Source organism: Mycobacterium sp. SMC-21 (assembly GCF_045310825.1).
Classification (GTDB): Bacteria; Actinomycetota; Actinomycetes; order Mycobacteriales; family Mycobacteriaceae; genus Mycobacterium.
Genome location: NZ_JBJIAO010000015.1, coordinates 1 through 115343 on the forward strand (window position 1 = coordinate 1; position 115343 = coordinate 115343).

Consider the following 115343-nt stretch of genomic DNA (forward strand, 5'->3'; position numbering starts at 1 on the left):
TCCTCGTCGTACTTCTTCGGCATGATGCGAACAACCTTCCCTCGAAAGAAGGTGTGCATCAAACTCGGGGCGATTCATAGGTGTACTTTGAAGCGGCGAGCTTACGTGCGAATTGCAGCGCATCCTGGCTCAGCGGCATCTCCATCGACGGTGCGTGTTCCCACATCAACGTGTGCCACTTGCGGGTCTCCGGATCGCGGAAGTAGGCGCGGGTGACGTCGTCGGGGTCGTAGTGAATAGGCCAGCCCCCCTTGGCTTTTCCCTTATACGGGCTGGCCACATTGCGGTAAGGGCTCAATGACATGCCGTTGTACCGGCGACCACCCAAATCCACCCCGTAGTGCTGCACCTTGCGGAACTCGGCTTTCAGGAACTCGTACGCCAAATCGGGATCACGTGGCGCCTCGATGTAGCCGGCGCGAGCAATGCCGTGTTCAAACATCTGTGCCGGGGACATACGTAGCCCTGGCACATGCGGATCGACGAGACTGTCATGCGGTCGGCGGTGATACTCCACTGCCACCCACTCACGGATGATCGCTTCCAACTCGTCAAGATAGAAGAACGCCTCCGACTCCGGGTCGAGCCCTCGCGAGTGAATATCTGGACCCTTGTATCCGGGGAGGATTTGGAGCAGGTCTTCGCGAATCGTGCGAAAGAATCTCTCCACTGGCCCTTTGTCTCGGCCTGTCCGTAGTCGGGCCGGCTGGATCGAAATCCCGAGCCGCTGACAGACACTCGTCATATGCTCAGACACGTAAATCTTGCCGTGATCGATCACCACGGTCTCGGGCACGATCGCCGGGCCCGCTGCGCCGACGAACGCGCCGTCAACCGCCTGCACGTCAACCAGAACGGACCTCGGCACACCATGTTCGGGCCACACCGCATGCGTCGGCCAGTTCTTGCCGGCTGGCCGTGGCCGATAAGACTGATACAGGACTGCAGCCGCATCCACTGACTTCGTCGACACCGGTGTCAACCGAATCCCGGTGACGCAGCGGGTATACCAGTCCATACCGATCGTCAACTCCGCCTGCACCCACCGCAACGTAATCGGATCCATCGCAAAGACGTCCAGGCGCGTGGTGTCCATCAGCATGTACTCGCCGGGCCTGGTCGGGCGGAGCTTTCCGTACAACCCGTCTGGACGGTCCGCGATGTCGCGGTTGCGTTTCGTACTCAACCGGAAGGTCGGGTACCGCCTTTCTAGCTCGGCAAGAACACGAAATGCTGTTGCACGCGAAGGGACTTCAACGACCCCTTCGCCAAAACGAGCGACAATCCGCGCGTTGGTTCGCTTGATGACCATCGTTTGCGACGGCCGGGATTGGTCTGCGTGCTCGACCATCACCTCAACTGCCGTCTCAGTCCACCGAGAGTCGACGTTCGCACCCGGGCCAGCACCCGCGCGATCGTGCGTCGGCGCAAGTCCCGCCTCACCGCTCTTCTGGAATTGCTGCACCCAACGCTCGATCGAGCGCACCCCAGCACCAAGCTCACGCGCTTTGCTCGCGTAACGTCTCGACAGCGGGACATCGCCTCGGTACTCCGACCGCGGCTCCCCGGGGAGCGCCAATTCCTTACTACCCGAACGGAACCCAGTCAGCACCTCACGGACGTGCGCCGCTCGGTCGATCACCTCGTTACGCTCAGCGCCGCTCAGCTGAGCAAGAACAACCCCGGCCGGCTCGAAGTCGTCATCACCTGACGGCCCGTCCCGTTCGGGGATAACTCGCGTGGCCCCAGACGTGAGGAGTTCGTTGAAGCTCGCACGGATGAGGGCTTGCTTCGACGTACATTTCAACACGACGTCCATGCCCGTCCGGCCAGCGTGGATCTCAACGATCTCCACCAGCTCCCCGTCGTGCACAAGTCGCGTGCCCACACCGATCCGAACCGCAGCTGAACTCATGCCCGTCTCCTCAGTTCCGTTCGTCCGCTAAGCGGCGCGCTCAGATCTATCAGCAGCTCTTGGCGCCAAATGAGGTGCAGCAGGCTCGATTTGACGTATTGGATCGGTTCATCCGGCAGACACTTGAGCGCGTCTGCGAGTGCCAGGCCGTCCAGATCCTTCCCCCGCACTCGTGTCAGGAGCTCCGACCGGAATAGCCAATCGCGCCGGTATCCCGATAGGAAGCGGACATTCTGCAGTTCCGCAGCGATGGGCTCGGTCGCCACCTCGTAACGCCAGCCTTTCGCCTCAACCAGCTCGCGGGTCCACTCGAACGTGAAGGCCACCTCGGGATCGGCCAGACGACGGGCTGGCTTCACGTCCACGACAACAGGGCCGGTATTCGTGACCAATAGAAAGTCTGGGACGTGCTTGCGTAGCTTGCGGTCGACCGACGCTCGTAGCAGAAATGGTTGGGCGACGATGTTCTGCACACTCGTATCAAAGTCGGCAAATAGCAAGCGCGCCAACTCAAGTCGCGATTCGTAGATGACGTGGTTACCGATGGTGCTCGACCAGTAGGTACCCGAGTAGTGCTTCTGTCCGCGGTGCCACCGAAAGGTCCGCCACGGCGCCGCATTGGCAAGTTCGTCGATCCCTGCCGCAGTCCACTCTCGTGCCACTTCACTCAGGTCGTCTGCACGTCGGTATGAGACAGAGACACTCGACGCCTTGTCTCCACTGCGGCCCATGGCGATCACCTCGGCCCTGCAATCGGATCAGACTGCTTTGGTGACCTGATCGTGACATGGCTGTCGGCGCAGACATCGGATTGAACAACCCGCGTGTCTCACCAATTTGGCGGATCCGCCATCACTCCGCCATCATCCGTGAGATCCCGCCACGTTCCGTGAGAACCTACAGCGCGCATCGGGAGCGCGACTGGTCGAATGAAGTCGGTAGTTATCACACGGCGAAAGCACCTGCAGGGCACACGGTTACACCGCAACCTGACATAATTAGATATTATCGGTAGTTGCATATTGCCTGGATAACGGTGTGTCCCACCAGAATTCGCAAAATGCGAGCAAACTGAGTGTTGCTCCTGTGAATTGCGCAGAGAGCTCTTCGCTCTACGCGCTCTTGATGCGCAGATCATGTGGGCGATGAATCCACTCCCGTCCGGGACTGGTTCCGTAAGCCTGGAGCGTGACGAGGAGAGATGTTCAGTCCAGACTCTAAGGGCGCCAGCGCATTTCATTACGCGGGCGAGAGGCGAGCGGCCACACACCCCCTAAATCGTCACAGTACGAAACGTAGCTGGTTTCTTAGATCGCGTGAATTCCGGGCATCCGGCAACCAACCCGGGTACGCGGCGTGTCTGTTCGATCATGCCTATGCCTCGACCGCCATGGGAGGAAGTCAACAGTCCAGCAGTTCTGCTCGATCGTCAGGCCTGAACGGCAGATAGTGGTGCTTGTTGCTGTTGTCGACCAGGTGTAATTCTCGCTCGCCAGCAGTGGTGGTCGTGCCGTCCACGCGAAGCTTGAGCACCGCCGCGACGGCGATACCTTGCACTTTGCCCTCGACCGACTTGCCGTGCCCGTCCCGGAACCGAACGCGGCGGCCCTTGTAGGCAGCGTCCTTGAGGCTGCTCACGAGGACCGTTGCCTGGCCGGACAGGGGCGCCGGTCCCACTAGGTGGCCGCCGCCGGCGGGCGCAACTGGCGACCTCGTTGTCACGGGCGGAGTGCGGAGCGGCGGGTGAATGCCCTTGAAGGGAACGGGGGCCCCGCCGACGTGCTGCGGTGGCTCAGCGTAAGTGTCGTAACCGCTCATATCTTGGCTCCTTCGACGAATCTGCGTCTTGGGCGGGTCACCTCTTGGCCCGCACGTTTCCAAGCGTCCCGCGCCGGTCGGACTGGAAGACCGCGTGACACGTTTACTCGGCGAGAAGTAGGGCCTTCTCTTCGCTGCTGAACGGGAGGTGGTGCTTAGTCCCGGCGCTATCGGCCAGCACCAGCATCCTCGCCCCGGCCGCTGAATATGATCGGCCGTCTGTCCCGAGCCCTAGGGCCGAGGTATGGGCGATACCCACCACTGTGCCGACGACGTCGTGGAAACGTACGCGTCGATTGAGATAGCTCAGGTCGGCTAGCTCGCGGACGAAAACCCAACGGTGCCTATTCAATTGGGCTGGCACCCACTGTTTGTTCGCGCCGGTCAAGCCTTTGGTGGCAGCCACGTCTGTGAGCGAGCCGTAGCTACCGTACTCAGCACTACCTGACTGCCACGGTCCGCTGGCGATACTGCCGAACTCGGAATCGCTTGCCCGGTTCTGCATCGTTATCCCCCTGTGTTTTGGCGTCCTTGGCGCCTGGTAACCGAGCTTGTCTCGGATACTCCCCCACGGTGCCCCACCAGAGCGATCCGCGCCACTCACCTTCGCGCCCAACACGGTGAGTGGCGCGGTGTGCGGTTCATGCTCAAACACGCAGAGCCGGCACCGGTCATTGACCGCGGCAACCGCATTTGCCGTCGGTACGGGTGCAACAGCGGCGATACGATCGTGGAAACCAAGGGGGCAACATGAATGTTCGCGTCGACACGGCCGCGCTCGCTGCGGCCGCCAAGCAGCTGTCAGCGAGCGGCCAGTCGCATGCGCCTGTAGTCGCTCAACCGCCTGGCGTTGATGCGACGTCGGTCGCAGCCGTCGGGCAACTGAATACCGGGTCTGCGGCGATGGCGGCGCTGCTGGATCACGGCAGTGCGTTGCGCACCGTCGGTGGCCTGGCTGTGGCCAATACCGCAGCGTTTCTGGAGGGCCAGGACGACGCCAACGCCACCGCGATCAGTAGCGGACACTCCCCCGACTCCGTTACCGGGCTTGCCTCATTGCCGGCGGTCCCGCAACCGCAGGTGCCCGCCATCCCTGCCCTTCCACCGACGGCGCCAGCAATGCCCGGTGAAGCCCACGCCCGGGCGCTGTACGGCGGACCCGGTACGCAGTCGTTGTATGCGTTCGCCGATCACTGGTCGAGCATGAGTGGGCAGCTACGCGAGCTGTCGGCAACGGTTTCAAGCACAGCGCATGCGATCGACGACAGTTGGGAGGACGGCACGCAGCAGGCCGGCGCTAACACACGCAACCATGCTCAATGGGTGTCAGATATGGCCGACCACGCCAACGCCATGGCGCGCCATGCCCGCGACGTGGCGGCCGAGTTCGAGGCCGCCAAGGCGAACACACCTAGCCCCGAGGAGTTTGCGCGGAGCCGCGAGAATCTGTCAGCTGCGATGCGGCGTTTCGCGGCCAGCCGTGGGGCTAACGCGGTAGAGGTTCAGCAGTGGACGCAAGACCTGGCGACCAAACAAGCACAAGCCACATCGTCAGCAATGGACTATCACGCCGGCGTGACAGCAGCGACCTGGCAGTCAACGAACTCGACGTTCAAAACTGCCCCCGCGATCGCCACCGGCGGCGGCCCAGACGACACGATCGTCGGCCCACACCAGGGTCCGCACGCGCAGCTGGTGGACAACAACAACGGTGTGAAGTTCTCCGACGACCCTGGTAAGGCCCCCCAGATCGGGCCATTTCCCGTCCCGCCGGAGATCGCCAAGGCGGCCGAGAATATGCCCTTGGTGCCGCCGGACAATCCGCTCAACAGGACGCTGCTGCCGACCATGCCGGCGCCCTTCACCATCCCCGACGGCGCTCAAAAGTTCTACGACGAGCTCACCGCGATCATCAATCAACACGGCCCGGCTGACGCGGCGCTCGAGGAGGCACGCCAGGCGCGCCAGATCGCCGAACAGGCGCTGCACCAAGGCTGTAGCACGCTGACCTGGACGGGAAACTCGTTGGCATTTGTCGGAGCCTCCGGGGCGTTTCTGCTGACGCTCCCTGTCGACTGGACCCCGCCGGGTATCGCCGCTGCGCTGGCCACGGGGACCGCCGCGCTCGGCTCTGGTGCGGTCCTAGCCGATTGCTTCGCAAAATGACCGCCCCGAGGTGGAGGGTCGCCGCGGCGGTGAGCGGCTTCACCCTGCTAGCTGCTGTACTCGTCGGGCTCGTTGCCGAATCACCGTCCCTGGCGGCGCTCGCGGCACTGGGTCTGGCCGGCTTGGGGCTCGCGGCTTACCGGCGCAGTTGCCACCGACTGCCGGAGCAATAACCAGTGGGTAAGAACAGGATTCAGTGGCTGGGCTTTCTAGCGCTAGGTTTCGCCGCCGGAGTCGGATTCTGGTTTCTTGTGACCTTTGTCCTCGCTGCCGTGGGATTCTCCTTTTATGCCCTGCATATCGGCTCTTACGTCGCAGCAGTGTTGTGGCTGATTACGGGTCCGTTGATCTACTTCCGCATCAACAAGGCTCACCCGCACACCGCCACCTACCGGGTCGCGCCCCTGCTCATGGGGATGGGTCTGGTGGTCACCTACTTCGCCGTGGCCTGGACAATCTCTCACGGCTAAACGCCACCGGATGAGCTCGCGTGCACGCGCGAGTGCCCGGGGTGGTCGTCCATCGTGCCGACCGTTCACGACGGCTCTCGTTCGATGACGTTACGGCGCAACCAATCTCAACGAGACAGGGCAACTAGGCTGTACTGCCGTACATCTGGTTGACGTCGATAGCTTGTTGAACGACGCACCACATGCCCCACATGTGGGGTTGTATGTAGACGTTTGTCGCGTGAACCAAATTCATGAAACGCACTGGTACACAGACGAATTCACCGGGTTGTGCAGCTTTTAGCGCCGCTTCAACCGCCTTGGCGGATTCGTCGTTATCTTCAGCGAGTGCGTAGATAAGAAAGTCGTTGCCCCTGGATGTCGGGTGCTGCAGCGCCACCGACCAGCACAGCACTGTTCCGCCGGCCACGGCACCGTCCAGTATCCCCATCTGCGGTTTCTCCTTAGCGTGGTTATGGACGGCTTAACGTGCGCGTTTCGGTGCGCAGTGCGTCTGTGACACCGGGCCACGTAGTCGAGTCAAGGTCGGCGATCATTGTTCTGACCGCGTCCGCCCATTGCGTTCCGTGAATGCCTTCTCCTGCGGTGATGGCTGCGGTGAGTGCATCAACGTCGATGTCCTCGTCAATTTCCGATTCAGGGAACACTGTGGCGGGGTCGGCATTCTCCGAACCCGAATGTGTCTCAATGATCCACGTGGGCGAACCCTGGCACAGGTTGCGGCCGAGCAGCTCACGCCTGAGTGCCGCAGCGAGTTTCGCTTTGGCCTCGTCGGACAGTGGTGTGACCGCTGCGATCGTCTGATTGACCCAGTGGGAGCCAACGAATCCGGACGCCCCCCTGTGCGGCGCGCAGTCGGCCCAGATGGTCTCGCCTTCGGCGTCGCGGCCGACCGGGATGCGCAGGTACTCGGGTTGCGCCGTGGGTGTCAGGCTCGCAATGACTTCGTGCAGCAGTGGCGTTGTGCCGCATGCGCGCAGGCCGATCCACCAGTTGGGGTGTTCGAGCCGTAGCCGCCACGTCTGGTAGCGATTGTCGTCGCTCACCAGCGGGATGAGGTCGGCGCGACTGTTAGGACTTTCAACCAGCGCGGAGGCCACGGGGTCGGACATGTCCATGTGCAGGTGATAATGGAACCCGGGGTTGCCGTCGGTGAGTCTGGCGTAGCGGGAGGTGAGCAGATCGGCTCTGCGTTCTGCTTCCGACGGCACGGGTGAGTTGGAAGCAGGTTCCCGCTCACCGCCGTCAGATCGATTGTGCGACATGCGCATTGTCCCCTCTCTGTTGATGTCGCGGGTTACGCCACGATCCCTAGGATGGTGCCGAGCACCAGTGATCCGGGGATCACCCAGGCCAGTGGGCGCGAGATGCCCAAGAGCGCAAGACATATCACCACTAGGACACCGATGACTCCGGCCCCGATAGATTTCGCCAATACCTGGCCCATTGCGGTTTCTCCTTACGAGTCTCGGCTTACGTGGTGATGGCCCGCGCCGGCGTAGTGGGTCCGGCCGTCAGGAGTGGCCGCAGGCGAACGTCGTTAACCCATGCCGGGCCGTAGATCGCGTGGGCGCACCAGAGGGCGATGGCCGGCGCTGTGGGACCGTCCAGGCGCAGCGGGGAGCAGCGATCCCCGAAGGCGAATGTGACGGATCGGGCCATCGGGTCGGGGTAGAACTCGGTGACGTACTGAAACCAGAAGTCGACTAGGGTGCCGTCGGACCCGCTGCACATGATGCGCTCGTCGGTGACGACAACGGTTGCCTGACGCGGGTCGCGCCATTGTGCGACGAGGTCGCGCTCGGCCTGCTTGCGGCGTCGGCGGTTCATAACGCCCTGGGCGGCAAGCATTCCGAACATGAGTCCGGGGCTGCCCATGAGGAAGCTGGAGGTTCGGCGGTAGCTGCCGTCGCCGGCGATGAGTCGGCTGGCCACTGCGGATGTGCACAGTCGAGCGACCTCGCCGTCTTCGAGCACGGGGCCGTACACCTGCGCGGCTGGAGCCGGCTCCCCGCGGTACAGGGCAACGGCGCACGTACGTGCGTAATCCCACCAGGGATCGCCGCCGGGAAAAACCTCGATGCTCATCGTGTCCACCCCCGTGGATGTAGCTGATGTGCTGACCGTACCGCCACGGTATGACAAGCGGGGAAATTGGCGTCACGGGCGGAATCCGCGAAGCGGGGAGAGTGCCCAGCGGCGTAAGGGTCAGGGGGTGAGACCCGTCCGCCCGTGACGGCCACCCCGACGATAACACCGTCGGCGCACAGTTTCGGCGAATTTGGATCGCGACCCCATGAAGCTATAGGTGAACAGCAGACAGTCGCGCCACACTGTTCCAGTCGCAGCAGTCTATCCACGCATGTTCTCGTGATGCGCTGCGTAAAACTGGCGGATATGGTCATCATCCGACAGTGTAACAGGGCTGTTCACGTATTGCATGATTGATGTATTATCGCGCTCAGAAAAATTGGTGCCACCACAACCAGCAAACCGGTTGAAGGGCACTGGACACTCGGGGGCTCTATGGGCGGCGGTGCACGGCACGCGACGGCGCGCCCCTCTTTGGTCGCCTTTCCCTACCCATGGCGCGGCATTGCGCCTCCCAGACCGACGCATCACGACCGCTGTCCGGGTTGCGTCACGCCGTAAACGCTCCAAATCCCCACTACCCCACTGCTATTCGGAAGGCCATCATGGAAATCACCACACGCCCGTATCTGAATGCCGGGCTGGCTATGTCGTCAGCTGTGCTGATCGCGGTCACCCCGCTCACCGCCGCAAACGGCGTCACTCCCCTGATCCACACCCCGCACGTCGCCGCCACGAACGTGCACTTGTCCGCACTCGTCACACAGGCCGACGTCGACGCGCTGGTGGCGAACCTGGACACTGTGCTGCACTCTGTCGACTCGACGCTGGCCTCGGTAGCGTCGGTACCTGGTACTACCGTGCAGGATGCGCTCAATACGGCTGCGGCGCTGAACAATTCGTTCTGGACGGGTTTGATCGGTGCCACAAACAACTCCGCACTGTCGGCTCTGCTGGCGGGGCTGCGCGCATCGTCGAACGGCGGCCTCACCAGCCTCGCGGCCACGGCGGGGTCACTGTCGGGGACGCTGACGTTGACCACCGGGCAAGTGGCAACGCTGCTGACCTCGGTGCTGACCGGTTCGGCCGGGACAGCCGCCCAGGCGGTCGCCGCCGTCGTCAACAACCCGCTGGCACTCTCGAGCTACACGAACCTGGTGAACGTGCCGCTCAACCTTGTGGGCGTGGCGGCGAACGCCGCAATCACGGCGGCCGATCAGCTCGGTGACAACGCACTATCGGCGGCCAACACCCTGGTCCACGGCGTGACCGCGCAGATCAGCAATCTGCTGTCGGTGGTCAACGGGGTGGTGAACTCTGCCCAGGCCATCGCGGACAACAACATCATCGACGGCTTTCTCACTGCCGCTCAAGGCATCGTGATCGCACCCACCTCGGCGGTTGTCGAACTCGTCAACGGGGTGTCCTCGGTGCTCACCACGTTCGGCACCACGGTGCTGGACAAGGTCGCTGCCGGGGCATCGGCCATTGCGACCGATTGGGTGGGCAACGGAACGGTGCCGGGTGCCTTGCAGAACGTCGTCAACGCCATCGGCACCAATCCCCTATCCCCCGTCAGCTACACGGCCGCCGTCGGAGCCCTTGTCAGTGCGGCTGTGGACACCGGCTACCGGGTGATCACCACCGCAGGCTCCCTGGTCGCCGCGCCGGTTTACGCGACCGCCACGGCGACGATCGCGGCCGCCAAGGTCGCGGGGGCGTTCGTCAACGGCGCGGCGTACGTTGCGTCCGGCCTGTTGACGATGCTCGGCACGCCGCGTTTCATCTCCAACCTCCCCCATGACCTTGCCGGCACGGTCATCACGGCCATGAACCTCACCGCGCACGCTGTCGCGGCGGCCATCAACGGTGTGGGCAACCTGGTGAGCGCTGGGGCTTCGGCCGCCAACGCACTGGCCGCCACGACAATCCCCGCGACAACGAAGATAGCCGGCACGGCGGCCACGCCGGTAGCCGCATTGGCCGCAACGTCGGCGGCGAAGGCGAAGGGGATCACGGCGACCGAGAGCCCGTCGAAGACCGCCGCGGCGGCTCCCGGCGCGGCGGGAGAGCCCGGTCACAGCGCGGTGGTGTCCTCGACGAAAACGCAGGAACCGGCGGTCAAGGTGAAGGCTGCCGCACCGGCCTCGCCCACAGGAACAGACGCCACAGCAGCAACGAGCAAGTCCACGGGGCCGTCCGGGGACACAGCATCAGCCGGCGGTAAGTCGGCACCCGGCAGCGACGTCGGTGCTAACCAGACCACGCGGCACGATGCCGACGGCAAGGCGTCGACCGTGGGCCGCGCCCCCGCCGACAGCGGCACAGGCAAGCATCGGGCGCCGGCGAGCGCATCCGCCAGCAGCTCCGCAGCGGCCGTATCGTCGGAGTCGGGTGGGCGGCACCGTCGCAGCGAAAGTCCCTCCCGGTCGACGTCCGGAGGGGGCGTCAACGCGGCGCACGGACATACCTCGGCAGGTGGTACCCGGTGAGCGGCTGCTGGTAGGGCCGGGCCAGGCCCTGGGTGTGGCCGCGCCGCCAGTTGGACGGCGGCTGCCACACCCAGGGACGTTGGCTTAAACGGGGACAGGATTGTCTGGCCGGCAACGCTTTTGGCGACCGGAGAAGAGTTCAAGGGGATGGGACGTGATGGATCAGTGGACGCGGTACTCGCGGTGGGCTTACCGGGGCATGTACCCGCAGCTGGTCGCTGACCTGTTCGACATCAGCGTCGAGAGTCTGTTGCGGGACGTCGCGGCGGGCTCACCGGTCTATCCACGTCCGCGGGAGGTCGGGGTGGGTAATCCGACATGGTCTGAGCTGGCGGTGTTCAGCGCGATCTGGCATCGCTTCCCCTTGCTGGGCGCGCGAATTCCCCGGCTGTTCCCTGATCCTGAGTCAAGCAGTGCCGCAGAATTCATCGGCACACAGGTTCTCGCCCTGGGCGGCAGGCGCAACGTGCACCGCTACGGCGTCCACCTGTGGTTGCCAGGGGACGGCCGGGGCACGGTGGCCGTTGCATATCGGGCCGGCATCGACGACGTCCCCGTCCCCGCTGGCCGGCTATTGCGCCAGCTGCCGGCCGTCAGTGCGGTCATCATCCCCGAAGTGCGGGCGATGACCATTCCCGGAGGTCAATTCGGGGACCACCAGCCGTCGGTTGAGGTCGCCGAGCGCGGGACCTCACCGCTGAGTGGATGGGCATGGTTCGACGTGGTCGCCCTGCTGCGCACGGACATTCCCTGGTTCGCTGATGCAGCTGAACTCGATACCATCGTGTCCTGGCGTCCTGGCGGACCGACGAGGCCTTCCCCAGTTCACCGCGCCGGGTGCTCGACCCTGATCACGACGGTCAGCCACCGACGAAAAGGGGCATGATGAGCAAGAGCCCGCGCCGCCGCGGCATCCCACCGTTCGACGAGCCGGACACCGTGTTCGTGCTGCCGGGCCATCTACCGATCGGGGTCGGTCGCTGTCTGCTTCTGGCTGCGCTGTTCGCTGGTGGGATGTGGAATCTTGCCACCGGTGCCGGCGGCTGGGACACGGTTCCGGCCATCGTCCGCATCCTTGGGACGATCGTGTGTGCTGCGCTGGCGCAAAGCTGCGTGCGCGGTGCGTTCGGCCTTTGGCAGACCCACGGGCGAGATGACCTGGGCCCGGCTGCCGAACGTATCGACTCCCACGACACTTTGTACTGACCGGCGCGATGTGCGCGAAATCTAGGGTGCATCGTGATCGTGGCGCGGTTGCGCTGTGCGGCAGGCGAGTTCGCGAACGCGCCACGCGGATCATCAACCAGTCCGGAGCCCTGATCCGTGTTGTACGCTGGGAGATGGCATTCGCGGGTGCCACGAATCTCGACATCCGGCTGCACCGCCCACATCGGTCAGTCACCTGCACGATCGAGACAAGACCTCTGGTTTCCGCACCACCCAACGAAGATCGTTCTGCGCAGATGTGGGCTGGCAGAACACTCTCTTTGAAGGGATCGCCCTGTAATGCGTAATGACGAATCGTCCTATCAGGCCGCCCGGCAGTATCAGGCCGACCATCCAGGGGTCTCGTACACCCGGGCCAAGCGGATCGTCACGGCCGCCACGCCCTCTACTCGCGCGCCTTTGGCCACCTCTTTCCCCGGCGATGACGGTCAGCCCGTCGCGGTGAACTTGGAGTGGGCGTCCGGTCCGCACGCCCTGCTGATCGGCGCCGACGCGCCGGCGTTATTGCCAGCGCTTGCGGACAAGTTGTCGGCTGAGCAAGACGAGCGTGACCTCGAAATCATCTACAGCACAGCACAATTGCCGACCTACCGCATACGTGCTGAGCACACGCATATCCCCCATCTGCAGCTCGTCGAGCATGTGGACAGCCTGGCGTGCACGCGCCAGAGCATGCTGAGGGAATTCGATGTCCCTGACATCGAAAAGGCCCGCGCCCACGGGCACCGCATCCCGACCGTGGTCGTTTTCATCGACCGGCCCGACCTGGAGTTGACAGAAGCCATCCTCGGCTGGTCTCGGATAGGGCGATCGCTGGGCATCGACTTCGTGGTGGCCGGCGAGTCGGCGCCGGCCCCAGAGGGTTCCGGAGCCGAGGCTGACGGCGATCGGTACTGCGGCAATCTCGATCGGGCGGTACCGGAGATGGACTATCTGCGCAAGAGCGGCATGTTTCGGGTGATCGTGTCCGTCGTCAGCGCCGGCCGCGCCGCACTGGTGATCGATGACACCCGTCCCAGGGCCGACACAGTCAAGCGGATCGCGGAGTTCCGGTACGGATCGGCGGCCGGACCGCGGCCCGTTGCACGCCCATGAGCACCGGAGAGCGCACCGTCACCGGGGCAAAAGTGGGTGCCGAGCCCTCCTACGCCGACATCATCGTCGCGGAAAGGACTGGGCACGAACGCGATTGCACTCTGATCGCCCGGTCGGGCGGCGTCGCGATCTGGCACACCGACAACTCAGCGGCCCGCGACGTGCCGCTGTGGTTGCCGCCCTTTGGGTGGGAGGCGCCGCTCGGGCTGTATCGCGGCTTCGGTGCCGACGCGTTGGGTGACGTCCTCGAACATGGCCTCGACGTTCCTGCAGGGTCCGCGTTCTTCGCGACTGGGCATGCCGACAAAGCTTGGGAGTACCCGCCCGCGAGGAGCATCGCTGCGATGCTCGTGCTCGACAGCACCCAGGCCAAACCCAGTTACGTGTGCAAGCCTTCCGGCAGTGACGACGCGTGGCGACCAGATAAATCGTTATATCCCAACGAATACGTCGATGGCGGACGGCGAGTCCACACGCGATTCGACGCTGACCGCGGTACCCGGTGCTTCCAGGATGAGCAGATGTACGGCCACTGGATTCCCGGCGACGCCCGCGACGCGCTGATCGCCATCGTGCTCGGGGGTCCTCGGGCGGCCATCCACGCACGGCTGCGGGGGCTGCAAGGTCGCAGCAAGTACCGCGTGGAGGTGCTGCCCGAGTAGCGGCGGCCGTCAGCTACCCCTCGCTGCGTGCTCATTCGCGTTGCAGCCGGGATAGCGGCACCTCAACTCGAGCACAGGTCGCCCCACAGCGCAACAGGCCTGGCAGGCAGCGCCAGTTCCGCCAGCGGACCGGGCGGTCACCGACCGAGGCCGGTGTCCTCCTGGGGGTTGCGGTCATGGTCGCTGGTTCGTCCTGGGTGGTGATGGCCGGCACTGTTGTGACGGTCGATCAGGCGCTGGAGCACGGTTTTGGCCCCGTCGGATAGGCCTGTGTCGCCGAGGTCGAGTCGTTCGAGTGTGTTGTCTGACAACGGGACTGGCCGCAGCGTTTGCGCCACGGTGTGCAGGTCGGTGCCGTCGGCGGCGATGTCTCGCAGGCGCTCTGCGGTTGTTTCCGGTGTTGAGCGGAATTCCACGATCACTTCCAGCGATTCCTCGTCGGGCGCGGTGACGGTGACTTCGTCCACGGGGATGCCGGCATCCTCGCAGTCGTTGAAGAATTCTTCGGCGTCGATTTCGCTCTCGGCGCGGAAGGAGAACACGCTGTGCTCGGGGCCGCGTTCGTGGCGAGCGCTGCCGTCGTCGGTCTGCAAGGCTGCTTGTTCCCTCTCGCGCTCGCGTTCGCGTTGCTTGTTGACGTATTCGGTGGCGCGGTGCTGCTCCATGAGCAGTGTGGCGGCGCGGTAACTCGCGGCGTCGGGAAGGCCCGATTCGGCGATCAGCGCTGGTGTTGGATTGAGTTCGAGGGTCCAGCCGGGTTGACGGCCGGCTTCGAGCATCCGTTCTTCTGCGGCACGGGCTTTGGCTTGGGCGGCTTCGCTTTGGGCTTCCATGCGCAGTTGGGCGCTCAGGGTGCTCAGTTCGAGGCGTTTGGCTTCAAGTTCGTCGGCGTGCTCGAACTCGCCCAGGCTGGTGTTGTCGAAGTCGTCCAGCTCGCCTTGCAGTCTGGCCGCGCGTGTTTCTAGGCGGGTGCGGTGGTTGGGAATGTCCTTGTAGGCGTTCTCCATCCGCTGTAGGAGCCCTCGGGCTTTGGCGGCGTGGGTGTCGCCGCCAATGGTGGGTGCGGTGGCCAGAACCTCGGCGTCCTCGATGGTGACGGTGGTCGATGGCACGTCGAGCTTGAGCCACAGTTCGCCGCGGACGTAGCTGCGGCTGGCGGTGATGGTGATGCCGTTGATGGTGGCGTCCAGGGGTCGGGTTTGCAGGCTGCTGGCGTTTTTCAGTTTCAGGAAGGCATCGCGGCAGGCGGCGGCGAACGGTTCGGCGGCGTCTTTGCGTTCGGCGAATGCCTGGCCGGCTACGGTGACGTGCACGGGTTTGTCAGCGCGTGCGGTGACGTCGGCGAAGATCGGCTCCATGTTGGCGAGTTCTTGTTTGGTGGCGGCGAGTTCGCGTTCGGTGTCGCGGCGCTGTCGGTCTCGGCGGGCGCCGGCGTCCAGGTGGGCGTTTTCCAGGGCGGTGAGTCGCTTGACGTCGTCGTCGAGCTGGACCTGCTTGACGTACCGGGGATCGCCGGTGGCGATGGCTTTGGTCTCGGCCGCCGCGCCTGAGATATCCCCTCCCCCAAGGTCTTCGATTTCGTCGACGTCGACGTTTTCGCGTTTGACCTGTTCGATGAATTTGGCTTTGGCTTCCACTTTCTGCCACATGACGGTGTCGAACGCACCCTCGGTGACGTAGGTGAGGATTTCGACTTCGTCGTTCTGGTTGCCTTGGCGGATGATGCGTCCTTCGCGCTGCTCTAGATCTGCTGGCCGCCAGGGGACGTCGATGTGGTGTAGTGCGGTGGCGCGTGTTTGGACGTTGGTGCCGGTGCCCATCTTCTCGGTTGAGCCGATCAGCACGGAGATTTCGCCGCTGCGGCAGCGGTGCTGCAAGGTGAGCTTGTCGGCCGGTTTGACGGCTTCGTGGATGAACGCGATCTTGTCGGCGGGCATGCCGCGAGCGACGAGCTCGTCGCGGATAGCGCCGTACATGGTGAACTGCCGCTTGTCTTTTGATGGCGTTCCACGGTCGCAGAACACGATCTGCAGGCCGCCGCGAATGGGTGAAATCTCCCCGGTGTCGGCGTCGCGGTAGACGCGGTCGGCGGTGGCATGGTGGATGCGCATGATCTCGTCGGCCGCGCGGCCTGCTCGGGACTCTTGCGGTGCCGGCAGGTTCGCCATCCGGGGGTCCAGGCTGACGTTGCGGCCGTCGTTGGCGCACTTGAGGGTGTTGTCTTTGTCGGGCCGGCGCGGGTCCAGGTGATCAAGGCGCCAGCCGAGGTCGGTGATGAAGTCTTTGACGACCTGGTCGGGGGTCAGGCTGATGACGCTGCGGTGACCATCGGCCAGTGTCGGCAATTGCATGGGCACTTCGTCGCGGGTGACGACGTCGGTGAAGATCGACGACAATGCGAGCAGCTCGGGCAGGTTGCAGAATTTCCCTACCCGGGTGACCGGGCGCAGTGATGTTCCGGTGGCGTTGAATTCGACGGTGCTGACGGTGGTGGTGAAGTTCGCGCCCCAGTCGTTGATGTCGGCGACGCCGGCGGCCGCCAGGAGGTCGGGCCGCAGATAGTTCTGCATCACCCAGAGTTCGCCGAGGCTGTTGGCCACCGGGGTGCCGGTCGCGAAGGTGGCGACACGTTCAACGATCTGATCCTCGCGCAGTCCGGCGGCGCGGCCTTCCTGGCGGCGCCGTTCGCGGAGCACGTTGAGTTTCATGGCGAGGTCTTCGGCGCGCTGGGCACCGCTGGCGCATGAGAGTTCTTCGATATTGCTCAGGCGCCCTTTGTTTTTGAACATGTGGGCCTCGTCTATTACGAGGTAGTCGCACCCGCTCTGCTCAAACCGCAGACCCTTGTCTTTGCGCTCCTGCTTGGTCAGGTCTTTGAGTCGAGCGTCCAGGCGCTTCTTCTGCGCCTCGATGCGTTTCTTGCTGACCGAGGTCGCAGCGCGATCCTTGTTGTTGTCCAGTTCGTCGAGCTGGCGCTGAATATGGTCGCGGAGGGTGTCGTCGTTGACGCCGATTTTGCTGAAAAGACTTTGGGGCACGATGACCATGTCCCAGTCGGCGGCCGCGGATTGGGAGACGAAGCGGCGACGGTCCTCGGGGTCGGTTCCGGCGGCTCCGAGCAGGATGCGTGCCGCCGGGTACCACTGGGCGGCTTCGCGGCCGACCTGCTCGATGATGTGGTTGGGCACCACGAACCAGGGCTGCGACACCAGGCCGAGGCGCTTGAGTTCCATCATGCCCATCAGGGCAGACCCCGTCTTGCCCGCACCCACGACGTGATCCAAAAGCACTGTCGGTTCGGCGATTATCCTCGCCACCGCGTCGCGTTGATAAGGGTGCGGGGAGAATTTCTCGGACAGTCCCGGCAGCGTCAGGTGCTCGCCGCGGTGCTTGGGGGCGACCAGGCTGTTGAATCGGCGGTTGAACTCGGCGACCAAGATGTCGCGGCGGGTGTCGTCGGCGAAAATCCATTTCTGGAATGCCTGGGTGATCTTGGTGGCTTTGGCCTGGGCTGCCGATGTGGCCTCGAAATCCATGGCTGGTCCGCCCGTTTCGGCGACGACCTCGGCGGGACGGTTGACCACAATGGGTTTGGAGTTGCACAGGGCGTCGAGCAGTTCGATAGCGTCTTTGGAATCGGTGCCCCAGGTTTCGGTCATGGCGACCGTGCCGCGCTCACGCTGCGCGCATTCGATCGACCAGGACCCGGCGACGTGGTCGGCGGTGACCCGCTCGGCACCGAACGTCTCCTTGGCGAACTGGGCGATGTATTTCGCGTCGATCCACGGGGCACCGGGCCGCGTCTTGATCTGGGAGGCTTCCTTGTCGCGGGGCATCACCTCGCGCAGCGCTGTCACATACTCGTCGTAGACGGGGTTGCGCTTCGCGGCATCGGTTGCTGCGGCGAGTTTTTCGCGAACATTGCCTGACAGCGCCATTACTGCCGGCACCAGCTCCTCAGGGTCGTACAGCGACGGGTAGGCCATGCCGCGCAGCTGCTCGCGGGCGGTGTCGGTGTCGATGCCCAGGAGCGTGGCGATGTAGTCGATGTCGATGCGGTGCCGCTGGTCCATGCTGATGGCCAGGGCGTCACTGATGGTGGCGGCGGCCTCGGGCACGGTGCGGGCCGTGAGGACATCGACCGAGAAGATCGGGGCCTTGGTGGCGACGCCGGTGAGCTCGTTGAAGATCTCCAAGCTGGCCACATGTGCCCATCCGGGATCGTCTTTCATCCCGCCTTCGAGGTGAGGCCGGCGCTTGAACGCGCTGGCCGGTTCCCACGCCTCTTCCGACCACTGTTCGCGCAGATGCTCGGGGACCGGGCCGCGATATGGAACACCTTCCTCGCCTTGGTTTTTGCGCCATCGCTCTTCGGCCTTGGCGACCTTTCGGTCGTGCGATTCCTGCGTGGGCGGGGCGGGGTAAATCCACTTGAACCGATTGACGGGGCCGTGTTCGGCGACGTAGGCGTCGTAGAGGCGGTTGAGGTGCGCGCGCAGCTGCTCGCGCACCTCAAGCGGCTGATCATCGCGCTGGGAGGCAATCACCGACTGGGCTGCGTCGCGCAGCTCGATGAGCGAACGAGTCTCGCGCAGGCGCTTTTTCGGCAGACGCTGCTCAACCCAGGCGTATTCGTTCCACCGTTGGATGCTGTCGGTGGCTTCGTTGTAGCGCAGCGTGTCCGGGATGGGGCGTTCGGCACGGTCGGCGGCGGTGAGCAACCCGGGATCGAACACGGTGGCGTCGACATCGATGAGCGATCCGGGGGTGGCCGTCAGGCCACGGCCGCGGTCCTGGGCGTTCTCGACGATCGCACCCAGCCGGTTACGGACCTGGCCGGCCAACTCGTCGGCGCTGTGGTCCCCCACCACTTTGAGGGTCGCCGATCCGTGGATGCCCTGGCCCAGGGCCAGCCGCCCCAGGACGTTTTCTGGGTGGTTGCGGAAGTACTCGTTGATGTTGAGCGCGCCCTCGACGTGCTCGGGCTTGAACACGCTGTCGTCGACGAGCTGCTCGACGTCCTCGAGGACGAGGGTTTCCGTGTCGATCCACCGGGTCATGTCCTCGTCGGCGGCGGCGTCAATGTCTTTGCGGCGCAACACCAGAATGTCGGTGACGACTTCGGTCCCGGCGACACGCTTGAACGCGGTCGACGGCAGCCGCACCGCGCCGACCAGCTCAGCCTGGGCGGCCATCGCGCGCCGAGCCCGGGTGTCCATGCTGTCCATGGTGTAGCGGGAGGTGAGCACGGTGACGTACCCACCGGGCGCGGTCAGGGCAATGGCCTTGTTGATGAAATGGTTGTGGATCGAGAATCGGCCCGGATTGTGGGCCGGGTCCACCAGGGCGAAGTTGCCGAAGGGGACGTTGCCGACGACGGCGCTAAACGACGCGGTCGGTACGCGGGTGGTTTCGAAGCCTTCGGCGCGGATTTGGGCGTTGGGGTACAGGGCGGCGGCGATGGCGGCGGTCATGGGGTCGTTCTCGACGCCGACCATCACCGCGTCCGGGGGTGCCAGGCCGATGAAATTGCCTGAGCCGCAGCCCGGTTCGAGGACGCGTCCGCCGCTGAATCCGGCGTCCCGCACGGCATCCCACATGGCCTGGGCGATGGCCGGGTCGGTGTAGTGGGCGTTGAGGATGCTCGCTTCGGCGGCGCGGTAGCCGTCTGGGCCGAGGATGTCGCGCAGGTGCTCGCGCTCGCGTGCATAGTTGTCGCTGCGCCGATCGAACAGGTCCGCGCAGGCGCCCCACCCGGACCAGCTGGCCAGCACCTCTTGCTCAACGGCGGTGGCGGGCCGGTCCTCGCGTCGGAGGCGTTCGATGACGTCGATAGCGGCGAGGTTGGCCTGGATGCGGGCTTTGGTGCCCGAGGGGACGCGGACGTTGGTGCCGGGCCGGAACGCGATGGGTTCGGCGGCGACCGGGGCCTCGGCCGCGGGGGTTTCTGCGGCGTCGGCGGCGGTTTCGGTTCGGGCGGGGGCAGTTTCGACGTTTGCGGGTGGCGCCGCTGCGGCAGGAGTGGTGGCCGTGGTTGGCGAGGGTGTGGGCTTGGGGGCCGTGTCAGTGGGGTGTTGGGGCCGGGGTTCCGGTGGGGTGCGGCGCTCTGATGGGCCGGTGAAGAGCTGGCCGACAACCGGTTCGGGTCCGGTGGCGGCTTCGATGTAGGCGCGTCCGGTGGCGCTGTGGAACTCCGCTGTGGTCTCGTCGCGCGTGTACTCGTCGTAGCCGCCAAGGTCGCGCACGGTGGTGACGGCGGCGGCGATGTCGCCGGCCAGGTCGGTGGCCGTGATGGTGCCGGTGGCCAGGTCGGTGTAGACGATCCGGTAGCCCCGGCCGGCCGGGGCCGGCGCCGGGATTGGCCGAATGGGAAGGTCTGTCGGCGCCGCGGCGGCTGGGGTGGGGATGCGCGGCGGCGGGAGCGGGGTGCCGCCGGGGTCGATGCTGCGCGGGTCGGTGGGCTGGTCGAAGTCCTCGAAGAGGGAGAGCTGTGGCTCGGGTGTTACTGCTCGGGGTAGCCGTCGGCCACCAGGTCCGCGTACACCAGCGGTGCCAGTTCCGCTGCCAAGGGATGTCGGGGGCCGTCCGGTACCGGAAGTTGGTCCTCGATTCGGGCGATCAGCAGGTACGCCGCCTTGATGCGGAACATCACCGAGAAGTCCGGGTCCGGCCACACCATCTCGGCCAGCGCGTCGATCTGCTCCCCCGGGTCCGTTCGGTAGCGGGCGTCGTTCCACCGCAGATTCCACGGCACCTGGCTCGCGGGCACTGGCTGGTGCAGCGGCGGGTCGACCGGCACCGTCTGCTCCGGTTCCTCCTGCTGCTCGATCAGGTCGTACAGCTCCTGCCGAACGATCAGCTCCCGGGCGTTCTGCAGTGCGGTCTCCCGTAGCCGGACTGTGGTCAGGTAGTCCGGGTGTGCTCCCTGGCGTTCGGTCCAGCTCTCGATCGCGGTGCTCGCTAGCTGGTCGGCCAGCTCCGAGGCCATCCGGTCCAGCCGTGCTGTCTCGGCGGCCAGGTGCCGTTCGGTCTGTTCGGGCGTCCAGTCCGCCGGCAGCGGCAGCCACCTCGGGTACACGTCGTTGACCGCCTGGCGCATCCATTCGGTCACGGGTGTCGTCGCTTTCCTCGATGCTGAACAGATCCGGCTGGTTGGTGTTGTTGTGCCTGCGCGCCATAGCGTTCTCCCGGTACCGCTGGTCATGAGTTGTCCTCGTGATCTGCGGCATCGACCGGGATGGCCGTGCCCGTGCCCGGCGCCACCGTGGTGGTCGCCTGTGGTGTGCGCCGCTGGGACGCAGTCGTCGTCATGATGATGGCGACGATGGTGTTGTCGGGGTGCTGACTGGTCTGGGCGAGCCCAAATCCTCGACCACCAAGTATGCCTGGGTCAATGCTTGGTCGATGTCCTTGATCTGTTGGTCCAGGGTGAGTTGCTGCCGCTCGGCGCGGGTTTTGAGCACTTTGAGCTTGTCGATCACGGAGGTGACCGGGACCAGTGCGGGGTGCGGCTTGATTTCGATCCGCCGGTTGACGGGGGTACCGCCTTTGAGTGCGGCCAGCGCCGAGCCCGGTTCCCACATGAGGTGGGTGTCGAGTCGCTCCAGGGTTTCAGGGCTGGTCTGATACCCGCGTTTGCCGAGCGTGGCCAGTGTGGTGCGTCCGGGTCCGCCGACGGCAGCGAGCCGGCTTTTGGTCATCTGGAGTTCAAGGAGCCGCTTTTCGATCCACATCCCGAGGTTCTCGAAATCGTCTTCGGCGTCGGGGTTGATCACCGGCCGCGGGCGCTTGCCGACCTGAGCCTCGCGGGGTGTGGGCATCGAGCCGAACATGATGGCGTGCGCCGAGCCCGACTCCCACGAGCACAGTTCGTCGAGTTTGGACAGCACGTTGCGGCCAGGGACCCGGATTTCTTTGCCGTCACCTCGTGGTTTACCGAGCAAGTTGAGTGTGGAGCGGGACACCAGGCCAAGTTTGCTGGCTTCGAGTTGACTCATCCCGAGTTCGCGGAGCCTGTCGTTGACGAACTGCGCCAAACGGGGCACGTCAGGTTTGACGCTGCTGCTGGCCAGCATCTCCACGTGGTTCTGGGTCAGGCCCGTGCGGGCCACAACCTCGTCTACGGGGTGGCCTTCGCTGAGCAAGGACCGCGCCAAATCGACTGCGGCATCCTCGTCTAACGGCGCGGCGGTGATGGTCGCCTCCTGGTCTAACCGGTCCGGTGGTCCCCCATTCACAGGGATAGTACATGTTTCAGTATGGCACCAATAGAGCAACCGCGACACGCCCGCAACACAGTGGTGTTTACGAAAGTTAAGCAAATGGGTCCGGATTTGCAAGACGCATGTGATCGCATGTCACCGGTGACCGGTCCACCGCTTGAGATGAGCGGCGTAGCTACAGGCCTCGATCGTAGCCTTGCGACTGCGATTTGGGTGGCAGAAACTCTGTGGGGGCGCTGAGGTCGCTGGCCGGCCGGCTGATCTGCTCGAAGACCGGGACCATCCATTCGTGGGGCGGCTCGGTCTGAGACATGTCCGGGCACGAGAACGCGGCCCGCTGGACGAACACCTCGCGCGGTATCGCGTTGTAGTCCAGTCCCCGCCCGGCCTGGGCCGCGACGGCGTTCATGAACGCCCGGGTGGCGCGACCGTTTCCCTCCCGGAATGGGTGTGCGTAGTTGATCCAGCAGTACGTTTGGGCGGCCTTGTCGGCGAACTGCCCGTCGTCCAGGTCGGGCCAGGACGTCTCGGCGACGATGGCCGCTGCGCGGTCAATGCAGGCCGCGATGTTGTCGGTGCTGGCGAAGCTGCTCCACTTGGACACCTCGACTTCACGGAATTCGCCGGCGAAGGGATACACGTCCTGAAACAGCCACCGATGCACGCCCCGTAGATGCTCGGCGTCGAAGGTTTCCGGTACGGGGGCCTGGCCGCGCGCGAGCTCCATCCCTCGGCTGTAGGCGAAATGCTGTTCGAGGCGTTCCAGTTCCGCGGCGTCGCGGATACCGAGGTGATTGCGCAGGACGGTGGTGCCCGGCCAGAAGTAGTCGCTCCACTCCACGGGGACGCGAAAGCGAGGTGTGTCTACCGCTGCGCGTGGTGACGCACGCTGGCGAGCAGCTCGGCCCGGTATTGGTCGCCGGTGATCTTCCCGCTCGCCAGGTCCGCGAGTCGGGCCACGGACTCGCGGTCGGGTGTGTAGCCCTCGATCGCGCCACTGACGACGACGTCATGGACGAGGCGGCGTTCCTGGGGTGACAGGGCGGCCAAGATGTCCTCGTAGGTGTCCGCTGTATGCGTGCTGGTGGTCGCGGGGGTCATGTCACCAAGTCTACCCGCTGGGGGCGACATCCACTCCCCCATTTGCGGCTGTGACGTGCGCATTTGCAGGTCCCCGCCGCGTCGCTGGGCGCTCAAGAGGCGGCGGCTTCCTCTGCGTCGACAGCCTTCTTGGACCGGGCCGGGCCGCGCCGCCGCTTGAAGTACAAGGTCAGCGCCTCGTCCACAAGCGCACTGCGTGACGGTGCGCCCCACTGCGGTACCAGCACCTCATCGATCGTCTTGGCGTCGGCAGAATTCAGGCCGGTCAGCGCGATCTTCGCCGGCGGGGCAATGTGCCGTCGACGCTGACGGACGACGGGCTGGCGGGTGAACAAGCTTCCCGGCGCTTTCTGGGCAGTGTCCGCTTGCTTCCAGCGGCGGGCGAGCTCCTCCTGGCCGGCGTCGATGGCGTCCAGGACGATCTGGCCGTAGGTGCGGGCCTTGGCGGGGTTCTTCTTCTCGGCCAGGTTCAGGTTGCGGAGCTTGGTCAGGTTGTCGGCGGAGATTTCCGCGGTGGGGTTACCTTCGCCGTCACGGTCGAAGGTTTTGGCGACACGGGGAGCCCGGGGAGCCGGCGGGGTGGCAACGTGTGGCGCCCTCTCCCCCGCTGGCCGGGTGCTCTCCTCGGGTGCTGGGGGCGTCGTCGGTTCGGTAGCTGCAGGCTCGACTGGCGGTTCAGCAGGGGGTTCCTGCTGTCCGGCCCGGTTGCCGAGGCCAACCCTCGGCATGTACTCATCGAGCTCGTCATCGTAGGCGGATTCGTCAAAGACGCTCTTCTTGGCCATGGGACTCTCCTACTCCTGAACTCCGGCCACAGCCGCCGCCGATCGCTCTTTGACTCGCCTCAGAATCTCGCCTCTGAGCTTCAGGAAATCCTCGGCAACGGCGGCCGGGTCTTTGGCCCAGAGCCTGTCAGTGGCGCCAGCTTTGTTCCGGTTGCGCAGCGCGGTCAGCAGGCCCGCTCTCTGCTCGTCGCTCGGCTTGGCCAGTTCCTGGGCGGTTAGGTGCCGTTCCCGCATGTCGACGGCGAGTGCCTGGGAGCTGCGGATGGTCGCTTGGAATGGTTCGATTTCAGATCCGAGCATTTCCTTGACTTGGTTGAAGACGTGCGTGAGCCGCACCGTGGCGTTGGGGTTGACGTCGAAGAGCACGACGCCGATCAGGGTGATGGGAGAGCCGTAGCGCTTGGCCCGCCGGTAGCTGGCGGCGAGCTGGCGCACACCGTTCAGGGAGCCGTTGTCCTCTTTGGTCGGCACTACGAGGTAGCGGCAGACCTGCATCAGCGCGATGAGGAGCACTTTGTCGCCGTGCCCAGAGTCGACAAGGATGATGTCGTACTGTTCGCGTTCGCACAGTTCAGAGAGTGCAGCTTCGAAGTTTTCTGCCAAGTCGACCGTCTCACCAGCTGCTGCAACAGCGGTGGACACCTGGCCGATCGCAGGCCCGCCCATCAGGATGTCCAGGTTTGGGCGGATGTTGCGGTATGGCTCGAGCTTCACCCCGCCGCGCAAGCCGTATTGCAGGACGATGGCGAGGTTGCGGCCCTGGTCGGACTGATCTTCCGGTACGCCGAGGTCGTCCGCGGTGAGGTTTCCCTGCTGGTCAGCGTCGATGACCAGCACTTTTCTGCCGGTTCGGGCAATCGCGACACCGAGGTTCGCGACCGTTGTGGTCTTGCCGTTGCCACCCTTCTGCGTGGCGAAGAGCACGGAATCTGGGAGCTCTGTCATGCGGCCGATACTAGCTTCCCATGCGAATTGCTGTCCACGTCGCGCTACCCATGGTGACACGATTGTTACACCGTTAAGCCATACCCGTCGCCGTACGGACTGGTATCCGTGTCACTACCTGCATCTCACTACTCATGACACCGCGTGTCTGAAAAGGTGTCGAACTGCGTTTGTGCATATGAATCGCGACCCAGAGGAAGCAGCGTATGACGACGCGCATCGATGCACGGCTGACGTCACCCGGACTCGAACGGGTCATGCCGGGGCTTGTTATCAAGGTGAGCAAACGGTGCGAATCGGGTTCCCACACCGGCATCCCGATGCGGATTCTGAACCACTTCCCCACCGGGGTAGCGGACCGGTTTTCGACGTGTTCAGGTGAACCGAAAGGGTTCAGGGAAACGGCACGTGTTATGCACCGCATAGTCATAGGTGGCGGGATATGTTGCTGTCTCCCCTTAGCAACATGGCTGCCGAACCGTTTCCGACCACGGCTAGCTATACGCTTACTGTTACGTCTGACCATGGGTTATTACTCCCCTAAGTGCAGCTAGCTGCAGGCTCGCATCAGCATTCGTGGTACCTGTGGCGTGATTAGCCGCGTCAGTCTGCGTGTGATTATCCGGCTGCATAGCGGTCTGCGCATAGCTGGCGTGTAGTGCATGGGGGAGTGGAGCCGGCCCCGCAGTGCGCGCCAGAACGTCCACCGAGTGGGTACAGGGCTGCGGATACGCATCAGGAGCATCATCACGCCTGATCAGAAGCGATATTTCCCTGCCTTGCACTCATCGAACGTAAACCCGACAAGCGCTAGGGTGCGGCAGCGACACGGACAGAGCAGGCCACAACACATCGATCCTCGCCGCTCCCAGGGCTTCGTGGTGCAGCCGTACAGCGGCCAACGCCGAGGGGCCGACCTGCTTGCCATAGGCGACAAGCGACGCCCGCTTGGCGCAGCGGACGAGGGGGAGTGGGCTACTCGAAAACCAGAACACGCCAATCAACCCCGGCAACAGCGCATCCGGCGTACCCAACCAGTAGCCATCCCGAACACGCTCAAAGCGATGGAAGGAGTGAGGCGCGATTTCGCACAACCGTGACAGACGAGAACACCGATTCTCCGCCATCATTCGCACCGGCACCGCGCACCTCGTTGGACGTTCAGGAGACAGTTGAGCGGAGTCCGAAGATGCCCCTATCTGCGCAGCAGGTCGCCCTTACAAGGGACGCTGCACTACAGGCCAAAAAGGCGCGCGACCGCACGCCCCGATCTTCCTCAACGGTCCGCAAATTCCACCTAATAGTCCGCCGATGGGGTCACACGATCGGTCAGGAATGCCGACCACGGACGGCAACAGCGGGGGACCGCCTCGATTGATCTTGATGCGTCGAACAGTGCTTCGATGCCGTAGCGCTGCACGACGGTGGTGCATGCAATCCGCCTCGTCGCAGCGAGCAAGGCTCCATCGTCATCACGCCCGCCGAATGCTGGCTACGTGACGTCGGGTCACATCTCTGCTATTCGAATGCCGCCGCCCGCGCGCTCGCACGCGGTGCCCGGACTCCGCCGTCCGCCAGAGCGCCCGCGGAGTCGGATTCAGACGCTATGTCGGCAGGGCGGAAAGGAAGGGGCTGACTACCCGAAAACGCGCTGACCTGCGGAAACGCCACACCCCGATAAGACGTCTACACCACTGGACCGTCGGAATCGCGCCTGATTTGTCGGCTATGGGACGCAGGGCGCTCTGAGCACCCAACCCATTACCCGGGCACTGTTTGCGCCTCTGCGTGGACATCAGCGGGTTTTCCCAGGTCGCGACGCACTGCCCACTGCGGCTCTGAAGCGTGTCCGGGCCGGGCCGGTCGCCAGTCGTCGACGCCCCTCATCAGAGATGATCCACGGCGGCGCCGGCTGGGGCATCATGTTGGGCCACGGGGCGGGCGCGGCCGATATGGTGGACGTGGCAAGGATCGGAGGTGAGTCGCCATGGCCGACGATGTTCGCGGCGAGGTGACTCGCGTTGGCCCGAACTTGCGAGCAGGTACTCACTACATTGTCGTGCCCGACGGGATGCTCAAGCCGAAAGGCTTCGACCGCGAGGTCGCGCTGCACCGTGCCAAGGACGCGAAGCTTGTTGCCACGCAGGGGAAGAGGCGCCGGCATCGTCAGATTCGGGGATGGAAGCGCGCGGCCCCCGTGCGGGAACCGTCACCGCCGATCGTGGTCGAGGGCATCAGGTATACGCAACCGGACTGGGTTGCCACTATCCCTGGCACGCCCAACCTGCTCGTCGTCGCGCCTGGCCACGACGTGACCATCGAGCCCCCGGCCAACGTGCGGGAGTATGCCGACCAACTATTGGCGATCATCGAAGTCAAGTTGAAGGCCCAGCTGAGCACGATCAACGCTGCTGACATTGACCTAGCCGCGCTCGGCCCAGTCGATGCCGTAGCCGAGAACATGCTCTCTCAGCTGCCTGCAAGTCACCCATTCGACAAGACCATCGGACCGTTCTACGACCTCACCGGCGCGGCCAACCGGATGCACGTCTCAGAGGACACGGCGCGGGCTCGGGCGACTGCTCATGGGGTTCTGGCGTGCCCCACCGCCGAGGGCGACATGGTGTTTCCGACATTTCAGTTCAATTCCGACGGCACCGTATTGGCCGGTCTGGATCGAGTCTTGACCGCGCTGGCGGCGGGTACGGGCGATCACTGGCAGGTCGCGCTGTGGCTCACGACGCCCAATGAGCAGTTGAAGGGCCGCACGCCGGTTGAAGCCTTGCGAGAAGGGACGTCGGTCGTACAGGCGGTTGCTGAACAGACTGCCGAGCGCTGGTGCCACTGAGTCGCACAGGACTGGGGTTGCGTAAGCCTCCGGCCAACATCGATGGGTTTCCAACCAAGCAGCTCCGTAAAGGCAAGGCGCTTTACCGCGCCCACCGCAAGGGCATGGGGCCGTGGTGGTTTGCCAGCGACGACGGCGGCCGCTTCAACCTCGACCCGCCAGCGGGAACCTGCTATCTGGCGATCGACGAGGAAACAGCGCTGCGGGAGCGCCTGGGCCGCGCGATGCTCAGGCGAGGAGTGGTGTCGCAGGGCTGGGCTGACGAGACGGTGGTATCGAAGGTGGCTGTGTTCAGGGGCGGTCGGGTCGCGAACACGTGCCACCGTGAGGCGACCAAGCACGGTCTGACCCGCGAGATTGCCACCTACGCCCGGCGCGGCTACGGGCTGACCCGCTTGTGGGCGCGGCGGTTCCACGCCTTGGGGTTGCGCGGCATCCTGTACGAGTCCAGGTTCACCACGGTCACGAAGCCGAACGCGTACGCGCTGTTCGACGATGCCGGGGCGAAGCCGTGGCCGGATGATCCAGCCCCGGCATCAGGAGCCGATGCGTGCAGGCGGGCTGGTCTCCAGGTCCTCGGGCCGCCGTCAGGCAAGTCGCTGCGTATCGTCCCCGGCGTCTGACTGTTGGTGGCCGTGCCAGCGTCGCGGTACGAGGGCTAGACCTTGCCGACCCGCGGCCGTTTCTACGTTTTCGCGACCTGGCTCAGGGTAGTGATGGTCTGACTCAAGGACGCAATCGTGTTCAGGAGCTCGTTCTTATCGTGTTCGAGTCGATCAATGCGCTCTTGAAGTTCATGCTCTCGGCGGCGGGAGGCCTCCAAGTCCGCGCCTTGAAGCAGCAGAAGATGCTCCAAGTCCTGCGTGGGTGCGGCCGTGGCGGGCGGCCACCGTCCGATTGTGCGCAGGTGATTCTCGAAACTGTCGGCGTTCAAGAACCATTGTTCTGCGCCCCGGCGGCCGGCGATGTGCCCGCGCTCGCTCTCCACGGGGGAGTCGTCGCGGCTGGCCAGATCGGTGGCCCAGCGTGGTGTGAAGCCGGCGAGCTTCCCGGCTTGTCCGGCGAGGTAGGCGCGGCGGCCTGTTGGGCTGATCACCTCGCCATGCTCGCCGCCTGGCCACGGCGTCCCCGCTGGGCCGTTCATGTGTGCAACTTTAGCTTATTCCGGCATAGTTCCGGCTTCAGTGCAGCAGCTTTCCGCAATGAGGGCACCTTTGCCGTCGCCGCGACACGACGTCTGGCTTCATTCCGGAATCGCGCGCGCTCGTTTAGACTCTCAACCAGCAACGAAATGACGTGTGACCTGCTTCAACAGCCCGGCTTGTAGAACGGAACGGATTCCGGAATCGGCTCCGTTGCCGCGGTAGTGAATGCTCGTCGCAGACAGGAAACGGAGCACGGATGGCCGACAAGTCCAGCACCGCGGTACTTGATGAAGCCTCAGTCCGCCGCAAACGGCGCCAGGGCTCGGAAACCCGCAAGATGAATGCGACCTTGCGAGTGCGCTACAACGAGGATGCTCTTGAAGCTTTGGCTGCGCGCGGGGGCGACCGTCTACCCGAACTGATCCGGCAATACGGGGATTACCTGACTGAAATGCTGCCGGTCGCCGACGCCATGGGTGTTGATCCGTTGGAGTTGTTCCGGCAGACGGCGAGCGCCCTGATCGCCGGCGAACAGCACAGGCAAGCCTGCTAGTGGCAAGTCCTTATCCCATTTCTGCCCGGTCCGGCGCTCCTGGCTGCCCGGCGATTGAGCCTTCCGCCACCTAGCGGCTCGCGACGATACGGCCGCCAAGAATTTCGGCCACGAGGTCGAGCGCTTGGCGTTCAGCCTCGATTTCGTTCACAGCTGGTGGGCCGTGGGCCAGCGTGGCGGCCCAGAAGGTCCGGTCGACCTCAGGGTCCTCGGGCGGCATTGCTCGGGTGATTTTGGCCATTTCGGCGTCGGCGCGGCTTTCGTCGCGATCGGCGAGCCATGCTTGCCATTGGTCACGTTGGGCCCGGTAGCGGGCGATGCGTTCCTGGCGAACGCTGTCGGTGTCGTGGGCGGCAGCAAGGCTGTCGAGTGTTGTTGCACCGGGGGCAACGGTGCCTCGGCCTGTGCGAGTGATCAAGCCGAGGATTTCCAGTGAAGTCAGTGACTCGTCGCCAGCGGTTGCGGACACTCGAGCCGCGGCGAGAATGTCCGCGCGGTTGGTCAAACCGTAGTAGACGACGAGCTCGTAGATGCGCCGCAGGTGATGGCCGGCGACCCACCAACCGTCGTGGACGGGCTCGATCCGTACCTGGTCAGCCCTGGCCGGGTCGCTAGCGATGCCGTGTGGCGTCGTGAGGGCGTAGTAGTCGGCGTCCCCGTTCACGGCTTGTCGAGTCAAGATGAGGGGTGCTCCCGGGCGGTCTCGCAAGTCGCGCAGCACGCGCCACACCGCATCCGGGCTGAGCAGGCCGGCGCCGAGTGACAGGTTGCGGCCGCCTACTCCCACCACCCAAACCCCGTTGATGAGTTCCCCGGCGGTCAGGGCGTGCCAGGCGAGGGTTTGTAGGACGGCGTGCACGGTCCAGCGGTACCGTTTCCCGGCGTATTCGTAGTCGGCCCATTCCATGGACGTAGATAGCCAGCGCCGCAGTTCCGCCGGTCCCCACGGACCGGTCCTGTTTGCCCCGCTTCCTGCTGTACCCCCCGGTGAGTTCTTCCCCTTGTGCTGCTGGCGGCGGTATTTGAGTGTGTTGGTGCACAGCCAGGTCAGCGCCTTGGTGAAATCCCTGTCGAGTGCGTTGCCAGCGCGGTGCTGGTACCGGGCGAAGGCTTGGCCGAGGCCGTGCTGCCACGGCCCGCCGGGGGCCATGAGTTCAGTGATGCTGGCGCGGCTGTGGCCACGCGCGATGGCGGCGCAGATGACGGCCATCCGGGCCTCAGACGGGCTGTCCCATTGGCGTTGCCCGTTGGCGATGACGCCGTGGACCGCGAAGTCGGTGATTTCCGGGTCGATGGGGTCGTTGCGTATGTAGGCCGGCGCCAGGCGCTGATCGTCGCCGGTGCCGGTGCAGTACTCGTCGATGGCGACGGTGCCGGCCTCAATGGGGGCGGCTGGCTCAGCGGGGTCGATCGGTCGGGGTTTGACGGCGCCGAGCAGCTCGTAGAGGCGGGGCAGGAGGCTGGGCTCCGAGCGGGTGGCGAACGCCTCGACGGCGTCGGCGAGAGTCCCGTCGAGTTGGCGGTACCCGCCGTTCTTGGCCGGTGTTCCTGGTGCGCTCAGGCAGGCGTATTGCGGGTCGGTGGTGTTGGGGTTGGAGTCGAGTGTGGGCAGCCGCGCGGCAAGCAGTCGAGCGATGTTTTTCAGCTCGGCGAAGCTGGCTGTGGTGCCGATCGCCAAGGGGCACAACAGGTGTCCGCCGCTGGGGGAGTGGTCGCTGACCACTTTGCCGCCGCAGCGGGTGATCCATTCAGCTGCGGCGGCCATGTCGGCATCAACTTGGGCGCGACCGCCGCGTTTGTCATCGAAATCCAGGTATAGGAGTGCGGTGCGCAGGCCTTTGCGCGTGAATGGGTACAGCGCGGCGGGCCGGGTCGGCAGCGTCTTGGTCAGGTCCCCGGTGTCGGAGAATTTGCCGGTAGCCGGGTTGTAGAGCCGCATGGAGCGCCGGCCAGGCGCGCTGATCAGTGGTGCAAGTGTCTTCCAGACACGCTCGGGTGACTCTGGAGCGACCGATGGCTGGGCTACGGTCACCGTCATGGCTGGTGCGGCAGCGCTGTATCGGCCTCCGCGTGGGTGGGCCAGGTGGTGGCGGGGTGGTCGTCTGTGGGTGAGCAATCCTGTTGATCACAGTTTGCGCAGTCCCCTAGACCTGATGGTGGGTATGCGCTACCGTGAGGACTGCTTGAGCTGGTTGGCATCAAAGCGCCCTTCTAAAGGGTGGTGCGGAGGCACCAAACACCTGAGCTGCTACTCGGGTGACAAGTTCAGAAGCGTTTACCCTCGGCCGCTAACCGGGGGTTTCGCTTTTTCTGGGTCTTGATGGGCCTACCGCGTATGGATATGCAGTTGTGGTGTGCTGACTGTTGGTGGCGCCCGATGCTGTGCGGGCTGGCTTGACGTTCCTCTCGTTACTTGTGGGACTCGTGTTGCGGGCAAGTCTGACACTCGGTGCGCGGTGGAACCGCGCCGACACGCCGGTCAGGCGGCGAAAGCCAACCCACGGGGCTACAGCCACGCGCGGCGGCTCGTTTGGCCCCGGTCGGTGGTAGGCGCTTCGGACTAGGTGCTTTTTCGGCCCAACTCGGGCGGATATGAGGGAGGCGGCCCGCAGTGGCCGCACGGATCGCATTTCTCACGGTGAGTTCCCCCTGGAGGTGGCCGAAGCCGTCGTGTGGGTCGAGCCGGGACGAACCTGATGCACTCAAACCTTGCGCACTAGACGAATGATGCTACACACTAGGCAATGAGTAAACGCAAGTGACGCATATCGTTGTTTCGCACCTGTGATGTCGAAAGGATTTGGGATGACCGAACCGATAACCCTCGATACCGAGGCCGCGCAGCAGGCTGTCCTGGCCTGGCGTGACTACGGTGACCAGGTGCGGGCCCACGGCCAGAACCACCACATGACCCTCGATGAGCTGCGGGCAACGGTCGGTGACGCATACAGCCCCTACGTCGACGCCAAGCAAGCCGAATTGCAGGCCCGCCAAGCCGCCTACGCCCGGGCCGCGGACATCGCCCACGGCCACGCGCAGCGCCTGTCCAACACGGCAACCATCTTCGAGACCACCGACGATGAGTCCGCAGCGAGAATCACTGGCCTGGTCGACGGCAGTGCGGAATCCACTGGGACACAGACGTTTCGGCGCGTGAGTGAGAGCACCGACGAGTGGGATCACATTGACGACACGCTGGAACACTGGAAGCGCACCGGGGACCCGGCTTTGCCGGCGATGCCCGAGCCGTACAACCCGGAGTTCTGATGGCGGTCCGGCTGCGGGTGTCGCAGCCGGGCGAGATACTGGACCTTTGTTTTGAAATCCCAGATCGAAAAGAACGGGAAGGAGTAGTGGCGGAATGTCAGAACCGATTTCTCTTGATGGCGAGGCCGCCAAGCAGGCGGTCCAGGAGTGGCATGCCTATGCCGACAAGGTGCAGGCCCACGGCCAGAACCACCACATGACCCTCGAAGAAATCAGCGCCGCCGTGGGGGACACCTACGCCCCGTTCGTCGCGGCCAAGCGGACGGAGATGCAGGCCCGCGAAGCGGCCTACGCCCGGGCTGCGGCCACCGCGCGTGGTCACGCGCAACGCCTGTCCAACACAGCCACCATCTTCGAGACCACCGACGATGACGCCGCAGCGCGGATCAACCGCATCGTGGACGCGTAGCCTGCGATTATGGACTTGAAGGTCGATCCGGACGGTCTGCGCGCCGATGGTGCTGCCCTGGCTGACTCAGCAAGCCAGGGCAGCACCATCGCGCCATGCCCGGCTGCCGCATCCGACACCGTCTCCACTCATCTTGCAGACACGCTGACGACGTGGATGCAGTCACTGCACACACTGATGGACCACGCCGGGCAATTGCGGGTCGCCGGCGGGCTGGCGCTGTCCGGTACCGGCACGGACCTGCAATCCATGGACGACACGAACGCCCACCACATCTCTAACGTGATCGACGGTGCGGGATCGGCCCCGGCCTCAGCCCCCGGCGGTCCCGCAGCGTCACCGCCGATCGTCCCAGCCCCGACGTTGCCGACGCTACCGACGTTGAATCCTCTCGCTCCGATGACCGGCGAACAGGTCTCAGCCCTGGTCCACGCCGGGCCAGGGCCGGCCAGCCTGCGGGCGTTCGCCACCCACATCCGGACCACTATCGCCCCGGCGGTGATGACGACAGCGCAGGACGTCCGCAATTCCAGCCAGTCGGTGCACAACCACTGGGATGACGGCCGGACCACGGCGGCCCAGAAGGTCGGCGCGCACGCCGACTGGCTGGAATCGACCCTGCATCCAAGCTTGATGTCGGTCGCTGACGCCGCCGACGCGGCCGCCGATCACACCGACACGCTGATCAAGAACACGCCCACGCCGCAGGAGTTCACTGACCTGCACCAGCGGCTCAATGTGGCGATGGCGAATTACCGGGCTACCGGTGGCCGCAACGCCGCCCAGGTCGCATCGCTGCAATCCGATCTGGCCAACAAGCAGTCCACCGCACTGGCCAGTTACGAGACATTCGCGGCCGCCGCCCCGGCCACCACAGCGGGCGCCGCGCCCCCGGCCCCGGCGCCGCCGATCGTGCACGCGGGCGGCCAGGTCGAGAAGCTCAACCAGACGGCGCACCTCAAGCAGGATGGCCCCGGCCGCGGCCAGGCCCATCACGGGCATGGCCCTGGTGACGAAGACTCGCCCGTACCGACCGACGCGCCGCCGGGAACCCCGACCGGTACCCCGCCCGCTGCTGCCGAGGCGGCGGCTCCCGCCGCGGCAGCCGACCAGGCGGCTCCCGGCATGGTCGCCAACGTCGCCGGCATGATCATGGGCGCTGGGGCAGGTGCAGCCGGGCAGGTCGCGGGTACCTTGCACGGGCTCACCGGCGGCGGCTCGCCTCTTTCAGCGTTGTCGAGTCTGTCCTCCCTTCCCGGTTTGGGTGGGATGCCGCAGATGGAGACCCCTCAGCTGCCTGGCGGACCTGGGGATGACAACGGCGGATCACCCGAAGGTGACCCGACCGACTTCGGCTCGGGCGGGACCAGCCCGGCATCCGGCGGCGCGGGAGACGGGGGTGGCGGCGGTGCTCCGCTGTCCAGCTCGAGCCCTGCCGTTGGCCCGCCGGCAGGAAGCAGCATCACCGCTGGCACTCCAGGTGGAGGCGGCCCCGGTGGCGGCGCTCCCGGCGCGGGCGGGATGGGAATGATGCCGCCGATGATGGGTGCTGGTATGGGCGGCAAGAACGACGAAGGCCGCAAACCCGAGGACCACCGCCGTGTTGTGCTGCGGCCGGTCCCCAACACCGAACCAGTGTTCGGTGAAGTCCGGCGCGAGCGCCGCGAACGCACCGACCGGGACAAGAAGAAGACCTAGCAAGACCAGGGGAGTTGCGTTGCAGCGCAACGCATATCGCAGAGGGAGACACAGGAGATGTCCACACGGACCGAGCAGATGTCATCGATGATCGACAAGCTGTTGGAAAGCGTTTACGAGTGGGAAGACAAGGTCAACGCTTTCACCGCGAGCAGCGGGATCGACGACGAGATCGTCGTGACGCACGACGGCCGCGGGCGCCTGATCGGCTGCGACATCCCACCCGGCCTCCAAGAACAGCTGTCCGTAGAAGAATTCGAAGAGGCGATGAACGAGGCCATCGCCAAGAACGCCAAGCGCGCATACGACGGCATCCAGGCCCTGGCCGCTGAATTCCGGGCGCAGTGGGCGAACATCCCTGAGGAATTCGCCAACCACCCCGTCGCCGCCGAATTTTCCGCAGCGCTGCGCGGCGCGAGCTAACACCCTTCACTGTCGCCGCTGAAAAATACGTCCGGCAGCGTCAGTGCAGGCAGTTACCATTTCTATAGCAGCAGAAGGGAGGAAAGACAGATGGACGCGATCCACGCCGATATGCCGCAGGTGGAGTCATCCAACGGCGGCTGGTCCTCCATTGTTCCTTCCCAGGAGGGCATTCACCCGGTTCCGACACCGGGCCTGGATGCGCTGTCGGGAGCGGTTTCCGGGGCCGTGGCGGAATGGCCGGCCGTCCATGAAGAGTTCGTAGCAGGCCGCGTGAACGCCGCAGGCAAGTTCGTGGCCGCCAACGGCGGCACCATCGCCAACATCAGCACAGCCGAAGCAACCAACACTGCACAGATCGACGGGATTGAGGTTTAGACATGGCCACTCAGTACACACACCCGTCGGTCCTGTCGCCCTACCCCAACACTGGTGAGGTGCGTCTGCCGCCGCCGATGCAGCCGCAGCCTGGCTACCCGCCCGCACAGCCGCCGCGCAGCCCCAAGGGCGGGCTGATCACCGCGGCGATCGTCGGTGCCGCTGCGATCGCACTCACCGCGGGTGCAATCGGGGGACTCATCGGCAACCACATGGCTACCGGCTCGGCGCCCGCGGCGGCAGCACCCGCCGCGCCGCCTGCGCCCACCACAGAGCAGGTGCACGCGGCCACAGTCGACCTGTGCACGCGATTCGCCGCGGGTTATCGCGCCATGCCGTCACCCCAGAACACAGCATTCGACGTCTTGCCGACGGCGAACTTCATCGCTGACGCCCTGAGGGACAACTCGGCGGCTGATAGCACGATTCGTGAAGCAGTCGATAAGAGCCTCCAGCTTCTGCGGCAGCATGCTGCAGCCGCCAGTGGGGAACAGACGCGCGGTGCGATACGGCCCGCCGTCGGGTGGACTGCGGATGCGGCTAACAACGCAGACCAGCGTGTCTGGGATTTGTGCAGGGCTTACGGAGGCTAAGGAATGGACGCGGGAGCGGAAAGTAGTACCGGGGGGGCCGCTGCCGCTGCGCAGTCCGGTGCTCACATCGGGATGCAGCTGTTTCACCAGGCAGTGAAAGCTGCTGATTCTGTGGCCAAGAAGACCACAGGTGCCGCCAGTACCGCTGCGAACGCCGCTAGCGAACTCGGCGAAGGCCCGTTCGCGATGGCGATCAAGGCCGGCCGGCGTCCGCCGGACAGTTTGGTCCAATTCCTCGACGACCTTCATGAATTCCATGCAGGTGTCGCCAGGGACCTCGATGAAGCAATCGGGACGTCGAAGAACACCTACCGGCCGCAATTCGCCGAGGCGCTGAAAGGCGAAGCCGGTGACGCCCTACTCGCCGCACACGACGAGAACACAGATCTCTGGAGCACTCACTACGACCAGCACGCCAGTGCAGCCAGGGCCGCATATCAGGCGTCCCACCACACCCAAGTTCTCCAAGGCTTGATCGACAACACCGCCGAAGCTGGTCAAGAAGAATTCAATAAGGCCGTGAAAAGCCGCAATCCAGCAGCGGCGATGCAAGTGTGGACCACTTACAGTCAACAAGCCGACAGCGATGTGGCAGAAAGCGTCAAGCAGGTCACCCAGGCGCTCAGCGGGAAGTTCATCATTCCCCAGAATGGTCCGGGCAGTCAGAAGACGCCCGACGGTAAGCAGTCCGATGGCAAGCAGTCGGACAACAAGGAGAACAAGGGCAAGGACGCCGAGAAAGGCACCACACCCGACGCCTCACAGACGACTACCAAGACTGCTTCGAAGGACGGCAAGTCTGCTGCGGATGCATCGCAGCCCGGGGCGACGCCGGACGCCGACCAAACTCCCGTGAAGAACCCGCTTACACCGGGCGCGGCTAACGGGGACGCTACGCAAACAGCCACACCGCCGAGTCAAGCGCCTAGCCAAATGCCGATGACTGGTATGCCTACCAACGCGGGCGGTGGCGCTGGTGGCGGTCGTGGTGGTGGGTCTGGCGGCGGTATGGGCTCGGGTATGTCCGGGCTTGGGTCGAGCATGAAGCCGCCGTCAGGTCTGGGTTCCCCGGGCGGTGGCATGCCTGGTGGTGGGGGAATGCCGGGCGGTATGCCCAGCGGTGGCGGTATGCCTGGCGGTGCGTCGACGTCGCCGGCGTCCGCGTCGCCGTTGGCCAATGCGGGTTCGAGTTTCCAGAGTGGTCTGGCATCGGGCATGAGCGCAACCGGTGGTGGTAGCGCGGCTCCCGTTTCTCCTGTGTCGCAATCGCTTTCGCAGCAGCAAGCGGCTGCCGCCTTCGCCGCACAGCCGCCGGCCGCGGTGGCGCCTCAGATGGGCAGTACTCCTGCTGGGGTGCCGATGGGGGGCGGCCCGTCGGGCGGGGAGATGGGCGGCGGTGCCGCACAGGGTGGTTCAGGCGCAGCGCCGATGGGCGGTGGCGGCATGATGCCTCCTGCCGGCGCGATGGCTGGTGGCCCGATGGCTCCCTACAGTGCTCCGGGGGCTGGCGCGTCTGGCGCGACTCCTGCGCCGCCGTCTGCCCCAACGTCACCTGCGGGCGCTGGTTCGAGTAGCACTAGTGGCGGTGGCGGTCCTGCTGCTGGGCCGGTGATGGCGGCTGGGCATGGTTCGGCAGGGGCCGCGTCTGGTTTGGTTTCCTCTGGCACCGAGGTCAATCCGGATTTGTTGTTGGCGCAGAGGGTACTTGGTGGTTTGGTTCGCGCGTGCGAGAACTGGCCGTCGCTGATCGTCTGGGCGGTCAGCGTGGTGAAAACCTCTGTGGGGTCGCAGATCATCATCGCGACCAGCGCTGGCGGGGGCGGGTATGTTCCGCCGACGGTGGCGCTCCCGACAACGGCTCGGCTGGCTGTGGTTGATCCTGTGCTCCCATTCGGGTGGGCAGCCCACTGGATGGGCTGCCAGAAGCCTTCGAAGATTCTGGCGGATCATTTCGAGCTGTTCCGCAAAAAGGCTGGGGGAGCGCAGCTTTCGGCGATGGTGACCACCGAACTGTGGCCGCAGGCTCCAGACGGAGTGCAGGATTTCCTGGGGATGCAGCATCGGGATGCGTTGGCGTTGGTCAGCGAGGCACCGCGCCTCGATGGTGGGCATCAGCACCGGTTGGCCGCCTATGATCCCAGCCTGGCTCAGAGGATTGCCAATCTTGATAAGGGCGCTGACGTATCAGCTTGGGCGGCAGCGAATCTGACCGCAGCAGTCATCAATGCGGCGCACGCTGAGCCGGACGTTTCTGGCGACAAGTTGGTGACCGATGACGAACTGGCGGTGTTGCAATCGGTGCACCGTGGTACAGCCGATGCCGTCGGTTGGGGTTTGTACGACAGCCTGGTTCGGAAGCGCCACAACGGGGTGCTGGAATGGCCTGAGGTTCATGCGCCTCAGGATTTCGATGGTTCTGCACTCAATGTGACGATGGCGCAGTCGTATCGGAAGTACTTCCGGATGAGCCAGATCGTCGAGTTGGTGCGGTGCTGGAAGTTCACGCCTCCGCCTCTGGCGGACCTGGCCTATTGCGGCATCCACGCTGGGTTCGGGTCGACAGTGGTGGCCAAGGTCGGTGAGCTGGAGCAGCAGTTGCGTGGGCAGGCGTCATAGCAGGGGTTGTGTCTGTGCTGACGGTGCCTTTCGGTTCAACACAAAATCAGTTGCAGCATCGCTGTTCACGATTGCTTCTTTGTGTGTAAACTGCTGGTGGTAATGAATTGGTGACGTGTTGAGAGGGGCTGTCGTGGAGCTTGCTGAGGAGTCGGCGAACGACACCCGAGAAGTCCGGGTTGTGGCTTCGGCTGTGTCGGTCAAGCGGACCATCGCTGTCGAGGTGGGGGACAACGGGTGCGTCGTCGGGGTGCGATTCCTCAGCGATGCGTTCCGGAGGTGGGACTCGTACACGTTGGGAGAGCGGGTGGTCAAGGTCGCTGACGTGGCTCATGACCGTTACCTGTCCATTCAACCGAACCGTGACGGGCACTACCCCGAGCGCGGCGAGGTGTCCGCGCGTGAACGCAAGCTGAACTTCTAGAAGGGGCAACACCGCGATGTCGAATGATTGGGATCCGATCAACACCGTTCTCGGCGGGGTCTTGGGAACGGCGATTGCCGCACCGCTGGGGCCTCTCGCCCCGATTGCTGGGATAATCGGCGCGAACCTGTTGGGCAAGGAAGACAATCCGACCGCTAATGGTCCGATTCACGTGGGCCATGTCGGTCCGGATGCACCGCCTCCTGCAGCGCCGCCGCCTCCGCCTGCTCCTGGCGGGTTGGCGCCCGGGCCGCCGCCCCCGCCGCCTCCGGCGCCGCTTCCCGCGCCGCCGGGTGCTCCCGCTCCCGGTACGGGCGCGGCGACTGACGCCGCGAACAAGGAGAGCCGCGAGGTCGCGGATGTCATCGCGCAGCTGCATGAGCTGGACAAGTCGGCGGCGAGCACGATTGATGCGATCCACGCGGCCGGGACTGCGGGCCAGCAGCAGCTGGACGGCATCACCAAGGATGTTCAGGACAAGATCACCGAACTGGGTCCTCGGCTGGACACTCCTGCTGGCCAGCAGGAGCTGCGGGACTTCTTGAAGGAGAAGTTGACCGCGGCCAAGAAGATCATCGACCAGCAGATCGCCGATGCCGAAGCCAAGGCCCGTCACACGCGCGAGTTGACGCAGAAGTACGCCGACATCGGTGGCGGTGGCGACGACGTTAAGCCCGCCGGCAACGCTGGCAACGGCGGCAACGGCGGTGAGGGTGGCGGCCCCAGCGGCGGCGGCCCGGCTGGTAGTAGTAGCGAGCAGGGCACGACCCCGTCGAGCGCGCCGGTGAATGCGGCGGCTCCGGGTACTTCGCCGTACGGGCAGGGCATGATGCCAGGCGCGGGCATGATGCCTGCGGGTATGTCGATGCCGCAGATGCCGTCGTTCGGTGGGGGCGGCATGCCCTCGTTCGGCGGGGGCGGTGATCCGCTAAGTGCCTTGAGTGGGTTGGGTGCTCAAGGGCTGGGCCGTGATCCGTCGTCGTCCTTCCATGACGATCCCAATAGCAGCAAGGGCTCGTCGAGCAGTGATGGGCCGTCGAACGCGAAGTTCAAGGACGGCACCGAGAGCGGTTCGGGGAATAGCGGCGCCAAGCCGGGCAGTGAGACCAATGGCAACACGTCGCCGGCGGGAGCCCCCGGGACGACCGGAACCAATGGTGGTGCAACGGAATTGGCCGGCAACCATCAGGGCGCTCCGGGTGCTGACCCGAATACACCCGCTCCGACGACACATGTGTCGTTGCCTGGGGGGCAGGACACCGAAGCGCGCACCGTGCAGGGCGCGCAGGCGGTCAAGGCCGCCCTTGGCGGGGCGACGGTGGCCGATGCGTGGCATCAGGCGGGTGTGACGGTACCTCCGCCGGGCACTCCGGTGACCGACCCGATTCCGCCGACCAAGTTGAAGGCCGGCGACGTGGGTATCTGGCAGGACCATCTGGTGATGGCCTTGGGTAACGGCAAGGTGCTCGTTTCCGGTCAGCCGCAGCCGTTGTCGAGTGTGGGCACCGGTCCGGATTTCCTGGGGTGGATGGACCCGAGCGCAGCGGCCCCCAAGGGTGGCGCCCCGGCCGCAAGCCCTGCTGCGGCACCGCCGCAGCAGCCGCCGGCAGCCCCGCCAGGGTTGCCGTCCTAAGAAGCTGTTTGAGTGTGAGAGCGGGTGGGCGATGACGCGACGTCGCGGTGATAGCCGTGCGATCGGGTCATCGCCCACTGCTGCGCATAACGATGTAGGTGTCCGATGAGTTTGGATGGGTTTGTGCGTGCTGCGGGGGCGGCGATGGGTATGGCGCGCCAATCGTTCGGCACTGGTGGTGTGGCGTTGGCGCCCCCGCCTGACCTTGGCCCGCGCCCGGATCGTACTGGTGACGGATCAGGCGCTGCGGCAACCGCTTTCAGCCACGAATCAACACAAATCGACTCTCACCTGGCGGCGCTGAGCGAGCACGATGCGGCCAGCGGCGCGCAGCTGCAACAAGCCCTGACCTCCGCTGGTGTCTCGCGCGGCCGGATGGACTCGGTGATCGCCACCGCGGTCGCCGATGTGCAGGCAATGGGCATGTCCACCAACACGATTGAGGGCCAAAAAGCATTGGTAGCGGCCATCAAACGGCATCTGGAGGACACCAAGTCCACCTTGGATCAGGGCGGCGCTGACGCCTCCACCCACGCTGCGTCAGCCAACGCGAACGCCGCGGGCTACCAGGGCATCGGGCACCCGCCCGCCGGGGCTGCTCCGGCGATGGCGACGATGCCGGCGATGCCGCAGCTTCCCCAGATGCCGATGGGCGGCATGGGCGGCGGCTTCCCCATGGGCGGCGGCATGCCCCTGGCACCCCTGGGCGCACTCGGAAACCTGTTCTCGCGCACCGGGTTCGCTCAGGACGCCGGACGCGCTTCGAGCAACCCGGTGGGCGATGGGCTCGGCGGCAACGTGCCGAGCTCGGAGAACACGTCCTCGGCCGCGGCGATCCCGGTCAGCGAGGTCGATCTACATAAGAAGGGGTTCCCCGGCGGCCCGGACGCGTACCGTACGTACATCGGGAAAGCCCTCGACCATATGGGAATTACCGATCCGGTGGCGCGGGCGAACTGGACTCGCGGCTATATGACGGCCGCTGAACGTGAGTCGGCTTTCCGCCCGGACGCGGTGAACCTCAGTGACTCCAACGCTCACGGTGCACGGATGGCCGATGGTGCCCCGGCCAATTCGTCACGTGGCGGTTTGCAGACCATCCCGTCAACGTTCGCAGCGAACCACGAACCGGGGACCAGTCGCAGCATCTATGACCCGATCGCCAACATTGCGGCGTCGATGAACTACGTGATGCGCCGCTATCACGTGGCGCGCGACGGGTCGAATTTGTCGGCGGTTGGCCAGTTCAATCCCCATCACGCACCGGGAGGTTACTGATCGTGAGTTTGGATGGGTTTGTGCGTGCTGCGGGGGCGGCGATGGGTATGGCGCGCCAATCGTTCGGCACTGGTGGTGTGGCGTTGGCGCCCCCGCCTGACCTTGGCCCGCGCCCGGATCGTACTGGTGACGGATCAGGCGCTGCGGCAACCGCTTTCAGCCACGAATCAACACAAATCGACTCTCACCTGGCGGCGCTGAGCGAGCACGATGCGGCCAGCGGCGCGCAGCTGCAACAAGCCCTGACCTCCGCTGGTGTCTCGCGCGGCCGGATGGACTCGGTGATCGCCACCGCGGTCGCCGATGTGCAGGCAATGGGCATGTCCACCAACACGATTGAGGGCCAAAAAGCATTGGTAGCGGCCATCAAACGGCATCTGGAGGACACCAAGTCCACCTTGGATCAGGGCGGCGCTGACGCCTCCACCCACGCTGCGTCAGCCAACGCGAACGCCGCGGGCTACCAGGGCATCGGGCACCCGCCCGCCGGGGCTGCTCCGGCGATGGCGACGATGCCGGCGATGCCGCAGCTTCCCCAGATGCCGATGGGCGGCATGGGCGGCGGCTTCCCCATGGGCGGCGGCATGCCCCTGGCACCCCTGGGCGCACTCGGAAACCTGTTCAGCGGCGCGGCCCGTCAGTCCGGTCCGGGCGGTGAGGGGAACGGAAGTACCACCGAGCTGGCGGGCATGGTGCGCGGCAACGGGGGCGGCGCGGTGGGGGATCAGATCGTGCACAACGCATTGACCCAGCTGGGCGTGCCCTATGAGTGGGGCGGGGAAAAGCCTGGCGTCGGTATGGATTGCTCGGGTTTGGTGCAGTACGCCTATCACAAGGCTGGGATCGCGATTCCGCGCACCACGTACGACATGACGAACTGGGGTGTGCGCGTGCCGCCGAATCAGGCGCAGCCCGGCGACATTCTGCTGTGCAACCGGCAGGACGGGGCGTGGCAACACGTGATGCTGGTGATGAACGACCACCAGACGGTGGAGGCGCCGCAGCGGGGTGTGCCCGTGAGGATCGGACGTTGGCCCTCTGGCTCATTCGAGGTCAGACGGGCCGCATAGACAGACGCGATGAAGGGGTAAAGGGGAGAGAGATGCCGCCGGGCGGTTTGAATTACGCTTCATTAGAGCAGGTTTCGGCGTGGCGATTCCTGCGCCACCGGATTGCCGTGGCGATCGGCCGGCGCAATGTGCGCCTGGTGCACGATCCGTCGAAGAACTCGATCGCCGCGCTGCGGGTGAGTTTCGTGGCGTCGATTGTGATCGTGGGGATCTTCTGCGTCATCGCGTTCATCAAGCCGCAGGGTCAGATCGGCAAGTCGAGCATGGTGGAGGCGCGTGGCTCCAACGGTGTCTATGTCGACGTGGGCGGCACGTGGCATCCGGTGCTCAACAAAGCAAGCGCCCGGCTGATCACCGGTCAGGCCCAGGACCCGACGTTGGTGCCGATGTCGGAAATCCTCAAACAGCCGATCGGGCCGATCCTGGGTATCCAGGGCGCTCCGGACGATCTGGGGGTCCGCTCACCGGGCGACACCGGGTGGTCGCTGTGCGACAAGCTGGGATCGCAAGGCTCCCAAGTCATTCCGCGGACCACCGTGATCGACGGCCTGGCAACGCTGGGGGACTGGGCGCACACCATCGTCTCTCCGGAGGCGGCGCTGATGACCTACGGCGGTGAGAACTTCCTGGTCACTGACGGGCATCGTTCGGCGATCGACCTGGCGGACAAGCCGGTCACACTCGCGCTGGGGCTGCCCGTCGGCGACCTGCATCCGGCGGCGATGTCTCGTGCCTTGTATGAGGCGTTGGCCCCGACGGCTCCGCTGCGGGTTCCGGACATCCCGAACCCCGGTGGGCCGGTGAGTTACGCCAGTGGGACCTTGCCGCTGGTGTCGGGGAGCGTCATGAAAGTGTCGGACGTCACCGGTGATCCTCAGTTCTTCGTGGCCCTGCCCGCCGGCGTGCAGCGCATCCCTCAGACGGTGGCCACCATGATCATCAACGCTGCGGTGGTGCCGGGCGCGCAGGTGATGGTGGCCAAATCGGCGGCGCTGACGGCGATGCCGCAGGCGGTCGGGTTCGACACGAGCGTGTATCCGCCGGGGCTGGTCAAGTTGCTGGACAAGACCAATGAGCCGGTGACGTGCGTGATGTGGCGGCGTACCAACGGCGAACCGCAGGCGCAGGTCTCGACGATTTCGGGGCGGCGGCTGCCGATCCCGGTCGGTGACGAGCGTCGCGTGGTGCCGTTCGTCAGTGCCGGACCCAACACTGCGGACGAGGTGTTCGTCAGTCCGAACGCGGCCAATTACGTGCAGGTCACGGGTGTGCAGGCTGATTCGAAACGTGGTGAGAGCCTGTGGTTCATCGGCAACAACGGAACCCGATTCGGTGTGCCTGCGGCGGGATCGAACGGCGATGACCAGAGTCGCCAGGCGCTGGGGCTGGACAAAGGCAAGGTGACGCCGACGCCGGCGCCGTGGGCGGTGATCAAGTGGCTGCCCGCTGGCCCGGCCCTGTCGAAGTCGGCTGCCCTCACCCAGCATGACACCTTGATGCCCGATCAGAACGCGGCGGCGATCCAGACCCCGAAAGCAGGTGCGTAGCACGTGAGTACAACCGGTTTCATTCGGCAGGAAGTCAGCACGCCCTTCGTTCCGCAGGAAGCGATCCAGATCGCCGACCCCGCCGAAATCACCCGCCCCGCGCCGGCGAAACCGCCGACCTGGGTGTGGGTCGTCATGTTCGTGGTCGCCGCAATCGTGCTGATGGTGTCGCTGTATTTGTCTGGCGCACGCCAACTTTCAGGAGCCTCGTTCTTCATCTTCCCGATGATGATGGTGTCGATGGTCGGCATGATGCGTAACCGAATGGGCTCCAACGGCAAAAAGGACCACGGTGCAGCGCTGAACCAAGACCGCGCGGTGTACTTGCGTGGAATCGACGAGCAGCGGGTCAAGATTCATGAAGCGGGTCGCGCGCAGGCAACCGAAATCTCCTACCACCATCCCACCCCGCAGGACGGCTCGCTGGGCACCTTGGTGGGCACCGACCGGATGTGGGAACGCACCCCCGATGCCCGCAATTTCGGTCACGTGCGGATGGGTGTCGGAATCACGCGGCTACAGACCAAACTCCTTCCGCCGACGAAAGTTCCGCCACCGGAATTCCGGGAGACGGTCACCACGGTGGCAGCCCGTGATCTGCTGCGAGCCCAGAACGTCATCCACGATGTTCCCCGGCCGCTGCACCTGTTTGATCAGCGAGGCTGGAGCTTTTTCGCCGAGCCGGAGCTGCGCGAGACGGTGCAGGGGATTCTGCGCGCGATGGTATGCCAGCTGTGCGTGTTCCACGGACCCGACGACGTCCAGGTCGCCATCATCACCGATGACATGCAGGCCTGGGATTGGGCGAAATGGCTACCCCACGTGGGCGATGACCAGTTCGTCGATGCCTGTGGGCCGGCGAGGCTCATGTTCTCGGACGTGGGTGCATTCATGGAGCGCTTCGAGTCGTCGCTGGCGTCGCGGCGGCCGTTCCAAGCGCGGCAGGAGGGCGGCGAGTCGCCCGAGCGGTGGCTGGTCGTCGTGCTGGACCTGCCCGGAGCCAATGCCACGCCGATTCTGACCGAAGAGGGCCGGATGGGGGTGTCGGTGCTCGAAGCGACCGGCGACGAGCTCAGTGTGTTGGCTACCGGTGACACGGCATTTTTCGTGGCGACCGATGAGCACGGCACGGTCAATCTGCTCAAAGCAGCGAAAGCATAAGGGGGAATTCTCGCGATGGTTGCCATCACCAAGGAAGTACCGTCCGGGCTGCGTTTTGCCGCGGTCCCGGATGTCATGCCCATCTACGAAGCCGAAGCATTGGCCCGTTCACTGGCCCAGTACACCCCGACCGACGAGGCCGAGAAGTTGTTGGCCCAGCAGGCGGCTCAGGCGCGTGCTGGCCAGGACTTCACCGATGCGCTGAACATTTTCGACTTGCGAACGTGGAATCCACGGCTGACCTGGAATGAACTAACCCCGGCACGCCGGCTGAGAGCTCCCCTCGGTAAGACCCCAGCGGGCGTGGTGGCGGAGCTCGATTTGAAGGAGGCCGCCGAGGCGGGCATGGGTCCGCACGGGCTGATGGTCGGCATCACCGGCTCCGGCAAATCCGAACACCTCAAGTCGCTGGTGCTGGCGCTGTGCGCCACCCATTCGCCCGAGCAGCTGCGGATTCTGCTGGGCGATTTCAAGGGTGAGTCCGGTCTGGGCGATCTGGAACGATTGCCGCACGTTGAGGGCCTCGTGTCGAACCTGGAAGGCAGCCGGCACAAGCTGGTTCGATTCCAGTCGGTGTTGCGTGGCGAGTTGGGTCGGCGCCAGGAGTTGTTGAAGGCTGCGGGCTTCAAGGGTGTGCGCGAGTATGAGGCGGCCCGCGCCGCGGGGCGCACCGATTTGGAGCCGATCGGCGCGCTGGTGCTGGTCCTCGATGAGTTCGCCCAGATGCTGGTGTTGCTCCCGGAGATGGGCGGCACGATGGACGAGGTCGCCCGCCTGGGGCGATCGTTGTGGATTCACATTCTCAACGCTTCTCAGCGCGTGGAGGGTGGCAAGGCGCAGGGCATGCACTCGCAGCAGCAGTTCGCGATCGGCATGAAGGTGAAAACCGCCGGCGAATCGCGCGCCGCGATCGGCTCAACGCGGGCGTACGACGAATTCAAGAGCAAAGACGCCCCGCCGGGATCGGCGTTCCTGGTCGTCGACGACGAACACACCCGCTACCGCGCCTTCTACTCCTCCGGTCCGTACACGCCGCCGAAAATCAGTGCAGCGGAACGGGATCGCGCCGAAGGCCAGTATCTGCCGGTCACCAAATTCACCAGTGCGATGTCCGCATTGCCGGACACGATCGTGATGGAGGACGAGGACGAGTTCGACGAGGCCGACGTCTCCGACGCGGCGGTGCAGACAGTCGACCAACTGATGGTCGACCGCATCTGCGAGGCCGCGCGTACCTTGCCACGCGGACACCGGATGTGGAAGCCCGACCTGGAAGAAACCGAGAAGCTGCCGATCGACGAGATCGTCACCGAGTACTGGCACCGGGAGCGCTGGCAGGATTTCACCGAAGATTCAGGCCTGGTGGCGCCGTACGGCCGGGAAGACGACTGGTACTGGCATTCTCAGGATGTCGTCGCGGTCGACCTGGGTAGCACCCATGGTGGTGTGGCCGGTGCGCCGCAAGCCGGCAAGTCCACGGCTCTGCGGACGTTGATCATGTCGTTGGCGATGGCCAATTCCCCTGCGCGCGTGCAGTTTTACGGCCTTGACTTCGGTGGTGGAAAGCTGGCGAGCCTGGCGAGCCTTCCCCATGTCAGCGGTATCGCAGCGACCGGCGACGACGAGCGCATCGGTCGGGTGGTCTCCGAGGTCGAGCGGATTTTGCGTAACCGCAAGCGCGAATGGGGACGCTTTGGCGAGTCGGGCTTGGACCTGGCGCGGTACCGGGCGGCCAAGTTCGGCCCGAACAAGATGCCGGTGCCCGATGACCAGCACGGCGACGTGTTTCTGGTGGTCGACAACATCAGCAAGCTCAAGACGGAAATGCTCGACATCCACGACCGGATCATCGCGCTGGCGGACGGGTCCTTGAGTTTCGGCGTGCATGTCATCATCGCCAACGACAAGTGGCTGACCATCAAAAACGAGGACAAGCTGCTGGCCAAAGTCGAACTGAAGCTGGGCGACAAGTCCGACTCAAAGATGGACCGGCAGGCCGCCGAGGATGTGCCCAGCAAGCAGAAAGGCCGGGGCCTGGTCGCCTCCGGCAATCACATGCTGGTTGCGGTGCCGTACCTGTCGGAGTTCACCGAGCTCAGTGACACCGAGGCGACGGAGGCGACCGCCAAGGCCGTGGCAGCCGAGTGGGCCGCCCGTGGGTTCGGCCCCGCGCCACGGCTGCGGCAGCTGCCGGCCGAGGTTGACTTCGATGACCTGCCGCCGATGCCTACTACCGCGCCGCGTCACGCGCTGCCGGTGGGTATCGGCGAACGGGAGATGAGCACCGTGTGGCTGGACCTGCAGCAGTACCCTCACGCGTGGTGCACCGGAACCTCGCGGTCGGGTCGCAGTGTGTTCTTGCAGACCGTGTGCGCCGCCATTCAACAGCGCTACACCCCCGAACAGGCGCAGATTATCGCGTTCGATCCGTCGGAGGACCTGGCTGACGCGATCAGCGACCGTTACCGCACGGTGTACCTGAACCAGCACAAGGAGATCGCTCAAGCCAGCGCCGAGTTGGCGCAAAGGCTCGAGATGCGCAAGCCGCCGGCGAATCTGCATCCACGCGAGTTGCGGCAGTGGCGTGCGAACGTGGTGCGGCCGAAATGGTTCATCATCATCGACGACCTGCACCTGCTCACGCCGGCGAACACGCTCAGCTCGCTGACGGCGCCGCTGGTCGGGCCGGCCGAATCGGCGAAGAATCTGGACCTGCACATCATCGCGTCGATCACGATCGACAACTGGTACGCCAAGGGACAGTCGCACAAACTGCTCAGCGCCATGAACACTGCCGGTGCCTCGGTGGTGGTCCTAGACGGAAACCCGGCAGACAAGATCATCGACCAGGTGCGGCCGGCGTCGCGGGCACCGGGGCGCGGCGAACTGTACGAGCGCAAAGCCGGCGGACAGCTCATGCAGATCGCGCTGCCTCCGCTACTGGTGGAGGGAACCGAGTAGTGCCCGTGATCGCCGGTCCTCGAGGCGTAGGACGTCAGAAAATTAGTGTCGGCAAGACGGCGCAGGTATTGGGATAATGGTGGTAAGGGCGGATATAGGGGGTGTCCATCGGGGTGATTTTGGGCAGTTGGTGCGGCCAGCATCACCGGTTGCATCATGAGTGAACAATCAGGCGTTTACGTATTCCATTACTTGCATTGTCGTGTGTACACTGACGGCAAGTCCAACCAAACATAGGAGTTGTGATGAGCTTTATTTCTCTGGAACCCGAAGCTGTGATGGCCGCCTCGGGCATGGCGGCGGGCCTGTCCGGCGAGGCGGCCGCCCACGGCGGGCAGACCGCCGCATCGGCGGCAGTGGTGCCCCCGGGCATTGAAGAAATCTCCGCCGCCAACGCCGCCAAGATCGCCGAATTCGCCAGCCAGGCATCGGCGGTGCTGGAAGCGGGAGCCGCCTTCCACGCCGAACACGGTGTGGCCCTGGGCCTTTCGTCGGCGATCACCGACCTGACCGACGCCCTCAACTACGCGATCATCGGCGACATCGTCTGATACAGGTCGATGGAAAAGGTTAAGGCGCAACGATGACTGCTCCAGGTGCATGGGGAGCCCTCCCTCCGGAAGAGAACAGTGCTGGCTTCTGGCTGGGTCCGGGCGCGGAGTCGTTCATCGCTGCCGCTGAAAACCTGGTGGCCGTGGCTTCGGGGCTGATCGCGAACCTGGGTGGTCAGGAGGCGGTCAACGCCGCACTGGCGGCCTCATGGCCGGACCCAACCGGGGAACTGGCGGTCCTGTCGAAGGTTCCGCTGATGCTGTGGCAGGCGATGGCGGCCGGGCAGATTTCTGAGGCCAGTGCCGCCATCCACGCCACAGCGTTGGCATTTGAGACCCTGAAAGCGGCCACGCCCACGCCCGGGGAGGTGTTGGAGAATCAGACGGAACACGGTGTGCTGCAGGCCAACAACTTCCTGGGCATGTTGACCCCGTTGATCGGGATCAACCGCGCCAACTACGGGCGAATGTGGGTCACGGCCGCCAGCAACAAATACTCCTACGCCGCCGCCTCGGCGACGGGTGTGCAGTCCATTCCGCCGCTTCCGCCACCACCCCCGGCGACCCAAGGCGCGGCGTCAATGCCCTCAATGCCGACACCAAATAGCAACAAGGCCGAAGACCTGGCCAGCAGCCCCGAGCAGGCTCTCCAGGCCTTCATGGGTCCGCTGCAGCAGGTCGGGTCGATGGGCAGCCAATTGGGTGGCGGAGGCCCGTTGAGCAGTCTCGGGCAGATGGGGCAGTCGGCGTTCAGCCCGTTGACGCAGATGCTGCAAACCGGCATGGGCGGCAACACCACCGACGCCCTGGCGTCGTCGATGTCGGCGGATTGGCTCTCGGCCACGCCCGGGGCCGGCGGCCCTGTGGCGGCCAACCTGGTCTCCGGGCTGGGCGGCGCCGGCGGGGGAGGCGGCGGTGGTTTGGGTGGTCTGAGTGCATTTCGGGGGCCGGCCGGCTTTGCGTCGGCTCCGACCATCAACGCCGCCACGGCCAACCCGGAGGCGACGGTATCGCGCCTCACCGAGGCGCGCATGGCCTCGGGGGCGCCGGCAAGCACCGCGGGAATGGGCAGCAGCGGCGCGATGATGGGGCCGATGGCAGCTCGCGGCGGCGAGCAGGACAAGCAGGACGCAGGCAAAGAGCGTCGCAGCACCCCGCTGGCGTCTCTGGCCTCGCTTTACCGTGCGCCAGCAACCGTGCCGGTCATTACCGGCGGTTCGGGGGCGGTTTTCCGGGGGGAGGAGGGCATCACACGGCCGTCGTGATGAACCGACGCACAAACCAGGCGGGTAACCGCACCGATCAACGATTCATCTACAGCTATGAAGGGACATATCAGACATGAGTGACTCAACCATTTTCGGTGATCTTGAAGGCATCGGCCGGGATTCCGGCTCACTTCAGGAAATCTCGGACGAGCAGGCCTCGATCATGAATGCGCTGGGCGCCTCCATGGAGACGCTGGCCACCGCGATGAAAGGCGGCGCCGGCAAGGCCATGCAGATGGTCGGGGAGCAGCTGCAGCACCAGGGGCAGCAGTTCAGCACCACGTTCGCCGACCACTCGCAGAAGATGAGCAACAACGGCCACATCTTGAGCACGGCCGACGACGACGGCGCGTCGATGATCAGCGGCATCAGCAACCTGATCGTCTAGCCGACCCGCTCACTACCCAAGACAACCAACACACACGTTCATCGAAAGGACATTCCCGTGCTGATTCACTACGCAACGCCGGCGATCGCCGAAGTCGCCTCCCAGATTGGCCACGCCGCCGAACGGACCGATCAGAACCACCAGCGCAGCCTGGCAACTGTGCAGGCCAACGCTAACAACTTCGGCGGCGCTGGTAGCGCGGCGTTCAACGCCGCGATTACCGCGGTCAACCAGAAGTACGCGCAGTCCCAGGCCACCATCCAGCAGGCGGGCAAGGTGCTCATGCAGGCCAACGAGGAGATGACCCACGCCGACCAGAAGTCGGCAGGTCAGTACGTCTAACTGACCTGCTGGTCGATTCACCGCGGCCCGGCGAAGGGCTGGATACGCCGGAAACGGCCACTTCCAGTTTCCTTTGCCGGGCCGTTGCGTGAACACGGCCAGGACCAACGCCAGGACAGAACAGAGAAAGCAGCCGCACGATGACGCGCCCACCGACTTTCATCAAGCGACAGGCCGCCGCTCCGCGCGGCCCGCAGCCGATCGACGCCATTGAGACCACGTGCGAAGGGACGTGGTTGCTGCAGGCGCTGTGCGGAATCGAGCACCTTCCAGGTTCGATGCTGTTGCGTCCCTACGTTTCTGCCTCAGGCCGGCCCACGTGGCACCCAGGCATTCCGATTCTTCGCGAGGCTGGCGCGATCACAGAGGACGACGAGGTGCATCCGACCGTGGCGCGGTGGCTGGAAATTCTCAGCGCCCCCGACATCGCGTTGGTGGTCGATGTGCGCCGCCCCGGTGTCGAATGCCTCCGGATGGTGATCGCGCGGCGCGACGGTAAGCATGCGGCGATTTCCCGTGGCGGCCCCGACGCTGTCAATGTCACGATCGAGGAGGTCGGCTCGGTCCCGTCGATGCGCGTGTTGTTCGAGCGGATCATGGAGCTGTGCGACCGGGGTTTCGGTCCGGTCGCACCCGCTGCCTTCGACCCGGTCACCGTGCGCACAGCGGCGCTTCTGGATGGTTTTAACAAGATCGTGCAGGGCGATCACACCCCGGCCGCGGCGCTCGGGTCGATGGACCTGACCCCCGAACAGCGGCGCATCCTGACGTTGGCCGCCGATCAACCGCTGATGGAGGCGGGATTCGCGCTGCAGGTGCACGATGCCCGGGGTGATCACTTCGCGCTGGCGTCGGCCGCGGTCACCGACACCGTGGAGGGCCGCATTGTCACCGGACCTGTCGTCGGGGAGGACCGGACGTGGTGGACACAGATTGTTCCTGGTACCGCGGATGCCGGCGGGAGCGCCCTGCGCGCTCTGCTGGCGACAGTGGGGACCACCTGGGAGGGCCATTCGCGGTACAAGTAAACACACAATTGATGTGTTTACGTACTGCCTCTATTGCTTCAATTGTGTTATTTTGACGGTATGGATATTGGGGGTGTCCGGGCCACCGGCTCTGGCACGAAACTTGTGGGAGAGCCAGTGAGTCAGAGCAACGATGACGATTTCGATGACGATTTCCTCTCGCGGTATGTCGGGAACGAATCGTCGGCTCCGCAGGGCGGGGGGCAGGAACCCGGCGCGGAATCGGTCCAACCGAACCCCTTGGGCCTGTCGGCCGATCCCGAGGGCACCAACATTCTCGACCGGGCAACGCACGCGCGAATGATGCGCGAGGCCGAAGAACTGGCCGCCCAAGAACTGGCCGCCCAGACGCCCGCGGGCGCCGACGCGCCCTGGCCGGGGCGCAGTGCCGACGAACCGACGACGATCGGCGGTTTTCCCCCGATCAGCACGCCGCGGCATGGGCAGCCCGGCCCCGAGCATGGCCGGCACACTCAATCTCCGCAGGCGCCGCAGCACCAGCCCGCGCCGCCGCACCCCGGCCTGGACCGTGCGGTCCCCCGGGAGCAGGCCCCTGCTGCCCCGCAATGGCCCGCGCCGCAGTGGCAGCAGGGCCCGCCCCCGCCGCCGCAACCGGGTGGGCAATCCGGTTTTGCGCAGCCGCCGTTCGGCCCCGCTGGTGTGGGCGCCCGCCGCGATGATGAGTTGTTGGACGAGTCGGCAAAGTCTGTGGGCCGCACGCGAGCGGAGATTCACGAAAGCAACGTCGTTGCGCCGTACAAGCCGGTACCGCAGACCGGGTGGCGCAAAGGTCTCTACAAGGCCACCCGGATCAACCTCGGCCTGTCGGCGAGCGAAGCGCATTGGAATGACCTCAAACGGCGGCTCAAGGTGAACCTGCGGGGCCGCTACGTCATCGCAGTCATGCAGGAGAAGGGTGGGGTCACCAAGACCACGACGTCGGCCATCATCGGCGCGGTCCTGGCGCAGTACCGCGACGAGAAAGTCGTGGCCATCGACGGAAATCCGGCCTCGGGCAACCTGGCCGAGCGGATCGATGAACCGTCCACCGAGTCATGGCGGGGTCTCAACAACGACCAGCACTTAGTCAACTACAGCGATTTCCGCAACTACCTGGGCAAAGACTCGCACTCGGGGCTGGAGGTGCTCGGCTCGGATTCCGGCCCAGTGCCGATGTCGGGCACGGATCTCTACGAGGCGTGGGGCAGGCTGCAGAAGCTGTATCCGATCGCGATCGTCGACTGCGGTACCCAACACCTGGATGACGTGACGCGAGCCATTTTGGACTATCTGCCGGTCGATGCGCTGGTGGTGCCCTCCACGACGTCGCTGGACTCGGCCAAAGCCGCCAGCCGCACCTTGAACTGGCTGATGGAGCACGGCTATCCGCACCTGGTGCGTGAGGCCGTGGTGATCGTGAGCAACACCAAAAAGGTTGACGCCAGCTCGCAGGTCAAGCAACTGCACAAGGACTTCGAACGTGTCGTACGTTCGGTCCACACTGTCGGTTTCGATCCGCACCTGAGCGATGCGGTGGCCATCGACATCAGCCGACTCCAGCCGCAGACGTGGCAGGCGTACGTCGAAGCGACGGCATCGCTGGCCGATGGTTTCACCCGAGCCGCCGAACGCACCCCCCAGCACCCCCAGCAGCCGGTACAACCGCCACGGCCGCCGCAGCCGCCCACGCCGGGCGGCCCGTGGCAGGGTCCGGGGCCACACGCCGGTCCCGGACAATGGAACGGCGGAGCGCAAGGTCCATGGCAGGGCGGCGGTCAGGGCCACGGCGGTGGCCAGTGGCCGGCTGACGGTCGCTGGCAGGGCGGTCAGCCCCGATGACCGCGACAACCGAACGCGCCGGGACCAAACCCAGCGCCCATGTCAGGTTGCGCGAGCAGGTCCGCGTCGCGGTGCTGTACGGCGGACGGCAAACCGACCTGGTGCTCCCGGCAACCGAAGTGGTAGCCACTGTCGTCAGCGAAGCGCTGAGACAGGTCATCGACCAGGCCGACGAGCTGCGTCCGCGTGACGACCAGGACATGATCACCCCCGGCAAGGTGGTGCTCAAGCGCGTCGGCGGCGCAGCTTTGGCACGCGGCGAGTCGCTGCGTGAACAGGGCGTCACTGACGGCACCCTGCTCATCCTCGACGTCGAAGACGCCGAGGTGTCCTTCACGCCGGTCATTGAGAACGCGTCCTCGGCCATCGCCGACATCAATGCGCGGCGCTTCAAATCGGTCACGCCACAGACGGCCACCACGGTGGCGGCCGTGACCGCCGCGATCGGTGCAGCGCTCGTGGCCGCGCTGTTGGTGCGGGTGTGGGCGTTGAATCACGCGGCGGGGGTGAACTGGCCGCTGGTGCCGCCGGTCGCCTGCGCGACGATCGCGGTGCTGCTGGTGGCCGGCGGCGCGATCGCCTGGTGGCGCCAGCACCTCACAGTGGTCGCCAACGGGTTGTGGGCCGGGGCATTGGTGACGGCGGGCGCAGCGGGATACACCGCGGTTCCCGGCCCGGCGGGGGCGTGGAATGTCGTGTTCGCGGCAGCGCTGACCGCAGTGCTGGCGGTGGCCTTGTGGGTTCTGGGGCCGGCTCCGGCGGCCCTGCTGTGCTGGCTGACAATGGTGTCGATCGGTGCGGGCCTGATGAGTCTGTTGCATGCGCTCGGCGTACCGATGATCTACCTGTGGACCGGTGCCCTGGTAGCAGCGCTGTTGGTGCTCAAGAAGGTCGAAGCGCTGTCGGCCACGCTGGCACGGGTACCGATGCCGTCGTTCCCCACGGTGACGGGCAAGCTCACCTTCGACGACGCTGACGAGATGGCATCTGAGGCGCTGGTGGCGGCCGAAACGGAAGGAACGCCCAGCGTTGACGAACTCAGTCGTGCGCAGATCGCAGCGAATGGGTATCTGCAGGCGATCGTCGCCGCCATCGCTCCGTTCTTTGTGCTCGGTGCCGCCGGCGCGGTATCACCGTGGCAGGGCCGTTGGATGTTGGCGACGGGCTTCGTGCTTGGGATCGCGCTGATTCTGGTCTTCGGCGGCCGCGCACTGGACGACCGGGCAGCTGCGGTCACTGTCGTGGGCACGGCGTTGGCGATGAGTGCTGCCCTGGGCGTGAAATATGCACTGTCCAGCCATAATCCGGCGGTCAGCTTGGTCGTCGCCGGATTGGTCGCTGCGCTGGGCCTGTCAGCGCTGGTGGTTGCCGCTGTCGTGCCGCGGCGCGCGTTCTCGGCGCCGGTACGCAAGGGCATCGAATGGTTCGAGTACGCGTTGCAGGCCGCGGTGTGGCCGCTGCTGCTGTGGCTGCTAAACATCTACGAGCTCGTCAGGAACTGGGCATGAGCGGCCGGCGTTGCGGCCAGGCGATGGCCATTGCAGGAGTCAGTGCGCTGGTGATGGTCAGCCCGTTGGTGACCGGTACCGCTGCGGCGGTCAACCCGCCGGTGGTTGACCCGGGCGCGGTGCCCAGTCCCGATCCGGTCGGACCGGCTGAACCGCTGCAGCAGAAAAAGCAATGCACCCCCACGGGTGTGCTGCCCAATTCCGACCTCGGTGCGCCGACCGCATCCCAGGCGTTCATGGACATCCCCGCCTTGTGGCGCTCCGCTGGGCGGGGCGCTGGGCAGACCATCGCGATGATCGACACGGGAGTCAACGTCGCGCCCGGACCGCCGGGTTCCCCGCCCCGGTTGGCGCACGTCCACGGCGGCGGCGATTACGTCGACCCGGCGGCAAATGGGTTGCAGGACTGCGACTCTCACGGCACCGTGGTCGCCAGTATCTTGGGCGCCCAGCCCTCGCAGACCGACGGTCTGGTCGGTGTGGCACCGGACGCCGACATCATCTCGATCCGGCAGTCGTCCGAAGCGTTCGTGCCTGCCAACCCGACCTCGGCCGATGTCGAGAACGACCGCCGGGCCGGCACCGTGTCGTCGCTGGCGAAAGCGGTTGTGCTGGCTGCGAATTCGGGCGCCAAGGTACTGAACATGAGCATCGTGGCGTGCATCCCGGTTCTCAAGCCGGTCGATCAAACCACGCTGGGCGCGGCGATCCGGTACGCCGCAGTGGATAAAGATGTGGTCATCGTTGCGGCCGCGGGCAACCTGGCCAACCAGGGCTGCGCGCAGAATCCGGACATCGACGCCACCAGCACGAAGGACCCCCGCAACTGGGCGCGGGTGGTGACCATCTCAACGCCGTCGTGGTTTTCGCAGTATGTGCTGTCGGTGTCTGCGACCGACGGCAGCGGTCAGCCCGCTGTCGATCAGCAGGGCCGTGAAATCAGCCTGGCCGGCCCGTGGGTCGGCGTCGCAGCGCCCGGCACCTTCGTCGAAGGACTCGACGGCAAGGGCGCGGTGATCAATGGGACGTTCGATGAGCAGGCGGGGGTGCTCAAGGCCATCAACGGCACCAGCTTTGCCGCCCCGTACGTCAGCGGCGTGGCCGCTCTCATCCGCGCCAAATACCCGAATTTGACTGCCGCCCAGGTGATCGCGCGCATCGAAGCGACCGCGCATTCCCCAGCGGCAGCACCACAGGACGTGGCCGGCGGCGCCGTGGTGGACAACCGGATGGGCTACGGGGCGATCGACGCACTCGCCGCCCTCAACGATGACGTCCCGGTGGGGCCGGCCACACTGCCTGAACACCTGACTCGGCCGCTGCATCCACCGCCACCGCCGCCACCGCCGGATCGGCTGCCGATGATCGTCGCGCTCGCCGGCTCCGGTATCGCCGTCGCCGTCCTGGTGGCCGCGTTCTTCGCCAGCCGTGTGATGAGGGAGCGCCGACAGTGACCATGCCGCGAGTGGACGTGACCGACCTGAGCACCCTCGATGCTGAGGACCTCAGTGAGGACCAGCCCGGGCACCGGCTGCCCCGATGGCAGGTGCGGCTGCCGATTCGCCGCGCCATCGTCGCCGAGGTGATCGCCACGGTTCTGGCCGCCCCCTTGGTGGCTGTCGCACCGTGGTGGGCACTGATCCCGATCGCACTGCTGGTCCTCGTGATTGCCGCACTCAACTACCGGGGCGCCACTGCGATCGAATGGGCGGCGCGGGCCTGGCGGCTGCGCCGCAATCGCCGTAGCGCGCGGCGTCGCGAAGCCCGCGCAACCGTCCCCACCCCGTTCGCGACTGAGTTGCCCAGTGTCGGGGCGAGCGCCCTGACCTGGGACGGCCAGTACGCGATCGCGATGATCGCCCTGCACGGCCGTCCCTACGCGCCCACAGTGCTGGTGTCCGAAGGGGCGGACTCCCGCGATACCGTCCCGCTGGAATTGTGCGGCGAGCTGCTCGAACAGTTCGGGGGACTCGAGCTGGAGTCGGTGGATGTGCTCAGCGACGGTGCCCGCACCGCCCCCGATGGGCGCTTCACCGCACGGTACGACGAGATGGTCAGCGACCGCTCGGCCGTCGGTTCGCGGCGGACTTGGCTGGTGCTGCGCCTGCGCCCCACCGGCTGCCTGGACGCTCTGCGCTACCGCGGCGACGTAGGTGAAGCCATCGCCGCCGCAACCGAACGCATCCGGCAAGCCGTCGTCCGATCCGGATGCCGCGCAACCACCTGCAGCGTAGAACAGATCACCGCCGCGACCACCGCACTGCTCGGCGGCCGGGAGTTGTCCGCCTATGAGGAAGGGTGGACCAATTTGAAGCTGGGCAACGACTACGTCACGCCGTATCAGATGTCCGGCGCGGACCTGAGCACCCGCGTCCTCAATGACCTCTGGACCATCCGGTCAAGCAAAACCGTTGTGCTGGTGCGTATCACGCGCGATAAGCAGACCAGGGAACTCCAGGTCGGCGCGTTGGTGCGCATCCACACCAGCGCCCCGCAAACCCATCCACCGCTCTCGACACTCAAGACGGTCCCCGGGCAGGCATTCGAGGCGCTGGCCGCGACCCTGCCGATGGGCGACCGATCCATGAGCCTGCCGCTGTCGACCCGGCCCCTGGGCGCGCCGCTGGCCGTCCAGGTCGGCCCGACCGGGTTCCTGCACGGCATGGCCGAACTCTCGGGTGTGCCACTGTTGATGTCGTGGACCGATCCGGTCAAGTTCCTGCGCGTCGCGGTCGCCGCCGACCTCGACGTCGTGCAAGCGCTGGTGCTGCGCGCGACGTCGTCGGGCTGCACCGCCGAGATTCACACCGAGCGGCCGGGGCTGTGGCGGCCGATCTGCGATGACTTGCGTATCGCCATGGCCCGTGGCCAGGAACGGTCCGCGACCGCCACCCTCATCGTGGCCGACGGAGCCGAGCCTCAGCGGGTGCTGCGCGAAAGCGGCGAACGCGGACACTCCCTGGTCACGGTTCTGCCGGTCGGTGAAGCGCTGCCCTCGGATTCGGATATTCGCATCCGTCAGATCGGCGCCAACCGGATTGCCATCGACACTCCCGCACGATCGCGGCCTATTGAGCTGGGCATCATGCGCCCCCGCAACGAAGCACACATCCTGTCCCACCTGCGCGTACAAACCAACGGGAGTCCCCGCCGATGAGTCCTCGGAGCATTCAAGCACTACGCGCGGGCGTCAAAGCGCTGACCACCAATCCCCGCAAGGCGCTGGAGGTGCTGCGCCTGGCCACCGAAGACGATCCGGGAATGGCAGACGCTTGGCTGGCTCGGATGGCCGCCGGCGACTGGTCAGTCGGCACGGTGTCCAGGCTCGCCGAGACCAGCGACCGGCTGGGCTCGGATCTGCGCATCAGCGGCGCCGGCGTCACCCCCGGGCAGCTGGACGTGACGTTCAGCGTCGAATACGTGACCTCGGCCATCAGCGACGTCACCACGGCGCGGCTGGCCTACGTCAGCCTTCTGCTCAGAGACCGCAAGTTCGACGAAGCCAGCCGAGTGCTGGCCGGGCTGCGCACTGACCCGCGGGTCCAGTTCACCCGCGCTGTCCTGATGCAGATGACCGAACGCTGGCCGGACGTGCTCACCGCCCTGGCCGGGCGTGAAGCCTGGACGCACGATGACGTGCTGTCACGGTCGAGTGCCCTGTTGGAAGCCAAAGCAGCCGCGCACCTTGGCAAGTTCGACCGGGCCAGCGCCGCGGTGGACGCCGCCACCGATTCGCCCTTCCCTCTGAACACCGCCGTCCACGAAGACCCGGTGGCGCGTGACGGCACCTACCTGCGGGCCATGATCGCCCGAGCACAGGGCGATGAGGACACCGCCCGCACGGTTCTGGGCGATGTGCTGCTGCGCTGGCCGGATTACGAACTGGCGCGTACGGCCCTCGCGGACTCAACATTCGGCATCTCCGTAGTCGATCAGGCCACCATCGAAACCCGCGACGATCCCTGGGACCCGGCTACCGGGCGCACACCCCAGCAGCGGCAAGACGACAAGGACGCGGCCGACGCCCGCGCACAGCTCGCCGAAGCCCAAGCGACATTGGACCGCATGGTCGGCCTTGATGACGTCAAGAACCAGGTTCGCATGCTCAAAGCGAACACGCTGGCGCGAATCGTGCGGGAGCGCAAGAACTTACGCAACCCGGTGATCAGTAACCACCTGCTCATGACCGGCCCGCCCGGAGTAGGCAAGACCGAGACCTCCAAGGCGATCGCGAAGACGCTCTGCGGGCTCGGTGTACTGCCGACGTCGAAAGTCGAAGAGACGAGCAAGGAGAAGCTGGCGGGACCACACGTCGGTGATGTCGAGTTCCAGACCAGCACGATGCTTGAGAAGGCGCTCGGCGGCGTGGTGCTGTTCGACGAGTTCCATGAGCTCTTGCACGGTGGATTCGCCGGCGGCGACCCGATCGGTCAGGCCATCATCGGTGCGATCGTCCCGTGGATGGAAAACAACAGGGACAAGGCGGTTTTGATTGCCGCGGGCTACCCGGCGGCGGTCCAAAAAGTCATCGACTACAACCGCGGATTTCAGGGCCGGTTCTCCACAACCATCCGGTTCGAGACGTATCCGCCCGATGTCCTGCTGGAGATCACCGCGTCCATCATCAAGCACGGCGACAGCACCGTTCATCCAGGCGCCCTGGCGCGCGTCCTGATGGAGCCATTCACCAAGTTGTACAACAAGATCACCATCACCGAGGACGGTGACACCATCCGGGGAATCGACGAGCTCAACAACGGTCGATTCGCCCGCAACATCGTCGAACGCGCCATCACCATCCGGAACCTGCGCATGATGGACAGTTTCGGCCTCGACGCTGTCGACATGGCCGATCCGGACATCGGGTCCGATATCCCGGACGACGCAGTCACCCTCATCACCGAAGACGACTTGGCCGACGGCCTGTACGCGACCCTGCCGGCCGAGTACAAGAACTTCATCTAGGAGCAGAGGTGTCCGATTCTGTGCGTTGTCCCAATGGACGCACTGGATGTGCGGGTCACAAACATTTTCGCGGCGGCAGCATGGATGGTCACGTCGCCTGCCTGGTATACGCGCAACCGTCCGATTACCCCAGCAGTTTCGGGACGGCAAAGCGCGATGGTCAGCGATCTTGGTATGTGCGCGACCTCTCTGTAACAGGCGGCTCGGATACAGAGGCTCATTACCGATTCGTCGGACACGGCGACCGCGCCCCTGAATTGCACTGACATGCACGGCGGCTGGCCATAGCGACCGCGCCGCGAAGTGGAATCGAACCGCCGACGAATTACTCGACTGACTGCTCGAAGTGCGCGGCCGGTAGCTGCGCCTCTGGCCACGTCCCGCACGTCGCCTCGGCGACGGTGCACGCTCAGGGCTGGACGTTCCGCAGGAGTGTTGCGGGTGTGGTGTTCGGCGGTAGCGGCGTCAATGCGCGGGCCGCGCACAAATGGTGCACGGTTGCCTGGCGTTCGCGGTTTCCAGTGGGAATATCGACGCTAACCAGCGCCAGCCAGCTTCCCCGGGCGGATTTGACCCATCCGTGGACGAGGCCGGTGACCTCGCAGCTGACGTCCAGTCCGTCGAGTTTCGTCCACATTGGCACGGTATCGAGTCGGAAGGCGTCATCGGGCGCGGGGATCATTCGGGTGAGGTCGACCAGGACCGGTCGTGGCGGGCTCACGGCCCTCCGGACGCTGGGAGCCAGCGAACCCGCCCAACTGTCGAACATAGGTACGAATGGTATTGGTTGGGGGACAGCCGTGTCTATCGGCGCACCACGGCGTCGACTACACGCGCGGGCCGTCCAAGTCGATGACAGCGACCGGGGGTGGATCGTCGGGAAGGTCACTGGCGGGGTCGGCCAGGCGCCACGACGCGGACAGCCCGCCGGCGTGAGCCGGGTACCACTCGATGATGCCGAGCGCGGCGAGTCGGCGTAGCTGCGGATATGCCTGGGCGTACCAGCATTGACCCGGGCAGTCGTTCCCGAACTTGCAGTCACGGGGGAGTGAGGCAGGAATGTGTTGCGGGTCGTCGTTTTCCCGGCGGTAACGGTGGTTGCAGCCGAACCTGGCTCGCAGTCGTCGCTGGATGTCGTTGGTGATCAGGATGCTTGGGTACGCATCGGCGAGGATGGCGAGCAGTCGTGTGCGCACACCCCGCGTTACCGGCAGGCAGTTGGACAGCACGTCGTCGTTGCGGTCCATGCGTTCCCCGCTCCTGTTTCGGTTCGATGGTTCTGGCGTGAATGGGTTGTGGCAGACCGCGTTTGGGCGAACGCGGTTCGCGTTTGCCTACAGCCCGATGGAGTTATCCGCGCTGAGCGCATGGAGGGTTCGCTGTTTGCGCGTCTGGAGGTAGTTGCGCAGCCAGGCTTGGTCCTCAGGGCTTAGCCCGGAGGCTTCCTCGTCAGTGTGGATGCTGTCCGCACCGCAGGTGTTGGCCCGTCCGTCCAGTGCCAAGCCGGCGCTCAGGAAGAACCTCGCGGCCAGCACTTCGCGGCGGATCGCGGCGGGGTCGAGCAGCGTGGTGGCGGCGCTGTCGATGGCTGCTTGGGCGTACTGGGCACGGCGAAGGTCGTCGCCGTCGCGGAGCGCGTCTTGCGCGGCGGCGATGTCCAAGCGGGCCTCGTCGAGCGCTTCACGAGCGGTGGTGGGTTCGACAGTCATGGTGTCCTCCACGGCGGTAAATCAATCAACTTTGCGTAAACATTAGCATGTTTACGGGTTGTGTTACCTGCTTCTCTCTGACATCATGAAGCGATGGACACACCACGCGCGGGCGCCGAGGATTCCAGCGCCCTCGCGCAGGGAGCTCCTGGTGTTGATTCAAATAGCACTGTGCCAGTTTGGATTCGGTCTCGATCACGGGCGTACCGACCTTTGACTGCCGATGCCGAGCGGTCGCTTCGACTCCGCGTGAACAACCCTGGATTGCAGCGTCGACGTGAACAGCTGCGGCCAGGCGGTAGCGCTGGATCGCTCTCCTCAGCGAGGCGACCGCGATGACCGTGTGCACCGTGCCGCACGCCGCACGCGCGGCGCGCTCGGTGCACCAGACCATCTTGACCCGCGACGGTGTATCCCTGGCCGTGTATGACAGCGGCCCAGTTGATGCCGAGCACACGGTCGCGCTTCTGCATGGCCTGTGCCAGGGCGCCGGCAGTTGGCAGGTGATCGACAAGGCGCTGCACGAACTGCTCGGCTGCGCGGTGCGGGTAATCCGATACGACCACCGTGGTCACGGCGACTCTAGCTGCGCGCCGATGAGCACGTATCACGTCGAACAGCTCGCCGACGACTTCACCGATGTGCTCATGGCGCTGCGGGTGAGCGGCTCTCTTACGGTCGCCGGACACTCGCTGGGCGGCATGGCGGCGATGACGTACAGCGCGCGATCGGTTGATCGACAGCCTGTGCGCCCGCAGGGGCTGGTGCTGGTGGCCACCGCTGCGGGAAAACTGTGCGATCGCGGATTGGGGCGGTTGTTGTCCACTCCTGCACCGGATTTCCTGTCCGCGTTGGTGGCGCACACCCCCGCTTACGCGGCTGAGCACGCGGTGCGAGCACTTTCACGGCCGGTCTGCGAGCTGGTCGGGCTGTGCCGGGGATGCGCTCGCGCCGAGCGACGTGTGCTGTGCTCGATGTGCAGTGCGGCGCTGTCGACGACGGCGCTGAGCACCGCTGCGGGGTTCCTGCCGCATCTGCGCCGCTTCGACCAGCGTGCTGTCTTGGGCAATATTGGTGCCGCCACCACCATTTTGAGCGGTGACGCGGACACCGTGACACCCGCAGCGCATGCGTACGAGATGGCCAGCGCGATTCCCGGTGCCCGGCATCGTCAGTTCCACGGCGCTGGGCACATGCTCTTGCACGAGCGCCCCGTGCAGGTCGCGGACGAAATCGCAGCTGTCGTGCGGTCGCTGCGCACTGTCGTGAGCGGGGTGGGCGCGTGATCATGGCCCTTGCTGAGCGTCCGCGAGCTGATTCTCAGGTACCTCACGCGGCGTCCCGCACACCGACAGCGTCGCCGAGCGGGGTGAGTGTTGAGGCCGTGTTCGCTGGCGGGGTGAACGGGGCGGTGCGTGATGCGCTGTACCAGTGGTATGAGCAGCACGGCCTCACCGTGGATGTGTTCGGCCCCTTCACTTTTGAGGCGGTCGCTTATGCGCGGAGGGTGGCCGGTATCGCCACGGCCGGCGAACACCTGTCCGCTGATGAGGCGTACCGCCGTGGCCTGTGCGTGGAGTGCGCCGCCGTGCCGTACAGCCCTGGCATGCTGCGCTGTGAGGTCTGCCATCGCCGATGCGTCAACCGGCGAGGTGAGCGCTGATGAGCGCCATTGTCAGCACCCCCACCGAAAAACCGTGGCTGCGTACACTTCTCAGTGGACGACCGCACCAGGTTATCCGCTCCGAGCGGGGCGTGTATCTGCACCGATACTTCCTCGTGCCGAGAAATCGTTGGCATAACTTGTATCTGCATCGCTTCGTTGGCTCCGATGATGCACCCGCCTTGCATTCGCACCCGTGGAGCTTCGCAACGCTGATCGTTTCAGGGTCCTACACCGAGGTCACCGAGAACGGTGCGCATTGGCGCGGCCCGGGGAGCCTGGCGTTTCGACGTGCCGGTCACCGCCACCGCGTACAGCTTCTTCGCGACGACACCGGCCGAGAGCAGACGTGCCTGACCATCGTTTTGACCGGTCGCCGCACCCAGGCATGGGGATTCTTCTGCCCCCGGCGTGACGGAACGTGGCGGTTCATTCCGTGGCAGAACTTCGGCGCAGGCGGATGCGGAGAGTACTCCAACGCCACCGACGGGCAACTCAGCGACACCAAAAGCAGACTAGACCAAGGGATTTGACGATGACAGCTCTGATGACGGCGGCGATCAATGAAACGGTCTTTCGATACGTGCGCCCGCTGCGCGGCGGCGAACACGGCGACCTGTTGGGGATCTGGTCCGGACACGACATCCTGTTCCTGACACGGCGCACGCCGGGCTGGGCGCTGCTCGATGCGCACAATCAGGTGTGGGGCTGGCATCGGCGCGAATCGGGGTGGTCAACCGCAACCGCCGCGTTCGACAGCTTCATCGCCGATCCGGTCCTGCGTGATCGTTTGGCGGCAGACGGATTTCATGTCATCGCCGACCACGGGCCGCTGCTGGAAGAGTTCATCCGCGCGAACCCGAGCTATGGACTGCCGCCCCTGGCCAGCGGCCCAACCGGGCGCCCGGCCGAGCCGATCCTGCCCAACTGGGGTGACCTTCTCGATCTGGCCCAGCACGCGGTGCGCGGCGCAGAAGGCCGATACGGCGCGTCGGTGGAGGACCTGCTGCGGGCCGACAATCGGAACTTCGCGCGGCCGGCGGTCTTCGACCGCGCGGTGATGCGGCGTTGGCTGGCCAGCGATGACACGTCCGCCGCGTTGAGCGCGATGCGCGCCGCCGCTGGGCGCCACGACAGCCCCAGGACAGCCGGTGAGGCATTCGCGCTGCTGGACCCGTCAGGGTGCAGCGGGTCTCCCGACCAAGACCACGTCCTCGACGTCCACCTGTCCGATGCCTGCGGTGACGGCGACTGGCTGATCGGCACCTGCCGGCACTGCTGGCATCCCATCGTCGAGCGCGAACACCCAGACCTGACGGTGACCACCTGGAGTCTATTCGGCGATCTGCGCTGACACCCCGTTCCCTTCGACCGCGCAGGAGCGTGCAATGACCTCTCTGGCTGACAACCCCGAACAGACCATCATGAAAGTGGTCGCCCCACAGGCGGCCTACGCCGTGTGCACCTTTGAAATTGACGTCGAGAAGTGGTCCCTACTGCCTGTTGCGGCGACCTCACATCAGGCCCGATGGGTTGACAGCATGTACGCCAATGCCATCTGCGAGCCGGCGGGACATTGCGAACCGGCTGACGATTGCCGCTGCGGCGCTTACGGCTATCGCAGCCTCCGGAAGTTGCGCGACGTCCACCGTCAGGCCACGACGCTCGTAGCGGTCATGAAGTACGACCCATCGTCGGCCGTCGAAGACGAGAACGAGGTGCGGGCCTTAACCGCAACGGTCGTGGCCTTCTGGATCAGCCCTGACTTGCCCAAGCGCCACGTAGCGGCGGCCGTCGTACACGACGTGACCGGGAAGCTGTGCATCGAATACGACGACCTGGACTGCATGTTGGCGCGGTACGACATCACCGAGCGATGGGAGGCTTGGGGCGGCTTGGACGAAGACATCGACGAGGAACTCCGGCCGGCTGCCGCCACCGACGGTGTCGCTCCCGTGCCTCGGTGGGCTCACGCACTCGGTTGGGATCGGCCAGTGCACACCGCCCGTGCGGTGCGCTCATGGGTGACGGTCGTGGGACGCCCTCTGATCGAATCGTTCTCTGGCGCCGTCCATTACGCCACGAAGACTGCCCGGACCATCGTGATGACGATTGTCATCGCCTGGTGTGCCGTCTTCACGCACGTCTACATCCACACGCACGTCACCCCATTCGCGTTCATCGATCCGGTGCTGTTGGCCGGCCACAGGCTGATTAGCGCCATCCTCGCGCCGCCGGTGATGCTGCTCACGATGTCCGCGTTGGGGCTGCTCGCACTGCTCGAGACGGTGCACGGGGCGCGGCCACTGCCGCGTCGTGCCGATCCGATCGCCTGGGCGATGACCGTGATCCTCCCGTTCGTGTACCTGTTCGCTGAAAAAACCGTGCTGGTTTTCGGCATGCTAGTCGTGCTCGCGGCGGCCAACGGCACACCGGAGCCCTCCGAGCTGGGTTGGTGCCTGGTTGCGATGTTCGTTCTGAACATCGTGGCGCGCAGCGCACCACCGTTCTGCGCAATCTACGGACACCTGCGCGTACTGCGGGCGCAGTCATCCTGGGGGGCGTCGACGGATGTATAAGGAGCCCCAGACACCGTATCTCGGCTTCATGCGACGCCAAGTCAACGGCCGCGACCAGCTCTATGTACCGCGCACGGCCGCACACTGCCTCATCTCCGCACCAACCGAGACAGGTAAAACCCGCCGCCTTCTCGCCCCCGCGATTTCGTTGTGGGGCGGACCGGCGCTGGTCGTGAACAGTAAAGACGACATCATCGACTTGGTGATGCAGTGCCGGCACGGGCCGACCGCAGTGATCGACTTCCGGCCCATCGCCAACCCGACCTACCCGGCCGGGGTTCAGTCGATGATCTACGACCCGACCACCACCATTGAAACGCCGCTAGAGGCGCTGACCATCGCTGAAAACATCATGCAGATGGCCACTGTCGGCATGGGCAGCGGCGCTGACCAAGTCTCCGACGGGGGAGTGTGGGAGTCACAGGCCTCCGGCCCGTTGGCCGCCTTCCTCTACGCGGCATCGCCCAACGGTAACGGCATGGGCATGGACTGGGTACTCAAGGCCGTCGACAACATGGACACCACCGAGAAAGGCGCCGCCGAACCGGGGTGGTTGCAAGCGGCGGCCCTGTGCCACCAGTATGAAGTGCTCGCCATCGGGATGACGAAAATCCTGAACATGGAAGCGCGGCAGCGTGATTCGGTGGCAATCACGATGCGCAAGGCGATCACCCCCTGGTTGCGCATGAGCCTGAACATTGCCATGGGCAGCGACATCCCGTGGACATTTGATCCCTCGTTCCTTGATCACCCACAAGCGACCGTGTTCATCCTCGCGCCCGCCGACGGCACCGTGGCCGGCGCAGCGGTGACAATGCTCGAATCTCTCTACCGACGCTGGCGAGAAAAGACCGCGCAGCGAGAGCAGATGCACCGGCTCCTCATCGCGATCGACGAGCTACCCAACACCGCGCCGCTGCCGAGTCTTCGCCGCATTATCGGGGAAGGTCGCGGGCTGGGGGTCAATGTACTGGCCTGCGTGCAGGACTCAGAACAGCTCGACACTGTCTATGGCCCGGTGTACGCCAACGAGCTCCGCAAGATTTTTCCGGCGAACATCATCATGTTCGGCGCACATGAAGAAAAGCTGCTCACCGGCCCCGAAAGCTGGTCTGGCCTAACCTTCCGCCGATCGGAGAGCTTCGGGCAGGCGGACGGTCACCGCAGCCTGAACAGCGACTTCGGTGCAGGGTTGCGATGGCAGGAGCTGCTGCCTCCCGACCGCGAACACGCCCGACTGATTATTCGCGGCGGTCTCGGCCACTGCGTCGAGATTCCCGACTGGAGCCGGTTCCGGGTCCTATACGACCAGGCGAGCGCAGCCGCGCTCCGACGAGCTGGCCGAGCGCCACTCGTGCCAGCAGCGTCAACCCGACCTAGCCCAGCAGCCAGCCGCATGAACCGACTACGGCAATTCATCGTCGGTGAATGACCGACGGCACAACACATCCGACCATCACAACGAGAGATCAACCGTTGAAGAACCTCACCCGAGCCGCCCTCGCCGCCGTGACCATCACGGTCGCCGGGTGCAGCCACCTACCCATCCCCGGCCTGACTGGCTCCAGCACAACGGGAATCACCGACGGGCCGTACACCCTGATCCAGGAGCCCCAGGCCGGCTACAGCACCATCAGTTCACACATCGACGGCGCCAAAAAGTCGGTCCGCGTCGTCATCTACGAACTGGCGGACGACGCCATTGAGAAATCGCTCGAGAACGCGAAAACCCGCGGCGACGACGTCAAGGTATTGCTGGACAGCGCATTTCACGGACAGCAAGTGAACCAACCGGCCTACACGCGGCTGCGAGCTGCCGGGGTAGACGTCAAATGGGCACCAGCGCGCACCATCGTGCATCAGAAGTCGGTCGTGATCGACGACGACACCGCCATCATCAGCACCGCCAACTTCGACGCGAAATACTACCCAACCGGACGCGACGCCATGATCGTTTCTACTGTGCCCGAACAGGTCTCGGCAGTCGCCGCGACATTCGACGCAGACTACGCCGTAACCGACACCGGCCGCCTATCACAGGCCATTGCCGCACCCGGCCTGATCTGGTCGCCCGCCGCCCGAGCCGAATACATCCGCACCATCAACGCCGCGCACGACGTGCTGAACGTGACCAGCGAAGAGCTAAAAGACCACGCTGCAGCGATTTCCATCGCTCAGGCCGCCCGCCGCGGCGTCCCCTGCAAAATCGTGCTCAACGCCGACGACGCGGACACGCCCGCCGTCACTCAAGTCAAGGACGCCGGCTGTGCCGTACGCGTCCTGCCCAAGTCGCCCAACGCTCTGTATATGCACGAAAAGATCGTCCTGACAGACGATTCCCTCATCATCGGCAGCCAGAACCTATCCACCAAGAGCCTGACCGAAAACCGGGAGCTGTCCATCCGGCTCGACAAGGCCGCTGCCCCGAACATTGTTGCGGCAGTACACAACCAATTCGCCGCCGACTTCGACAAAGCCACGCCGGCGTGACAACAAGGAGACCATCATGCCCACCGTTGAACCTGCCGCCATAGGAACCGATCACACCGCGCCGAACATCGTCGGCGAGCGTAATCAAGGAGCATCAACATGAGCACCACCCTGGCCGCACCCACGTTCCGCGCCGCGCTCGACGCTGGGCTCTGCTGGCTCTATGCCACCGAGCAACCCGACACCGCTCTCGTCGAACGCTGCGGCGTCCGGATCATCAGCGGAGACCGGATCGTGCGCTTCCTTCCCGTCGGCATGGAGGGACACCCGCTCATCGTCCTCGATGCCCGCATTCCCCGATGGAGGCCACGTCCGACAGAGTGTGGTATCGGCACCCTGCCTGAATGCGAATTAGCCTCTGTTGCTGCACAATTACGCGAACTCGGTGTCGCATCGAGCCGCTGGCACTACCACAGCACCACCGGCACGATCGTGCTATCCGTCTCCGCGCACCCGTCACTGCGCGCCGCCATCGAACGATTCAGCGCCGGCTGCCCATGGCACCACAGCCAAGTGTGCGATGCGCCGATCAGCGCCGGTGGACAGGGCTGCACCTGGCATACCGATGGTCACAATGCGGCGGTGTGGCCATCGGTCGCCGCCGACGCCATCGAGAACGCCCGCGCCCTCTCCCTGCTGCCGTCGAAGTGAGCGGCCATGAGCCTCCTGCCTGCCACGGCGCTCCTGATCGCCGACGACGACCCCGAGTTTGACGAAGACATTCCCACCATCTCGCCTCCGCACCGCAGCGGCCGGGCCGCCGGGTCCAACAGCACCCGCCCAACGTCGATGAACACCAGCCAATCGCACCACGGAGAACGTATGTCTCAGAACAGCTCAGCATCGGGCACGTGCCACGCAAACGACTGCGACACCCCGTGCACCGGTTTCATGTGCGGGCCACACTGGAAGCTCGTGCCCCCGGCCATGCGACTAGTCATTGAATCAAGCCCGCACCCCCACGCCGTGCCGCCGGCGATCGCCACAGCCGCCATTGCAGAGGTCGCCCACCGAGAATCCCGGACCAAACCAGCGGTCCGCCAGAAAGTCCGCCGGCATCCGGTCCAGCTCGCACTGTTCGGAGACGACCAAGTGCTCACGAAAGGAAAGCGCTGATGCAAAAGCCTGGCTGGCTGGAACTTGCCGGCGCCACCGCCCTCATCGTTATTGGACCGGGCAGCGTCCTCGTCGGCCTCACCACCACTCCCCGGCGTGACGTACCTGCATGGCTGCATGTCAGCGAGACCGACCTAGCCTGGTGCACGATCGGGGTCCAGGTGTCCCTCGCTGTCACCATCGTGTGCCTGGGCACGTTCGCGGTATTCAGTACCGTGTTAGGAGAATTCGGCTCAGCCCTCACGAGTGCGCTAGTGCTGGTCATGACGGCCCCGTTCGCGGTTCTTGCGCTGCCCGAAATCATGCTGAGCGACCGACACGCACCGCCCGACCCCGATATTCCGTTTGCGACCGACTTCGACTACCGCGCCTATCTGCCTCACCTGTTCGAGGCAGTGAAAGAGCCGGCGTTATGGTCGCTCACCGCCGCTGTGCTCCTGGGCGGAGTCCTTGGCGTCGCGGTTCGCTGCTGGCCACGTCCGGCTGAGCACGCACCGCTCAGCGCCGGCATGCTCATCGACGACCCCGCAGCCGTGTTCACACCGGAAGTTCCCTCAGGGCAGCGCGATTCATTCGCGTCGCGAAGGGAAGGGCGGCAGTAATGACACCAACGCTGGACGGCCAACAGCCCACAGGGTTTGAGGTGGAGGGCCGCCGCATCCACGACGTGCACTCCTTATCGTCGCAGCAGGTCCTCAGTGCTGCCAAAGCACTTCATGTACGGCCGCTGTGCCTGTGCCAGTATCCGCCTGTGCCGATGTACATCGCCAGCAGCGGGCACGAGCTCATCGTCAAGCGGATGCCGGGTACCGCAGGCAGCCATCACCATCGGTGCCGGTCCTGGCTGCCGCCGGAAGAACTGTCCGGATACGGCGCGGTAGCTGAGCAGTCCATCGTGGACAACCCTGCGGACGGAACAACGGTGCTGCGCCTGGGGTTTTCGCTGTCCAAATCCGCTGGTCGCGCAGCGCCCGAGCCTTCGGGAACTCCATCGGACACCGTTCAAGCCAGCGGCAACAAGTTGTCTCTAAAGGCGGTGCTGCACTATTTGTGGGACGAAGCCGAATTGACGACGTGGCAGCCAAGTTTCGCTGGACATCGTTCCTGGGCGGTGGTCCACCGTCGTCTGCGAATGGCGGTGGACGGCAAGCTGGTTCGTAAGAATCCGCTCGGGCCTGCGTTGTTCGTACCCGAGCCGTTTTCGGCCGACCGTAAGGCTGAGCTGGAACAGCGCCGCATCAAGGCGTGGGCAACAGCGCGGCGGCAACCGGGTAAAACCACGCAGCTGCTCATCGGAGTGGGCGAGGTCAAGGCGCTGGAAGCGACCAGTCACGGATTCAAGCTCCAGATCCGGCACCTGCCGGGGCATCCGTGGTTCCTCGAGGAGGATTTGTACCGCAAGCTCGCCAAGCGATTTGCCGTCGAATTGGAACACTGGCAGATGTCGGAGCCGGGCGATGTGCGCCTGGTGGCGATCTGCACCTTTTCGGTGTCGCGGGCCGGGTATGCGACCGTCGAACAGTTGTCACTGATGACCACGGACCGCAACTGGCTGCCGTTCACCGGCGATGCTGACCGCACCTTGCTGAGCACCGCTGTCGACGCGGGACGGTCGTTCCGGAAAGTGCTGGCGTACAACGGAAGCGCAACAACCATGGCGTCGCTCACGTTCACCGACACCACACCGCCAGTAGCGGCGTTCATCGACCGCCCCGCGGGCGACGCTGACGGCGAGGAGTCGATTGCCGGTGTGTCGGTGTGGAACTGGCGCACCGACGAGGACATGCCCGACCTTCCTCTCACGATGTCTGACCGCGCGGCGCGGAGCCCTTCGACCGAGCAGTCCGACGCTGATATTGAACCCCCGTCTGAGGGCTCCGGCTTATGAGGTGCGCCGCTACCGACGGTGTTGTGCCCGTAGCGCTTCACCGGCTGTGGCACGGGCGTGGACCGGCGTCTGGGTGTCGGTGTTCTCGCGCATCCAGCGGGCAAGGCGGTCGGGGTCTGCGCCGGCGGCGATGAAAACCGACATGATGTTGATGTCGGAGCTGCTGGGCGTCTCGGAGGGTGTCACGCTGGTCCGCCTTCCCGGTTGGTGAGTGAGTGTACGAGGCGGTTCAGACAGCCAGTGGTTGTTCTCAGACTGCGCACGGGTCGTCGCCGTCTCGTACCGCCACAGTCACGGCGTCGCCGCCCGGGACCATCGACAGATCAGCCAAAGTCATCGACGCCACGCGCCCGGCTGCCTGATGTGGAACAGGAATCGAGCCGCATTCGGCGACGGTAGCGATACCGCCAGCAACGGGGGTGTTCCAGAGCGCGGCTTGTACCTCACTTAGGGAGCTACCGCCGCCGCTGAGCTCGTGCCCGTCGATCGAGACGAACCATCCATCGCTGCCCAGACCGGCGTGCCGGACTGTCACGCTGGCGACGTGGAAGTTGACCGCGGTTTCACTCATGCTCGGGCTGCCCCGTCCCCATGGACCTGCGGGGGAGTGCTGGCGGCGGGGCGGGGTACCACCCTCCGATCTGGTCGGCGAATTCAGCTGGAGTGAAAGGGCATCCGTATCTGGCTGTGCGCAGGTGGTCGGAGACGACGGCGAGGTGCATATTGATGGCGCGGCCCATGCCCGCCAGCTGCGGCAAGGGCTGGAGCGTCCACGGAATGTGGGGGGCGACGGTGATCAGAATGTGCGGTTCGCGGCGCGGGTTGGCGAGTTTGTCGCGCGAGCTTGCCGTGACCGTCAGAGTTCTCAGAAGTGCGTGGTCGTAGACGTCCAGTAGGCAGTGCGATTGCCAGCCCGCGGCCGCGGCGCCGGCATGAAGGCGGTCGCGGTCGGTGGCCCAGTCGCGTATCCAGGTGTGCGTTAGCCCCTCGCCGTTCTCGGCGGTCGCGAAGGTCCATGGTCGAAGTGATGTTGTCGGTAACATGTGTCGAACTCCTTGAAGTGGTTGAGGTTTCGCGCTCAGCGCGCGCTCGGGGCTGGCAGTGTCCACGACGTCGTGGAAGCGGCGTCGGTGAGGGCATCTTTGACGCCGACCGCGACCGCGCCGATCATCCACGCGGCCCCGATGGCGCAGACTGCTATGCCGGTCTTGACCAGGTGCAGTGATTGCAGGGACTGTGTGATCTGGGTGACCGGTGCCATGTCGACCGCCGATAGTGGTTCGCCGACGTCGAATACCGGTGGGGCCGTGAGGTCGTCAGGGCCGAACGGCAGATTGAGGTCGACCGGCGGCGGCGGCGGGGTGATTGGCCACCATGTCGCGGAGCCGTCGATGGCCAGCCACCCGTTCAAGATGCCGTAGATGCCGGCGACCGCGAACGTCGCGGGTATCTGCGCCAGCAGGTACGGCGCAAGCAGAGTCCGGTACAGGGAGTCGTCCGGTCTGTAGAGCAGGACGGTGAGGACCCCGATGCCGACGGCGGTAGCGAACAGCGCGGGGATCGGATAGGCGCGCAGCCGGGCCGGGATGTACTGGACAGTCAGCTCGTATAGGAGCTTGCCTGCCGCCCATCCCAGGGGCGCGAGCAGTGCGCTGGCCAGGACGATGATTGCTTCCAGGCTGATTTCCACGGTGGACCCTCTGCGAGCCCAGTGGGGGTGAGTCAGGTTGTCGTCATAGGGATTTGGTCGTGCGCCCGCTGTCATGCGGGTGCGTTTGCGGATCTGCCGGTTCAGTTTCTCGCCGCGCCGTTTTTGGAAGTTCCAGATGCCGGCGTGCTCGGTGATCCATTCGTGCCGCAGTTCGTCGTAACGATCAGGCGTGATCTGTCGCATGTGTGTTCACCTATTGTCGTTGTTGCTTTGATCTGTCAGACTCGACAGGCATAGAGGTGAGGGTAGTCGCTGGAGCGACTGTTGTCGCCAGGCAATCGAGGGGAGCTTTCGTGGGAGTGCCAACAGTCAGCGCGCTAGTGCTGTTTGCGCTGGTATTTATCGTTTTTCTGATGCTGGCATGCAGTGGCGGTGGGCGTCCGAAGCCGCCGGTCACGCAGGCGATGGTCGACTCGATTCCGACGTGGCCGGGACGCGAAAACATGCAGTCACGGAACACCACGTTGTCCACCGGCGGTGTTCACCAGGTGCCGAGTGCGGTGCCGGCGTGGCCGTCGATGTGGGTGGGTCCGGCACCGGTTACGGCGCCGTCGCCCGTGGTGGTCGACATGGCGCCTGCCCTGGTGCAGCGCCGTCAGCCCAGCGCATCAACGATGCGCGTGATCAGCCACCGGGCGGCCTCATGACCACCTCCGACGCACTCTCCGACGAGGACTGGGGACGCGGTCTGCAGCAGTACGGGCAGAGCAGCACCCCAGACAATGACCACGACGCCGAAGACCTCGGCGATGTCGATGTCGCCGCACTGATGGCTGACGACGATGACGACGCGCCGACGGGGCCGGTGGACCTCGACGCCGGGCAGGACGGACCGCCCAAAGAGCGGTTTGATCACAAGCTGCTGTGGGGCTTCGGCGGGCTGGTCGCCGCTGGTGTCGTCGCTGCTCTGGCGGGCTCGGTGATCCTGTATTCCCATGACAGCAAGCCCGCGCCGAATAGTGGCGGGTCGCTCAGTGAGCCGCAGGCGGTAGCGGTCGCGAAACCGCCGCCAAGCCCTGCGGCCGCTACCGACAGCCCCGGTAGGGACCGCTCACTGCCGTACACCGCCGATGCGAACGGATCGTGCGCGGAAGGCTCTACGCCCGCACAGACCATGAGCGGGACCGATCCGCACAATGCGTTCGTCTGCGTCCGGGGCGGCGGCGACGGCCAGGTGATCATGCTTGATCTGGGCCGCACTTACATGGTGACCGCCATCTCCTGCACGTGCGGCTGGGTCGGGCAGGACGCCAGCGGCGTCACGCAGTGGTCGCAGCACCGGGTTGTACGCCTGGTGCAGTACAGCTTTCCGGACAACCCATCGATCACGCCGATCACGCAGGACACCAAGGACGTGCACGGCGAAGCGATTCAGCCGCTCAAGCCCGTGCTGGTGTCGCGGATCAAGATGCTGATCCGCTGGACCGAGCGGCCGCCGGCGGACCCGGCCGCTGCGCCCACGACAGCACCGCGCCCCGGTGGCGGCCTGGCCAGCGTGTTTGGCGACTCAAACACCACAGGAGCGCCAATCCCGCCGCCGAACGTGTCCCCGCTGGGCAGCCAGGGCAGTGACGGCAGTGACCCGGTTGATGCCACGTTCGCCATCAGCACCCTGAAAATCCTTGGACACGAGGCGGTTTGATGATGGATCAACACGGCATCGACGCTGAGCTCCCGCACCTCATTCGACTGGATCGGAATATCCCGGGATGGATGCACGACCAACGAGCGCTGCAAACCACGGGCCGCGCGCTGACCTTGTGCTCCGCCATCTTCGGAGCGATGGTCGTCGCCGGCGCCGGACCGGAGCTGATGTTTCCCGCGAACATGACACCCGCAACCTTGGGGACGTTGCCCTGGGTCGCACTGTGGACGGTGGCCGTGTTGCTGGGCATGTGGCATGTAAACGCCGCCGCCATGCAGCACCGGATGCGCGCAGCCAGCCGCGAACTGCGATTCGAATCACTGAGCCGCGCAGCTGATTACGCCGAAGACGTCCTCACGCTCAGCGGGCACGGACCTGCCGACGTCACCTGGCGCGTTATGGCAGTGGCACCGCTGACCGCGCTCGTGTACGCGGCGTCCACGCGCGGCAACGGTGAAGGAATGCCGTGGGTGCGCGAGATGGTCGATCGCTTGAACACTGAGGGAGCCTCCGGGTGGCACGCGGCCTCCCAGGCGGTCGCCGATATCGACGAGAAGCTGCAACCAAGCATCGACCGTTGGGCTGTCGCGGACGCCGCTCAGCGCGGCAGCGTTGCGCTGGTCATGCGGGAGGCGGTCGGCAGCATGGCGGGAGCGCCGGCATGAAGCTCAACAAGACCTGGCAAGGGCGGGTGGGCGCATCGTCGTCGGCGCTGCGCCGCTACGGCACGATCGTCATCATTGTGCTGGCGGCGATCAGTGGTCTTAACACGCTGTGGGACTTCGCTTTCGGCCGTCCCACCGATGTCGTCACGCCGGCGCGCAGCATTGTGAACAAGTCCGCGGTGGTCAGTTCGTTCGCCGAGGACTACGTCACCACCTGGCTGACCGCCACCAGCTCCACCGGTAAGGCGCTCGGCCAGTTCGTGTCGGTCGACCCGTCCCATCTGAATCTGCCGACGACCCCGGCGCTGGTGATCGGTTCCCCGACGGTGGTGGCTGTAACGGCTGAAGGCACCGCCGCCAAAGACGATGCTGCCGAGGTGTACTCGGTGGTCGTCGGCATCAACCAGCGGCCCTACGACGCGGCGGCACCGAGTCGCGCGATGTACCGGGTCGCGGTGCTGTGGACCAAATTCGGTCCTCGCGCGGCAGGACTGCCGTACCGCGTCGAGGGGCCCGGTCCGGGCGCGGACCTCGCCCAGGACTACCCGACGACGCTGGCTCCGACCGATCCCGCCTACAAGGTCGTCTCGGGATTCCTCACGGCCTACCTGACAGCCTCCACAGGCGTCGAGCAGTTCGTCACGTCGGACTCGTTGTTGACCAGCCTGGGCGCGCCGTACGTGGCCCTCAAGGACGACAAAGGGAACCCGATATCGGTGGTCACCGCGGTCACCGCGGCCTCGGCCGTGCCCGCGCAGCCCGCCGACGGGCAGACCGCGCAGGTGCTCGCGGCGGTCACCGCGCTGTCCTCGCAATACGCGAACGTGTCGATGAGCTACCCGCTGACCCTGCGCGGCGTGGGCGGGCACTGGGCGGTTGCCGGGATCAACCGTTCACCGCTGATGTCCCTCAATGACGACATCGTGCCCGTACCGGTCACGAGCGCCCAACAATCGACGAACTGACCACCGGCAGTTCGGGTTTCACCACCAAAGGAGCACAACGACCATGATCGTCACCACCACACTGGCCGCAGGAGACCTCCTCACCGGCACCGTCACATTCTGGAACGACTTTCGCGTCCCCGGCGCGATCGGCCTGCTCATCGTGGGCGTTCTGACCGCAATCTTCGCTTACCACAAAGGATTCGGAGCCGCCGCCGGCAAGTTGATCGGCGCCATCGCCTTGGCGGCGATCACGCTGGGAGCCGCTGGTCTGGTCAACTCCGCACAGCAGACGATCGACAACCACACCGGCGGCATCACGCGCGGCCAGTACGGGCAGTAGCGCCTAAAACCTGAGGGGGAATGCGCACGTGAGCGACAACTACGACGAAAATAGCACCGCCCGTTCCTTCGGCGGTGTGATGGACTTCCCGATCCGTCTCGGCTATCTGGACGAGCACACCCGACTTCTGTTGGGGCCGTGGGGCAGATACGACGGCGCCGCCGTTGTCGTATTCGGTGGTGGCACCTGCTGGGCCACCTACCACTGGTTCGACTCCGGGCACGCCAGGTCCATCTTCATCTACGGTGTGATCCTCACAGCATTCCTGGTGTACCTGGCCCGGCAAATTCCGATCAGCCGACCCTCACCGGAGTACCGGATGCTGTGGCTGCTCAACAGTTTCATCGGCACACAGAGCCGGGCCGCCGCGAACGGTAAGCGCGACCCGTGGAAGTCGCCGCCGAAAGCGGTAATCGATAACCTCGTCTTCACCAAAGGTGGTGTCTACGCGGACTTTATCCTCTCCGGTCAGGCCAGTGGCATGGAGCCGTTCGAGCAGCGCCGCGTGCTTGCCAATGCCCACCGCCCCTTGGTCCGCCAGCTGCCGTCGGGCATGGTGTTTTGGGGCATGTCCGCACGGGTTGACCCGACGCTGCTGCTGCAACGCATGCTCAAAGGCCGCGAGCACCAGCCGCGCTGGGTGCGTGAGGTCCGCCAGTGGGAACCATTCGTACGCGAAAACCCTTTCTACGAAGATGTTTTCGGTGTCCGGATACCGGTCGATGCTGGCATGGCCGGCCGCAGCGGCGCCGGCGCAGTAGCGAAATTCGCGAGCACCGTCGTCGGTCGCGACCACGACGCTCCCGACACCCTCGAAGGGTTCCGCGCGATCGTCGACGAACTGCTCAGCAAGATTCCCGCGCAGTTCCAGGCGCGGCCGGCAACACCGCAGCAAATCCAGTGGCTGTATGAGCGGCACTGGACCAGGGGAGCGGTGTCCCGGCCCTTCCCGCATGCCGCTGGTGGTCCCCGCCAGCTGACCTCCTCCGATTTCGAGTGGATGCTGCCTGTCGAGTTCGACGAGGGTGACCAGCACGCCCGCAAAGCGCACCGTTCGTGGTGGCGGCGGACGTGGCCATCGCGCAAACCCGTTGTCGTGCTTCGCGGTCCCGCCGGTTCCAGCTACCAGACCCTACTGCCGGTGGCCGAACTGCCTCGCGGCGGACTGCGTTTTCCGGGCGCGGAAATCCTTCAATCCGCCTACGACGTGCACTTCGGCGCAGACGTCGATTGCGACTGGTACCAGCACGTGAGTACTACGGCCCGGGAAAAGGAGCTCAATCGGGTCGAACGTGCACAGCGCAACCTCAACGACCAGTCGTTTCAGACCTCAGGCGCCCGTGACGCGGACCTGGCAGACCGATACGCCGCGGGCGAAGACTACGAGCGGGAACTGAACTCGAGCTCGCTGGAACGGGCGACGCATTCGACAACCGTCCTGGCGATCGGGGCGGCGACCGAAGCGGCACGGGCGGACGCTGTGCAGCAGCTCAAGACGCATTTCGCCGAGGAACTGGACACGGTTCTCGCCGCACGTGGCGGCGCACAGTCATCGCTGTGGGAGATTGGACATCCCGGCAGCGAAGGGCGTGCCCCGCACAGTCAGTTCTCACAGCCGACCACCACCCGGCAGTGGGCACGCTACGCGCCGCTGGTGTCCTCGGTCCTGGGCCACGACACCGGTATTCCGTTCGCCCGCAATCTGGCCACCCGCCGGAACAAGATGGTGCTGCTCGACTTCGAGGGGATGAAGGACCGGCGCGGAGCACCGGGCATGCTGTGGTTCGGCGCGCCCGGCGGCGGAAAGTCGCAGTCCTGCAAGCGCGTCGTGGACAGCCTCATCAAGCGCGGCCACCAAGCCTCGATCATGGAGCCGGGCACGATGCGCGAATGGGTGCCGGCGTTGCGACACCATGGCGACCGCGTGGTCCTGATCGACCCAGTCGCCGGGCAGTGGTCGCTGGACGGCCTCAAGATTTTCCCGGGCAAAGACGCCGTCGAGCACACCCTCGACCACTTGTTGCCGATGATGGGCATGGACGCGGTGTCCGTACCGGCGCGCCAGTTCGCGCGGCTGTTGCGCCCCGACGACGGTGTCGCACATTCTCTTGGCGGTCTGGTCCGCTGGTTCAAAAACCTGGATCGCAAGGAATACGCCGAGTATGAGGAACTGGCCGACAGCCTGATCTATTTCTCCGAAAAAGACTACTGCCGAGCCATGTTCGACGAGTCGCTGCCCGCACCTCCCTTGTCGGAAAAGGACGCGGTGATCTGGACGCTCGGGGGCCTGCAGCTGCCATCGACGTCCGAGACCGAGGAAGTGCACCTCTATCGACGCCAAACGCCCCGCGCCAGGGCAGGTTTGGCGGTGTACGGCATGATCGCCTCGCTGACCCGTTTGACCTACACCGATCCCCGCACACGTCGCCCGGATGCCTTCGGGTTCCTCGTCGCCGAGGAGGCGCGCGAGTATTTCGCGTCACCGGTGGGACGCAAAGACGCTGAGCGTATGGGGCTACAGGGCCGCAAAGAGAAGTACGGGCTGCTGGCAATCTCGCAGTATGTCGAGCATTTCGAGGGCATCGGCATCCAGAATCTCCCCATGCGGGTCATCACCCCGTTCAAGCCGACTGACCGTGATTACGCACGAGAATCGTTCCGGCGCTTGGGTATTAATCCCGACGAATACCCGGAGGTGCTCGACACGCGTGTCCAGGAGGGACGCGGTCTGGCGTACCTGTTCGATGACCTGGGCCGCGTTGGGCTGGTCGACATGCTCGCCCCGGTGCAGCAGGAGTTGGTGGACGCGTTCGACACCCGCGATATGGCCGACGAGGGGTGGGCGGCATGAGCGAGACCATCGCCGCGTGGATGTACACGCGGCCACGCGTTCGGCGGGTATGGTTCATGTTCCAAGCGATCTGGGCGTTCTCGATCACCGCGGTGTACTTCGCGCCGAACGCGACCGCTGACACCCTCTCGGCGGCATGGAATTTCACCGGCCTGCATGACAGCTACGGCGTGCCGATCGGCGCGCACTTCGTTGCCGTGGTGCCGCTGACGGAGATGATCGGGTCCAATGGCCCGCAGTTCGGCGTCTCACCGGAGACGTGGGGGCCGGCGATCATGTCGTCCTTGGCAACCGCCGGCACCTATGCTCAGCTCAACGAGGCACTCGCCGCCGAGACGGCGTTCCTGATTTTCATCTGCTCGGTGGGCATCTGGATCGTCAAGTTCGCATTGGGCGTGGTGTGGCTGGGATGGCTGGCTGCCATCGCCGAGCCGATCGTGGAAACCCTCAAAATGATCGTCGCCAGGACGCACCTGCTTGCCGCCGGCGTCGGTGTCTGCGTCGTGGTCGGCGGATTCATCTGCCTCACAACGGGATACGCGGCTGGCATCGGTATCATCCTCAGCGGCTTCGTCGCGCTCATCCTGTTTTGGGTGTTGCTGCGCGACCCTGTTGGCGACCTCGTCAGCGACAACGGGGTGCTCGGGATGGGCCGATCCATTGGTTACTCGATCGCCCAGGGCGTGGTCAACAATGGGCCGGTCGCCGCCGGCGGCACCAGCGCCCAACTCGACACGCTGTGCTCCTGGCTGGTGGACGTCCTTGTGCGCGACATCATGCAACTGCTGACCTTCGGACAGGTGATCGACACCATCCCCGGCTGCGCCGCCAAATACAACGCAGGGCTGCTCAGCGGGATCGGCGACGCCCCCGCGACGTACATCAAGGCGTGTGCGCCGCAGGCGTACGAGCACGCGCTGCACCTCGACTTTCTGACCGTCGGGTTGTTCTTCTGCTGCAATCTGGGTATCTGCGTCATCCTGCTCGCGGTCGACTACATGGGCATGGAGGCATTCCGTGTCGGGTTCAAAGCCTTCTGGAATGTCCTGATCCTGGTGCCTGCTGCGGCGATGGCAACCTTCCCCGGTCCGCCTCGGCAGGCAGCCAAGAAAGCAGCTGCACGAATGCTGCTGCATGGCGCCGAAATGATCGCCGGCACAGCCGGTTTGGGAATCTTGGTGCTCATCATGGCTGGCGTGACTCGAGGCACGCTACCCGGCACGATCGGCATGACCGACCCTCTGGCCAAGGTGCTGGTGATGACGCTCATCGCTGTTGCAGGAGCGTTTGCCTTCCGGATTGCCCTCCTGCGGATGTTCGGCGACCGCGGTATTCCGGGCCCGATCCGGGCTGTGAAGGGCACGTACCGCACTGTCACCGGGGCTGCCCGCACCGTGAACGAAGTCGACTACGCCGGGCGGGTGATCAAGAGTGCCGGCGATCGGTTGCGGGACTTCCGCAAGTCGCGAGCCGAAGGCCGAAAGGGCGAGAACGATCCCGACGGCACCGGGCCGAAAGCGCCGGGGCGCAAAGCCCATCCACCCACCACCGGACCCGGGCGGGGCACCCCGGGCAGCAGTGCCAGTGGCGCCGGTCCGAATCGGCCGGGCGGCAACACCCCGACCGCGCCCCCCACGGGACCGCGATCGCCCAAGCCTCCCACCGGAGACGGCGTCGCACCGCCACCGTCAAGCGGTTCACGAGCCCGGTCGGCCGTCGCGCAGACGGGTCGTACCGCGGCCAAGGACGCGGCGTGGGCGGGAGCGACCGCTGTTGCCCCGGAGGTCGCGGTCCCCGCCAAAGCCGCCGCCACGGTGGCTCATCGCCTCCACCACGGCAACGGGCACGGACATGGCGGCGGATCGCACGGTGCGGCACCTGGTCGCGCGGTAGGCAATCAGCCTGCGGCGCAGCCCCAGAACCGTGTCGGGCAGCCACCCAACGGGTTGGGCCACAACAGCAGCTCGGCCAAACCCCAGGCGCCGGCGGTGGACACGCCGCCGACGGCGCCGCCCGGGCGCCAGGCCCCACGACCCGATGAGCGCCAGTGATCGACCCTTCGCCACCGACGCAGCCATTTTCAGATGACCACCACATACCTACCCGCGCGACGGCCGTCCGCACCGGACCGGCGTCCTATCGGAAAGAGCGAGACATGACGATGGCACTGACCACACACGACCGGACTGGCAACTGGCCTTCGCCACGTACCGACCGTGGACCGCAGCCACGCATGCACCGGGCCGGCCACCCCGCCGCCGTCGGCGCGGTATCGGTGGGCGCTGAAACTGAGTTCGCCAACCCGTTCGCCGCCGAGGCCCGCACGGAGGATCAGCGCCAGTCGGCACTGACCGCCTACGCCGTCTGGCTGGCCGGTCAACCGGACCGCATCGCGGCGACCCGCCAACTGGGCGGGCACGACCTGTCCTGCACCTGCGCTCTCGGTGATAGCACCTGCCACCGCAACGTGCTGCTGGACGTGGCCAACCCGCCACGCGACGCGTTCGCCGCCGAAGGCCACGCCATGGGACTGACGCTGCGGCGGCCGTGGGCATCGCTGCTGCTCATTCCGGAGACATTGGGTGGCAAGACGATTGAAAACCGCACCTGGTCGACCGACTACCGCGGACCGGTACTGATCTACGGCGGCACCCGCATCGACAGCGCCGGTGTTGCGGCGGCGACTCGAGCAGGCTTGGACACGTCCTGGCACGTCGACCAGCAGGGCTGGCTCGGCGCAGCGATGTTGGTCGATGTACACCGCTCACGCGGCTGCTGCCGACCATGGGGACAGCCGCATGTCCGCGACAACGTGCCCGTTTATCACTGGGTTTTCACGCATCCGCAGCGGCTGGCCAGCCGCACCTGGGGACGTGGCTTCGTCGGCCTTCGCCCCACGTCCTGGTCGGTTCTGATCCGCCGCCGTTTCCTCAACATCGCCACCTCGCAGAAAGGCACACGCTGATGACCGCAATGTTCGATGGCTCCTACGACACCGACGCTGAGCAGCGGATGAATGCTGAGCGGATGGCTGCGCATCGGGAACGCAAGCGCCGCGACAAACTTGCGGCCCGGATCGCCGTGCTCGACGAGGTGGTCACCGGGCGCACTGAGCTGCGGCGCGCCCGCCCCTCGCTGGGCGAGGTCGCCGAGTTCTTCGGGATCGACTGCGGTCCACTGCACACCCTTCTGCGGCTTCGTCGTGAGGAATTCCTTTCCGACGGATGGCGTCACGACCGGTGGACCGATGAGGCCATCATCCGGGCGGCATTGTTGCTCGAAGATGGCGAATCGGAGACAGCCGACGAAATCCGTTACCACCTGCGGGAAAGTGAACTGCCCGTGGTGTATACCTCGCACGCGCGGCGGATTGAGCAGTGCGGCAATGACTTTGCGCGTGCGATGAGCCTGATCGATGCTGTGCACGGGGGCGAGAGCCCAGTCGACGTGTGGCGGCGCCTTCAGGACATGCCCCGCTACGAGCTGCAATCGCTGGCTATCGCGGTCGCGGCGCTGGTGCCCGAGGGTGCCGACAACCTTGGCGCATACTTGAAACAAATTGCCGGCAGGAACGGCTCTGTGGCACAAGGCCTTGCCCTGCTCATTCCGCGGCCGTCCAAGCTGTACCGGCGGCGCCGCAATCCCGGCAGACGACGGTACGTTGACCAGCCCGGCGGTGTGTCGGTGACTGCACAGCGATGACCACAGCCGACACGTTGCTGCTGCGGGACAAGTTGATTGCTGAACTGTGCGCTAGCCCCGTCGCGCTGGCAACCGCTGAACTGGCCGCGCGGATGCCCGGGAAAGTGGAGCGCAGCAACGATTCCTGTGCACAGCTATGTCACCGCAGCACTCTCGGTCCAGGATTGAAAGTGCTTGAATGCCACCGCAGTTGGCATCTGGTGGAATATCGACGAGCCACCCACGGATACACCGGGATTTACCGCCATCTGCGTGCGCTGGAAGCCCAAGGGCTGATCCAGCGCACCGTCCGTGAGAACCGCAAAGGCGTGTACTGGATCTACAACGGCCCCGACGTCGTGGCCGCATCACCTAGCCACACCGGCGACGGTGGTGGTCGGCCGTAGCCCGGGCGGCCACCACCGATCACACACCTGCTCTGGAAGGGACCACCCGCATGTCCACCGACGACCGCATGCCCCTGACCCCGTGGGCAATCAACCTCATCCGGGTAGTGGCCGCCCTGCTGGCGATCGGCGTCGGCTACGCCGCGATCAGGCTGAGCTTTAGCACCCTCAAAGACATCGCCACCCGCGCGCACGTGCCGCCAGACCAAGCCTGGCTGTGGCCCGGAGCACTGGACGGCGCCACCGTGCTGGCCACCCTCGGCGTCGTCGTCGGCAGCAAACGCGAGAAACGCTTCTTTTGGGGCGTGTTGGCCGGCGGCCTGCTCATCAGCATCATCGCCAACGACCTGCACGCGATCCTGCCGCCAAACCAGGAATTACCCCTGATCTGGCGCGCGGTAGTCGGATGGGTAGCGCCGATCTTCGGCGCACTCACCATTCACGGGTTCACCATCCTGCTCAGCATGAAATGGCACCGTGGCGCCGCGAAACAATCCAGCCAAGCACCCGCACCAGCGACACAGGTCGTCGCCGAACGGGCCGAAGCTGAAACCGCCGAGCCCACCATGCGGCCCGACACCACCGCCGTAGCCCCGGTCGATGAACCCGCTCCCACCGCGCTACCCGCCGCCACCACCGAGCCGGGCCGGGGCAAATACGCTGATCTTGCGGGCAAAGTGCTGACGATCGTCAATGTCAAGGACGTTGCCGTTAACGATGTTTCAGAAGTCCTGCGGATGAGCTACGACTTGAACATGGCGAACCGCGACATCGGCCGGCGACTGAGCATCGGGCATCACACCGTCGGAAAGATCATCGACGCCAGCGCGGCGGTCCTGCGCGGCGAACCGATCGCCGTCGCATCCTGACCAGAAAATTGGAGTCCGACACCCCCCGCAGGCCCCATTATCATCGAGTCAGGGGGTGCAGTGGCCCCATCCATTTTTATCGACCAGCGATGTGGAGCTACACCGATGACGATCATTCTCGATGCCACGGGTCTGACCGCCGCGGCCGGACAGCTGTCGGGCAGCGCAGGACTGCACACCCCGGCGGTTGCCGAACCACCCGGACTCGACCTCACCTCGGTTTCAGCTGTCGCACAAATCAACGCCGCATCCAGTGCGCTGGCCACCCTGCTCAACCACGGCAGCGCGCTACGGGAAGTCGGTGGGCTCGCCGTCGCCGGCACCGCCTTGATGCTGCAGGGCCAGGACGACGCCAACGCGTCCTCGATCCTCAACGGCGGCTCCGGCTCGGGTCCGGCCACCAGCGCTCCCACCATTCCATCGATACCGCACCCGGACGTCCCGGCGATCCCGTCGGTTCCGACGGCTCCGGCTCCGCTGCCGGGCGAAGCCCACGCACAGGCGCTCTACGGTGGCCCGGGATCATCGAGCCTGCACCAATTCGCTGACCATTGGGCCAACCACGCCCAACAGCTACGCGGGCAGGCTCAAACGATCATCAACGCCGGGCACGCCATTGACGCCAGTTGGGATGACGGTCACCAACGCGCTGGCGCGAATACCCGGGAGCATGCTGCCTGGCTGGACTCCATGGGGGATGAGGCGGAGAAGCTGTCGCTCCACGCGCGCACGGTCGCGCAAGGCTTCGATACCGCCAAAGCCAACACCCCTTCTCCCCACGAGTTCGCCCAGGCGCATCAAGACCTTCAAGCTGCGATGCAGCGGTTCGCCGCGACCAAGGGCGCGAACGCCGCGGAAGTGCAGATGCGCACCCAAGACATCGCGCACAAGCAGACTCAGGCAACCACCGCCATGGCCGACTACCACACCCAAGTGGCCGAGGGCAGCCTGTCCTCGGCGGCGCAGACGCTGAAAACCGCGCCACCGATCGCCCGGGGCGGCAGTAGCGGTGCGGCCCCCGACGGTGGCAACACCCCGGGTGTTCAGGCCGTGGACTACAAGCCGGGCGACGAGCACCACTATGCACCGATCATCCGTGGCCCCAATGGCTTGGGTCCGGCGCCGACACCGGACGGGCCGAAGTGGGTGGAACTGGGCCGCGGCTCAGGCAACTGGGTCCGTCAGGACGAATTGCCCGGACTGCAACTGCGTGAGCCGGGCGCGCTCGGCCCGGCCCCGCTGACTGACAGTCACGGCAACTCGGTCCCGTGGGTGGAGCTAGGGAAAGGATCGGGCGCATGGGTGCCGCAATCGGATTTCCCGAAAGCTCAGTTCCTCCCACCTGACGCGTTGGGGCAGTACGGCTACGAAGAGTATCTGCCGCACACGGGAATCTGGCTGCCCAGCAAGGACTTGAAGGTCGATCCGTTCGACCCGACGCCACCGCCGGTCCAAGTGCTGCCCGCCTAAGCATATGTTCCCCCAACAGCGGGGAATGCGTAAAAAATTACGTAAAAAATTACGTAAAGCTAGTGACATAGGTCGGCCGCCGGCGATAGGCTCGCATCATGCGTATCGACATGAGCGATCTGGTTTCGGCGACCGATCTGGCACGGCAGTCATCCTGGATGCTCAAAGAGGTTGCCGCGGGCCGGCGCTTCGTGATCGTCAAAGGAAACACGCCAGCGGGCGCCCTCGTCAGCATCGCCGACCTGGAAAAACTCAAAGCGGCCGAGGGTGACCCTGCCGCTGTCGGACAGTCGTGGCAGGCGATGCCCTCCCACGTGACATTCGCCGACCTCGCGCCGCTGCCCCCTTCGGCGCCACGGCACGCGATCCCGATCGGGATCGACGAGGACGACCTGAGCACCGTGTGGCTGGACTTGGAGCAATACCCGCACGTCTACTGCACCGGCACCAACCGGTCCGGGCGAACCACGTTCCTACAGGCGGTCTGTGCCTCCATCATGGCGCGTTACACCCCGCAGGAAGCCCAGGTGGTCGTGTTCGATCCGGATATGCGGCTGACCGATGAGCTAACCGACGAGTATCGCACTGTGTACTTGTACGACCCCAAACGGATCGCGCAAGCCGCGCAGGAGCTCGCCCACAAGCTCGATCAGCGCCGTCCGCCCCCCGATCTCACTCCGGCACAGCTCAGAGAATGGAATCCGGTGCGGCCCAAGTGGTTCTTCATCGTCGATGACCTGCATCTACTGTCAGGTGGTAGCTCGCTCTCGACAGTCCTTGCGCCGCTGGTCGAGCCCGTTCAAAATGCCCGTCTCTTGGACTTGCACGTCATCGCCGCCATCACATCCGACAACTGGAATGCCAAGGGCCGCAGCAACAAGCTGATCAATGCCATGGACGTCGGCGGCGCGACGGTCGTTGTTCTGGACGGCAGTCCCCGAGAAACGATCATCGATGACGTGCGGCCAGGATCACGGCTGCCAGGCCACGCCGAATTCTATGAGCGCCGCTCAGGCGGCCGCATGATCCAAATCGTGGCAACGCACGCAGCCGTGGAAAGCACGAAACCCGAAGAGTCCGATAGCGATTCGCCGCCGCAGCGGATGCCCGAACCGACCAGCCCGCAGGATTTCCTCGACGCACTGGGCATCGACGATGTGGCCACCTGGCAGCCCCGGTGGTCAGAGTCGGCGGTCAGCGACGGTGATGTCGTCGTGCCTTTCGGCCTTTCCGGCACCGGGCCGGCGGTGCTGAACCTGACCAGACTGGGCCACAACGCCCTGCCGGGCCTGGTCGTCGGGCGCACAGGATCAGGTAAGAGCGAGGTGATCAGGACCATCATGTTGGCGCTCGGAGCGCTCTACAGCCCGGAACAGGTACAGGTGATTGTGCGTTCAAAGTGGTCCGAAGAATTCACCGAGGAAGCCAAGCTCCCGCACATCACCGTGGCAGAAGACTGGGCCGGATTCGGCGACGTGATTCGTGCGGAGCTGAAAAGGCGTGAGGAAGCCGCCACGGTGGACGCAGAGCCGGAATTGCTCGTCATTGTCGATGAGGTGGACGACCCGTACTTCATGCAGGACCCCACCCTCCTGCGCGATGTCGTCGAGAGCTACCGACTCAAAGTGCATCTTCTCGTCACGGCACAGACGCTCAGACAGCTTGTTGAGCGCAACTGGCCCGGCCAGCGCGTCGGATCGTCGGCCTTCCGGCTCGCGCTGGCCTCCATCTGGATGGCCGACGCGCGGATATTGATTGGCTCGACAAACATCGCCGACCCGCGAGCCGAGGGCGGCACAGCGTTCCTGGGCTCGGCCGGCGATGGCGAGTCGACACCCGTACGGCTGTTTTTCACCGGCAATCACCTCGACGCTGATAGCGCACAGACAGTTTGCGATTACCTGATTGAACGCATTGCGGCGGTCGGAGCGCCGCGGCTGGACCAGTAATTGTCAGCGACACCCGGGCGTATGTCGAAATGCGCTGGGCAGGAGCATGATTCGCCTCCATATTTCCGATGTTCGGAATTCGATAGTCCAACAGAAGGGCCGCCAGGTGCACGTCGACGACTTTGACGAGCCAGAGCGCACGCTAGCGTCGGCATCGGTCTGGCATGTGCCGATGGTGTCGACGGCGGACTTCGCGTCCAAGTTGGGCGTGACGGTGCGGAGCGTCCAAAACTATGCCTGTGGGGACAACAGTTTTCCCGAACCCGCGGTGGCCGGTCGTGGGAAAGCGAACCTGTGGACATTGGCTCAGGTGTTCGACTACTGCGCACACTCGCGGGCCAACCGGCGGGTACCGCATCGGGGCATCCCGCGTGTATATCCACTGTGCTCGCCTACACCCACCAGCTTGGGTGGGGCCAGCCACTTGCTGCGGGCGCAGTTCGTTGCGGCCGAGCCTGTACCCGACATCTACCGGTATCTGAGGCCGCCGCGCCCGAACAGGACGCCGATCGTGCAGTACTGGACCCCGGGAGACACCCAGGGAACGCTAGCGGTCGTCTACCTGGCAGGGGATGCTGAACTGGACCGCTGGGATGCGCGTGACCTGGCGGTGAGCGCCGCGCGCTTCCTGCACGACCGGGAAATCGCGTCGGTGGCGGCGGTCATCACCGACGAGAACGATCGACCGGTCCCGAATCGTAAAGATGAACGTCAGCAGACAGTCATCGTGGCCGAGGTCGCCGAACACCCCGTGTGGTTACCGCAGAACTCTGTGGCACAACCGACCACTCCGGGCAGATCGTGGCGACCCAGCCGATTCGACCTGGACGCCGATCCGCCAACGTCGGTGTACGACATCGGCTGGCACGACCTGCGGTACCTCCTGCGCAGCAACCTGTTCTGGTGGCCGGCAGACACGCGGCACAGTGATGTGGTCAGGGGTTGGCGCCCATAAGTCGGCTGAGCGTTGGACACGGGAAGGTCAAGACCGCCCGACGCGGTTGATCAGCGCTGAATTAGGCGCCGCGTGTTTAGCGTTCGCGGCCCGCGTCGCGTGTGCGATCTTGGTCCTTGTCAGCGAGACGCCAGCGCTCGTTGTGGAACCGGTTGCCGGATTCGTGGTCGCGGCGTAGGCGGCGGCGTTCTTCTAGAGCCTCGGTAACCTCGCTGGTCAGGATTGCCGGGTCGCAGCGTTCGGCCTGGTCGAGCAACGGGTCTCGGTCGGGCTGGAGGGCGCGGCGTGCCGGGGTGGCCGACTCGACGGACAGGGTGACCGACCAGGGCAGGTCGCGGTGAAGCAGTTTGAGCATCGGCGCCGACGGGGCTGGAGGCCAGCCGCGCTCGTCGCCGTCGACCAGAACGACGCGGGCACGGCGGTCGTCGGCCTGCTCGGCGAGGTCGGCCAGCACGTCAGGCGATGCCAGACCTGCCCGGTCCACGACGATCGTGGTGTCCGAGTCCAGTTCGTACTGGCCGGTGGCGATCTGCTGGTGAGCCTGCTCGACGGTGAGCACCGAGTCCGCTTCGTCGGGGCCGACGATGCGGGAGGCCCGTTCGGCGGAGGGGCTGCACCACAGGATGCGGCGGCCCTTGGTCGTCGCGGCGGTATGCAGAACACCGAGCGCATCGAGGGCGACGTTGTCGTCGCCGGCGTGCACAGCGGTCACGGTGAACCCGCTGCGGGTGATCGCATTGAGGCGGTGCAGCGTATCGCTGGTGAGGAGGTCGGTGTTGGAATCGGCGATGGTGAATCCTCGCTCGACGACGTAGGAACCGGCGGAGCGGAGCATTTCCATCTCGGTGTGCAGCGCCGCGACGTTGTCCAAAACGTGTGCAGCGTTGCGGGTTTCGGCTTCGGCGAAGGCTATTGCGGTGGCGCTTTCGGCGCGGTCGAGTTCACCGGCGAGGCGGTCGCGCTCAACCCGTGCGGCGGTGACCGCGTTCCAGTCTTGGGCCATGGCGCGGCGACGTTCAGTGTCCACGTCATCGGCGGTGACGATGCGGTCAGCGCCGCCGGCGGCCTCAGCGCGGCGCGTCAACGCCTCGGTCAGGTCGGCGTGGAATTGTTCGGCCGGGGTCTGCTCGGGGAGGTTTGACATCGCCAGCGCCACCCCCGAGCGGGCGAGGTCCACGGCGACTTCGTCGGCATTCGGGTCAGCCTCCAAACGGGACAGTTCGGCACGTTCGTGCGTGACCCAGGCCATGATGCTGTCGTAGTGCTGTTCGGCGTCCGCCCACCGCGCCATGACGTCTTGAACGGCGAGCATGTAGGGGCGATCGGCGTCGGCGCGGGCACGCAGATCGCGCAAGGTGTCCTGTGCGGCGGTCATGGCCGGTCCTTGATCGGCCATGACCGCCCGGCGCAGGCGTTTGAGCTGTTCGCCGGCAGCGTGGTAGCGGCCGCGCAGCTCGATGACATTGGCCAAGACGTCGGCCACGGGTCGGGTGGGCGGCCGTTCGGTGAGCAGGTCCTCGAACGCCAAGTCGTCCTCGCCGGCGTAGCCGTCGTACTCGTACGGGTCTGGCGGGATGTCCTCGCCCAGGTCCGGCGGAATGAGGCTGCCGCCGTAGCCGAGGCCGAGTTTTTCCAGCAGGGCGTCGTCGGAGAGGCCTGCGTGGGTGTCTGGATGCTCGAGCGGGTGTTCGGGATCAGGGAACCGGTGGGCCAGTTCCTCGTGCTCTTCAACGCTGAGCGGTTCTTCGTGGGGGACCGGGATGTCGATGTGGTCGTACGGATTCGCGGTGGCGAACAGGTCGATCGAGTAGGTGAGCAGCAGGGCGTACTCGTCGGGCCGGATCGGGGTGGAGTGCTCGGCGTCGACGTCGCGCAGGTGCTCGTGCGCGACGTGCAGGAGGTCGATCGGATTCCAGCGCAGCGGGTCAGCGTTGTCGACGGCGGCGACCAAGCGGCCGAATGCGGGGTCGGCGATGATCGTTTCGGCGACGGCTGTCCCAAACACGGTGTGCAGATCGGGGAGCCATGTGGGCTGCAAATAGGGAGTGGACGCTTCCAGGGTGGCGGGCTGCACCCGTCCGGCCAGGCGCCACCATAGTGCGGCGCCGGGCATCAGGTCCGGGAGCGGCCCATCGGAGGCTGCATCGTCGATGAGCTGGGCCAGGTCGATGTCGGTGCGGGCAATCTTGGCCAGGTGCGCGGCCAGTTGTGGCCAGTACGGATCGCGGCGCACGCGCGGGTCGACCTTGTCGACGAGGTCATTGAACCGGGTGGTGTCCGGTGCGGTCCGGCCGATTTCGGCGGCAGCGAGGTCTTCGAGAAGGCGCTGAATCTTGCGGTCGCGTACCGCGTATTGGTCCGGGCCGGTGAGACGGGTATCGGCTTCGGGGACGTCGTGCGCGGCGCGGAAGACCGCGATTTCGCCGCGTAGTTGGGGGTTGGCGGCCAGCAGTGGGCGCGCCCACGCGGGCGCAGTGGTCGCGTCCCATCCGGCGGCGGTTGTGCGGATCGCGTCGGCGAGTTCGGTGACCAGATCGGCGCGCGCCCGCAGGTAGATGTTCTCTTCGTCGGACATTCCTCGGGGCAGGTCGGGCAGCCAGCGCAGCGGGCCGGTGTGCGCCGAGTGGGCACCGCTGGAGTCCAGGCGCCAGTCCAGCACCGCGGCCACGTCCCAGGCGCTGGCAAGTTCGCGGCGGCCGGCGGCTTGTTGCAGGGCAATGATCGGGTCGTCCCCGGCGACGGCAATGGTGGCCAGGTGCATCCGCAAGGTGGGCCACGCCGGCATGCGCGTCAGTCCGGGATGGACCTGGTCGGCGGCGGCGTCGATCGTTGCCATGGTCTCGGGGCCGAGTTTGTTCTCGGCGAGCGCGCCGACCGAGTGGGTGTAGTAGCGCGCCGCGCCGGCCAAGCGGGTGAAGGGGTCTTTGGCAACGTTGTCGGCGGTGGTGGCCGAGACCTGGGCGCCGTCGCTGGCGAGCACCTTGGTCAGGACGTCGATGGCGGTGTCCGGGTGGGTCGCGCGCGGGGTGAGAACCTTGTGGGCGTCGGTTTCGGCGGTCTCGACGTAAATGTGGCTTTCGTCGGTGGCCCGGGTCATTGCGACGTACAGCTTCTGGCGAGTGAGGTTCGCTGATCCGATGACGTGGCAGGTGCCCTTGGTGGTGCGCGAGCCGATGGTCATGCCCTGAGAAGCGTCGATGGTGGAGGCGTAGCCCAGGGTCACGTAGGCGTTGACGTACCAGGCAGGAAGCGTTGTTTTTTGCCCGTTGTCCAGTCGGGAGACCTTCAGAACGCCGCCGCTGGTGACGGCATCAACGCGCCAACGCTGCCCATTGCGGACGTAGTCTTTGCCGCCGGCCAGGCGCAGATAGCGCTTGTTCTTGCGGGTGGCGATGATGTCACCGGCGGATGCTCGCAGACCGTCCGCGAGAGCGGTTTCCCTCATCTTGGCCGGCGAAAGGGCGGCTGTTTCCGGGTCGGCAGCGAGCGCCTCCAGGCGGTCCAGGCGGGCGCGTTGGTTCAGTTGGGTGACGATCGGGTTGGTGGGAGCGAGCATCGTGGAGTCGTGCCCGGCGGCGACATCGGCGGCCCAGCGGCTGTAGGCGTCATCAATGATGGTGTCGCCCGACCCGACGTGGATTCGGCCGGCATCGGCGTAGAACGCCAGCGCGGACGGATCACCTTCGCGCAGCGCCAAACCGGCTTGGGCTTCGGCGCGCGACTTGAATCGCATGACCTCGGTGAGGCTCAACGCGCCGTAGATCCGCTCGACATCGCGCAGGATGCCGCCAGCCGAGATGGACCCGAGTTGGCGGTCGTCGCCGATGGTCGCGATGCGCGCGCCGCGCGCTTCGGCGAGGGTGTTTACTTCATCGAGTTGCAGTGTCCCGGCTTTACCGGCCTCGTCGATGAGGATCAGGGTGTTCTCGTCGATCTTGTCGAACCACTCGCGGGCCGGATCGTCGGTGGCGTATGGGCGGCGCAGCAGCCAGATGAGCTTGTCGATCGTGTCGGTGGTGGTCCTGATGTCGTCGCGCAGAATTTGCGCGGCGCTGGCGCTCGGTGACAGTCCTAGGACATTGCCGCCGGATTCCTCCCACGCCCGCGAAAGCACCGACATGGCGGTGGTTTTGCCGGTTCCAGCGGGGGCCAACGCGAGCTGGAAGCGTGCACCAGAGCACGCCATCTCCCGCACCATCGCGGCCTGGCCGGCGTTCAATGTTCGCCCACGCTCTGCTGTTTCAGCCAGCAGCGCCATTTCGACGGTCTCACGGTCCACGGTGCGTCCGTCGGTGCGCCCGGCTGCGGCCAGAATCCGTTTCTCGGCGGCCAGGATTTCCGGTGACGTGAACAGTTCGGTGCGGTGCGTGGTGTAGACGCTGGCCCCGTCGCGGCGGCGCAATACGTCCGGTTCGTTCAAGTCCGCGTCGCCGACGCGGGCGTGGGCGAGGCTGTTCGGTTCATCGAGCGCGGCGGCGGTCACTGCTTCCACGAGCCCAAGGTCGGTGGCCCAGCCGGCGGCCCGTACCGCGCGCAAGGCTTCGGCATAGATGTGGTTGTACTGCCAGCTTGAGCGTGACTCGGACACGGTCTCGACGACCGCGGCGGCGGTCTCGGACACCCACTTTTCGGTGATGTCGTCGACAGAGCGGCGGCCGGGGGTGCGGACCTGGACCAGCATGGAGGCCAGGGCGTGTTCGCTGCCGAGAACCTCGATGGCTTGGGTTCTCCACTGCTGGCGCTGTTCGGCCAGAGAGCGCGGTTCGTGCTTGGCAACACGGGTTTCGAGGTTGGCTCGCTCGTGCAGGGCGATTGCTTCGGCAGTGGTCGGTTCGCGGCCGTGGTCGGCCTGAAATGCTTTCGCCAGCTCGGTGTAGCGGTGATTGATCATGTGGCGGCGCGAGGAAAATTCTTCGTTCAGTTCGCTGGGTACGCCGACAATCTCGCGGACTGGACGCTTGCCTCGTTCGGTTGGCGGGCGCTCGGCAAATCGCAGCCCAGCGCGTTCGATACCGAGCGCTTCGATGCGCGAGTTGTAGAACTCCGATGCCGCGACGGTGCCCTTGAAAAGCGGTCGGCCGTCGATGGCCAGCCACCGATAAATGCCGTCATGGCCCTTCGCGCGGACTTTGTTGCTGATCGGCACGTGCGTGTGCAGATCAGGGTCTCCAGCGCGGCTGTCGCGGTGAGTGAAGGTCGCCGCGATGATCCCCTCGGTGTCTAGTTGGGCCACTCCCTGCGCGCCCATACGCGTGAACACCATGTTGTTTTCGATGTACTCGATGGTGTCGGCGACGGCCTGATCATGAATGCCTTCAAGGATTTTCGAGAACTCTGGGGGTGCCACCGCCCACAGCACCGAGAAGCTCTTGACGGGGCTGAACGTGAGGTCATAGCCCGCAGTGGAGGTGGTTTGATCGCGCGTCTGGGTGGCGATGAAACCGGTCAGTTCGCGTTCGTCCAGCGGTGGACGGTCGTATTCGGCCTCGAACATTTCGCGGGCGATGCTGGTGCGCATTTGGGCGCGCAGGGTCTCGTCGATCGGAGAGTTCCACGGCAGGGACTGGCTCAGATTGTGGTCCCGGTACGCCACGGCCAGCCGCCGTTGCAACTCGGTCGCGGCGTCGTTGATGACGAACGGGCGGCCAAGGCTCACAGCGGCTTTCGTGGCGGCCTTGCCGCTGCCTGCCATGATCATGTGTTCGGCGATCTTGCCGGCGTTTGGGTGCAGTCCCAGCCCGTAGAGGGCCTTCATTTGGTCTTCGGTGACCATCGAACCGGGGTCCACGCGCCACATCGCGTCTTCCGCGTCCGTGGTTAGGGTTCGCGAAGGCAGATCGGACAGGCCGGCTAGTCCTTTGCCGACCCAACGCCCCGGTGATTCGCCTTTTTCGGCGTAGTAGTCGCCAAGTGAAGTGCGGCCGCGGTTTTCGGCATCCTGCGCGGCAGTTTGGCGGATGAGGTAGAGGTACCCGTCTCCCGCTGAGAGCTTGTGAATGCTCATCATGGCCGCATCACGGGGTGACCATAAGGCCACCCCCGCACGCTTTTTCGCGGTCTTGTAACGGGCTACCGCAAATCCGGCCGTTACCGTTTCGTGACCGTAGTGCAAGAGGTGTGTGGTGCGAAGCGGAGGGCAAAAAGGTAGGAGCAGGTCAACGGCCTGGTGGTGGGAAACGGGAGGTCAAAGTGAACGGTGACGGCAGGGGATGACAGGGCGACCAAAGGTGACCGAAATTGATCACCAGCAAACGACTGCTGAAGGGGTGAGCGATGACACGGAGACGTGCGGGAAATCGAGCGGTCGGCGGTCGGCGACAACATCGAGAAAAAGTGTGCGGGAGTGGTCTTATCATCGGGACCCATGGAGAAGACCACGAGCCGCAAGGAGGCGCGCCGGCGTCTCATGGAGCGGCAGCAGAGCGTCGCTGAGGCGCGAGAAGCGCGCGAGCGGGCCAACATTGGCGACTTGACGGAGTTCACGGTGCGCGTTGCGCAGGTGGATGAAGTGGACGCCTGGCTGGCCGATCGGATCGAAAAACTCAAGGGCGAAGCCGAACGCAAGCGCCAGGCCCACCGCACTGCAGCCGGAAAGGCGTTGCAGGCGATGCGGTTACGCGGGGAGACGTTGTCCAACATCAGCACGGCGACGGGATATGGCGTGAGCCGGCTGCGGGAATACCTCAAGTACGCCACCGAGGCCCAGGCCGCCGACGTCGCCGATACGCCGAGCGCTGATGCTCAGGTGGTGCCGCTGCCCAACCGCACATCGGTCGACACGGACGGGACGCCGGCAGGCGATGCCGTCGCGGGCGCCCAGTAGCGCGGAGCATCGAAGGTGTTGGGCAACGGTAGAATTCAGGCGGTGGCGCGCCCTCGGGGGCGTTCGCAACCGCTACCGTTGCGCGTCGACCCTATCGAGCATGCCGACGAAATCGCGCGGTTCCACAGTCGGATTGTCACCGGCCCACTCGACAGCGACTGCTGGGTATGGGCGGGTGCATTGAGCGACGACGGCTACGGCGTCTTTCGAATCAGACGCGATGGCGTGCGGCGCGTCGTGCGCAGCTCCCGGTACGCACTTGCGCTGTCGCTGAGCGGGAAGGTGTTGGAACCAACGGTTTTCGCGCTGCACACCTGTGACAACCCAGTGTGTACGCGAACTGTCCCACTGCTCGAGGTGGAGCGCGGCATCGCCGAGCATGTCGTCGGCGGCAGCCAGCGCGACAACATGGAGCGGATGGTACGCATGCGGCGCGGCGGCGGCAGACCGGCCATCGTGGCGCGCGGCGCAGGCGTGAGAGCCCGGGCCGAGCGCTCGCGCGCAATACGCGCGGCCGTCGCCGACGGCTGGGACGCTAGCCGGGTGACCGCGGCACTGCTCGGTACCGCGCAACCGACGCTGTGGTGAACAGGCACTGCACTATTGGCGCGCGGCAGCCTGATGTGCGGAACCGAATCGCACCGAACAACGAGTCCGGTGCGGAAGTATTGCGTAACAACGGATCACGTGGGCCGGTCGGAACCGTAATGCGTTTCCGCCAGCTGACCGAGCACCCAGGTGGTCAGCTCGTCGCCGGAACCCGCGGTGACATCGACGTAGCCGTGTAGCCAGCCATCGACGAGGTACTCGTGTCGTATCCACGTCGCGAAATCCTCAGGCGCCAGACGCTGCAGAGTCGCGGCGGCTCGGTCCAGGGCCGCGCGACCGACGCCATTGCGTTCGGCGTTCGCGTAATGCCCCTCGACGTCGCGGCCGGCAGTGCGGTCGGCCAGCAGATCATGCGCCAACTCGAAGGCGTAGGGGCGATTGTCGATCATGGCAGCACTTTCCTGGGGTCGGTGAGCAGCTGGTTGGCTTGGTCGCAGATGGTGGTGAGGTATCGCCACAGTGCGTCGCGTGGCTCGTCGTCGGGGGCAGGGAAGGTCAGGTGCGTCCAGCCGGTGGTCAGTCCGGGGAGGGCCGGGTTGCTGCGTGGGCGCACGATTAGGACATAGCCGGGGCCGGGCGGGTCGTCGGCCACGACGAGCTGAATCTCCACCCGGTGGTCGCCCACAATCGGACCGATCGCGGCGGCTTCCTCCACGAGTCCGCCGAACAGCGCGGCAGGTCCGGGCAGTGCGTCGCGGGAAGGGAGTTCATTCTCGATGGTGTCGGCGTGCAGGTCGATCCAGTCCTCGAACGCCGCGTCGTCGACACGGAAGGGGGCCAGATCGGTGCGCGCGGCCTGCCGGGGTGTGCTCACGATCCGGCTGCGACCGTCGGCTCGATGGTGGCGGTGGCGACGACGCGGCGTTGCGCCAGGCACACCAGGTCGTAGCTTTCGTGGTGCTCGGTGATCTGGTTGGCGACCGGGTCACAGTCGTGGGCGGTCACGAAGACCGCGAGCGCGGCGGCAGCCGTCTTGCGATCTACGTGGTCGCTGACGACTGGCCCGCTGTTCGGCGCCGGATCGATGGTCAACTGATGCATCGCAGGGCTCCCTTCGAGTGTGGTTACGCAATGTCAGCAAGGTCGAGCAGGCTCAGCTGCGGCTGCTGTCCGCGCGCTTCGGCGATGATGTCGGCCATCGACAAGTCGGCGCGGAAGGTGTGCCCGGCGGCGGCTTCAACGGCGGCGTACCGGTCGGCCAGCGCGGGATTGAGGCGGGCTGAGCACACGAGGTCCGCGCGGGAAGCGAGCACGCAGAACCGGCAGGACAGTCGGGACATGCCTGCGGCGTAGGCGGGGTGTGGCCGTGTGCCCGCCACCGCGATGCGGTCCCACACGTCGGCGACGGTGTAGCGGTGGATGGGGTACCAGTCATCGACGCGGCGGCGGCCGTTGGATGCCGACGGGTTGGCGGCGTACGCGGCGCGGCGGGCGCGGGCGGTGCTTTCCTCGCCACGCAGCCCCATGACGCCTGCGGCGCGCGCCTGCTCGACCACGACATCGAGTGATGCCTGACTGTCCTTGCCGGCGCTGGAGTTGACCAGGATGACGTCGTAGTCGGTCAGGTCGGGGGCTGGCCCGGCGGTGACGGTCGCCGGGGCGGTGTCGCTCGGCGTGGTGCCGAGTTCGTCTGCGGTGCAGCTCAATGGCAGGTGCGTGGTCATCGTGGTCACCGCCTGGCCAGGTTGCTGGAGCTGGTCTCGGCGGCGATCAGGGTCAGCACTCGCCGGCGGTCTGCTGCCGGGAGGTGCGTTGAGGCGCTGCGCAACTCGGTCGAGAGCGCGTTCACGTAGCGGTCCAGCGCCTGGATTTGACTGCGGTTGGACATGGCGTGCTTCCGCCATGACTCTCGGGGGATGAATCCCATGATCGGCCGCACCGGGGGCGTGGCCTCTGGGATGTATACGGCGCCATCGCTGGTGCGCATCACGCCGCCGTCTTGAGGCCGGTATGGAGCAACGTCGTGACGGATGCGCCGGCGGTCGAATACCCGAGCGAGCAGCTTTTCGAGGATGCCCGTGCGCGGTACCGGGTACCCGGGCGGCGGAGGGAAGGGGTAGGAGCGGATGTCGAATGACATGGGAGCGCCTGCGCTCATGCCGGGACCGCCGTTGCATCAGATGACAACGTTGCCTCTTCTGCCAGGGCCTTGATCCGGTCGGGGCGGAAGCCCGACCAGTGGTCCTGGCCGGCGACCACGACGGGAGCTTGCAGGTACCCCAGGCTGATCACGTGATCACGCGCCGCGTCATCCTGGGTGATGTCCACTTTGATGTAGGCGACGCCTGCCTTGTCGAGTGCCTTGTAGGTCGCGTTGCATTGCACGCAGGCGGGCTTGGTGTAGACCGTAACAGTGCTGTTCATGATGCCCTCCGAATTGATCTGGCAAACTGTTTAACGCACGTCTATCATATAGTATTTCTGCAGCTCATGCACCATTTAATGAATGATTCTTAGACTTTTTTTCAGCATGTCTTTACCATTTTTTTCTGTTGCAATTCGTTACCACTATGATGCGGTGCACTAGGCAGGTTCTGATGCGCTTTTCTTCTTCCATGCCATTTCGGTAGTTGCCCGATTGCCAACCGCAGCTTTCACCGAATAGGTGGGGCGCTACGCGACGTCGTCGAAGAGGGCGAGTTGCTGGCTGGGCCGGACTGCAAGAACACGGTTGCGCCAGTTCAAGGCGTAGTCAAGGCAATTCGCACACGAGCTGTGGGTGTGCCCGGGCAGCGGTGGTTCGCGTCTGGCTTGGTAGGACCAGGCGAGGCTGTCGGCGGTGAGAATCTTGCGGCCATATAGTTTCAATCCACCTGCTTTCACTCCGAATGCGTGCAGCGGCATATCGGGGTCGCGCCGCAGGACGGTGGAAATAACAGTGTCAATCTGCGAACTGGCCTGGCGGCGGCATATCGAACCAACTCCAACAATGGGGAACTGGGCCAAATCAATGCCGCGCGCCTCGTAAATGTCGATGCACCGCAAATAGTCCTCTGGCAACCATCCTTGAATTACCGGCATGTAGGGGTTGTCGTAGTCTTTTCCGTCCCACAATTCCTGGAGTTCAACGAAATTCTCGACGGTGCGGCGCTGGTGCTCGGCGACGGTGAGTCCGGTCTTGGCGAGCATGTCTGGTTCGCACATGAGGTCGCGGAGCAGCCCATGACAGTTTCCCGATTTCGTCGTCGTAGCGACGGACCGCGCGATGGTATTCGCGTGCGGTGGTGCGCCACTGGCCGTAGAGCGACAGTTCGGAGAACGCGCCCGAGTCCAGTGCCCATTCGGCTGCGGCACGGGGGAAGGTCTTGCGGCCGGCAAGACGGCGGTGGGAGAAAAATAGCGGCACGCCCGCCGTGGCCAGCCAGTGAGGTTGGTGCGAGGCGAGCTAGAACGTGTGCATTGGTCGGGGCTTTCGTCAGTAGCGGTCGATGCCGACGCGGACGCTGTGCGTGCCGTCGATGGCGAAGATGTGGTGCTCGTGGCAGCGGCGGGCGCGCAGTGCGAGCGGCGGCGTCAATGTCTTTGCGGCGCAACACCAGAATGTCGGTGACGACTTCGGTCCCATCGGGAGTTCCCAGTCTCTGGGGTCGCTGGGTTCAGGGCAGGATGTCGCCGGTGATCGCGAAGCGGGCGTGTACGTCCGGGACGAAGTGGGCGACCAGCTCGTCTGCGATGTCGACCAGTTCGCGGAGGTTCTCCTCGATTTCGGCGCGTTCGCCGGTGGACAACAGTTCTTTGGCGCGCAGGTCGTTGAGCCGGTCCCGGAGCGGAAACCAGTCGGCCAGCAGGCTTTTGACCGTTTCGGTGAGAACCGGTGCGGGCGGTTCCTGGCGAGCAGGCTCCCGGCGATGGCCGGCGTCGACGGCGGCGGCGCGATCGGCGGCGCGGCGTACGCGAGCGACGTGCTGTCGGGCTTGGGCATCGGCGATGCAGTCGGCGCGCACGAGGCAGTGGTAGCGCGCCCATCCGGCCTCGTCATCGATCTGCCAGCTGTCGGCGAACACGTCGTCCACTCCGCGGTAGCAGTTTCGGCAGACGATGCTCGGGGTGCCGTCGGCGATGGACCCTTTGCCTGAGGCGCCGCAGCAGGCCGTGAGGTAGTAGAGGTGGCCTTCGAAGTAGGCGAGCGTGATCGGGACGGTGGTCAGGATGGCCTGGCCGTGCTCGTCGGTGGTGAAGGGGAGGTGGGGAGCTTTGGCGGACACGGTGATTGGTCCTTTCGCGTGATTTGGGTTGTGTGTGGAGGGTTTGCGCCGGGGGTGGGGGAGGCTCGGTCACCCCACCCCCGGGAAGTTGTGTCAGGCGGCGACGGTCTCGCGGTGCAGGGCGGCGCGCAGGCGGAGGCCGATCCACTCGCCGACCTGGGGGGAGACGGCGTTGCCGTAGCCGTCGACCTGATTGCGGGCCGATCCCCAGACCACGAACGTGCCCTTGTAGTCGGCGAAGTCGACGTCGAAGCCGCATCCCCGGCCAATCTCATGAGGGGCCATCATGCGGAAGTAGCAGTCTTCGAGCGTCAGGTCGGCGAGCATGGCGTGCCATTCGGCGGTCATCACGGCGGTCGTGTCGGCGGAGGTGATGGTGCCCAGCGGGTCCGAAAGCGGGTGTGGTGCGGTCTCGGTACCGGTGCTGCCGTTCTGCTTGAACCAGCCGCTGAACAGGACGCCCTGGGTGACGGCCGACCCGACGACGGTGCCCATCGGCTTGTCGACGGGGTAGGCGCGGTACTTGGCTTCCTCGATGGAGCCGTTGCACTGGACGCGGCCTGCGGCGGTGAGAAGGCCGGGAATCTGGTCGGACGTCACGGTCGGCATCGCTTCGGCGTGCGTGGTGGGAATCGTGTTCTGGCGGAAGGGGACAACACCGGTCGACAGGAGTCCAAGGGTCTCCGAGCCGCCCTGGGTGGGCAGCGCCTCGTCGAGTCCTCGTGGCGCACCCTGGTAGTTGGTCACGCCGAGCAGGACGGCGCGCTCGTGCGTGCTGGTCACGGTGTCCATCGGCAGTGTGAGGTGCTTGCCGTCGCCGTTGTGCCGATGCGCGGCCAGGGTCTGCCCGGTGATCGCGACCGACGGCGTGAGCAGGCCGGTGGCATTTGTGGCTGTCTGCGACCACAGCGGCTGGCTCAGGTCGCGGCTGCGGCACGTCGATCCGGGACGTTCGTACGTGTTGCCGGCTGCGGCGACCAGGGCACCGGTCGACAGGATCGCGGTCTCCTGCTGGCTGGTCTGCGTGGCCATCGGCTGCCAGGGGTGGCGCTCAGAACCGTGCAGCGCTTTGGCCGGCATCAACACGGCGGGGAACTCGGCGAACCGCTGGCGGCACCGCTCGGCGCGGGCCATGGTCGCCGCGGCGAGGGGCTTCTTTCGGTCTCCGATGCGGGTTCCCAGGTCGGTCAGGTCCATCGCGGCCAGTGACGGCGTCATGCGCGGGACCACGGCTTTGCGGCAGGAGGGGCAGCGATACTCGTACTGCTTGCCGTAGCGCACCGACCCGGTGGGGGGCACTCCGGTCTTCCACGTCCACACGGCCTCGACGATCTTGTCGCAGAAGCTGCAAGCGGCGAGCGGGCGGTGTTCCAGGTCGGGTGTCGGAATCTTCTTGTCCCAGAAGGCGATGTACAGGCGATCACGCGACTGGGGAACTCCGAAGAACATGGAGTTCAGGTAGAGAACGCGGTGGTTGTAACCGAGCAAATCGAACTGCTTGAGCCACCAGCGGTAGGTGCTGCCGTCGCCGACCTTGCGCTTGCCTTGGATGGCCGGTCCCCAGGAGGTCAATTCGGTGGTGCACTCGACCAGGATCAGGCGCGGGTGATGGGTGGCGGCGTAGTGCAGGACGCAGTTTGCGGTGGCGCGGTCGCGCTCGGAGCGAGTGACGCTGTCCTCGAACTCGGGGTCTTCCAAGTCGAAAAGCGAAAGTCCTTGTTCGTAGGCCTTCTTGGTGTTGGCCTGGCTGTGGTTGACGCAGCTCACGCCGGCGGCGAGTAGATCGGCGGCGGGCAGGTCCCGCACCGAGTGGTAGGACGAGGATTCTTTGTCCACCAGGTCGGCGATCCAGTGTTCGGCCTCGGGGTGGTTGGCCTCGTGAACGGCGATCTTGTACTCGTTGTGGTTGGCCGCGCAGATGGTCGTGAAGCCTGCTTGTGCAATGCCTCTGGTCAATCCGCCGAAGCCGGAGAACAGGTCGACGGCCACCAGGTCGTCGTGCGCGAAGCGTCGCTTGCCGAGTGCTGGGCGGTATTCGGCGGTGGAAGTCATTGGCGTGTCCCCTCTTTCGTCCCGGTCACCCTCACCGGGGGTTGCCTATAGTCTACACCGTAGTGTTGACTATAGGCAACAGTTTAGGGGTGCTAAAAGCTTAATTCTGAGTACGGCTTCCGGGGCCGACCCGCTGCGGGGTCGGCCCCGAACTAATTGGGGCAGTTACACGTTCGCTTCGTTGCGTGGCCGGGCCGTGACACGGCGGGCTATCTCGATGATCCTCAGTGCCGCCTCGTGCTCGGCATCGTTGGTCGCCAAGTCGCTCTCGATGATCCGGTCCCAGTGGTCGCACGCTGCGGCGAGCTCGTCAAGCTCATCGGGCACCTGCTGCTCTCCTTGCGTTGTTTCCGGGTAGTCCACGAACTCGAGCTCGGCCTCCGCAAAGGTCCACCAGTGCACGCCTTTGACCGCGTACCGTCCGTCAGGCAAGACTGTCGCCTCCCAGACTTCGGTGTCGTCGGCGTCACGGTCGCGGAATCGAATGCGCCGCAACTGGTCTGCTGCGGCCTCCTCGAAGGTCGTCGTGTTCCGGTTCACATAACCGACAATCTCGTCGACGATGGCCCGTTCCTCGTCGGTGAGGGCGCGTTCGCGGGGGTCGGCGCCGGTTCCCATGTACCACGCGGTTTTCGCGTGCCACAGCTTGACGTAGGTGCCGTCGGTGCAGGCCTGCTCGGCTGCGCGTTTGGTGGTGAAGCGGTCGATGACTGCTCCGTCGGCGGCGCGGACGTGCCAGGTGCGGGCGTCGACCTTGTGCACGGTCCAGGTGGCCGGCGGGTTGGCGAAGTGCCAGCGGGCGCACTTTTCGAACGCGGCGAGGGACATGGTGATCAGTTCCTTTCGGTGGTGGGGCAGTGGCAGGTGGCGCCGCGGTGGCGGCGGCAGTCATCGAGTGCGGCAGCGGTCAGCGCGGCGATATCGGCGTGGTTGTCGGCGGTGTCGGCCCAGCCGTGCAGCTCGGCGTAGTCGGTTGCGGCGGTGTAGATTCCGACGGCCCAGCCGACGGTGCGCCCAGCTCGGCAGGCGCGGACACGGTGCAGGTAGGGCGACAGTGGGCCGCCCTGGTCGGAGACCTGGATGCGGTAGCCGCCCTCCAGCACAGCACCGGAGACGATGAGCTGGCAGCCGCCCCCGGAATCGGTGACGTGCCAGTCGGCGGCGAGCAGCTTTGACAGGGCCATCAGTGTCTGGCCGTATCCGCGTGCCCCGTGCGGGGAGTCGTAGTCGATGTCGGGGTCGATCGTGCACATGACGTCAGTGGGTGCTCTCGCGGATCGCGTATGGAGCCTGGGCGTAGGCCTGCTCGGCACTCGCGCGTTCGGCGGCGCTGAGGTCGTCTTCGTAGAACGGGGTGTTGAGGATCGCCGCGGCGGCATAGGCGGCGGCATCGAGCCGGCGTTCGAGTTCGGATGCGTCCAGTTGCCATTCCAGTTGCGGTCCAATGCCGTTCTGGAGGACGAGGTTGATGTCGGAGGGGTCGACGGGCTCGGTGAGTGCCATTGTTGGGGTCCTTCGGGTGCGATGGGGGAGAGGATGAGTCGGGCGTGGTTCAGGCGTGGTCGCGGCCCGGATCGGTGTGGTGGGAGACGTGGGCGCGGGCCGTGTCCAGGAAGGTCAGTAGTGCCTCGCGGGTGCCGATGAGGGCGAGGCCGTCGCCGTCGGAGTTGACGAGATTGGCTTGCCAGATGGGCGGGTACGGCGGCTGAGGTTTGGCCGCGTGGAGGTAGTCGCGGCGGTCGTGCTTGTCCGCTGGTCGCATCTCGGCGAGAGCTGTGTGGGCGTGTCCCCATTCGAGGTGGTTGCTCATGATGGTCCTTCGTGGTGTCGGGTGATGGTGATCGGGGTGCGGCGGTCGGAGGTGATGAGGCGTTGTGGGTCAGCCGAACCGAAGCAGATCGGTGACGCGTAAGTGGACGTAGAGCAAGCCGTTTGGGCCGAGGTCTGCCAATTCGGGGGAGTGGTCGATCTTTGCGCGGTGCTCGGGTGAGAGCTCCTGAAAGCTGGTGACGTGGTGGATTTTTCGGGCAGCGATCAGCTCCAGGATGTGGCGGTGAACCTGCCGGGCCAGAGTGTCCACGGTCAGCCAGAAGTCGAGACCGTATCCGGTGACGGCGGGCAGGACGTCGTGCTGCACGCGAGTGACGCGGACGAAGGTGTGATTTTCGGTAACGTACCTGACGCGCGCAAGTGGGCCGCTGTCCTCGGTGGCAGCGGTATCGAATGGGGCGACGGTGGCGACGTAGGTGGTTGTCGTCATGGCGTACTCCTTTGGTGTGTCGGGTATTTGGTGACTGTCAGAGCGTGAACAGGTCGAGTTGTTCGGCCTGTTCGTCGAGGCGCAGGGCGCGGCGCAGGATGTCTTTGGTAATGGCCCGGAGTCGGTCTGCTTCCAGGTAGTGCGCGTGGTCTTCGTCTTCAGTGGGGTGGTAGCGGGTGCACGGGCCGCTATGGGCGTTCGGCGCGATGTGGGCATGGGGGCAGTGGCACCAGCCGAGGGTGCGGTTACGTTCCGTGGTTTCCTCGTCTCTGGCGGCGATGAGTTCGTCGCGAATGGAGGTCGGCAGGCTTCGGGCGTAGGCGTTGATCTGCGCTTTGGTGACAACTACCCGCACGTCGCCGTGGCCGGGTGAGACGACTTTGCCGTTGCGTGTTTCGTAGGCGGTCATCCATTCCGGGCCGCCAGTGGGGGGCTTATGGTTGTACCCCCCGGCCATGGACTGCATCAGGTGGTCGGTGCCGGTGGAGTCGATCAGGCAGTCGCGGATCGTCCATCCACCGATGAAATAGAGCAGCCATCGCTGGTCAGTGGTGAGATCGCTCATTTGGCTGAGGCCTTCCCTTCCGGCGTGTTGCCTATAGTCTACATCGCGCTGTAGACTATAGGCAACAGCTGAAGTGGAATGAAAGATGCGAAATGGCCGCAGCAACAAACACTCTCAGGGACACGCCCGGTCACCATGATCGACTCGGCGGCCTTGATCAGAGCGAACCCGCACCAACGGTGGTGGCGTCCTTTGGGCTGGGCCTGGACTCCACCTCAATGCTCGTGCGCTGGATGACCGACCCGACGTCGAGGGACTTCGATTTGTCCGAATTGGCAGTGGTATCGGCGATGACCGGACACGAGAGCCAGGCCACCATCAGCGCGATGTCCCGGTTGATCATCCCGATGCTCGCAGCCCACTCGGTGCGGTTTGTTCAGGTGGCCCGCGCGCAGCGCCGAACCACACGCGCGGGAGCCGGCGTCGTCGTCCTCGACGACTCGCGCTCGCCGTCACGCCTGCATTCCGACGGCGTCTACACCCTGGGCGACGAAATGCTCGCTGCGGCAACACTTCCCCAGCTGGGCGGCAAACGACTGTGCTCGGTGCATGCCAAGGGCGACGCCCTCGATCCGGTGATCGCTCGAATCACCAAAGGCCACAGGTACCGTCACGCCGTGGGCTTCGAAGCCGATGAGCGGTCGCGCTCGGACAAGGACCGCCTACACGACACCGATCTGCGGGTCGGCTGGTACCCCTTGCAAGATTGGGGCTGGACCCGCCGCGACTGCGCTCAATACGTACTGGATGTACTCGGCGAAGAAATCCCGAAATCGTGTTGCGGCTTCTGCCCTTTCGCTATGAGCAGCGCAGCGGGCCGGGATCAGGTCATCAGCCGCTACCGGCGCGAACCGCACCTAGCGGCAGACGCACTGTTCCTGGAATACGTTGCACGCAGCATTAATCCGTCCCAAACCTTGATCGTCGGCAGCAGCGCTGCGGACCTGGTCGCCGATGCAGAACTCACCGAGGCGCTGGCACTCTTTCAGTCCCGGCTGGACTCCGCTGAGTGGTCCCTCTACGAGGTACGCCGGGTTGTCCGGCGTGCACGGAATGGCACAGGGATCACAGCGCGCGCGCTCGACGTCCTGGCCACCGGCACACGCACGGCCATGGCTGATCAACTCGCGGCCCAGCCTGGCGAGCGAGTGGTCGGGGCCGACGGCATCGTGCGCCACATCCTGCGGGACCGGTCCGATGGCGACGCCGATCATCTGTTCGTCGCGGCCCCCGCCGGGCCGCAATCCAAGAAGCGCGGCGGATTTGAGCAATGGTGGCAGGAGGCGACCGGTGAAGGACTGTTCTGAGTTCGCGATCGACACCCTGGACCGTAGACTATGTGCTACATCAGCACCCAGAAAGCAGGTCCGAATGTCCGACGATGACGACCCCGCCGTCCTGGAGCGCCTGGGCGCGAAGATCAAGGCCCGACGCGAAAAGCTGGGCCTCGCGCAAGGTGTTCTAGCTGAACGCGCCAACATCCACCGGACCTACGTCAACCAGGTCGAACACGGGCGTCGGAACATCACAGTCGGCCTCCTGGCACGCATTTCGGCCGCCCTGGGTACGACTCCGGCGGCCCTGACGAAGGGCATCCTGTCGGAAGCCACCGAGGAATCCGATCAGTAAGGCGCCTAAAGTGGCTCTGACCCCGACATCGGGGCAGAAACGAGGTGGCAACCGTGCTCCCGTTAGCCTGTGTCAGCTCAACCAGTAGAGCGGTAGTTGCTCCCAGTTTTTGGTGATCCAGTCCAGCTGCATCCGGTTGCTCTCAGCGGCGGATCGGTCTTCCCAGGTGTCGATGCGCTGCGAGAACCAGGCGACCCAGTCATTGGGTCTGCCTCCGGCGGCGAGACCAGCCAGATAGGACGCGCACGCGCGGTCGCGGTGCACGATGTGAAGGTTGGTCTGCTGTCTCAGAAGATTGAAGGTGGCAACGTCCGACCCGTACTCCTCCCGGCGGACCATATCCGCAAATTTGTCGGAGGGGCCTGGCGCTAAGTGCAGAAAGATCTTCGATCGAGTCTCCAGCGCGTGGTGCTGCTGTGCGGCCTTTTGGATGTAGTCCTGGACCAGCAGCGCCCGGGTGGTGGCGAACCATGATCCCAACGCCTCGTCCCAGCTCGCCGACGCGGCCGGCTCCCACGCGGCGACAGGCAGCTGCCGCACTTCTTCAAGGGCAAGGGCGGCCACGTCCGGGGGGCAACCGGTGGGACTGGTCAGTCGGTCCCGCCAGTCGAGCGCGAGAGTTCCGCCGCGGGCCGCCTCAAGTGCCTGTCCAAGTAGCTGACGGACCCACAAGTTGTGGAGGAACGTGGTGAGCCCGTTTATCACCTCTTGCGCCCTGTGCTCGTACTCGTTCATCGGTGTCCGATTCTTTGCGGGCTGGTCGGCGGTGTGACGGAATCGCGTTGCGGCAGTATCCACTCGGATACCGGCCGGCACCGAATGCGCAAACGGTCACCGACAACCATCTTCATCACGACCTCGACTCCGGCCACGTAGCGGGGTGCGGCAGCCAGCGGAACGCGAGATTGTGGAACCTGCCCTGGCGGTCCACCAACGGCCGTGCAAATGTCCGGACCGGCGGTTCGAGGTCCTGCTCGATGTGCGGCGCGACATCGGTCCAGCGGTAGGTGAATTGGTCAGCAACGTATCGCGCAGCGACTTTCACCGCTTCCTCGCGCGGCACCATCCATGCCAGACGGAACCAGGCGGTGCGATCGTTGAGCGGCTCTCCGTCCTGTGTGCACGGGTAGTGCTGAACCCACAGTGTGCCGCTGTCGATTTCAGGTTCAACCCATGTCCAAGCATGCGCGGCATAGTGGCGAACGTGCTCAGCTTCGCTCAACTGATTGTCGTTCGGATCGGGGTAGCTGACGCGGTCGACGATGGTGAGCCTTCCGGTCCGATCATCGATTTCGGCGCGGTGGACGACCTTCACCTCGCCGTTCGCGAAGCCGACGCGCGCTGGTTCGAACGCGGTGCTGGCGGGGGCTGTTTCTCGGCTATCGGTGATCATCTGTTCCTCGGCCTTCGGTGCGGTGCGGTGAATCGCGGCGTAGTGCGTTCTATTTTGGCGCAAGGGACTGACAGACCCGGGTGACGACGGCGGCGAGGGCGGTATCGCCGCGCCGGGTCAGGATGGTGTGAACGTCCTGGGGTGAACAGTCCAGCCTTGTGGCGATACTGCGTAGCGTGATCCTCTTCGTCCCGAGAACGAGCTCGAGCAGAGGCTCGCCGGTGGTGCCCGCGGGAATGCGGCGGGCAGTGAGCGTCTCTTTGGCGGTGTCGAAGATCAGCACCACGGTGTCGCCGATCTGCGCGCCGTGGGACTTGGCGAGTGCGCGAATAGTTCCGAGGCGTGGCCCGTTGGTGCTCCACAGCGGCCAAATCATCGCGACGTCTCCGGCAGTTGTGCCGAAGTTCCGCCGCACGCCGGGTTGCACTCCCGCGCCGGCTGCGGTGGCCGCCGGAATTTGGACCGCGGAGCCGCGCAACAGCTCGCTCGTGACAGGTAGGGCGAGTCGAATGGTATTGCCGTGCTGGAAGGTTCCGCGTGCGGTGTTCCAGTGAGGCTGGGCCGGCAAGGGGTCATCGTCACGACGGCGGCGTAGAGTGCCGTCTTCGGAGATGAAGGCCAGGGATGCCATGTATCCACGCACGGACGATTCGGCAACATCGGGCACTGCGGCCAGAATGTCAGCGACCAGGTCAGCGCTGCGTACGCGGCCCCCGGCCGCGTCGATGCGGCGGCCGATCTCGTCGACAACGCCCTGATACTGGACCGTTCCCCACGCCCGCAAGGCCCAGGTGGTTCTCGATGCCCGGACGAAGCGGTCGTCGGTGTACAGCGTTCCCATGAGCGTCTCCAGTGTCAGCGCCTGGCGGCCGATCATCGCGTGAATGTCCGCGCCAGTCATCGGCTTGCCCATCGCGTGCAAGACCGCTTCGGCCTGCTCACCTGACGTCGAACCCCACTGCACGCAGACACCATTGAGGCGGCGCAGGCTGAAGAAAGTGCCGAGAAACGTCGGGACGACGGCAGCGGGCATGCCCGCTTCGACGAGCTTCGCGGTGAGTGTCTTGTCCGTTTGAACGGGGGAAGTGTCGAATGCGCGCGCCACGACGTCGAGCACTCGACGCTGACCGTCGATGGCACGGTTCTCGTGCCAGTCGCCGCGAGGCGCGTACGGTCCGGCGAGATACAGGTACATCTGAGCCTCAGCGCCGTAAGGGTCTAAGCGAAACTCCCTGAGATGGTGGATAACGCGCTGGCTGGGTGTGTAGGGGCCAAGAACAGTCCGCAGAGCGCGGGCGTGGCGGGTCACGTCCTGGTGGGCCGGCTCGGCGAGCATTTCGGCGAACCGGCGTTTGGTGCGGGGCCGGTTGCGCTCGAACCATGCCGGGTCGACGCCAAGATCGGCCGCGACGTCTTCGCGAGGGTGCGGGTCGATCGGGAACACGAGGCGGGTAAGCAGGGTCCGGTCGATTGGACCTAGACGATCGAGGAGGACATGAGCGGCCGCGGGTGCGGTGAGCCGGCGTCGACCTCGGGCTGCGCGGTGTGCGGCGACGGTTTCGATCGCGGCGGCCAGGGTGGCGCGCAGGGTACGTTCGCCAGCTCCAGGAAGGGCCATCAGGTCTTCCATCAGTTCGTCGGCGATGTCAGCCCAGTATGTGTAGCGCGGGCGGTAGGCGGTCGCGGCCCGGCCTGGGAGCCGGGCGTATGGGATGGCTATCGCGCCGATTTCGTCTAAGCCGGGAACGTTGGCCCCAAAGGTGTTGTTGGGTCCAAGCCACTCGATGGGGATCGGCGGCACGGGTGCTTTGGTTCCTTTCGCTATAAGGAGATGCCGCCCGGGCGATTCCGGCGCCGGGGGTCGTGGGGGCCTAGGTGAGGGTGAGCAACCGTGGCTCGGCGCGTATCACCGGGAGCAGCCCGATATCGCACTTGTTGGCCGGGGTGGCGTTGTCGGACATGGGTATGGCTACCATCCGGCGTAGGAGACCAAAAGATCAGCAATTACCCGGCAGCGGGCTTCGTCCAGGTGCGCCGAGATACCGGCAAGGCCTGGGGCGTCGAGCTGGGCCAGCATTTTGCCGCCGGCATCGTCGTTGTAGAAGCTGTACATCGCGGCGAGGAACACCGCCTCGCCGGAGGAAAGGGTGCCAAGGGCGCTCATGACGGCGTCGTAGTCCGGCGCTAGGTCGTACTTGCTCGTGGCTGTCTCGACGTTCGACGTATGGCCGTCGCCGAAATAGAGAGCCCCGGCGATTTGTACGCCTTTGCGCCAAGCCTCGAAAAAGGCCTCTTCGTTGTAATACGCGGTGCTCACCGGGCGTCCTCACTGATTGTTGCGATGATGCGGTCAGCCAGCTCGGCAACGGTGCTGGGCGTGGGTGCATGGTGCGTGTTCGCGCCCACGATCCACGTTGCGGGCTCGTACCGGAGGAAGTAGACGTTGACGTCCACTCCTTGGCCGTGGTCGTCTTCGTCGATTTCGCATACCTGCTCGGTGTCCTCCTCGGTCCCGCTCTCGCGCGCGACCCATCCGCGTGAACGCAGTTCGCTAGCAAGGGATTCCGCCGTTACGCTCGGTAGGGAGTCGTCGGCGCCGGAGTGGTGTCCGCTCCTGAAAGCGGGAGGCACGCCTTCACCGTCAACACAGACCGCCAGGTTGGGATTGAATCGCGAGGGGAGACCTGGGTCGGCGGCTAGAAACTGGCCGATCGTGCCCTGCGCAGGTTCAGTCAACCCCGCTGGGATCATTCGCTTTGACCAACGTGCGTGGGCGGCTTGACCAGTCATTCCCGCTGCCGCACCGATTTTGGCCCAGGTCAGGTTCTGGCGTCGTGCGCTGGCGACAGCGCGGTCGAGCTGCTCCTCGCCGGCACGGACGGCCTCGGCTGCAACACGAATCGCCATCGCTGCGTCAAGCTCGCTGATGTGGTCGCGCCACCATACGTCGTGGGCCGCGGGATTCGCGTCACCGCTGATCACGTCGAGTACGTCCTCGTCGGCGGCGTAGATGCGAAATGCCTTGGGATCATGGCGCGTTGGCGAGGGTACCCGTGTCCAGAGTTGTCGGCTGAACCATCGGTGGTCGGGTGCTTCTGATCCTGACTGGTAGCAATTGCAGGTGACTCGCCAACCGATGACCTCGCCGGCGGGGCGTGTCTGGAACTCGGGCCGGCCGCCGTGGCGGCGGACGGCTTCTTCGCCCCAGGTTCCGTCGCCGTATTGGTCGACGGCCAAGTGTCCGGCCGGGATGCCGATGCCGAAGAGACCGAATGCCCGCTGGCCGTCATCGAATTCGGCCACGAGATAGCCCTCATGCCATTCGCCGCTTCTGCCGCCGGGTGCGTACTCCCATCCCACGATAGGAGTCTATCAACTGCTGTCAAGATATCTTGACGCTGATTTGATCGCCATCAACGGTGCTTGACGTAAGGTGCAGCGCCGCGGACTGCGATCGTTGAGCACCCACTCGGCGAACAGTGGTGCGGGAGTTCGAGGGGCGTCGTTGGCCGGCGGGCCGCGCGGGGGCAGTTGCGCGCGCGTGTAGGTTCTCACTTTTCGCTGCATATGCACGCGCGGCTGACCTGGGGGTATCCGAGTTGTCTCATGATCGCTGCACTACGTTTTGTCTCACGGAGCGCTTCATTTCCTAGGAGAGTGGGGGGATGCGAATTTCCACCCGGTAGGCACGCTTCATTGAGGTCGTACCGCTACGCGCGCAGCGACCTGGTCCCGGACTTGGCTGTAGACATCAACGTTGATAGTCGGCGCTACCCACAAGGAGACTGCCACGGCGAAGTCCACAGCGCGTCCACCAAGTCCGCCAGCTTGTTCATAGCACTTCACCCGAATGTTCATATCGCTTCCTTGCCCCGAAGCGAAAGTCTTTTCCAGCTCCCATCGTTGGTGCTGTACGGTTGCTGCGCCGCGAGTGGTTACGGCCGATGGATGGCCAGCTGGCGTACCAAGCGTTGGGATGGCACCGCTCGGTGTGACGAAAGATAAACTTGCACAACGGTACTGGCGGCTGCGCCAGTTGACTGGCGTAAGCCAGGCAAGGGTTGCATCGATCCGTTTTGCCTCGCGGACATTGAGTCCGTCAGGCAACGGAAACAACAGCTCCTGCTCTTCCGCTGCCCCAATTGAGCCGAGGTAGAGGATCACTGCCTCGTTGCTGGCACATCCGTCCGCATAGTCCCGTGATATGACTCCATTCCCGATGGCAATCTCCGGGGACAAGGGATCGTAGGCTAGATCAGGCGGCCACGCAGTGCCATGCACCAGCAATGCCTTTATCGCCGCCGCTCGCTGGCGGCGAGTTAAGGAGGTTCCCGTCGCGATTTCCTCGACGAGATCATGGAGGCGTGCAGCCTGTCGCGATACTAGTGCTGCGGCGAAACTGGTTCCAATTACATGAGTTTCATTGAGTCCCGGCGGAGTCGCCACCTTGAGCCCGGGGCCGAGGGGCGAGAGGCCACGCAGCGTGATCGCTTCTTGGGCTGTTGCACCGTCAACGTAGAACGCGCGACCACCATGGGCCAGTACGTCCGGCTTGATGCTGCGGCGATATCCACTTCCCGTCGCGGTCACGGGGCTAATGCTTGGACACCCGTCCGTCGGGTCGACGAGGTAACCTTGCGCGACTGCGGTCGAACCGTCGTCGTGAGTGGCTCCCACGGTGATTGCGTTGACAGATTCCGCCGGAGCGAGCAGTCTCCGCTCATTCTGTCGACGATCGATCGCATCCAGCAGTACCTGACGCCGGTCAGTTCCGGCCGCTCCCGTGAGATCGGTTGACACCAAAGGACTTAGTGTCAGCTTGCCATGATTTCCTGCGGAAATTACGACGAGAACACCGTATTCGTAGCTCAGCCAGTCGAGCATCCGCGCCCAGGAAGACAAGACGGTCTCGAAGGGCACCGCGGGGTCACCTACTGAGATGTTGACGATAGCGACGGTGGGTGCCGCGGCGGGCCCGCTCGGGCCGTCCTCGAACAACTCCCGGAATATCCGCCACATCAGATCTGGTACCAGCTCGTTGGATGGCAATTCCTCTGTCCGATCGGCTGTCTCGTCCGATGGAACCAGCACGGGGCGAACTAACACAGGCCGAGCCGCCGGAACCTGTTGCGAGCCGCGGTCACCCCACACAGCGATAGACGCTGTCCAAGTTCCGTGTCGGCGTTCGCCGACCGTCGCAAGCTGGGTGAGATCGTCTGGGTCATAGACAGCTACTCGATCACGTAGCAGGACGTGATTCGCCATGGGCACACCGTCAAGAAGGCAAAGAACGGGGTCGCCACCAGGCAGCGGATCGTCGATATCCTCGGAGATCTCGATGGAGGGTCCGACTATCGGCAGCGCCTGCCCCGTGATTCGCAGGTACATCACGTTGGCGGAACGAACTAAGCGGACACCATCAAAGTTGCCCGCTGCCAGTTCGCGCAAGAGCGCGGTCGGGACCTCGCACTTGAGCCCATGAAATCCAATCTGATCGATGACTGCGACTGTGGCGACTCGCCCACCCGCCTGCTCGACCAGAGTCGCGACCTCCCGCTGGCTCTTGTCGCGTGCAGTGGGGCCGCGGCGGTACCAAAGCTCGATCTCGATTGAGTGGAGGCGGTCGTCGATTCGGCCGTCGAAATATTCATCCCAATCTATCGTCTGCAACCGGTCTTGCGGACCCCACGGCCGAACATCCTTGAGGTGGGCGAACAAGTCTCGTAGTGGTGAGTACCCTCGCGGCAGCTCTCGACTGTCCCTCCATGTACGCCACAATGACAAGAGGTTGTCGAACGCCGACTGATTCATGCAGACCGCGTGAAGACACGATGCGATGAACGGATTGCGGGGCTTGTCGCTCGTGAGCCGAACTTCGTCGGTCGGCAGTACAGCATTTTCGGCTTCAATCAACACTTCGATGCCGAGCTTCTCGGCAACGTTTGTCAGGTCGATCTGTTCGTCAAGCGCCTCGAAAACGAGGACCAGCT

General features: G+C 65.2%; 107 protein-coding genes (1 of these 107 running past the window's edge). 62 read left to right on the top strand and 45 right to left on the bottom strand.

Features of this window, described 5'->3' with window-relative positions; all coding sequences use genetic code 11:
* Nucleotides 1-58 precede the first annotated feature (58 nt).
* The 3 genes from ACJH6H_RS16150 to ACJH6H_RS16160 all read right to left on the bottom strand — a co-directional run bounded on the left by ACJH6H_RS16150 (nt 59) and on the right by ACJH6H_RS16160 (nt 3733).
* Nucleotides 59-1915 carry a transposase gene (locus tag ACJH6H_RS16150; RefSeq protein ID WP_406775281.1) on the bottom strand — a complete coding sequence of 619 codons (1857 nt, stop codon included), beginning with the start codon at nt 1913-1915 and terminating at the stop codon, nt 59-61.
* The gene (locus ACJH6H_RS16155) at nt 1912-2646 is read right to left on the bottom strand and encodes a TnsA-like heteromeric transposase endonuclease subunit (protein ID WP_406775282.1); all 735 of its coding nucleotides are present in this window, start codon (nt 2644-2646) and stop codon (nt 1912-1914) included. Before ACJH6H_RS16155 ends, ACJH6H_RS16150 begins: the two co-directional genes overlap by 4 nt.
* 670 nt (nt 2647-3316) lie before the next feature.
* A complete protein-coding gene (locus ACJH6H_RS16160; protein ID WP_406775283.1) occupies nt 3317-3733 on the bottom strand; it encodes a hypothetical protein in 417 nt (138 codons plus the stop codon).
* Between the two features lie 750 nt (nt 3734-4483).
* Here ACJH6H_RS16160 and ACJH6H_RS16165 point away from each other — a divergent pair.
* Together ACJH6H_RS16165 and ACJH6H_RS16170 are read left to right on the top strand one after the other, a co-directional pair.
* The gene (locus tag ACJH6H_RS16165) at nt 4484-5899 is read left to right on the top strand and encodes a PPE domain-containing protein (protein WP_406775284.1); all 1416 of its coding nucleotides are present in this window, start codon (nt 4484-4486) and stop codon (nt 5897-5899) included.
* Nucleotides 5900-6075: 176 nt separating this feature from the next.
* Nucleotides 6076-6369 carry a hypothetical protein gene (locus ACJH6H_RS16170; protein ID WP_406775285.1) on the top strand — a complete coding sequence of 98 codons (294 nt, stop codon included), beginning with the start codon at nt 6076-6078 and terminating at the stop codon, nt 6367-6369.
* Nucleotides 6370-6493: 124 nt separating this feature from the next.
* On the opposite strand, the gene ACJH6H_RS16175 is transcribed toward ACJH6H_RS16170, so the two are convergent.
* The 3 genes from ACJH6H_RS16175 to ACJH6H_RS16185 all read right to left on the bottom strand — a co-directional run bounded on the left by ACJH6H_RS16175 (nt 6494) and on the right by ACJH6H_RS16185 (nt 8457).
* On the bottom strand, nt 6494-6799 hold the full coding sequence (locus tag ACJH6H_RS16175) for a hypothetical protein (protein WP_406775286.1): 306 nt from the start codon (nt 6797-6799) through the stop codon (nt 6494-6496).
* Nucleotides 6800-6821: 22 nt separating this feature from the next.
* Nucleotides 6822-7640 carry a hypothetical protein gene (locus ACJH6H_RS16180; protein ID WP_406775287.1) on the bottom strand — a complete coding sequence of 273 codons (819 nt, stop codon included), beginning with the start codon at nt 7638-7640 and terminating at the stop codon, nt 6822-6824.
* Nucleotides 7641-7842: 202 nt separating this feature from the next.
* On the bottom strand, nt 7843-8457 hold the full coding sequence (locus ACJH6H_RS16185; protein WP_406775288.1) for a hypothetical protein: 615 nt from the start codon (nt 8455-8457) through the stop codon (nt 7843-7845).
* Nucleotides 8458-9065: 608 nt separating this feature from the next.
* Here ACJH6H_RS16185 and ACJH6H_RS16190 point away from each other — a divergent pair.
* From ACJH6H_RS16190 to ACJH6H_RS16210, 5 genes are all read left to right on the top strand, one after another.
* Nucleotides 9066-10952, top strand: a complete 1887-nt coding sequence (locus ACJH6H_RS16190; RefSeq protein ID WP_406775289.1) for a hypothetical protein — start codon at nt 9066-9068, stop codon at nt 10950-10952.
* A 157-nt stretch (nt 10953-11109) separates the two neighbouring features.
* Nucleotides 11110-11838: a hypothetical protein gene (locus tag ACJH6H_RS16195; protein WP_406775290.1), complete on the top strand. Its 729-nt coding sequence runs from the start codon at nt 11110-11112 to the stop codon at nt 11836-11838.
* The gene (locus ACJH6H_RS16200) at nt 11838-12158 is read left to right on the top strand and encodes a hypothetical protein (protein ID WP_406775291.1); all 321 of its coding nucleotides are present in this window, start codon (nt 11838-11840) and stop codon (nt 12156-12158) included. Before ACJH6H_RS16195 ends, ACJH6H_RS16200 begins: the two co-directional genes overlap by 1 nt.
* 300 nt (nt 12159-12458) lie before the next feature.
* Entirely contained in the window at nt 12459-13274 is an 816-nt protein-coding gene (locus ACJH6H_RS16205; protein ID WP_406775292.1) for a hypothetical protein, read from the top strand.
* On the top strand, nt 13271-13936 hold the full coding sequence (locus tag ACJH6H_RS16210; protein ID WP_406775293.1) for a hypothetical protein: 666 nt from the start codon (nt 13271-13273) through the stop codon (nt 13934-13936). Before ACJH6H_RS16205 ends, ACJH6H_RS16210 begins: the two co-directional genes overlap by 4 nt.
* 137 nt (nt 13937-14073) lie before the next feature.
* Here ACJH6H_RS16210 and ACJH6H_RS16215 read toward each other — a convergent pair whose 3' ends face one another.
* From ACJH6H_RS16215 to ACJH6H_RS16245, 7 genes are all read right to left on the bottom strand, one after another.
* Nucleotides 14074-20181 (bottom strand): helicase-related protein, encoded by a 6108-nt coding sequence (locus tag ACJH6H_RS16215; protein WP_406775385.1) that lies wholly within the window; start codon nt 20179-20181, stop codon nt 14074-14076.
* A gap of 257 nt (nt 20182-20438) precedes the next feature.
* Nucleotides 20439-21047 (bottom strand): hypothetical protein, encoded by a 609-nt coding sequence (locus ACJH6H_RS16220; protein ID WP_406775294.1) that lies wholly within the window; start codon nt 21045-21047, stop codon nt 20439-20441.
* Between the two features lie 196 nt (nt 21048-21243).
* On the bottom strand, nt 21244-22275 hold the full coding sequence (locus ACJH6H_RS16225) for a hypothetical protein (RefSeq protein WP_406775295.1): 1032 nt from the start codon (nt 22273-22275) through the stop codon (nt 21244-21246).
* Nucleotides 22276-22333: 58 nt separating this feature from the next.
* The gene (locus tag ACJH6H_RS16230) at nt 22334-22999 is read right to left on the bottom strand and encodes a Fic/DOC family protein (protein WP_406775296.1); all 666 of its coding nucleotides are present in this window, start codon (nt 22997-22999) and stop codon (nt 22334-22336) included.
* A gap of 23 nt (nt 23000-23022) precedes the next feature.
* The gene (locus ACJH6H_RS16235; RefSeq protein ID WP_406775297.1) at nt 23023-23259 is read right to left on the bottom strand and encodes a hypothetical protein; all 237 of its coding nucleotides are present in this window, start codon (nt 23257-23259) and stop codon (nt 23023-23025) included.
* Between the two features lie 92 nt (nt 23260-23351).
* Nucleotides 23352-24044: a hypothetical protein gene (locus ACJH6H_RS16240; protein WP_406775298.1), complete on the bottom strand. Its 693-nt coding sequence runs from the start codon at nt 24042-24044 to the stop codon at nt 23352-23354.
* Nucleotides 24045-24053: 9 nt separating this feature from the next.
* Entirely contained in the window at nt 24054-24989 is a 936-nt protein-coding gene (locus tag ACJH6H_RS16245; RefSeq protein ID WP_406775299.1) for a ParA family protein, read from the bottom strand.
* A 1987-nt stretch (nt 24990-26976) separates the two neighbouring features.
* On the opposite strand from ACJH6H_RS16245, the gene ACJH6H_RS16250 reads away from it, so the two are divergent.
* Complete coding sequence (locus tag ACJH6H_RS16250) at nt 26977-27837, top strand: hypothetical protein (protein ID WP_406775300.1); 861 nt, start codon at nt 26977-26979, stop codon at nt 27835-27837.
* A gap of 17 nt (nt 27838-27854) precedes the next feature.
* Nucleotides 27855-28460, top strand: coding sequence for an RES family NAD+ phosphorylase (locus ACJH6H_RS16255; protein ID WP_406775301.1), 606 nt, complete (start codon nt 27855-27857; stop codon nt 28458-28460).
* A gap of 62 nt (nt 28461-28522) precedes the next feature.
* On the opposite strand, the gene ACJH6H_RS16260 is transcribed toward ACJH6H_RS16255, so the two are convergent.
* A complete protein-coding gene (locus tag ACJH6H_RS16260) occupies nt 28523-28981 on the bottom strand; it encodes a hypothetical protein (RefSeq protein WP_406775302.1) in 459 nt (152 codons plus the stop codon).
* Nucleotides 28982-29238: 257 nt separating this feature from the next.
* Between ACJH6H_RS16260 and ACJH6H_RS16265 the strand changes: the two genes are divergently transcribed.
* Nucleotides 29239-29535, top strand: coding sequence for a hypothetical protein (locus ACJH6H_RS16265; RefSeq protein ID WP_406775303.1), 297 nt, complete (start codon nt 29239-29241; stop codon nt 29533-29535).
* Nucleotides 29536-29605: 70 nt separating this feature from the next.
* On the opposite strand, the gene ACJH6H_RS16270 is transcribed toward ACJH6H_RS16265, so the two are convergent.
* Complete coding sequence (locus ACJH6H_RS16270) at nt 29606-31573, bottom strand: hypothetical protein (RefSeq protein ID WP_406775304.1); 1968 nt, start codon at nt 31571-31573, stop codon at nt 29606-29608.
* A 767-nt stretch (nt 31574-32340) separates the two neighbouring features.
* Here ACJH6H_RS16270 and ACJH6H_RS16275 point away from each other — a divergent pair.
* From ACJH6H_RS16275 to ACJH6H_RS16390, 24 genes are all read left to right on the top strand, one after another.
* Nucleotides 32341-32802 carry a hypothetical protein gene (locus ACJH6H_RS16275; RefSeq protein ID WP_406775305.1) on the top strand — a complete coding sequence of 154 codons (462 nt, stop codon included), beginning with the start codon at nt 32341-32343 and terminating at the stop codon, nt 32800-32802.
* Between the two features lie 94 nt (nt 32803-32896).
* Entirely contained in the window at nt 32897-33211 is a 315-nt protein-coding gene (locus tag ACJH6H_RS16280; protein ID WP_406775306.1) for a hypothetical protein, read from the top strand.
* Between the two features lie 9 nt (nt 33212-33220).
* Nucleotides 33221-34909: a hypothetical protein gene (locus ACJH6H_RS16285; RefSeq protein ID WP_406775307.1), complete on the top strand. Its 1689-nt coding sequence runs from the start codon at nt 33221-33223 to the stop codon at nt 34907-34909.
* Between the two features lie 57 nt (nt 34910-34966).
* Nucleotides 34967-35332 carry a YbaB/EbfC family nucleoid-associated protein gene (locus ACJH6H_RS16290; protein ID WP_406775308.1) on the top strand — a complete coding sequence of 122 codons (366 nt, stop codon included), beginning with the start codon at nt 34967-34969 and terminating at the stop codon, nt 35330-35332.
* A 90-nt stretch (nt 35333-35422) separates the two neighbouring features.
* Nucleotides 35423-35710, top strand: coding sequence for a hypothetical protein (locus ACJH6H_RS16295; protein ID WP_406775309.1), 288 nt, complete (start codon nt 35423-35425; stop codon nt 35708-35710).
* A gap of 2 nt (nt 35711-35712) precedes the next feature.
* Nucleotides 35713-36303: a hypothetical protein gene (locus ACJH6H_RS16300; RefSeq protein ID WP_406775310.1), complete on the top strand. Its 591-nt coding sequence runs from the start codon at nt 35713-35715 to the stop codon at nt 36301-36303.
* Between the two features lie 111 nt (nt 36304-36414).
* Nucleotides 36415-38919, top strand: a complete 2505-nt coding sequence (locus tag ACJH6H_RS16305) for a hypothetical protein (RefSeq protein ID WP_406775311.1) — start codon at nt 36415-36417, stop codon at nt 38917-38919.
* A 133-nt stretch (nt 38920-39052) separates the two neighbouring features.
* Entirely contained in the window at nt 39053-39343 is a 291-nt protein-coding gene (locus ACJH6H_RS16310; protein WP_043988372.1) for a hypothetical protein, read from the top strand.
* Nucleotides 39344-39359: 16 nt separating this feature from the next.
* Complete coding sequence (locus ACJH6H_RS16315) at nt 39360-40976, top strand: DUF4226 domain-containing protein (RefSeq protein ID WP_406775312.1); 1617 nt, start codon at nt 39360-39362, stop codon at nt 40974-40976.
* Nucleotides 40977-41081: 105 nt separating this feature from the next.
* Nucleotides 41082-42254 (top strand): transglycosylase SLT domain-containing protein, encoded by a 1173-nt coding sequence (locus ACJH6H_RS16320; protein WP_406775313.1) that lies wholly within the window; start codon nt 41082-41084, stop codon nt 42252-42254.
* Nucleotides 42255-42256: 2 nt separating this feature from the next.
* On the top strand, nt 42257-43324 hold the full coding sequence (locus ACJH6H_RS16325) for a C40 family peptidase (protein WP_406775314.1): 1068 nt from the start codon (nt 42257-42259) through the stop codon (nt 43322-43324).
* Complete coding sequence (gene eccB, locus ACJH6H_RS16330) at nt 43285-44871, top strand: type VII secretion protein EccB (RefSeq protein WP_406775315.1); 1587 nt, start codon at nt 43285-43287, stop codon at nt 44869-44871. Before ACJH6H_RS16325 ends, eccB begins: the two co-directional genes overlap by 40 nt.
* Before the next feature lie 3 nt (nt 44872-44874).
* The gene (locus tag ACJH6H_RS16335) at nt 44875-46032 is read left to right on the top strand and encodes a cell division protein FtsK (protein WP_406775316.1); all 1158 of its coding nucleotides are present in this window, start codon (nt 44875-44877) and stop codon (nt 46030-46032) included.
* 15 nt (nt 46033-46047) lie between these two features.
* Complete coding sequence (gene eccCb, locus ACJH6H_RS16340; RefSeq protein ID WP_406775317.1) at nt 46048-48993, top strand: type VII secretion protein EccCb; 2946 nt, start codon at nt 46048-46050, stop codon at nt 48991-48993.
* 245 nt (nt 48994-49238) lie between these two features.
* Entirely contained in the window at nt 49239-49544 is a 306-nt protein-coding gene (locus ACJH6H_RS16345) for a PE domain-containing protein (RefSeq protein ID WP_406775318.1), read from the top strand.
* Between the two features lie 32 nt (nt 49545-49576).
* Nucleotides 49577-50809: a PPE family protein gene (locus ACJH6H_RS16350; RefSeq protein ID WP_406775319.1), complete on the top strand. Its 1233-nt coding sequence runs from the start codon at nt 49577-49579 to the stop codon at nt 50807-50809.
* Nucleotides 50810-50885: 76 nt separating this feature from the next.
* Nucleotides 50886-51200: a hypothetical protein gene (locus ACJH6H_RS16355; RefSeq protein ID WP_406775320.1), complete on the top strand. Its 315-nt coding sequence runs from the start codon at nt 50886-50888 to the stop codon at nt 51198-51200.
* 57 nt (nt 51201-51257) lie between these two features.
* Entirely contained in the window at nt 51258-51542 is a 285-nt protein-coding gene (locus tag ACJH6H_RS16360; protein WP_406775321.1) for a WXG100 family type VII secretion target, read from the top strand.
* 140 nt (nt 51543-51682) lie between these two features.
* On the top strand, nt 51683-52570 hold the full coding sequence (locus ACJH6H_RS16365) for an ESX secretion-associated protein EspG (RefSeq protein ID WP_406775322.1): 888 nt from the start codon (nt 51683-51685) through the stop codon (nt 52568-52570).
* Nucleotides 52571-52687: 117 nt separating this feature from the next.
* Nucleotides 52688-54409, top strand: a complete 1722-nt coding sequence (locus tag ACJH6H_RS16370) for a MinD/ParA family protein (RefSeq protein ID WP_406775323.1) — start codon at nt 52688-52690, stop codon at nt 54407-54409.
* Nucleotides 54406-55917, top strand: a complete 1512-nt coding sequence (gene eccD, locus ACJH6H_RS16375; RefSeq protein ID WP_406775324.1) for a type VII secretion integral membrane protein EccD — start codon at nt 54406-54408, stop codon at nt 55915-55917. The genes ACJH6H_RS16370 and eccD overlap by 4 nt, the downstream gene beginning before the upstream one ends.
* Nucleotides 55914-57371 carry a type VII secretion-associated serine protease mycosin gene (mycP, locus tag ACJH6H_RS16380; protein ID WP_406775325.1) on the top strand — a complete coding sequence of 486 codons (1458 nt, stop codon included), beginning with the start codon at nt 55914-55916 and terminating at the stop codon, nt 57369-57371. The genes eccD and mycP overlap by 4 nt, the downstream gene beginning before the upstream one ends.
* 2 nt (nt 57372-57373) lie before the next feature.
* Nucleotides 57374-59074, top strand: coding sequence for a type VII secretion protein EccE (gene eccE / locus ACJH6H_RS16385; RefSeq protein ID WP_406775386.1), 1701 nt, complete (start codon nt 57374-57376; stop codon nt 59072-59074).
* On the top strand, nt 59071-60882 hold the full coding sequence (locus ACJH6H_RS16390) for an AAA family ATPase (protein WP_406775326.1): 1812 nt from the start codon (nt 59071-59073) through the stop codon (nt 60880-60882). The genes eccE and ACJH6H_RS16390 overlap by 4 nt, the downstream gene beginning before the upstream one ends.
* Nucleotides 60883-61709: 827 nt before the next feature.
* Here ACJH6H_RS16390 and ACJH6H_RS16395 read toward each other — a convergent pair.
* Nucleotides 61710-62129, bottom strand: coding sequence for a hypothetical protein (locus tag ACJH6H_RS16395; RefSeq protein WP_406775327.1), 420 nt, complete (start codon nt 62127-62129; stop codon nt 61710-61712).
* Between the two features lie 87 nt (nt 62130-62216).
* Complete coding sequence (locus tag ACJH6H_RS16400) at nt 62217-62591, bottom strand: hypothetical protein (RefSeq protein WP_406775328.1); 375 nt, start codon at nt 62589-62591, stop codon at nt 62217-62219.
* A 380-nt stretch (nt 62592-62971) separates the two neighbouring features.
* Between ACJH6H_RS16400 and ACJH6H_RS16405 the strand changes: the two genes are divergently transcribed.
* From ACJH6H_RS16405 to ACJH6H_RS16450, 10 genes are all read left to right on the top strand, one after another.
* Nucleotides 62972-63877, top strand: a complete 906-nt coding sequence (locus tag ACJH6H_RS16405; RefSeq protein WP_406775329.1) for an alpha/beta fold hydrolase — start codon at nt 62972-62974, stop codon at nt 63875-63877.
* 83 nt (nt 63878-63960) lie between these two features.
* Nucleotides 63961-64254: a hypothetical protein gene (locus tag ACJH6H_RS16410; protein WP_406775330.1), complete on the top strand. Its 294-nt coding sequence runs from the start codon at nt 63961-63963 to the stop codon at nt 64252-64254.
* Nucleotides 64254-64787 carry a hypothetical protein gene (locus tag ACJH6H_RS16415; RefSeq protein ID WP_406775331.1) on the top strand — a complete coding sequence of 178 codons (534 nt, stop codon included), beginning with the start codon at nt 64254-64256 and terminating at the stop codon, nt 64785-64787. Before ACJH6H_RS16410 ends, ACJH6H_RS16415 begins: the two co-directional genes overlap by 1 nt.
* A gap of 2 nt (nt 64788-64789) precedes the next feature.
* Complete coding sequence (locus tag ACJH6H_RS16420) at nt 64790-65608, top strand: hypothetical protein (RefSeq protein WP_406775332.1); 819 nt, start codon at nt 64790-64792, stop codon at nt 65606-65608.
* 34 nt (nt 65609-65642) lie between these two features.
* Nucleotides 65643-66833, top strand: a complete 1191-nt coding sequence (locus ACJH6H_RS16425) for a hypothetical protein (RefSeq protein WP_406775333.1) — start codon at nt 65643-65645, stop codon at nt 66831-66833.
* Nucleotides 66826-68265, top strand: coding sequence for a type IV secretory system conjugative DNA transfer family protein (locus ACJH6H_RS16430; protein ID WP_406775334.1), 1440 nt, complete (start codon nt 66826-66828; stop codon nt 68263-68265). Before ACJH6H_RS16425 ends, ACJH6H_RS16430 begins: the two co-directional genes overlap by 8 nt.
* Nucleotides 68262-69323, top strand: a complete 1062-nt coding sequence (locus ACJH6H_RS16435) for a phospholipase D-like domain-containing protein (RefSeq protein WP_406775335.1) — start codon at nt 68262-68264, stop codon at nt 69321-69323. Before ACJH6H_RS16430 ends, ACJH6H_RS16435 begins: the two co-directional genes overlap by 4 nt.
* Before the next feature lie 99 nt (nt 69324-69422).
* A complete protein-coding gene (locus ACJH6H_RS16440) occupies nt 69423-69974 on the top strand; it encodes a hypothetical protein (protein ID WP_406775336.1) in 552 nt (183 codons plus the stop codon).
* 464 nt (nt 69975-70438) lie between these two features.
* A complete protein-coding gene (locus tag ACJH6H_RS16445) occupies nt 70439-71041 on the top strand; it encodes a hypothetical protein (RefSeq protein WP_406775337.1) in 603 nt (200 codons plus the stop codon).
* A complete protein-coding gene (locus tag ACJH6H_RS16450) occupies nt 71041-72327 on the top strand; it encodes a DUF1173 family protein (protein ID WP_406775338.1) in 1287 nt (428 codons plus the stop codon). Before ACJH6H_RS16445 ends, ACJH6H_RS16450 begins: the two co-directional genes overlap by 1 nt.
* Nucleotides 72328-72336: 9 nt before the next feature.
* On the opposite strand, the gene ACJH6H_RS16455 is transcribed toward ACJH6H_RS16450, so the two are convergent.
* The 4 genes from ACJH6H_RS16455 to ACJH6H_RS16470 form a co-directional block, all read right to left on the bottom strand.
* Nucleotides 72337-72513 carry a hypothetical protein gene (locus ACJH6H_RS16455; RefSeq protein WP_406775339.1) on the bottom strand — a complete coding sequence of 59 codons (177 nt, stop codon included), beginning with the start codon at nt 72511-72513 and terminating at the stop codon, nt 72337-72339.
* 64 nt (nt 72514-72577) lie between these two features.
* The gene (locus ACJH6H_RS16460) at nt 72578-72898 is read right to left on the bottom strand and encodes a hypothetical protein (protein ID WP_406775340.1); all 321 of its coding nucleotides are present in this window, start codon (nt 72896-72898) and stop codon (nt 72578-72580) included.
* Entirely contained in the window at nt 72891-73370 is a 480-nt protein-coding gene (locus tag ACJH6H_RS16465; protein WP_406775341.1) for a hypothetical protein, read from the bottom strand. Before ACJH6H_RS16465 ends, ACJH6H_RS16460 begins: the two co-directional genes overlap by 8 nt.
* A 35-nt stretch (nt 73371-73405) precedes the next feature.
* A complete protein-coding gene (locus ACJH6H_RS16470; protein WP_406775342.1) occupies nt 73406-74221 on the bottom strand; it encodes a hypothetical protein in 816 nt (271 codons plus the stop codon).
* A gap of 170 nt (nt 74222-74391) precedes the next feature.
* Between ACJH6H_RS16470 and ACJH6H_RS16475 the strand changes: the two genes are divergently transcribed.
* The 14 genes from ACJH6H_RS16475 (at nt 74392) to ACJH6H_RS16540 (ending at nt 89817) form a co-directional block, all read left to right on the top strand.
* The gene (locus ACJH6H_RS16475) at nt 74392-74685 is read left to right on the top strand and encodes a hypothetical protein (protein ID WP_406775343.1); all 294 of its coding nucleotides are present in this window, start codon (nt 74392-74394) and stop codon (nt 74683-74685) included.
* Nucleotides 74682-75680, top strand: coding sequence for a hypothetical protein (locus ACJH6H_RS16480; RefSeq protein ID WP_406775344.1), 999 nt, complete (start codon nt 74682-74684; stop codon nt 75678-75680). Before ACJH6H_RS16475 ends, ACJH6H_RS16480 begins: the two co-directional genes overlap by 4 nt.
* Nucleotides 75681-75751: 71 nt before the next feature.
* Nucleotides 75752-76348, top strand: coding sequence for a hypothetical protein (locus ACJH6H_RS16485; RefSeq protein WP_406775345.1), 597 nt, complete (start codon nt 75752-75754; stop codon nt 76346-76348).
* Nucleotides 76345-77313 (top strand): conjugal transfer protein, encoded by a 969-nt coding sequence (locus ACJH6H_RS16490; RefSeq protein ID WP_406775346.1) that lies wholly within the window; start codon nt 76345-76347, stop codon nt 77311-77313. The genes ACJH6H_RS16485 and ACJH6H_RS16490 overlap by 4 nt, the downstream gene beginning before the upstream one ends.
* Before the next feature lie 43 nt (nt 77314-77356).
* On the top strand, nt 77357-77635 hold the full coding sequence (locus ACJH6H_RS16495) for a hypothetical protein (RefSeq protein WP_406775347.1): 279 nt from the start codon (nt 77357-77359) through the stop codon (nt 77633-77635).
* 28 nt (nt 77636-77663) lie between these two features.
* Nucleotides 77664-80486, top strand: coding sequence for an ATP-binding protein (locus ACJH6H_RS16500; protein ID WP_406775348.1), 2823 nt, complete (start codon nt 77664-77666; stop codon nt 80484-80486).
* The gene (locus ACJH6H_RS16505; RefSeq protein ID WP_406775349.1) at nt 80483-82537 is read left to right on the top strand and encodes a hypothetical protein; all 2055 of its coding nucleotides are present in this window, start codon (nt 80483-80485) and stop codon (nt 82535-82537) included. Before ACJH6H_RS16500 ends, ACJH6H_RS16505 begins: the two co-directional genes overlap by 4 nt.
* A gap of 104 nt (nt 82538-82641) precedes the next feature.
* The gene (locus ACJH6H_RS16510) at nt 82642-83451 is read left to right on the top strand and encodes a DUF4326 domain-containing protein (protein ID WP_406775350.1); all 810 of its coding nucleotides are present in this window, start codon (nt 82642-82644) and stop codon (nt 83449-83451) included.
* Nucleotides 83451-84188, top strand: a complete 738-nt coding sequence (locus tag ACJH6H_RS16515; protein ID WP_406775351.1) for a hypothetical protein — start codon at nt 83451-83453, stop codon at nt 84186-84188. The genes ACJH6H_RS16510 and ACJH6H_RS16515 overlap by 1 nt, the downstream gene beginning before the upstream one ends.
* Nucleotides 84185-84574, top strand: coding sequence for a hypothetical protein (locus ACJH6H_RS16520; protein ID WP_406775352.1), 390 nt, complete (start codon nt 84185-84187; stop codon nt 84572-84574). Before ACJH6H_RS16515 ends, ACJH6H_RS16520 begins: the two co-directional genes overlap by 4 nt.
* Nucleotides 84575-84624: 50 nt before the next feature.
* Nucleotides 84625-85443: a DUF2637 domain-containing protein gene (locus ACJH6H_RS16525; RefSeq protein ID WP_406775353.1), complete on the top strand. Its 819-nt coding sequence runs from the start codon at nt 84625-84627 to the stop codon at nt 85441-85443.
* A 105-nt stretch (nt 85444-85548) separates the two neighbouring features.
* Nucleotides 85549-86913: a PPE domain-containing protein gene (locus tag ACJH6H_RS16530; protein WP_406775354.1), complete on the top strand. Its 1365-nt coding sequence runs from the start codon at nt 85549-85551 to the stop codon at nt 86911-86913.
* Nucleotides 86914-87011: 98 nt separating this feature from the next.
* Nucleotides 87012-88862: a type II toxin-antitoxin system prevent-host-death family antitoxin gene (locus ACJH6H_RS16535; protein ID WP_406775355.1), complete on the top strand. Its 1851-nt coding sequence runs from the start codon at nt 87012-87014 to the stop codon at nt 88860-88862.
* A gap of 406 nt (nt 88863-89268) precedes the next feature.
* Nucleotides 89269-89817: a hypothetical protein gene (locus ACJH6H_RS16540; RefSeq protein ID WP_406775356.1), complete on the top strand. Its 549-nt coding sequence runs from the start codon at nt 89269-89271 to the stop codon at nt 89815-89817.
* Nucleotides 89818-89893: 76 nt separating this feature from the next.
* Here the strand turns inward: ACJH6H_RS16540 and mobF are convergent, their stop codons facing one another.
* Complete coding sequence (mobF, locus tag ACJH6H_RS16545; RefSeq protein ID WP_406775357.1) at nt 89894-95821, bottom strand: MobF family relaxase; 5928 nt, start codon at nt 95819-95821, stop codon at nt 89894-89896.
* Nucleotides 95822-96181: 360 nt separating this feature from the next.
* On the opposite strand from mobF, the gene ACJH6H_RS16550 reads away from it, so the two are divergent.
* The gene (locus tag ACJH6H_RS16550; RefSeq protein WP_406775358.1) at nt 96182-96640 is read left to right on the top strand and encodes a hypothetical protein; all 459 of its coding nucleotides are present in this window, start codon (nt 96182-96184) and stop codon (nt 96638-96640) included.
* Nucleotides 96641-96967: 327 nt separating this feature from the next.
* Nucleotides 96968-97228 (top strand): hypothetical protein, encoded by a 261-nt coding sequence (locus tag ACJH6H_RS16555; protein ID WP_406775359.1) that lies wholly within the window; start codon nt 96968-96970, stop codon nt 97226-97228.
* A gap of 95 nt (nt 97229-97323) precedes the next feature.
* Here the strand turns inward: ACJH6H_RS16555 and ACJH6H_RS16560 are convergent, their stop codons facing one another.
* The 17 genes from ACJH6H_RS16560 to ACJH6H_RS16640 all read right to left on the bottom strand — a co-directional run bounded on the left by ACJH6H_RS16560 (nt 97324) and on the right by ACJH6H_RS16640 (nt 106674).
* On the bottom strand, nt 97324-97638 hold the full coding sequence (locus tag ACJH6H_RS16560) for a hypothetical protein (RefSeq protein WP_406775360.1): 315 nt from the start codon (nt 97636-97638) through the stop codon (nt 97324-97326).
* Nucleotides 97635-98063 (bottom strand): hypothetical protein, encoded by a 429-nt coding sequence (locus tag ACJH6H_RS16565; protein WP_406775361.1) that lies wholly within the window; start codon nt 98061-98063, stop codon nt 97635-97637. The genes ACJH6H_RS16560 and ACJH6H_RS16565 overlap by 4 nt, the downstream gene beginning before the upstream one ends.
* Nucleotides 98060-98290: a hypothetical protein gene (locus tag ACJH6H_RS16570; RefSeq protein ID WP_406775362.1), complete on the bottom strand. Its 231-nt coding sequence runs from the start codon at nt 98288-98290 to the stop codon at nt 98060-98062. The genes ACJH6H_RS16565 and ACJH6H_RS16570 overlap by 4 nt, the downstream gene beginning before the upstream one ends.
* Before the next feature lie 23 nt (nt 98291-98313).
* Nucleotides 98314-98913: a hypothetical protein gene (locus tag ACJH6H_RS16575; RefSeq protein ID WP_406775363.1), complete on the bottom strand. Its 600-nt coding sequence runs from the start codon at nt 98911-98913 to the stop codon at nt 98314-98316.
* Between the two features lie 5 nt (nt 98914-98918).
* Entirely contained in the window at nt 98919-99329 is a 411-nt protein-coding gene (locus tag ACJH6H_RS16580; RefSeq protein ID WP_406775364.1) for a hypothetical protein, read from the bottom strand.
* A gap of 14 nt (nt 99330-99343) precedes the next feature.
* Nucleotides 99344-99613, bottom strand: a complete 270-nt coding sequence (gene nrdH, locus ACJH6H_RS16585) for a glutaredoxin-like protein NrdH (protein ID WP_406775365.1) — start codon at nt 99611-99613, stop codon at nt 99344-99346.
* Nucleotides 99614-99862: 249 nt separating this feature from the next.
* Nucleotides 99863-100378 carry a hypothetical protein gene (locus tag ACJH6H_RS16590; RefSeq protein ID WP_406775366.1) on the bottom strand — a complete coding sequence of 172 codons (516 nt, stop codon included), beginning with the start codon at nt 100376-100378 and terminating at the stop codon, nt 99863-99865.
* 286 nt (nt 100379-100664) lie between these two features.
* On the bottom strand, nt 100665-100814 hold the full coding sequence (locus ACJH6H_RS16595; protein WP_406775367.1) for a hypothetical protein: 150 nt from the start codon (nt 100812-100814) through the stop codon (nt 100665-100667).
* A gap of 31 nt (nt 100815-100845) precedes the next feature.
* Nucleotides 100846-101454, bottom strand: a complete 609-nt coding sequence (locus ACJH6H_RS16600) for a hypothetical protein (protein ID WP_406775368.1) — start codon at nt 101452-101454, stop codon at nt 100846-100848.
* Between the two features lie 93 nt (nt 101455-101547).
* Complete coding sequence (locus tag ACJH6H_RS16605; RefSeq protein ID WP_406775369.1) at nt 101548-103506, bottom strand: DNA cytosine methyltransferase; 1959 nt, start codon at nt 103504-103506, stop codon at nt 101548-101550.
* Nucleotides 103507-103671: 165 nt separating this feature from the next.
* Nucleotides 103672-104334: a hypothetical protein gene (locus tag ACJH6H_RS16610; RefSeq protein WP_406775370.1), complete on the bottom strand. Its 663-nt coding sequence runs from the start codon at nt 104332-104334 to the stop codon at nt 103672-103674.
* A gap of 5 nt (nt 104335-104339) precedes the next feature.
* Complete coding sequence (locus tag ACJH6H_RS16615; protein WP_406775371.1) at nt 104340-104759, bottom strand: hypothetical protein; 420 nt, start codon at nt 104757-104759, stop codon at nt 104340-104342.
* 4 nt (nt 104760-104763) lie between these two features.
* Complete coding sequence (locus ACJH6H_RS16620; RefSeq protein ID WP_406775372.1) at nt 104764-105009, bottom strand: hypothetical protein; 246 nt, start codon at nt 105007-105009, stop codon at nt 104764-104766.
* 49 nt (nt 105010-105058) lie between these two features.
* Nucleotides 105059-105316 carry a hypothetical protein gene (locus ACJH6H_RS16625; protein WP_406775373.1) on the bottom strand — a complete coding sequence of 86 codons (258 nt, stop codon included), beginning with the start codon at nt 105314-105316 and terminating at the stop codon, nt 105059-105061.
* A 69-nt stretch (nt 105317-105385) separates the two neighbouring features.
* Nucleotides 105386-105766 carry a hypothetical protein gene (locus ACJH6H_RS16630; protein WP_406775374.1) on the bottom strand — a complete coding sequence of 127 codons (381 nt, stop codon included), beginning with the start codon at nt 105764-105766 and terminating at the stop codon, nt 105386-105388.
* Nucleotides 105767-105803: 37 nt separating this feature from the next.
* Nucleotides 105804-106331 (bottom strand): hypothetical protein, encoded by a 528-nt coding sequence (locus ACJH6H_RS16635; RefSeq protein WP_406775375.1) that lies wholly within the window; start codon nt 106329-106331, stop codon nt 105804-105806.
* 157 nt (nt 106332-106488) lie between these two features.
* Nucleotides 106489-106674 (bottom strand): hypothetical protein, encoded by a 186-nt coding sequence (locus tag ACJH6H_RS16640; RefSeq protein ID WP_406775376.1) that lies wholly within the window; start codon nt 106672-106674, stop codon nt 106489-106491.
* On the opposite strand from ACJH6H_RS16640, the gene ACJH6H_RS16645 reads away from it, so the two are divergent.
* Both ACJH6H_RS16645 and ACJH6H_RS16650 read left to right on the top strand, forming a co-directional pair.
* Nucleotides 106658-107638 carry a hypothetical protein gene (locus tag ACJH6H_RS16645; protein ID WP_406775377.1) on the top strand — a complete coding sequence of 327 codons (981 nt, stop codon included), beginning with the start codon at nt 106658-106660 and terminating at the stop codon, nt 107636-107638. The two genes, ACJH6H_RS16640 and ACJH6H_RS16645, sit on opposite strands and share 17 nt — an antisense overlap.
* Nucleotides 107639-107702: 64 nt before the next feature.
* A complete protein-coding gene (locus tag ACJH6H_RS16650) occupies nt 107703-107960 on the top strand; it encodes a helix-turn-helix domain-containing protein (RefSeq protein WP_406775378.1) in 258 nt (85 codons plus the stop codon).
* A gap of 72 nt (nt 107961-108032) precedes the next feature.
* On the opposite strand, the gene ACJH6H_RS16655 is transcribed toward ACJH6H_RS16650, so the two are convergent.
* From ACJH6H_RS16655 to ACJH6H_RS16680, 6 genes are all read right to left on the bottom strand, one after another.
* On the bottom strand, nt 108033-108695 hold the full coding sequence (locus ACJH6H_RS16655; RefSeq protein WP_406775379.1) for a hypothetical protein: 663 nt from the start codon (nt 108693-108695) through the stop codon (nt 108033-108035).
* A gap of 115 nt (nt 108696-108810) precedes the next feature.
* Complete coding sequence (locus tag ACJH6H_RS16660) at nt 108811-109353, bottom strand: hypothetical protein (RefSeq protein ID WP_406775380.1); 543 nt, start codon at nt 109351-109353, stop codon at nt 108811-108813.
* A gap of 49 nt (nt 109354-109402) precedes the next feature.
* Entirely contained in the window at nt 109403-111154 is a 1752-nt protein-coding gene (locus ACJH6H_RS16665) for a hypothetical protein (protein WP_406775381.1), read from the bottom strand.
* A gap of 168 nt (nt 111155-111322) precedes the next feature.
* Nucleotides 111323-111670 (bottom strand): hypothetical protein, encoded by a 348-nt coding sequence (locus tag ACJH6H_RS16670; RefSeq protein ID WP_406775382.1) that lies wholly within the window; start codon nt 111668-111670, stop codon nt 111323-111325.
* Nucleotides 111667-112713 (bottom strand): hypothetical protein, encoded by a 1047-nt coding sequence (locus ACJH6H_RS16675; protein WP_406775383.1) that lies wholly within the window; start codon nt 112711-112713, stop codon nt 111667-111669. The genes ACJH6H_RS16670 and ACJH6H_RS16675 overlap by 4 nt, the downstream gene beginning before the upstream one ends.
* A 333-nt stretch (nt 112714-113046) precedes the next feature.
* Nucleotides 113047-115343, bottom strand: partial view of a S8 family peptidase gene (locus ACJH6H_RS16680; protein WP_244602363.1) — the 3' portion only. It continues 58 nt past the right edge of the window; 2297 of the gene's 2355 nt are visible here — the last part of the coding sequence; the start codon falls outside the window, past its right edge; it ends in the stop codon at nt 113047-113049.

Excerpts from the sequence above, each read along its gene's own strand:
- ACJH6H_RS16570 (WP_406775362.1), bottom strand. The coding sequence starts at position 98,290 with ATGCATCAGTTGACCATCGATCCGGCGCCGAACAGCGGGCCAGTCGTC.
- ACJH6H_RS16295 (WP_406775309.1), top strand. The coding sequence starts at position 35,423 with ATGGACGCGATCCACGCCGATATGCCGCAGGTGGAGTCATCCAACGGC.
- ACJH6H_RS16275 (WP_406775305.1), top strand. The coding sequence starts at position 32,341 with ATGACCGAACCGATAACCCTCGATACCGAGGCCGCGCAGCAGGCTGTC.
- ACJH6H_RS16300 (WP_406775310.1), top strand. The coding sequence starts at position 35,713 with ATGGCCACTCAGTACACACACCCGTCGGTCCTGTCGCCCTACCCCAAC.
- eccD (WP_406775324.1), top strand. The coding sequence starts at position 54,406 with ATGACCGCGACAACCGAACGCGCCGGGACCAAACCCAGCGCCCATGTC.
- ACJH6H_RS16450 (WP_406775338.1), top strand. The coding sequence starts at position 71,041 with ATGACACCAACGCTGGACGGCCAACAGCCCACAGGGTTTGAGGTGGAG.
- ACJH6H_RS16480 (WP_406775344.1), top strand. The coding sequence starts at position 74,682 with ATGACCACCTCCGACGCACTCTCCGACGAGGACTGGGGACGCGGTCTG.
- ACJH6H_RS16630 (WP_406775374.1), bottom strand. The coding sequence starts at position 105,766 with ATGACGACAACCACCTACGTCGCCACCGTCGCCCCATTCGATACCGCT.
- ACJH6H_RS16185 (WP_406775288.1), bottom strand. The coding sequence starts at position 8,457 with ATGAGCATCGAGGTTTTTCCCGGCGGCGATCCCTGGTGGGATTACGCA.
- ACJH6H_RS16605 (WP_406775369.1), bottom strand. The coding sequence starts at position 103,506 with ATGACTTCCACCGCCGAATACCGCCCAGCACTCGGCAAGCGACGCTTC.
- ACJH6H_RS16595 (WP_406775367.1), bottom strand. The coding sequence starts at position 100,814 with ATGGGACCGAAGTCGTCACCGACATTCTGGTGTTGCGCCGCAAAGACA.
- ACJH6H_RS16520 (WP_406775352.1), top strand. The coding sequence starts at position 84,185 with ATGACCACAGCCGACACGTTGCTGCTGCGGGACAAGTTGATTGCTGAA.
- ACJH6H_RS16190 (WP_406775289.1), top strand. The coding sequence starts at position 9,066 with ATGGAAATCACCACACGCCCGTATCTGAATGCCGGGCTGGCTATGTCG.
- ACJH6H_RS16615 (WP_406775371.1), bottom strand. The coding sequence starts at position 104,759 with ATGTGCACGATCGACCCCGACATCGACTACGACTCCCCGCACGGGGCA.
- ACJH6H_RS16620 (WP_406775372.1), bottom strand. The coding sequence starts at position 105,009 with ATGGCACTCACCGAGCCCGTCGACCCCTCCGACATCAACCTCGTCCTC.
- ACJH6H_RS16210 (WP_406775293.1), top strand. The coding sequence starts at position 13,271 with ATGAGCACCGGAGAGCGCACCGTCACCGGGGCAAAAGTGGGTGCCGAG.
- ACJH6H_RS16610 (WP_406775370.1), bottom strand. The coding sequence starts at position 104,334 with ATGTCCCTCGCCGCGTTCGAAAAGTGCGCCCGCTGGCACTTCGCCAAC.
- ACJH6H_RS16430 (WP_406775334.1), top strand. The coding sequence starts at position 66,826 with ATGTATAAGGAGCCCCAGACACCGTATCTCGGCTTCATGCGACGCCAA.
- ACJH6H_RS16400 (WP_406775328.1), bottom strand. The coding sequence starts at position 62,591 with ATGACTGTCGAACCCACCACCGCTCGTGAAGCGCTCGACGAGGCCCGC.
- ACJH6H_RS16435 (WP_406775335.1), top strand. The coding sequence starts at position 68,262 with ATGACCGACGGCACAACACATCCGACCATCACAACGAGAGATCAACCG.
- ACJH6H_RS16175 (WP_406775286.1), bottom strand. The coding sequence starts at position 6,799 with ATGGGGATACTGGACGGTGCCGTGGCCGGCGGAACAGTGCTGTGCTGG.
- ACJH6H_RS16160 (WP_406775283.1), bottom strand. The coding sequence starts at position 3,733 with ATGAGCGGTTACGACACTTACGCTGAGCCACCGCAGCACGTCGGCGGG.
- ACJH6H_RS16560 (WP_406775360.1), bottom strand. The coding sequence starts at position 97,638 with ATGATCGACAATCGCCCCTACGCCTTCGAGTTGGCGCATGATCTGCTG.
- ACJH6H_RS16315 (WP_406775312.1), top strand. The coding sequence starts at position 39,360 with ATGTCGAATGATTGGGATCCGATCAACACCGTTCTCGGCGGGGTCTTG.
- ACJH6H_RS16250 (WP_406775300.1), top strand. The coding sequence starts at position 26,977 with ATGGCCGACGATGTTCGCGGCGAGGTGACTCGCGTTGGCCCGAACTTG.
- nrdH (WP_406775365.1), bottom strand. The coding sequence starts at position 99,613 with ATGAACAGCACTGTTACGGTCTACACCAAGCCCGCCTGCGTGCAATGC.
- ACJH6H_RS16155 (WP_406775282.1), bottom strand. The coding sequence starts at position 2,646 with ATGGGCCGCAGTGGAGACAAGGCGTCGAGTGTCTCTGTCTCATACCGA.
- ACJH6H_RS16550 (WP_406775358.1), top strand. The coding sequence starts at position 96,182 with ATGGAGAAGACCACGAGCCGCAAGGAGGCGCGCCGGCGTCTCATGGAG.
- ACJH6H_RS16245 (WP_406775299.1), bottom strand. The coding sequence starts at position 24,989 with ATGACAGAGCTCCCAGATTCCGTGCTCTTCGCCACGCAGAAGGGTGGC.
- ACJH6H_RS16180 (WP_406775287.1), bottom strand. The coding sequence starts at position 7,640 with ATGCGCATGTCGCACAATCGATCTGACGGCGGTGAGCGGGAACCTGCT.
- ACJH6H_RS16235 (WP_406775297.1), bottom strand. The coding sequence starts at position 23,259 with ATGACCCCCGCGACCACCAGCACGCATACAGCGGACACCTACGAGGAC.
- ACJH6H_RS16635 (WP_406775375.1), bottom strand. The coding sequence starts at position 106,331 with ATGAGCGATCTCACCACTGACCAGCGATGGCTGCTCTATTTCATCGGT.
- ACJH6H_RS16660 (WP_406775380.1), bottom strand. The coding sequence starts at position 109,353 with ATGATCACCGATAGCCGAGAAACAGCCCCCGCCAGCACCGCGTTCGAA.
- ACJH6H_RS16460 (WP_406775340.1), bottom strand. The coding sequence starts at position 72,898 with ATGAGTGAAACCGCGGTCAACTTCCACGTCGCCAGCGTGACAGTCCGG.
- ACJH6H_RS16285 (WP_406775307.1), top strand. The coding sequence starts at position 33,221 with ATGGACTTGAAGGTCGATCCGGACGGTCTGCGCGCCGATGGTGCTGCC.
- ACJH6H_RS16440 (WP_406775336.1), top strand. The coding sequence starts at position 69,423 with ATGAGCACCACCCTGGCCGCACCCACGTTCCGCGCCGCGCTCGACGCT.
- ACJH6H_RS16280 (WP_406775306.1), top strand. The coding sequence starts at position 32,897 with ATGTCAGAACCGATTTCTCTTGATGGCGAGGCCGCCAAGCAGGCGGTC.
- ACJH6H_RS16575 (WP_406775363.1), bottom strand. The coding sequence starts at position 98,913 with ATGACCACGCACCTGCCATTGAGCTGCACCGCAGACGAACTCGGCACC.
- ACJH6H_RS16200 (WP_406775291.1), top strand. The coding sequence starts at position 11,838 with ATGAGCAAGAGCCCGCGCCGCCGCGGCATCCCACCGTTCGACGAGCCG.
- ACJH6H_RS16650 (WP_406775378.1), top strand. The coding sequence starts at position 107,703 with ATGTCCGACGATGACGACCCCGCCGTCCTGGAGCGCCTGGGCGCGAAG.
- ACJH6H_RS16590 (WP_406775366.1), bottom strand. The coding sequence starts at position 100,378 with ATGCTCGCCAAGACCGGACTCACCGTCGCCGAGCACCAGCGCCGCACC.
- ACJH6H_RS16240 (WP_406775298.1), bottom strand. The coding sequence starts at position 24,044 with ATGGCCAAGAAGAGCGTCTTTGACGAATCCGCCTACGATGACGAGCTC.
- ACJH6H_RS16495 (WP_406775347.1), top strand. The coding sequence starts at position 77,357 with ATGATCGTCACCACCACACTGGCCGCAGGAGACCTCCTCACCGGCACC.
- ACJH6H_RS16525 (WP_406775353.1), top strand. The coding sequence starts at position 84,625 with ATGTCCACCGACGACCGCATGCCCCTGACCCCGTGGGCAATCAACCTC.
- ACJH6H_RS16355 (WP_406775320.1), top strand. The coding sequence starts at position 50,886 with ATGAGTGACTCAACCATTTTCGGTGATCTTGAAGGCATCGGCCGGGAT.
- ACJH6H_RS16485 (WP_406775345.1), top strand. The coding sequence starts at position 75,752 with ATGCACGACCAACGAGCGCTGCAAACCACGGGCCGCGCGCTGACCTTG.
- eccCb (WP_406775317.1), top strand. The coding sequence starts at position 46,048 with ATGGTTGCCATCACCAAGGAAGTACCGTCCGGGCTGCGTTTTGCCGCG.
- ACJH6H_RS16265 (WP_406775303.1), top strand. The coding sequence starts at position 29,239 with ATGGCCGACAAGTCCAGCACCGCGGTACTTGATGAAGCCTCAGTCCGC.
- ACJH6H_RS16270 (WP_406775304.1), bottom strand. The coding sequence starts at position 31,573 with ATGACGGTGACCGTAGCCCAGCCATCGGTCGCTCCAGAGTCACCCGAG.
- ACJH6H_RS16530 (WP_406775354.1), top strand. The coding sequence starts at position 85,549 with ATGACGATCATTCTCGATGCCACGGGTCTGACCGCCGCGGCCGGACAG.
- ACJH6H_RS16395 (WP_406775327.1), bottom strand. The coding sequence starts at position 62,129 with ATGGACCGCAACGACGACGTGCTGTCCAACTGCCTGCCGGTAACGCGG.
- ACJH6H_RS16445 (WP_406775337.1), top strand. The coding sequence starts at position 70,439 with ATGCAAAAGCCTGGCTGGCTGGAACTTGCCGGCGCCACCGCCCTCATC.
- mycP (WP_406775325.1), top strand. The coding sequence starts at position 55,914 with ATGAGCGGCCGGCGTTGCGGCCAGGCGATGGCCATTGCAGGAGTCAGT.
- ACJH6H_RS16165 (WP_406775284.1), top strand. The coding sequence starts at position 4,484 with ATGAATGTTCGCGTCGACACGGCCGCGCTCGCTGCGGCCGCCAAGCAG.
- ACJH6H_RS16505 (WP_406775349.1), top strand. The coding sequence starts at position 80,483 with ATGAGCGAGACCATCGCCGCGTGGATGTACACGCGGCCACGCGTTCGG.
- ACJH6H_RS16150 (WP_406775281.1), bottom strand. The coding sequence starts at position 1,915 with ATGAGTTCAGCTGCGGTTCGGATCGGTGTGGGCACGCGACTTGTGCAC.
- ACJH6H_RS16195 (WP_406775290.1), top strand. The coding sequence starts at position 11,110 with ATGGATCAGTGGACGCGGTACTCGCGGTGGGCTTACCGGGGCATGTAC.
- ACJH6H_RS16470 (WP_406775342.1), bottom strand. The coding sequence starts at position 74,221 with ATGCGACAGATCACGCCTGATCGTTACGACGAACTGCGGCACGAATGG.
- ACJH6H_RS16655 (WP_406775379.1), bottom strand. The coding sequence starts at position 108,695 with ATGAACGAGTACGAGCACAGGGCGCAAGAGGTGATAAACGGGCTCACC.
- ACJH6H_RS16490 (WP_406775346.1), top strand. The coding sequence starts at position 76,345 with ATGAAGCTCAACAAGACCTGGCAAGGGCGGGTGGGCGCATCGTCGTCG.
- ACJH6H_RS16465 (WP_406775341.1), bottom strand. The coding sequence starts at position 73,370 with ATGTTACCGACAACATCACTTCGACCATGGACCTTCGCGACCGCCGAG.
- mobF (WP_406775357.1), bottom strand. The coding sequence starts at position 95,821 with ATGAGCATTCACAAGCTCTCAGCGGGAGACGGGTACCTCTACCTCATC.
- ACJH6H_RS16645 (WP_406775377.1), top strand. The coding sequence starts at position 106,658 with ATGTCCCGGTTGATCATCCCGATGCTCGCAGCCCACTCGGTGCGGTTT.
- ACJH6H_RS16415 (WP_406775331.1), top strand. The coding sequence starts at position 64,254 with ATGAGCGCCATTGTCAGCACCCCCACCGAAAAACCGTGGCTGCGTACA.
- ACJH6H_RS16535 (WP_406775355.1), top strand. The coding sequence starts at position 87,012 with ATGCGTATCGACATGAGCGATCTGGTTTCGGCGACCGATCTGGCACGG.
- ACJH6H_RS16320 (WP_406775313.1), top strand. The coding sequence starts at position 41,082 with ATGAGTTTGGATGGGTTTGTGCGTGCTGCGGGGGCGGCGATGGGTATG.
- ACJH6H_RS16350 (WP_406775319.1), top strand. The coding sequence starts at position 49,577 with ATGACTGCTCCAGGTGCATGGGGAGCCCTCCCTCCGGAAGAGAACAGT.
- ACJH6H_RS16625 (WP_406775373.1), bottom strand. The coding sequence starts at position 105,316 with ATGAGCAACCACCTCGAATGGGGACACGCCCACACAGCTCTCGCCGAG.
- ACJH6H_RS16475 (WP_406775343.1), top strand. The coding sequence starts at position 74,392 with ATGCTGGCATGCAGTGGCGGTGGGCGTCCGAAGCCGCCGGTCACGCAG.
- ACJH6H_RS16420 (WP_406775332.1), top strand. The coding sequence starts at position 64,790 with ATGACAGCTCTGATGACGGCGGCGATCAATGAAACGGTCTTTCGATAC.
- ACJH6H_RS16205 (WP_406775292.1), top strand. The coding sequence starts at position 12,459 with ATGCGTAATGACGAATCGTCCTATCAGGCCGCCCGGCAGTATCAGGCC.
- ACJH6H_RS16290 (WP_406775308.1), top strand. The coding sequence starts at position 34,967 with ATGTCCACACGGACCGAGCAGATGTCATCGATGATCGACAAGCTGTTG.
- ACJH6H_RS16390 (WP_406775326.1), top strand. The coding sequence starts at position 59,071 with ATGAGTCCTCGGAGCATTCAAGCACTACGCGCGGGCGTCAAAGCGCTG.
- ACJH6H_RS16515 (WP_406775351.1), top strand. The coding sequence starts at position 83,451 with ATGACCGCAATGTTCGATGGCTCCTACGACACCGACGCTGAGCAGCGG.
- ACJH6H_RS16260 (WP_406775302.1), bottom strand. The coding sequence starts at position 28,981 with ATGAACGGCCCAGCGGGGACGCCGTGGCCAGGCGGCGAGCATGGCGAG.
- ACJH6H_RS16580 (WP_406775364.1), bottom strand. The coding sequence starts at position 99,329 with ATGTCATTCGACATCCGCTCCTACCCCTTCCCTCCGCCGCCCGGGTAC.
- ACJH6H_RS16365 (WP_406775322.1), top strand. The coding sequence starts at position 51,683 with ATGACGCGCCCACCGACTTTCATCAAGCGACAGGCCGCCGCTCCGCGC.
- ACJH6H_RS16425 (WP_406775333.1), top strand. The coding sequence starts at position 65,643 with ATGACCTCTCTGGCTGACAACCCCGAACAGACCATCATGAAAGTGGTC.
- ACJH6H_RS16510 (WP_406775350.1), top strand. The coding sequence starts at position 82,642 with ATGACGATGGCACTGACCACACACGACCGGACTGGCAACTGGCCTTCG.
- ACJH6H_RS16345 (WP_406775318.1), top strand. The coding sequence starts at position 49,239 with ATGAGCTTTATTTCTCTGGAACCCGAAGCTGTGATGGCCGCCTCGGGC.
- ACJH6H_RS16640 (WP_406775376.1), bottom strand. The coding sequence starts at position 106,674 with ATGATCAACCGGGACATCGCGCTGATGGTGGCCTGGCTCTCGTGTCCG.
- eccE (WP_406775386.1), top strand. The coding sequence starts at position 57,374 with ATGCCGCGAGTGGACGTGACCGACCTGAGCACCCTCGATGCTGAGGAC.